Raw genomic sequence first — 105,058 nt, 5'->3', positions numbered from 1 at the left:
AGACCCGGCGTCCGCTTGTCCGGATCATAGAAACGCCGCCAATCCCACCGCTCAGGCGGAACCTCCCGCACCCCATCCCGCTTGTTGATCACGAAATCCCAGAACGACTCCGCAGACTCGATACCACCGGCATAACGGCAACCGATACCAACAATCGCAATATCAGACACATTGACTCCTGGACAAGAAGACATGCCGCATCCATATTCCGATTGTGGTGGCGGAATTCTCGGACGCAAGGCAACGCAACAATTTGTGCCAGACAGCCTCTCTGCTCTGGCATCAATGGCGAATCTATCACCGATTGTTAACTTTGTGCGAGATCGAAATGATCACTGCGGAAATACGAAATGGTATTGCCATTGTCTCCGAATGTATCGTTATGGCGACACATCCGTATTCATGTAATTTTTGTTCTGAAATCAGGTTGAAGCGCAGATGGTGAGGATCTCGGAAGTGGCCGTGGATCAGGCGAACTCACTCGTGCTGAGAGCCCGAGACGTAAACGGTCAAGGGCGGAAAACCATTGAAGGACACCAACGAATAGCTCGCGGTATAGGCGCCGGTATCGAGGATTCGAATGCGATCACCGGCTCGCAACGTGGTGGGTAGCAGGACTCGCGTGCATTGGTACAGGACATCGTCGCCGTCGCAGGTCGGACCGGCTACTACTGCCTCGTCGATGGGATCGCCGTCTCGGTCGGTGACGAAACGGTAGGAGATGTGATCGTTCTCGGTTTCTGCCATTCCGTTGTAGCGGCCGATATCGAGATATATCCAGCGTCGTCCGTCCGGCGCGGTGCGGACGCTGACGATCTCGGCGTGAATGGTGCCTGTCGAACCGACCAGAGCTCGGCCGGGTTCGACGATCAACCCGGTATTGTCGGGAAGGAATTCTGCTGCGGCGTGCCCGATCACCCCGGCGATCTCATTGAGTGTGGGTGTGGAGTCGGCATAGGGGATCGGTAGCCCGCCACCGATATTCACCGTGTCGGTCCGAATGTCTTTCCGCGCCAATGCCTCGACGATCTGGCCGGCCTGTTCGATACCGATTCGCCAGGCGTCGGGGTCCAGTTGTTGTGAGCCGACGTGGAAGTAAGGTCCTGCGACGGCGAGCCCGAGGTCCCTGGCCCTGATCAGCAGCTGTACCGCTTCACCTGGGGTGCAGCCGAACTTCGTGCCGAACGGGGTAGGCGATTGTGGAACTGGAGCGAGGAAGCGGCACTCCACTTCGGAGTCGGGTGCATGCTCGGCGATACGTAGGAGATCGTCCTCGGTATCGAAGGCGAAGCGGCGTACACCCACGGCGTAAGCCTGAGCGATGTGGGCGGTCTTCTTGATGGGATTTCCGTAGCACAACCGTTGTGGCGCTATCCCGAGCCGCAGACACAGATCGATCTCGCCGATACCTGCGACGTCGAATTCCGCGCCCTCCTCATCGAGGAGGCTCAGCAGCTCGGGCACCGGACTGGCCTTGACGGCGAAGCGAATCGTCGTCGCGGTGCTTACGTGCGCTGACAGCGCGGTATCGAGCATGCGGAAGTTCTCTCGCGCACGTTCGGGTTGGATGACAAGGTACGGTGATTCGGGCATAGCGGAATCTTTCGCTAGGGCAGCGGGGATAACGTCAGCGGTTCTTATCCGGTAACGAATCCGTCGAATCCTTGATTCGCCGAAGCCGTTCCGACCTTGGACAAGATCGGTGATCTGTAAGGGTGCGGGACCGGAGGACGGTGTCGGCTCAGTAGGCGGACACGGAGACATCGTCGAATACGACCTCGCCCGCGGCATCGGACTCGATGAGATCGACCACCGCGTCGATCGACCAGCCATGATCACCTGCCGGATCGTCGAGCACCTGCCGCACCCGCCAGAATCCCGGTCTTCGTTCCAACTGGAACAACTGCGGGCCTCTGGCATCGTGCCCGGTTCCGATCCGTTCGTACTCTGAGAAATAGTCCGCGAGCGCCTCGGCCCAGTCCAGGCCAGGGCTCAGTTCGGTAAGGGCGTCCCAGTGTCGCAGGGCGGCCAGTTCGACGCGGCGGAACATAGCGTTGCGGACCATGACGCGGAAGGCGCGCTCGTTCGCAGTGATCGGGCGCACCGCCTCCGCGCCGAAAGCGAGCTGATCGGTGTCTGCCTCCACACCGGGGTCGGTCAGCTGTTCCCATTCGTCCAACAGGCTCGAATCCACGTGACGGACGAGTTCACCGAGCCATTCGGTGATGTCGTCGAGTTCCTCGGTGCGCGCGGAATCGGGCACTGTGCGTCGCAGCGCGCGATAAGCATCCGCGAGATAACGCAGCACCACGCCCTCGGAGCGGGCCAACTCGTAGTAGGAGATCAGCTCCGTGAAGGTCATAGCGCGTTCGATCATGTCTCGCACCACCGATTTCGGCGCAGGTGCGAACTCCGACATCCAAGGGTGCCCGGCCCGGTAGGTCTCGTAGGCCGGTTCTATCAGTTCGGCCAGCGGTTTGGGCCAGGTCACCTCTTCGAGCAGCTCCATCCGCTCGTCGTAGTCGATGCCGTCGGCTTTCATCTCGGCGATCGCCTCGCCACGCGCCTTGTGTTGTTGGGCCATCAGCAGCTGACGCGGATCTTCCAAGGTGGATTCGATGAGCGACACCACGTCGAGGGTATAACTCGTGGAGTCTTTGTCCAGCAGTTCCAGCGCTGCCAGCGCGAATGGTGACAGCGGCTGGTCGAGTGCGAAGTCGCGTTGGAGGTCGACGGTCAGGCGGGCGCGGCGACCGTGCTCATCCGGTTCAGCCAGCTGCTGCACTACTCCGGCGTCGCGCAATGCCCGATAGAGCCGAATGGCGCGTAGGATATGCCTGCGCTGGGCGGGACGAGGCTCGTGGTTGTCTTCGAGTAGGTGGCGCATGGCGGAGAAGCAGTCGCCCGGCCGGGCGATCACGTTCAGCAGCATGGCGTTGGTAACGGTGAAGCGCGACACCATCGGCTCAGGTTGCGCCGCGACCAAGCGGTCGAAGGTCTCTTCGCTCCAGGAGACGAACCCTTCTGGAGGTTTGCGCCGCTGTACCTTGCGCTGTTTCTTTGGGTCGTCACCGGCTTTGGCGAGCAGCCGGGTGTTCTCCACTTCGTGTTCAGGTGCCTGCACGACGACGGTGCCCATGGTGTCGTAGCCGGCCCGGCCCGCACGGCCGGCGATCTGGTGGAACTCGCGGGCCTTCAATCTGCGGGTGCGCACACCGTCGAACTTGGTCAGGCCGGTCAGCAGGACCGTGCGGATGGGCACATTGATGCCGACACCGAGAGTGTCTGTGCCGCATACCACCTTCAACAGACCCTCCTGGGCCAGCCGCTCCACCAGGCGTCGGTACTTCGGCAGCATGCCCGCGTGATGTACCCCGACACCATGTCGAATCAATCGCGACAAGGTCTTGCCGAAGCCCGCGGCGAACCGGAACTCGCCCAGTGCTTCGGCGATCGCGTCCTTCTCGGCGCGGGTGGCGAAGTTCATGCTTGTCAGCGCCTGTGCGCGTTCGATCGCGGCAGCCTGGGTGAAGTGCACCACGTACACCGGGGCCTGGTTGGTGGTGACCAGTTCTTCGAGAGTTTCAGTGATAGGGGTGCGGGCATAGGAGAAGCTCAGCGGCACCGGGCGTTCGGTGCCCGCGACGATCGCGGTGGAGCGGCCGGTGCGGCGCCGCAGATCGTCGGCGAAGAAATCTACCTCGCCGAGGGTTGCCGACATGAGTAGGAACTGGGCGCGGGGTAGTTCCACCAGCGACACCTGCCAGGCCCATCCGCGGTCGGGTTCGGCATAGAAGTGGAATTCGTCCATCACGACTTGGCCGACGTCGGCGTCCGCGCCCTCCCGCAGCGCCAGATTGGCCAGGATCTCCGCGGTAGCGCAGATGATCGGCGCTTCCGGATTCACTGCGACGTCGCCGGTGACCATGCCGACGCGCTCAGCGCCGAACACTTCGCAGAGCGCGAAGAACTTTTCGCTCACCAGTGCCTTGATCGGAGCGGTGTAATATGTGCGCAGGCCTTGGGTAAGGGCCAATAAGTGCGCGCCGAGCGCGACCAGAGACTTTCCGGAACCGGTTGGTGTGGCGAGGATGACATTGGCTCCGGAGGCCAACTCCAGCAACGCTTCATCCTGAGCCGGATACAGCGGGGTGCCCTGTTCGGCGGCCCACATCCCGAACGACTCGTAGAGCGCGTCAGCGTCGTTTCCCGGGATGTCGAGCAGTTCGGTCAGGTCCACTCCCATCACCCTACGGCCTCGCTGCCGAGTGTACGCGTGGGGGCGACCGGATCGCCTCTGAGTCAGCCTCGTTCGCCTTTGTCTTCGCCGTTGTAGCCGCCGTGCTCGGCGAGGAATCGCTCGAATTCGGCACCAAGTTCTTCACCACTGGGCAGCGCGCCGTCACCGACCAGCAGGCTCGACTGCTGCTCTTGGGCGGTGACGAAGCTGTCGTACTGTCGTTCCAACGCTTGTACGACGGTCTCCACCTCGGCATTGCCCGCGATGTGCTCATTGACCTGCTCGCGTACTCGGGCGGCGGCCTCGCCGAGCGCGGCCAGCGGAATCGTCAGACCCGCATTGTCCGCGACGTTCTCCAGCAGAGTCTGCGCGGCTTCAGGGTAGGCGGTCTGCGCCAGGTAGTGCGGGACGTGCACCGAGAAGCCCACCGACTCATGGCCGTGTTGGGCCAACCGGAATTCGAGCAGAGACGACACGCTCGCAGGCACCTGGAGCTCACCCGGCCAGCGCTGATGCTCCGAGATAAGGTCGCGATCGGAAGAATGCGCGGTGATTCCGAGCGGTCGGGTGTGCGGGATCGCCATCGGGATCGCGCTCAGACCGATGCTGCGGCGTACGCCGAGTTGTTCGGCGAGCAGGCGCACCGCGGTGGTGAATCTTTCCCACCGCAGGTCCGGCTCCAGACCCGCGAGCAACAGGAACGGGATGCCCGCGGTGTCGCGCACTGCCCAGAGGTTGAGTTCCGGCTCGGCGTAATCCGAGAAATGGTCGGACTTGAAGGTCATGAGTGGGCGACGTGACCGATAGTCCAGTAGCTCGTCCACATCGAACGAGGCGACCAACTCGCTTTCGAGGCTCTCACGCAGGTGCGTGGTGGCCAGTCGCACCGCGTGGCCTGCGTCGGTGAAGCCTTCCAGTCCGTGCACCAGGACCGGGCCGGAGCCGTCGGCAGATGACAATTGGGGAGCGGGGAACTCCAGTTCGTACATTCGCGACTTGTAGTCCATCGCGTACTCCTTCCTGCGCGGTTCCTGCGGCCCGGACATGCACCTCACGCGCAAGCGCCGCCGCCTGCCCGATCTTGCCGCCGGCAACGGCACGCGCCGAGCGGTCGTCCGGAACGGGACCACTATCCATTGTCCCCCATACCGCCGACAGTTATCGCACACGGCCTGGCATTGCTCGTTCCTCACCTCAACAACGGCACCAGCCTGCGCATTCCCGATTCCGCGGTGTGGCGTCGCAGACGGGGTGCCCGACCTTGGCACAGTAGGTGAGTGACCGTGGCGGATTCGATACGCAGACAGTTCGGCTGTGCCGTACTCGGCATGGGTGTGGTGTCGCTCGCCGGATGTGGGTCGACTGTGTCCGGGTATCCGGTCTCAGCGGCGCCTACGGCCGTGCCACAGCACGTGGATGCGGAACTGACGGCTTTGCTGCCGGATCCGTCGCAGTTTCCCGCGTCGTATGCGGCGGTGGTGTTGCCACAGCCCGCAGTGGCTCAGGCGGCAGGAGATCTGGACGGTATGGGTCGGGGTGCGCGGGTGAGACCCAGCCGATGCGCGCCTGCGGAGCGGGGCTTCCGATCGGGCAGTATGGTGATGGCGGTCGGCTCGGACGACGTCACGCGGGCCACGTTGACCATTGAATTGGCGCGTACCGACGAGCCTTCGGCCGCGTTGCGCGCCAGGCTGACCGAATGTGGATCGGTGCGCGTCAACCGTGCCGGCACCACGACTATCGTGACGACCGAGTTGTATTCGCCACCGCAGGTCACTGCTGACGACGTTGTGGCGTTGCACAGGACTGTGCGGTCCGCGTCGGGCGGTGCCGGGCTGATCAGGTCGATGTGGACACGCATCGGTCGAATCGGGGATGTGCGGGTTTCGGTGACGTACATGTCTTTCGCCGAGGGTGAACCGGATTCCGCGGCGCTGGATGCGTTGTTCTCCACTGCTGTGCGGAAAGTGCGGGAAAGATAGCGGGCGCACACTTGGTCAGCAGTCCGAGGTGGCATCATAGCAGGCGCCACCGACAGTTCTCGAGTCCCGACAGTCTCGTGGGGGAGTGATGCACAGTGCGCAGCGCATTCCCCAGGTCGGCTGAATTGCCAGGTCGGTACTCAGGAGCCGAGGACGGAGATGGGGAGGCTAGTGGCATGACCATTTCCGCGACACCTTCTCCCGTCCCTGAACCAATCGATGCCGAGCGTGCGGGCCGCGGTAATGCGCCTCGTCTCCTCTTACGCAGCGGAAGCACGAGGGCCTGTCCGAGTTCCGGCCGTCCTGGTTCAGATACCGCCGTGGCCCGAGCTCGAAAAGTCCGGTGTTGTGACAATCCAGCGCCTTTCGCCCGGGAGTCACCGGAGCGCACTGTTCGCGTGGATGATCCAGGGGATCTGATTACCGCCGTCCCCGCGATGCTCGGGTTCACGCCGGAGCGGTCGGTGGTGGTGTTCGTCCTGCGGCACGGAGTCGTCGGCGCTGCGGTGGTCGATGCGGTAGTGCGGTTCGATCTGGATTCACCTGGTGGTGGGAGGGCGCCGGTAGACACGCAGGCCGCTGCCCTGGTGCGGATCTGTGCGCAGGACGGAGCTAAGGAGGTGCTAGCGGTGATTGTCGACGATCGTATGTGTGCACCGGAAGGCGACCAGGACCCGCGGCACTGTGTTGCGGAGAAGCCGGCTGATGGGCATCTCGGCGCTGCGCTGACCGGCGCGCTCGGTCGGCGATTGGCCGCATGCGACATCACGCTGGGCGGGGTATGGGCGGTGCGCACGATCGAGGCCGGGCAGCACTGGTGGACGCTAGCCGGTCCGGAACGCCGTGGTGCGCTCCGGGATCCGGCCGCCTCGCTGGTGGCGGTGACGCACGTGCTGGACGGTAGGCCGATTCGCGGCCCGCGATCCGAGCTCGTCGAGCTGGTTGCCGTTGATCCGCAGAAACGCACCGAGGTGGCGGCATGTCTGGAGAACGCGCTTGCCCTGGCCCATGAACAGTACGCGCTCGCCGTGCGTCGTGGCGATCCGAATGGATATAGCAGGCAGGCATTGGAGGGCGTCCTTTGGCAGATCGCGAATGTCGAGTCCGGTGCTGTGCTCATGGCGCCAGAACTCGCGAAAATTACTGTTGCCCTTCGTGCTAGAACTGTCCGCGACATGATGTTCGCCTTGACTGTCGGTGATCACGCCGACGCGGCCGAGACATTGTGGGGCATGCTGACTCGCGCGCTCTCCGGCATCGATCGCGCCGAAGCAGCCACTTTGCTCGGTTATAGCGCCTATGTTCGCGGCGACGGCCCGTTCGCGGGTATCGCGCTCGAGGCCGCACTGGACGAGGAGCCGGGACATACGATGGCGGCGCTGCTCGATAACGCGTTGCGTCTCGGCATGCGTCCGGACCAGGTGCGTCGACTCGCCCGTAGCGGCTACCGGATCGCCGCGGGCCTCGGCATCGACCTCGGTACGCCTGCGTCATAGTAGGCAGGCACGGCCGAATTATACCGATTCGGACGCATATTTCAGCGGCAGCCAGGTCCTGGATCGTTGTATTCGGGACTTTGCCGAGCTGCGGAGCCGGTTACTTCGCGCTGTGTGCGCGGGAGCCCAGTGACTGCAGGAATATCCAGGCGTCGGTGACGATCTCATCGAGGTCGTTGTGTCGCGGACGCCAGCCGAGCTCGGTGATGGCGCGCTCGCTGGAGGCGATCAGTACCGCCGGATCGCCGAGGCGGCGTGGGGCATCTCGCGCCGTGATCGGCAGTCCGGTGACGCGCTCGCAAGCCGAGAGCACCTCGCGCACGGAGAATCCGGTGCCGCTACCGAGGTTGTAGATCCGGTGGGTACCTGCTTTCGAGGTGGTGAGTGCCAGCAGGTGGGCTCGGGCGAGGTCCAGGATATGGATGTAGTCGCGAACCGCTGTGCCGTCCGAAGTGGGCCAGTCGGTGCCGAAGACCGAGATCGCTTCACGGTGTCCGGCCGCGACCTGCAGCACCAATGGAATGAGATGTGTTTCCACAACCCGGTTTTCACCGAGAGCACCATAGGCGCCCGCGACATTGAAATATCGTAGGCTGGTCGCGGCCAGTCCGTGCGCGATTGCGTAGGAGGTGATGGCATGGTCGATGGCCAGTTTCGACGCACCGTATGGATTGGTCGGCTTGGTCGGGGCATCCTCGGTGATCGGTATCTGGTCCGATTCCCCGTAGACGGCTGCCGTGGAGGAGAAGACCAGACGCGGTGTGCCCGTTCGCCGCATCGCCTCCAACAGTTCGAACGTCTTCACCACGTTGCCGTGCCAGTACTTCTCCGGCTGCTGTACCGACTCACCGACCAGCGACTGGGCCGCGAAATGCAAGACACCGTCAAAGGGTTCGGCGTTCAACAGCGTGGGTGCGGACACCGCCACATCCCCCTCGACGAACCGAGCACCGGAAGGAACTCCATCCACGTTGCCGGTGGACAGGTCGTCGACCACGATCACCTCGTGCCCGGCCTCGCACAGCACCTGCGCGCAGACTCCCCCTACGTATCCAGCGCCTCCCGTGACCAGAAGTTTCACGCGTCAGACCAGCTTCACCCGAACGGCGTGGGCCATTTCATCCGACAGTTCGAAACCACTATGACCCGGTACGGTGATGACGACCGAGTTCGGCTTGGTCTCGACTGTAACGCGCGCGTCGGGCACTACGCCCGCTTCCCGTAACCGGCCGATGACCTCCGGGTCGGCCTGGATATGTTCGGCGAGTCTGCGCACGACGACAGCGTGTACCTTGTCGTGTGGTAGATCCGACAGCCGCACCAGCTTCTCCTCGGAGGCGGTCCTCGGCATGATGCCGAGCTCGTCCAAGCCGGGGATGGGATTGCCGTAGGGGGACGTGGTCGGGTGGTTGAGCACTTCGACCAGACGGCGTTCGACGTCCTCGCTCATCACGTGCTCCCAGCGGCAGGCCTCCGCGTGCACGTTCTGCCAGTCGAGTCCGATGATGTCGACGAGCAGTCGTTCGGCCAGCCGATGTTTGCGCATCACCGCGACCGCCATACTGCGCCCTTTCTCGGTCAGCTCCAGATGACGGTCTCCTGCGACCAGCAACAGACCGTCGCGCTCCATCCGCGCTACGGTCTGGCTCACTGTCGGGCCACTTTGTTCGAGGCGCTCGGCGATTCGGGCACGCAGAGGCACCACGCCCTCCTCCTCGAGATCGTAGATGGTACGGAGATACATCTCCGTGGTATCGACCAGATCCTTCACCTGTTACCCCTTCGTCGGCACGGATTCTACCTACGAACGACGGCACTTTTGTGTGCCGGATCGTGTCGTTCCGCGCTGCGCGCGTCTTCTCCGCCGGCACCCGATACCCGGCAAGCGGTCGTGACCGTTGTCGCTTGTATTTGTACTGCATACGAACGTTGCGCGGAGTCCTGCGCTTCCCACTAGCGTTGCGAGCATGGACACTGCACCGCGCGGCGAATCCCCGGCGGCGGCTTCACCCGGTAGGAGCGGTCCGGGCGCCGTTGTCTGGACTGAGCGGTTTCTGGACTACACCTGGACCCCGGAGCATCCTATGCAGCCGGCGCGCCTCGAGTTCACCATGGCGCTCGCGGGCGGTCTCGGATTACTGGAGGGGGTCGAACTGCTCGAGCCCGCTGCCGCGGAACGAGCGGATCTGTTGCGTATCCACACGCCTGAATATCTCGACGCGGTCGAACACGCCGTGCAACCGATCGGTTCGCTCATCGCACCGCCCTATGGTCTGGGGTCCGCGGACAATCCGGTATTTCCACGCATGCATCAGGCGGCGTCCACAATCGTCGGCGGTACTTTGGCCGCGGCCCGTGAGATCGCGGAAGGCCACACTGAACGTGCGGTGAGTATCGGCGGCGGCATGCATCACGCACAGGCCGATTCGGCTGCCGGATTCTGTATCTACAATGACGTCGCCGTGGCCATCTCCTGGTTGCTCGACCACGGTTTCGACCGTATTGCCTATATCGATGTGGACGTACACCACGGAGACGGGGTGCAGCGGGCCTTTTACCACGATCCGCGAGTGCTGACCATCTCGGTGCATCAACATCCCGCGACCTTGTGGCCCAACACCGGGTGGCCAGAGGAGACCGGTACCGGAGCGGGGGAGGGGACATCGATCAATCTGGCGCTGGTGCCTGGCGTCCGAGATGCACAGTGGTTGCGTGGTTTCCACGCGGTAGTCCCCGGCGCGGTGGCGGCTTTCCGGCCACAGATCGTGGTCAGTCAGTGCGGTGTCGACACCCACCGGGAAGACCCTCTGGCCGATTTGGAGCTCACTGTGGACGGCCAACGCGCGGCCTTCCGTGCCATGCGAGAGCTCGCCGACCAGTACGCCGAAGGACGCTGGCTGGCTGTAGGGGGCGGTGGATATGGTCTGGTCCGGGTGGTGCCGCGAGCCTGGGCACATTTGCTGGCTATCGTCCTGGACCGCGATATCGACCCGGCGACATCGATCCCACAGAGCTGGATCGAGACAATCCGGGTCGCGGCGCCGCGGGCAGATCCGCCACACACCATGAGTGATGGCGGGGACATCGCCTACCGCCCTTGGGATGGCCCTGACGGCGGAGAGTTCGGCGATACACAGCTCGACCGCATTCGTCGTGCTGTCGATCTGGCGGTACTGGCCACCCGCCGGGCGACTTTCGGGCTGCTGGGTCTGGACCCGGAGGACCCTCGTGACTGACTTTCCCGACATGCTGGGCACTCCAGCCCACCCGCCTTCTCCACCGCAGCATTGGTTCGCCGACGTGCTGGCTTCCGATGGTGGCGTCGTGCGACTGCGGCCGATAACCCCTGACGACGTCGAACGACTGCGGCGATTTCATCACACGCTGTCCAACCGCACCAGGTATCTACGGTATTTCGGTCCATACCCGAGGATCTCGCCAAGGGAGCTCTACCGGACCACGCATCTGGACTACCACGATCGGGTCGGTCTGGTGCTGGAGCTGGGCGAGGCGATCGTGGCGGTAGGCCGCTACGAGCTGCTGAATCGAGGTGGGCCGAGGGCCGCGGAGGTAGCATTCGTGGTGGCAGACGGGCACCAGGGCCGAGGGCTGGGCTCGATTCTGCTGGAACACCTGGCCGGCGCCGCTGCCGAGAACAAGATCGAAACCTTTGTCGCCGACGTGCTCGCGGAGAACAGCGTGATGGTGACAGTTTTTCGCGACGCGGGCTATCAGGTCGCGCGCAGCAGAGACGGATCGGTCCTGCATCTGGAGTTCGATATCGACCCAACCGAAGCGCTGTTGTCGGTGCGTGATTCGCGCGAGCGTGCTTCTGAAGCACGAAGCGTGGGCAATTTGCTGGCCCCGCGGTCGATCGCGGTCATCGGCGCCACCCCTGCTGCCGGGCGGATCGGTAGAGTTGTGCTGGCCAACTTGCTGTCGGGTGCTTTTCAAGGACCGATATTCCCAGTGAACCCGCATCACAAGTCTGTGCGCGGGGTGCGCGCGTACGCAACCGTGCGGGAAATCCCGGATGAGATCGACCTCGCAGTGATCGCGGTGCCCCCTGCGGCGACCGCGTCGGTGCTCGACGACTGCATGGCCAAGGGCGTCAAAGGGCTTGTGGTGTTGACTGCTGGATTCGCTGAGACCGGTCAGGGCGGTGTCGAGGCTGAACGCGAGTTGATCGCCGCCGCACGCGGTCACGGGATGCGGGTGGTCGGACCGAGTGCGCTCGGCATCGCGAATACCGACCCGGCAGTGGCCATGAACGCGACTTTGGCTCCGGTGCTTCCCGCGCGGGGGCGAATCGGATTTTTCTGCCAGTCCGGGCCATTGGGTTCGGCCATTCTCGTCGAGGCCGCGGCGCGCAATCTCGGCTTGTCGACATTTGTGTCAGCGGGTAGTCGCACCGATGTCTCCGACAACGACCTGCTGCAGTACTGGGACAGCGACCCGAGTACCGATATGGTGTTGTTGTACCTGGAAAGTTTCGGCAATCCGCGCAAATTCTCCCGGATCGCGCGCCGGATGGCCAGGAGCAAGCCGATTGTCGCAGTGAGCAGTGGCCGCTTGACGGCTCAATCGGCAGGGGATATGGATCGTTCGATCGTCCGGGACCTGTTCGCACAGGCGGGCATAGTCCAAGTCGATTCGATCGCTCAACTCTTCGACTGCGCCGCTCTGCTCGGTTATCAACCACTGCCAGGTGGTTCGCGGCTGGCAGTAGTCGGCAACAGTGCGGCGCTCAGTTGGCTGGCCATCGGCGCGGCTCGAGCCGAAGGGCTGCAGATCGCGGAGCCGGTGAATCTAGGGCCTCAGGCGACGCCGGGCGCGTATCTGGATGCGCTGGTCGCGGCTTTGCGTTCGGACGAGGTCGATTCCGTCATCGTTATTTTCGCACCACCGGTACCGTCGCCGACCGCCGAGTTCGCCGATGCGATCCGCACGGCGGCTGCCATCGTGCCCAGTGTCGAGAAGCCGATTCTCACCGCCTTCGTCGCTGCGCACGGGACCCCTGACCTGCTCGCGGTGCGTGGTCCTGGTGTCGACGCGGTCCGAGGGATTCCATCGTATCCCGATCCTGAGCGTGCCGTGCGGGCACTGGCCAGGGTGTGTCGGTATGCCGAATGGCGGACCAGACCCATCTCTTCAGTAGTACGGCCGCATGGAATGAATACCGACCGCGCCCGCAGGTTGGTATCGGACTGGATGGCTGGATCGGGCGGTCGTTGGCTCACTGACTTGGAGACTGTGGAGTTGCTTGCTTGCTATGGCATTTCTATCGTGGAGTTCCGTGAAGTGCATACTGTGGACGAGGCGGTAGCTGCAGCGGAGGAGCTGGGCTATCCAGTGGCGGCCAAGGCGACTGGTGAACTATGGCGGATCAGACCGGATCTGAACGGCGTTCGACTCGATCTCTGGCGACCGGAAGCGGTGCGGCAAGGGTATGTCGACCTGGCCGCGCTGTGTGGCGATCCTGTTCTGCACATCCAGAAAATGGCGACCAAAGGGGTCGGCTGCATCTTGCGCGTGCAAGATGATCCTTCTTTCGGTTCGGTGATCGAATTCGGCCTCTCCGGCCCGATCATCGAACTCCTCGGCGATCGTGCCTACCGGGCGTTGCCACTGACTACCGACGAGGCGACCGCGCTGATCGACGCTCCACGCGCCGCGCCCTTGCTGTCCGGGACACCGGCGAGTCCGCGCGTCGACAAAGCCGCTCTCGCTGCATTGGCCCAGCGCATCTCGGCCCTCTTCGATGATCTGCCGGAGATGCGGGATCTGTATTTCGACCCCGTGCTGGCCTCGCCGAACTCGGCCGAAATCGTCTACGCGCGTGGACGTATCGGCCCGGAGCCGAGCCGGTTCGATTCCGGGCCACGCCGACTGGGGTGAGAATGTCGGGACAATTCGCCGACCGGGCCGTGCTGAGCCCGGAGGGGCGGGCTCAGCACGGCCCGGACAGCGGGGGGTGATCGCTGTGGCAGGCTCATCGAGCTCAACCCGGGGCTGTTTACGAATTACGAAAGGCTTCGATGCCGCAGTGGTGATCAGTTGGCGGTGGTGATCAGCTGGCGTAAGCCCGTAACCGGTCGGCTCGTTCTCCCTTGCGCAGCTTCGACATCACCTCTCGCTCGATCTGGCGCACCCGCTCCCTGGAGAGGCCGAAGAGCTTGCCGATCTGGTCCAAGGTACGTGGCTGACCGTCGTCCAGACCGAAACGAAGTCTGATGACCTGCTGTTCTCGTTCATCGAGGGTGGAAAGCACGCTACGTACATCGTGATGCAGCAGTCCTGCGATGACCGTCGACTCGGCCGAAGTCGCCTCGGAGTCTTCGATGAAATCACCCAGCGGGGCCTCTTCGTCGTTACCCACCGGCATATCCAGGCTCACCGGGTCGCGGCTGTGGTCGAGCAGATCGGAGATCTTGTCGACCGGAATGCCTGATTCGGTGGCCAGTTCCTCATCGGTGGCCTCCCGGCCCAGCTGCTGATGCAGTTCGCGTTTGATTCTTGCCAGCTTGTTCACCTGCTCGACGAGGTGGACGGGCAGGCGGATGGTGCGGCTCTGATCGGCCATACCGCGGGTGATGGCTTGCCTGATCCACCAGGTGGCGTAGGTGGAGAACTTGAAGCCCTTGGCGTAGTCGAACTTCTCCATGGCCCGGATCAGCCCGAGGTTGCCTTCTTGGATGAGATCGAGCAACGGCATACCGCGGCCGGTGTAACGCTTGGCGAGTGAGACAACAAGTCGCAAGTTGGCCTCGAGCAGATGTGACCTTGCGGCTTGGCCTTCGCGCACGATGATGGCCAGATCCCGCTTGCGGGCGGCCGACAGCCGCTTCCCGGTCTCCAACAGATGCTTCGCGTAGAGGCCCGCCTCGATGCGCTTGGCCAGCTCGACCTCGTCGGCAGCCGTGAGCAGTGCCGTCCGTCCGATCCCATTCAGGTACACACGTACTAAATCGGCGGCGGGGCTCTGGGCATCGAGGTCCGAATCGCTGGCGCGCACACGAGTTGTGGCGGGGCTTGTCATGACTTGCCTCCTGTCGGTGGTGTCTCACTCCGATCAACGGACCCGACAGGAAGAAAGTTCCCCGCTACCGCAGGCATAAAACGCTCTGAACTGCGGCTTTATCCACTATCGTCTGAGAAGTTCCTGAGAAGCGACCGGAGCGCGGAACAACCTCTGGCCGAGGCCTGGTGAGTGCCGTGCGACTACACCGGCCGGATAAATCCATGCCGCACCAGTCCGATAACCACAGCCAGCGCGTCAACCGCGAATTCGTCGGTCACTTCGGCGAGTCCATGGGCGAGCGCCAGTAGTTCGACCAGTTCACGTAACGGCATACCGTCGGCACGCATTCCTGCCAGTAGTGCGGCGATGGTCTCGTCCACCTCGTGCTGCCAGCGCGGGCCGTCGCCACGATGCAGTCGCACTACCTCGGGCGCCCAGCCGTCCTGGCTCGACAGATACACCCGCTGCAGGGCGGTCGCTTTGTCGACCGCGAAACGCGCGGACCAAGCGAGATCAGGGTTCGCTGCCACGGCCCGCAGCCAGGCCGAGCGCTCGAAATACCCGACGGCCTCCAGACCGAGCGGGTCATCGAAGCTGTGGGTGAGGTCCTCGGCGATCAATTCGGTCGGCTCGTCGGTGGCGCGTAGGTAGACGAAGCCGAAGCCGATGCCTTCGACGCCTGCGGTTTCGAAGGCATCCAGCCAGTTTTCCGCACGGGCGTGAACGGCCGGTTCGCGCGGATCCAAGCCCGCATCGCGCAACCAGGTGCCGACATAGAGGGCGGGGTCGGCGATATCGCGCTGTAGCACCCAGGCGTCGACACCGTGTGCAGGCAACCAGGACGAGACTCGCCCGCGCCAGTCTTCTCCCTCGACGTGCACCCATGCGGCCAGTGTCGTTCCTGTGCCCCCCGGGGCGAGCAGGTCCGCGACCTGCGAGATCACCAACTCGCTTGCGCCGTCGAGCGCGAGTCCGGAGTCGCGATAGGTGTGTTCGATCCGGGCCGGACCCACCACGAACGGAGGATTGGCCACCACTTGGTCGAAGCGCCTGCCCCGAACCGGTTCGAACCATGCGCCTTCGACCAGTTCGATGTCCAGCTCGTTCAGTGTGGCAGTGGCTTCGGCCAGCCAGAGCGCACGGGCGCTGACGTCGGTGGCGGTCACGCGCTCAGCGTAGGAGGTGGCGTGCACCGCCTGGACTCCGCAACCGGTGCCGAGGTCGAGCACGGTGTTCACCGGACGGGTAGGCGTGGCGCGCAGTAGCGAGAGCGAGGCATGGCCGACACCGAGCACGTGGTTTTCGGTCAATGTGCGCCGACGCATCGAGTTGTCCAGGTCGGACAGGATCCACCGTGTACCCGCACCCGTGTCCAACGGCCGGAGGTCGAGTGCGGCCCGTACATCGGTGCCGGTGCGGTCCAGCAGGCCCGCGGCGACCGCGCGATCGAGATCCACCGGCGCTAGCGCGGCGGCTACCTCCGATTCGGGCAGCGCGTCACCGAGCAGTAGCAGGCGGATGAGCGTGCCCAGCTCACCTGCCCTTCGTGCTGCGCGGCGCACGGGAACCGGCTCACCGCGCCCCAGTGCCGCATGCGCGTCACCGAGTACCCCGAACAGTGTGTCGGCATCGTAGCCGACTTTGGTCAGGGCGATCCGTAGGTCCGGACACAGTGCGGTGAGCAGCGATCCGGTGGCGGTTGATCGGTTCGTCATAGGCACATCGGTTACTGTGCCACTGCGAAGAACTGGCATGGACCAGCCCCCACTGCGGTAATGCGCCAGGAAGCGACGAAGCCGCACACCAGGCCTGCGCGACGGCAGCCGGAAAGGCGATTCAGCGACCGTTGGGATTTCGGGCGGTGACGCAGTACGGTGTGCCACTCGGGTCGCTCAGGACGATCCAGCGCTCATAGCGCCGGAGCACGGTCGCCCCGAGCTTTTCATGCCAGGTGGCGGTGGCCTCGATATCGTTCGTGGCCAAGTCGACGTGGGCGCCGGCGGGCCGGTTCTCGTCGAGACGTTGCAACATCAGCTGCGCGGGCAGCTGCTGTTCGGCGCGCAGACAGGCGAACTCGGGTCGCCCGCTGGGCTGATAGGTCCAGCCGGTCAGCGATGTCCAGAAATGGGTTTCGACCTCATGATCGGCAGGGCCGATATCGAGACAGATCTGATCCAGGCGCGACAGCGTGCCGTCGGGACCGCGTACGGCGGGTCCGGGCGTGCGCACAATTCGGCCGTAAGAAGTGAAACAGAAGTTCTGTCCACCGGGGGAACGCAGCACGGCATAGTCCGGGTGGTTGGCGACCAGCTGGGCGCCGAGGTCGAGCCCGGTACGGACAGCAGCTGGAATGTCCTCGACATCGAGGTCGATGTGCGTGCCGCCGAGGCCGGTCACCGCCTGCATTTTGGCACTCGCTGTGGCGAACAGCGCTGGGTCGGGCAGGAGGGTGAGGAACTCGTCGTTCGCGCCGCGGCGGGGCGAAGGCCGAGTATCGGTGACGGCGGACCAGAACCTCGCGCAATCATCGAAGCGTTGCGCAGGACGATCCAGGAAGATCCAGATCCACCGAATCATGTTCGCTCCTGTCCAGTTCCCCGCAGTACCTTAGGTCTGCTCACCGAGCTTGTCGAGCAAGGCACAGTGTTCCGGCGAGTGGTGTGTCGGCCTGCCGGATATCGGGCGAGCGATGGTGGCGCACCATCACGGGACGGCAAGGAAGATCCGAGGCAGCAGCGGTGGATCCGGTGGGCGTGGCGGCGGCTCAGCTCTCGATGACCCTACGCGGCCCGGACTCGAGGGCGGTGCGCGGCCGATCCCATCGGCTGGGTTCGTCCTTGCGGCGGGGCGGGCGGTCGTTGGCGATCAGCACCGCGATCCAGGGCAGCGGGACGGACGCGACGATGATCAGGATGGAAAGCAGCGGATTTCCGAATGCGCTGTAGGCGATCGCGGCGAGGATCAAGCACGGAATGCGGAACGCCATGATAAGCGTGTATCGGCGCACGCGGGCGCGTTGCTGATCCTCCAGAGAAGGTGCCGCCGCTGTGATCAGAGCTGGGTGTTTGTCGTCGTTTCCTGGGAAGTATCCGGAGTAACGGTGGGGCTGCGTCGGCATCGTCACGTCGGGGTGCTCTGCGCGGTCGGGGCCGTCGGCGGATTCGGAGTCGCCGTGCTGCTGCATACCTCTGAGTCTTCCACTAGTGGAGCATCCGCGCATACACCGCGGTAGGTCTCCGATCCTTTGATGCGGCATCATGGAATGCGTGAGCACCGACACCATGGTTCGTCCTGATGCGACGACCGACGAGACAACGGGCGACGATACCCCGAAGTTCTTCCATTACGTGAAGAAGGACAAGATCACCGAGAGCGCTGTGATGGGCACTCATGTGGTCGCACTGTGCGGAGAGGTCTTCCCGGTGACCCGTTCGCCCAAGCCTGGTTCTCCGGTATGTCCGGAATGTAAGAAGATTTACGATGGCTTGCGTAAGGGTGACTGAGGTCGGGATCCGGACATTGCGAACTTCGCGGACCGACATCACGGCGCGGAGGCGCGGTACCGGCGTGTATGGGCGGGTCGTCGGTGTTCCGGTCGGCAGCGTGTGATGCCTATCGTGTGGGTTGCGCCGGTTTGGCGACACGCCGTACCGGACCGCTAGGGTCGTCTGCGTGACTGGCTCGGGTGGCGCTGCTGCGGTGGGAGAAGTGGAAACGCTGGGCGATTCGAAAACCGCGGGCAATGTCACCACGGCCAGGCTTCGTACCTGGCAGCGTCGGGCGTTGACGAAGTATTTGGCGACAAAGCCGCGGGATTTCCTAGCGGTGGCCACTCCTGGGGCGGGGAAGACCACGTTCGCGCTGCGCGTGGCTGCGGAGCTGTTGGCCGACCGCACCGTGGACCAGATCACGGTGGTCGCGCCGACCGAGCACCTCAAGCATCAGTGGGCCAGGGCCGCGTCCAGAAGCGGGATCGCGCTGGACTCGCGGTTTTCCAATACAACTGGTGGTACGTCGGGTGACTACCAGGGGGTTGTCGTCACTTATGCGCAGGTCGCCGCACATCCTTCCCGGCATCGAGTGCGCACTGAAAACCGCCGTACGCTGGTTGTTCTCGACGAGATCCACCATGCGGGCGATGCCAAGAGCTGGGGTGATGCGACAGCAGAGGCGTTCGGCGACGCTACCCGCCGCCTAGCGCTGACCGGAACTCCGTTTCGCAGCGATGACAGCCGGATTCCGTTTGTCGTCTACGAGCCTGATGAGTCAGGCTTCCCCAAATCACGTGCGGACCATTCCTATGGCTACGCCGAGGCTCTCGCCGACGGCGTGGTGCGGCCAGTGGTCTTCCTGGCGTACTCCGGTGAGGCGCACTGGCGCGACAGTGCGGGGGAGGAGTACTCCGCGCGTCTCGGCGAGCCGCTGGGCGTCGACCAGATTGCCCGAGCCTGGCGCACTGCGCTGGATCCGGCAGGCGACTGGATTGCCGCAGTGCTGCGCGCCGCCGACACCCGGTTGCGCCAGAAACGAGCCTCCGGTATGCCCGATGCCGGTGGACTTGTGATCGCCACCGATCAGGACCGGGCTCGCGACTACGCCGATTTGCTGGAACATATCTCGGGTGAGCGGCCGGCGCTGGTGCTCTCCGATGATCCCTCCTCTTCGAATCGGATCGCGGAGTTCGGCAACAGCACGCAGCCGTGGATGGTCGCGGTGCGTATGGTCTCGGAGGGCGTGGATGTGCCGCGCCTCGCTGTTGGTGTGTACGCGACCAGCGCATCCACTCCGCTGTATTTCGCCCAGGCGATCGGTCGCTTCGTCCGTGCTCGTAGACCGGGCGAAACCGCGAGCGTGTTCCTGCCCTCGGTGCCGATACTGCTGGATCTGGCCGCGCAGCTCGAGGTGCAGCGTGACCATGTCATCGGTAAGCCCCACCGTGAGAAGAATGGTTTCGCAGACGAACTGCTGACCGAGGCGAACAAGCAGAAGGACGAGCCAGGCGAAGCGGAGAAGTCTTTTGTCGCATTGGCTGCGGATGCCGAACTCGATCGAGTGATATACGAAGGATCCTCCTTCGGTACGGCCACCTTGGCCGGGAGTGACGAGGAAGCCGATTACCTGGGTATACCCGGACTGCTCGATGCCGAGCAGATGCGCGCCCTGCTTCGTGAGCGGCAGGCCAGGCAGGTGGCCGACCGTAGTACGGTCGTCACCGAACCGGGCTTGGGGCCTGCGGTGGCCGCCGCTGCGGAACGTGTCGCCACCGCCGATCGGCTGAGTGAACTTCGAAGAGAGCTCAACAGCTTGGTGGCGATGCATCACCATCGCACTGGTAAACCGCACGGCGTGATACACGGTGAGTTGCGCCGCGAATGCGGTGGTCCGCCCACGGCGCTGGCCACCGCCGAACAGCTCGGCGAGCGCATCGCCGCCTTGCGCCGGAAGTAGCCGGGTAGTGCTCCCGACTACCGCGGCAGCGGACGACCTGTGGGTCGCCCGCTGCCGGAGGAAACGGTGTTCTGTTGTCCGATGTTGTTGTCTCAGGACGCGAGGAGCGGGATCAGAGCTGGGGAGCCGACTCCGTGTCGATCACGGCGTCCAGCTCGCGTAACCGATCCATGTGTTCATTCGCGTGGTGCTGGCAGAAGAGCAACTCTCCACCCGTGGGCAGTACGGCGCGCACCCGGGCGGCCGCCCCGCAGCGGTCGCAGCGGTCGACCGCGGTCAGTGGGGTGCTTGTCAGGGTTCCTGGCATGACTCCTCCGTCCTGGCTCCCGGTCGGGTTGACCGTTTGCCTGGTGTGGGGCCCGTGGTCACTCACCACGAGCTCGCTACCGCTACTTCCCAGCAGGGGTACGACTACTCTGTCAGACGTTCGGGACGGGGGACTTTGTTCCCACGAGTGACGCAGTGTGTTTTCGATAACATGACCAGGGATATCACTACAAGTGAGTTCCACAGGCCAAGCTCTCGAAGAGCACTCGATCATATCTCGATCGGCCGATCCAGTTGTCTACCGGGAGATTACCCGTGATCTACGACACTCACACGCTTGTTCACCTATGTACTTCGGACGAGTGGCTTTCCGCTCGGCAAACAGATGGATATCGCGCGCCTTCGCTGGATGTGGCAGGGTTCATCCATCTGTCGGCGCCGTACCAAGTACACGTGCCCGCCAATCGGTTGTTCGCGGGCAGGCGCGATCTGGTGTTGTTGTGCATCGACCCGAACCGCGTGGAGTCGCCGATCAAGTGGGAGCCCGGCGAACCAGACGATCCGGAGTCGATGCTCTTCCCGCACCTGTATGGCCCACTGCCAGTGGGGGCGGTTGTCGCTGTCGAACGCTACCTGCCTGGCTCGGACGGAACATTCGCTCCGCTCGTCGTGTGACCACCAGTAGCGAAACTCGCGCGCCACGACGGCAGTCCGAGCCCGCGATCGTACGTCGAGTTCTATCGGTATTCACGGGATGTGCGTTCGGACCATCGTCTCGCTGATGAACAGCTTGCGCGCGATCTACGCGTCGGCCAGGCCGTCGCCGAGATGGCCGAGCCCTTCGCGTTCCGTTCGGCGCGTTCGCGCCATTCAGCCGGACCCGGTTGCGACGCAGTGTGTCTCGATGACACGAGAGCCGCGATCGCTACCCGGATCACCATGACGCACTCGTGCAGCCGAGCGACAGCTGGGCGAGCACTTCTCGGCTGCCGGAAACCATTCCGGCACGGACATTTCCGGCGAGCGCGGCGGTGCGCTCGCGCGTGTTCGCCAGACCATTGTGCCCAGTCCGCACTGATAAGTGGTGTGACCGTACACTGCCTTCTTGCGTCACACTGCCTTCTCGCGTCGGAAGAATGGCGCTGAGTATATCGCCGACAGCACGCCGAACCGTCACCGCAGTGGCACCTGGTCGCCACGTTCGGTCAGCGCTGACAAGCCTTGTGAGATACCGGGCCATGTCCTCGGCTGAAGTGCCATCAGTCGAAGTGATGACCGAACCGTTTACCGATCCGCACATCCGGTTAATCTGGAGAGCGTGAACGTGGATGTCACCGCATTACCCGGAATTGGTGTCCGCAAGGACTTCGAAGTCCGATCCGGTCGCCGAATCGGCGTGGTCGCGCATCGTGATGGTGATATCGATCTGATCGTCTCCAAGCTCGACGATCCCGATGCCTGCGCCGCGCAGATCCCGTTGACCACCGACGAGGCGGCGGTACTCGCCAACCTGCTCGGTGCGCCACAGCTGGTCGCCAAGCTCAACGACGATCACCGCGACCTGCCCGGGATCACCACCCGCCAGCTCCCTATCAGTGCGGACTCCCCCTACTACGGGCGTGCTTTGGGGGAGACCGAGATGCGTACCCGCACGAAGGCCTCCATCGTCGCGGTGATGCGGGCAGGGCAACTACACCCCTCACCCGGCCCCGATTTCATTTTCACTACCGGTGACCTGCTCGTAGTCGTCGGTACCCCGGAAGGGCTCGAGGCCGCCGCGAAGATATTGACGCACGGTTGAGCTGTGACGAGAACTGCGTTCGGCCTTGATCGAGCGCGGAGCGGTTTTCGCCTTCGTGTGTTGGATCGCGTCATGGGCCGCGTGGCCGTGTCACCGATCCCGCAGCCGTAGTGTCCTGATCAGTCTCGTGTTTCCTCGGCCCGCTGAACGGCAGTGCGATCGGCTCGGCGCCAGAACAGGGTCGCGGCTGTGCCGGTCGCCAAGCCGATCACGGCGGCACACAGATGGCCATAGTCGGTGAATGTGGGATCGAGGTACAACGCGGTGCCGAACACGATGACAGTCACCGTCGCCCATACCAGCCGTGCCACGCCACGGAGCCGAAATGCCAGTGCCGCCAGGACGGCCGAGAAGCCGTAGCTGGTACCGACATCCGTGGCGACAGCGATCCGCAGTGGTATGAGGCCGCGGTCGATAGCGTAGGCGATGCCGGTGACAGTCAGCAGCGTCGCCCCGATATGTCCGATTGTGAACAATAGAATCCACCGCGCAGTGCCCAGCCACCGCTCCGCGTACGCCATGACGACCAGCAAGCCGGCAATGGCAGTCCAGGGGAAGTCGCCCCCGGTCCAGAATGCCGAGGCGACCAGCACCTGTACCGGGTTGTGTCGCATATTGTGCAGATTGGTCGAAGCCGAGAAGATCAACCTGCGCTCCACTGATTCCCCCACCCCACGCAGCGTCCACCAGGTGACGAAGACCGTGAACGCATATGCGGTGCTGGCGGGGGCAGCTCCCAGCTGTGCTCGCAGTGCGGGCAGGATTCGCCGCACAAGACCGGGGTGGCGCAGCCATACCCATCTCTTGTGGAGTTCGGTGCGTAGCTCGATGGTCTGCGTCCAGGGTGACCGCCACCCTTGCGAAGCCGAGGACGAGGAAACCATTCCGCAAGTCTGCCGCGCGAACGTGATCGAGTTGCCACCGGCACCGTGGTGCTGTTGGCGTGATAGCCGCGCTCGGTGCGGAAACGTTGTCGGCTTCCGGAAATCTTCTGGTCGTGGCGCTCGGCGCTGGTGGAGGGAGCGGCTCTCGTCGTCGCGTGCGTCGCGGTAGTGTTCACTTCTGGCCAGCGTTCACTTCTGGCCGACTCGACTTCCTGGCCGACTCGGTGGCCGCGGGCAGGACACTCATGGCTTTCTGTGGCCGCATGGCTTACCTTGGCCTCTATAGTCGCCATCGTCTGATGGTGAGCTCGCCGGACATGGAGTTCGCGATACTCGCCCATGCCGAGGGAGGATCTGGAATGAGCCGCTACCTCCAGCCGTTACGCGGGATCACCTATCGCTTCGATTGTCTGGTCGAACTCCTGGCCAAGGCGACCCCACTACGCAGTGGCGACCAGCTCGCCGGTTGCGCCGCGGAATCCGACGCCGAGCGCGCCGCCGCCCAATGGGCGCTGGCCGAGGTAGCACTCACCGAGTTCCTGCTCGACCCCGTGGTGCCGTACGAGACCGATGAAGTCACTCGGCTCATCCTGGATACTCATGATCGCAGTGCGTTCGCGCCGATCGCCCATCTGACTGTGGGAGGTTTACGGGATTGGTTGTTGGCCGTCGCCGCGAACCAGGACGCGGCAGTCGTACTGCGCACGATCGCGCCAGGACTTACGCCCGAAATGGTCGCCGCGGTCAGCAAGATCATGCGCAATCAGGATCTCATCGCGGTCGCTCGCGCCGCCGAGGTGACCACCGGTTTCCGGACCACCATCGGCTTGCCGGGAACCATGGCCACCCGCTTACAGCCCAACCACCCCACCGATGATCCGCGCGGTATCGCCGCCGCGGTACTGGACGGACTGTTGCTCGGCTGTGGCGATGCGGTGATCGGCATCAACCCTGCCGGTGACTCGCCACAGACCACTGCCGAACTCTTGCGCTTGCTCGACGAGGTACGCATGCGCTTCGGCATTCCCACCCAATCGTGTGTGCTGTCGCACGTCACTACCACGATCGGCTTGATCGAGGCGGGTGCTCCGGTAGACCTGGTGTTCCAGTCCGTCGCGGGCACCGAAGGCGCGAACGCGGGGTTCGGGGTTGATCTCGCCCTGTTGCGCGAGGCGAACGAGGCAGGCCGTGTTCTTGGCCGTGGCACGGTCGGCGACAACGTCATGTATCTGGAGACCGGACAGGGTTCGGCGTTATCGGCCGACGCACACTGGGGGACCGGCGGTTTTCCCGTCGACCAGCAGACTCTGGAGGCCAGAGCCTACGCGGTGGCACGCGAGCTGGACCCGTTGTTGGTCAATACCGTGGTCGGTTTCATCGGTCCGGAGTATCTCTACGACGGCAAGCAGATCATCCGCGCTGGGCTGGAGGACCACTTCTGCGGCAAACTGCTCGGCTTGCCGATGGGGGTGGACGTCTGCTACACCAACCATGCCGAAGCCGACCAGGATGACATGGACACGCTACTGACTCTGCTCGGCGCGGCACGCTGCGCTTTTGTCATCACAGTTCCCGGTGCCGACGACATCATGCTCGGCTATCAGAGCCTCGGCTTTCACGACGCACTGTATGTCCGACAGGTGCTCGACCTGCGCCCTGCCCCGGAATTCGAGGCGTGGCTGGCCGGCTTGGGCATGGTTGCCGCGGATGGGCGGGTGCTTCCGATGGAACCGCTCGCCTCGCCGCTACGCGCTGTAGCGACCACTCGATGAGCTCGCAGGACCAGCGGCCGATGCCGGAAGCTATCTCACCGAGAGATGCCGCGACGCAAGCGTTCTGGCAGGAACTCCGTCGCACGACCCAAGCGAGAATCGGTCTCGGCCGCACTGGCGACGCATTGCCGACAAGACGTCTGTTGGAATTCGGCGCCGCGCATGCGGCCGCGCGCGACGCTGTTCATCAGCCGTTGGATGTGGCTGTATTGGTCGAGCGGGTGGATGCGGCCGGTTTCGGCGTTGCGGGGCACGTCCGCAGCCGAGCCCGAGACCGCGCTGAGTACTTGCGCAGACCGGATCTGGGAAGGCTACCGGCCCAGGGTTCGCTCGAGTCTCTCCCCAGCTCGGATGCCGATATCGGATTCGTGCTCGCCGACGGTCTCTCACCGCGCGCGCTCAACAACCACGGACAGGCCACATTGGTCGCGCTCGTCGAGGAACTCGCGCCACACTATCGTCTGGCCCCGCCGGTGATCGCTACACAGTCGAGGGTGGCGCTCGGTGATCACATCGCCGCGGCCATGGGGGTGGCAACGGTGGTTGTGCTGATCGGGGAGCGTCCTGGCTTGTCGGTTGCCGACAGTCTGGGGATCTACCTGACCTATCTGCCTCGGCCCGGACGCACCGACGCCGACCGCAATTGCGTCTCCAACATCCACCCGCCCGAGGGGTTGAGTTACCAGCAGGCCGCGCGGATCGTCGGGGGTTTGGTCGCGGGTGCCCGGTCGCTCGGTCGCTCGGGTGTCGACCTGAAGGATAGGTCGCGTGTCGACGCAGTGGGCTCCGGTGTGGTCATTCCGATCGAGAGCTGACGACCATGCAGGCGCTGAGAGTCCTGATACGAGCCCATCCTGGTATGAGCCGCGGAATATCTGGTTAGCGGCCCATACCAGGGATGATCAGTCCAAATAGTCGCGCAGCACCTGTGAGCGACTCGGATGGCGCAGTTTGCTCATTGTCTTCGACTCGATCTGGCGGATGCGCTCACGGGTGACTCCGTACACTTGGCCGATCTCGTCGAGGGTGCGCGGTTGGCCGTCGGTGAGGCCGAAGCGCAGCCGGACCACGCCTGCTTCGCGTTCCGACAGTGTCTCCAGCACCGATTGCAGCTGATCCTGGAGCAGTGTGAAGCTGACCGCGTCAACTGCGACTACAGCCTCGGAGTCCTCGATGAAGTCACCCAGCTGGCTGTCGCCTTCGTCGCCGATAGTCTGGTCCAGCGAGATCGGTTCCCGCGCGTACTGCTGGATCTCCAGCACTTTCTCCGGCGTGATGTCCATCTCCTTGGCCAGTTCCTCCGGCGTCGGCTCGCGGCCGAGGTCCTGGAGAAGCTCGCGTTGGATGCGGCCGAGTTTGTTGATGACCTCGACCATGTGTACCGGAATGCGGATGGTGCGGGCCTGGTCGGCCATGGCGCGGGTGATGGCCTGCCGGATCCACCAGGTGGCATATGTGGAGAATTTGTAGCCCTTGGTGTAGTCGAATTTCTCCACCGCGCGGATCAGACCCAGGTTGCCTTCTTGGATCAGATCCAGAAACGCCATGCCGCGGCCGGTGTATCGCTTGGCCAGCGAGACAACCAAGCGCAGGTTGGCCTCTAGCAGGTGATTCTTGGCCCGGTTGCCGTCGCGGACGATCCAGTTGTAGTCGCGGCGCATCGCTACCGGCAGCTTTTCGCCCTGTTCGGCGAACTCGCGCACCTTTTCCGCAGCGTAGAGGCCCGCCTCGATCCGTTTGGCGAGTTCGACTTCCTCCTCGGCGTTGAGCAGCGCGACCTTGCCGATCTGCTTGAGGTAGGCGCGGACGGAGTCGGCCGAGGCAGTGAGCTCGGCGTCTTTGCGGGCCTGCCGCAGCGCCTCCGATTCTTCCTCGTCCCAGACGAAGTCGCCGGAGGCTTTGTCTGCCGCGGTCGGCTCGCCGACCTCTTCGGCCTCGCCTTCTTCGCTTTCGGCGACATCGGCCAGCTCATCGCCATCGGCGAGGTCTGCTTCGGAAACCTCCAGGTCACCGAGATCTTCGAGGTCGAGCGACTCGTCTTCCAGCGTCTCGTCGGTGCCGGGCTCGCCATTGGGTGCCGCCTTCTTGGCCGCGGCCTTTTTCCCCGGAGCTTTGGTCGCCTTCTTGGCCGCCGTCTTTTTGGCAGGAGCCTTCTTGGCCGCGGCTCTTTTCACCGGAGTCTTCTTCGCGGCAGCCTTACGGACCGGCCGTGCTGCGGTGATATCTGTGGAGTCGGCGTCGGCCGATTCGGCGGTCTGACGGGTATTCGTGGCTACCACGTATGCCCTTTCGTGACGGTCTCGTGCGGCGTCACGCCAGAGTGTTGTTCCGGCGGAGCGATCTGTCGGGTTTCACCGGCGGAGGGCCGGTCGGGTTTCACCGGCTCAGCCGGGCACGTTCCATTGTAACGATCTAACCAGGGTACCCATGGCGCGATGTCGAGAACCGCATATCGGTGCCGCCCGCGCGCCTCAAGGCGTGATGCCTCTGTCGATCGCCATGGCGGCGCCGACGATGCCCGCGGTATTCCTCAAGTGTGCGGGAATGATCGGGGTTCGGTTGGTGAGCAGGGGGATCCACTGGTCGGCGTCTCGGCTGATGCCGCCACCCGCGACGAATACGGTGGGGAAGAAAAGATTTTCCAGCGCGGTCAGCACGATGCTGACCTGGTCGGCCCATTGCTCGTAGGACAGATTGTCGCGCTCTTTCACCGAGGCTGCCGCGCGATGTTCGCAGACCATCCCGCCGATCTCCAGGTGGCCGAGTTCGGTATTGGGCACCAGCGTGCCATGGTAGAGCAACGCGGAACCGATGCCGGTGCCGAAGGTCAGCAGCAGTACCAACCCCGCGAAATCCTTTGCCGCGCCGTAGTGGTCCTCGGCCAGGCCCGCCGCGTCCGCATCGTTGAGCACGGTGATCGGCCTGTCGCCGAGCCTATCGGTGAACAGCGTCCTCACGTCGGTTCCGATCCAGGCTTTGTCGATATTGGCGGCAGTGCGCGCAATGCCGTCGATCACCACTGCGGGCAGAGTGAGGCCGATCGGCCCGTCCCACTGGGCCTCGGCGACCAGTTCGGCTACGGTTCCTGCGATGGCCTGCGGCGTCGCGGGCCGCGGCGTCGGGATCTTGATTCGCTCATGGACCAGCTCGCCGGTGGACAGATCCACTGCGGCGCCCTTGACGCCGCTGCCGCCGATATCGATACCGAATGCGTGTCCCCGAACGGACATGGCAAACCCCTTGCTCCCTGTGCCGGCCGGTGTGCGGGCAGCATTGTCGTACCGGGCTTATCGCGCCGTGGCCGAGTACTGCGATGGGGTGCCCGCCGTCGGCGCTGTGTTGTGCACGACAAGAGTAATGCGGCACAAGGGTTGGGCGTTCGGTAAGGATCTGTGATGCGATGGAAGGCGTGCCGGAAACCCCATCGTCAGTGTCCGAAGTGCCCGACCGCCCCTTCGATTCCATCGCCTCGATCGTCGCGCGGGGGGACGAGGCCGATCTGCGTCGTATCGCAGTAGATCTCGCCGAGAGCGCTGCCTCTCACATTCGCACCCGTCGTCCTGAGGTATTCGGACCGGTCGGTTCGTGCGCCGAAGGCGCCGTACGAACCAAAGGCCACGCGACCGACCCGGTCACCATCGTGGATACCGAGGCCGAGGAGCTGATCCGGCGAATGCTCGCCGAGCAGCGCCCCGGTGACCCGATCCTCGGTGAAGAAGGTGGCGGCAGCATCGATGACGCGAGTGCGGACAAAGTTCACTGGGTGGTGGATCCGATCGATGGCACGGTCAACTTTCTCTACGGTATTCCTGGTTACGCGGTTTCGGTGGCCGCAATGCGAGGTGGGCGACCGGTCGCGGGCGCCGTGGTGGATGTCGCACGGGCGGACACCTATAGTGCGGCGCTAGGTCTCGGTGCATTGTGTGTCGGTTCGGCAGGGACGGTGGAGCATCTGGTGTGCACATCCGTCGAATCGCTCTCGATGGCATTGGTGGCTACGGGGTTCGCCTATGGCAAACAGCGCAGAACCGAGCAGGCCGAACTGGTCGCGCGGGTGTTGCCGCACGTACGTGACATCCGGCGCTTCGGGGCGGGCGCGCTGGATCTGTGCCACGTCGCGGCGGGCCGGGTGGACGCCTACTACGAGCACGGCCTCAATGTCTGGGACTGGGGAGCGGGTGCGCTGATCGCCGCGGAGGCGGGTGCGCGGCTCACCTTGCCCGCCGCGGCAGCGCCGGGCGACGACGGCGACTTGGTGATGGCTGCCGCACCCGGCATCGCCGATGAACTCGTAGCGCTCTTGGACCAGGTCGGCGCAACCGAGCCGATCCCCGATCGCTGATCAGCAGCGAGCTTGTCGGGCGGCGCTGAGCAGCGCGGTATCGATCGCCGGGGAATTGCCTGGTGCGGGGTTCTTCAGCGAACGCAGCACCTCCTCCGCATCGGTGCTCGGTCGGATGTCCTGCTGGAACAGTGAACCGAGTACCAGATCGACCGTATCGTCCTCGCGTCGATCCTCGATCAGTTCGGCGCATGGCGCGACGAGTTGTACCGCGGCGGCGGCTGGACGACCGTTCACGCCGAAGCGGATCTGCCCGGTGCATTCCAGATCGCCGTTGATATAGACCGAATCGTTACCATATTGCGTACCCGGAGTACTGGCGAAGCCGAGATCGCCGAGCTGGGCCGCGACATGTGCGGCCTGGCCGCGCTGGTTGTTCGCGTTCAATACGCGCACTTTGCTCATCGCCAAGGGGGCTGGGTCCACGTCTTGTAGCCGGTTCGCTCCGACTCGCCTGCCGAGCGGAGCCGGTGGCGGTGCGTCGGGATCGGTGGCGGCACTCGGAGAATTGCAGGTCATCGCGGTGCGGTCGGTGTTGTGCGTCCGCATTGCCGTCCCCCAGACGATTCCGGAGAGCACGATGAGAACACAGAGCATGATGAGCCAGGGGAGTGGGCGGCGTCGGAGGAAGGGTCTGCCCCGCGAGTCTGTCGCGCTGCCTTCGGTGATCAGTGAAACCACTCGTGCACTCTACGAAAACGTGTCCCGGATCGCGCGCAAGGTCTCGGTATGTTCCGTGGATGGTGACGATTGTCCCTCAGTTTCGACTCTCCTGTGTTTTGATTGCGCCTTTTCTGTCACGGTCCGCTATTGTCTGGCGGCCCAGATCGAATCACCGGTGGTGCATCAGTGGTAGTTCGCGGGAACAAGAAGGGCATGTCCTGCGTTTACCCAGCGCTATCGGGAGTGGGTCGATGTGATCCACCCTGATAGGTGACCGGTGCGCGTGTGACGTGCACCACCGGCGGGGCGGTGCTGGTCGCGTCGATTCGGAGAGGAATCGGGTGTGAGCGGACCGGTCCGGGATATACGGAGTTAGGACGAGGGGAAGACGACATGGCAACCGACTATGACGCACCGAGGCGCACCGAATCCGATGATGTGTCGGAGGATTCGCTGGAGGAGCTGAAGGCTCGTCGTAACGAGGCACAGTCTGCCGTCGTGGATATCGACGAATCCGATACCGCGGAGTCGTTCGAGCTTCCCGGCGCAGATCTGTCCGAGGAAGTGCTGACGGTTCGTGTGATCCCGAAGCAGGCCGACGAGTTCACCTGTTCCAGCTGTTTTCTTGTCCACCATCGGAGCAGGTTGGCCAGCGACAAGAACGGTCAGATGATCTGTATGGATTGCGCCGCTTGATCGCCGGTAGATCCGACACCGCCTGATCGCCGGTAGATCCGACATCGTGTCAGTCCGCGCTCGGAAGGCCGAGCGCGGCAAGGACCTGCTCTGGTCGCCGCGTGCTGACCAGCCAATACGGAGTCGGATCATCCGGGTCGTCGAGTACGAGCAGGACCATCGATCCGACCCAAGGGCGATGGCTGATGTAGGCGGCAGGGTCGAGTTGGCGTCCCAGTGCCGCGCTTTTCGCCGCAGGGCCGACCACAGCCGCGCGGGCTACGAAATTCACCGGCAGATGTGCGCGGCCGGCGTGTAGTTCCGGTGTGCCGGTCGCGTCCGGTGCCACTTCGACATGGTGGCGGCTCAGCCACAACAGCACCCAGACCGGGACCGGGAACAATGCTACATAGGGCAGCCACGCGCGCAGTCCCGACGCTCCCATGTGGATCTCCATGGCGAGCAGGCCGGTGATGGCGAATGCCGCCGGCCACCACCAGATCGGCACCCATAGGCGCTCACGGTACATGGGCGAGCGCTGTTTCTGATCCATGATTATGGGAGTAGGCTGGTCCGACACGAGTCAACACTAAGTCACGAGGGGAAATAGCCTGCGCGTAGGCTCGTCCACCGTGAGTGCATTTTCACCCATACCGATGCTACGGCTGGACCCAGGTATCCCCATGCCCACACGTGCCCACCCGGACGACGCGGGCGTGGATCTGCGCACCACGCACGATGTGATCCTGCAGCCAGGGGAACGGGCGTTGGTCGGTACAGGTATCGCCGTGGCGCTGCCGGTCGGCACGGTAGGGCTGATCCATCCCCGTTCCGGTCTGGCGGCCAAGATCGGGCTTTCGGTGGTGAACACTCCCGGCACTGTCGATGCCGGATACCGAGGCGAGATCAGAATCTGTCTGATCAATCACGATCCGCTTACACCGATCAGGCTGTGCCGCGGTGACCGGATCGCGCAACTGCTGGTGCAGCGGGTGGAGCTGGTTGATTTCGCGGAGGTCGATACGCTCGACGAGACCACAAGAGGGGTGGGTGGCTACGGATCCAGTGGTGGTCACGCGAGCTTGACCACGCAGACGGCAGGGGCGGGCCGGGCAACCGGCAAGGAGGCATGATGGGCATGTTCGGGAAGAGAGACAAGTCGTCGAAACGGCGCACGCGGAATCGGTACGATGAGGTGGGCGATCACGTCGCCGATGACGTTCCGGGAGACTACACCGACGTCTCCGCAGACTACACCGACATCGAGGGCTACACCGACGACGAGGCGGTCGACGACGAGCACGCGTACACGAGGGTGGATGTCGACGCCGATACATCGCAGCCCCGACCAGGACCGTACGACTACGACGATGTCTCCGAGCTGGTCGCCGCGGTGGCCGAGCAGCGGCTCGACCTCGGGTCGATACTGTTGCCGGTTCCTCCGGGGGGGCAGTTACAAGTCGAGATGACTCAGGAAGGATTGCCGCAGGCAGTTCATCTGGCGATCGAGCAGGGCCGCATCACCGTCGCGGCCTACGCTGCGCCCAAGTCTCCGGGCCAATGGCGTTTGGTCGCCGCGGATCTCGCCGAGTCGCTGCGCAAGGATGGGGCCGAGGTCTCGGTGGAGAACGGGCCGTGGGGCCGGGAATTGCTCGCTGTTACCGAAGGTGCGGATCTCCGCTTCATCGGCGTGGATGGCTACCGGTGGATGGTGCGTCTGGTCGCTGCGGGACCTTCCGGCGAGGCGGATGAAGACAGCCCGCTGACAAAGGCGGCGCGCGCCATCCTCAGCGAGACAGTGGTGCGGCGCGGCGAGGATCCGTTGCCGGTGCGTGAGCCGTTGCCGGTGGTGCTGCCGCAGCAGCTGTCCGAGCAGCTGGTCGCAGCTCATCAGCAGCAGCTGGAGACCCAGCGGCAGGCGGTGGCCGCGGCGCAGTCCGGGCCACAGCCGGTGCTGTCTCAGCACCTGCCGGAGGGCCCACGCCGGGGCACGGACGGATCGGCCATGCAGCAGCTCGGTCGGAACTGAGCGCACAGTCGCGACCGATGATCACACGAATTCGCGAACCCAATCGAAGGAGCCGAGCCCCTCGTGTCCCAGTATCGCGGGGTCAGCGCCCAGCTGGTCCAGTGTGATCCGGTGCAGGTGCGCGCGTGGGGCCAGTGTGGCCCACTGCTCGGCCACGCGCACCGGATGCACTGGGTCGTCGATCGCGGCGACCACAGCGATCGGCCGTTCGAAGGCGGCCAATAGCTCGGTGGGGGGCCAGACGTAGTTCGCGGCCTCTTCCAGTGCCTCGGGGAGATGCGGCCACTGCGCTCGCCATGATCGGTTCAGTGCATCCGAAAGCCATAGCGGGCTGTCGGCGCGCATGCGATCGAGTACTGCCGTCAGGCCATCGGAGCGCAGCTGCGCCGCAGTGGCCGCGGCACTGAGCGCAGCAGGACAGGTGGCGGTGTCCGGTCCAGTCCAGGCGGGTAATGCCGCGACGACCCCGGCGATCCGATCCGGGTGTTCGGCGGCCCACTCCAGGGCGACCGCGGCGCCCAGTGAAATCCCTGCCGCGATCGCTGGCCCTTGTCGGGTCGCCGCGTCGAGGCCGGTCCGGTAGCTTGCGACCACCTCGCGTGGATCCGGTTCCACCGCGATCAGATCAAAGCCGCGTGCCGCGCAGGCGGGCCCGAAGGCACGCTTGCTGAAATGGGCATCGGATCCGGTACCGGGTAGCGCTACGATGCGAAGGGAAGGTGCGGAGTCGAACATCGGATCGAGCGTAGCGAGGGTGGCCGGGACCCATCTACAGTGGCGGTGTACGGCCTCGGTAGGCTGTGCGATCGGAATCCTCACGATGGTGTGCGACCCACGCCATCTGCTTTACGCAGGAGAGCGTGCGCAATGTCATCCGCAGCCTCAGGGTATTTTCGTCGTCTGGGCCGCAGGCTGACCCAAGATATCGATCAGTTGGATGCCGAGGAGCTGGCCGAGACGTCCGAAGCCTCTGGAGCGTGCCCGGCATCGGAGTGCAGGCGAGGTGACGAGGCTACGATGGTCGGTAGGCTACGTAGCGTCGAAGCGTGTCCCAAGTCTGTCGGTGCCATCGTGCAGGCGGAGTTCTTCGACGGCACCGACGCTATAACCCTGGTCTGGATCGGGCGCAGGCGCATTCCTGGCATCGAGCCGGGGCGGCGCATCATGGTCCGTGGTCGTGTAGGTGACCGTGGCGGCTGCAAAGTGATCTTCAACCCCTACTACGAATTGCGCGGGAACGGCTGACGTATGCCATCGAGCGACGACTTCGCAGGATCAGGTGATCGGTCCGGACTCGACGTACCAGATGACCAGATCGAGAAACGTCCCAAACAGACCCTGCTCGAGCAGCTGGGTGGTTTCAGCGGCCTGATCTATTCGACACTCCCTGTGGTCGTGTTCGTTCCCGTGAACAGTGTCGCCGGCCTGACCGCGGCCCTCTGGGCCGCACTCGGCGTCGCCGCCGCGATCCTGATATGGCGCTTGATACGGCGCAATCCCGTCCAACCCGCCATCTCCGGTTTCTTCGGTGTCGGCATCTGTGCTTTCATCGCTTACCGCATGGGCGAAGCCAAAGGGTTTTTTCTCTTCGGTATCTACACCAGTCTCGTGTACGCCGGAGTATTCTTCGCTTCCATCCTGATCCGCCGACCGCTGGTCGGCGTGCTCTGGGGAGTATTGAACGGCCACGGTGCGGTCTGGCGATCCGATCAGCGGCTGGTACGCCTCTATGATCTGGCCACCGCCACCTGGGTCGTGGTGTTCGCCGCCCGTTATGTGGTGCAGTGGGAGCTCTACGACATCGACCGAACAGGTTGGCTGGCGTTCGCGCGGATCACGATGGGCTGGCCGCTGACCGCTGTCGCGCTGGGTATCACGATCTGGTTAGTGCGTCGTGCGGGACATCTGCCGACCAGGACAGCGGTCTCGACCGACCCGGCCTAGCGGCGGACCTGCTGCCACTATCGGCGTATTCACCGCGGAAAGGTGAGGAAGACCCACCGCCGAGGTGAGGGTTTCCCCACCCTGGGGTGTCTGGCCGCCACCCGGAGTTCATCAGACGATCTATGCATAAGCCCCACACGCACTGATCGGCAAGGAAGGACTCGGACATGGCTACCGAGCACAACACCGCGGCGCGGCCCGAAAAAAGCAGTCCCGCTCTGCTGGAGAGCCGCCGGGTGTCGGCGGAACTGGAGCGGCTGATCGGTCCGGCGGCAGCGGGAGATCGCCAGGCAGTCGCCGAGATCATCCGGACTATGCATCCGTTGGTGCGGCGCTACTGCGTTGTGCGCTTGGGTAATACGGCGCATCTTCAGGTCACCGTGGATGACGTGGTGCAGGAGATTCTCTTGGCCACTGTCAACGCCATTCCGCGTTACCGTGATCAAGGCAAGTCGTTCCTGGCCTTTGTGTACGGTATTGCGAGCAACAAGATCGCCGACGCTTTCCGCCGCTCGCAGCAGCACCCCGCTTATCTGATGGCCGATGTCCCGGACCGCGCGTCCTGTGCTGCCGGACCTGAAGAGTGGGCGCTGGCCTCCGAACGACGCGCCGCCACACAGAAGCTCATGAAAGTACTGGCACCTTCGCATCGCAAGGTCCTGCTGATGCGTATCGTGCTCGGTTGGTCGGCGGCGCAGACCGCAGAAGCTATCGGAACCAGCCCAGGTGTCATCCGGGTGATCCAGCACCGTGCACTGAACAAGCTGCGTGCCGAGTTGAAGCCGGTGGCGTAGTTCTCTCCGCCGGACTCGGCGCTGACTGCTCGATCTACGCAGCCCAACTGGAGGGCTGTGGCCTTTGGAAGGCTATGGTCTGATGCCGTGGTTGGCGAGCTCCAGCCGAAGGTCTTCTTCGGCCTCCACCGAGGTCACGAACAGCAGTTCGTCATCGCCTTCGAACGGGTCATCGGGCTGCGGGACGATCACTCTTCCGCCGCGCAGGATCGTCACAAGGGCGGCGTCGCGCGGGAGGGTGAGTGTGCGTACCGGTTTGCCTGCCAGGGCAGTATCCGCAGGCAGAGTCATCTCCACCAGATTCGCCTCACCTTGACGCAGTGTCATCAGACGCACCAGATCACCGACGGATACCGCCTCCTCGACCAGTGAAGCGAGCAGCCGCGGAGTAGAGACCGCGACGTCCACGCCCCAGGAGTCATCGAAGAGCCATTCGTTGCGTGGGTCGTTTACTCGGGCGACTACACGACGCACCCCGAATTCGGTCTTGGCCAGCAGGCTGTGCACCAGATTCGTCTTGTCGTCTCCGGTGGCCGCGATGACCACCTCGCAGGTCTCCAGCCCGGCGTGCTCGAGCAGCGCCAGCTCGCATGCGTCGGCATGTACCCAGACCGCGTCCGGGATCGCGGTGGTGTCGATGTGCTCGAGCTGACGCTCGAGCAGCATGACCAGGTGCCCGGCACGCAGGAGCTCCCTGGCGATCGATCGGCCGACCGCTCCTGCTCCGGCGATGGCCACTTTCATGTTCAGTCCTCGCTCGCTGGGGGTTTCGCGGCCAAGGCGACAGCCTCACCCACGCTGCCGGACGCCGCGGCCACATACACGATGTCATCGGCCTGGACTATGGTTTTCCCCTCGGGAAGCAATCCCTGGCCGAATCGGGTGATGAACGCCACTCTGGCGCTGATGGCCTGCTCCAGGTCGCGTACTGAGTGCCCGCACCACTCTTCGTGCAGTGCCAGCTGCGTCACGGCAACCGTCCCGGTGGGATCACGCCACGTGGTGGTACTGGGATCGCCGATGAGCGCGCGCAGGAACCGGTCGGTAGTCCATGGAACCGTGGCGATGGTAGGGATTCCGAGACGCTCATAGACAGCCGCTCTTTTGGCGTCGTAGATCCGGGCCACCACCCGCTTCACCCCGAACATCTCCCTGGCGACTCGTGCGGAGATGATGTTGGAGTTGTCTCCAGAGGAGACGGCCGCGAACGCATCAGACCGTTCGATTCCTGCGCGTATCAGCACCTCTCGATCGAATCCGACCCCGATGACCCGTTCTCCGGGAAAGTCGGATCCGAGCCGGAGAAAGGAACCGGGATCCCGGTCGATCACAGTGACTTCATGGCCTACGCGGACCAGGGTGTTGGCCAGCGAGGAGCCGACGCGTCCGCATCCCATGATCACTACATACACCGTGTAACCTCGATCCTGGAACCCCGGTGGCCGGTTGGTTTCGCTGTAGGATCGAACCCTACCTCGTCGAAACGATCTCACCGGCCTCGCTCCCTTTCCAGCTGCCGGGCAAACCCGGGATCCGCACGCGCGATCCCCCCGCATGGGGGCCTATGCTCGCTCCAGTGTCCAAGTTGACGACGGCAGCGAAGCGAGTGCTGCTGGGCAGGCCTTTCCGCAGCGACTCGCTCGGTCATACTTTGCTGTCGAAGCGAATCGCGCTCCCGGTGTTCGCTTCCGATGCCATGTCATCGGTCGCTTACGCACCCGAAGAGATCTTCCTCATGCTCTCGGTCGCGGGCATTTCGGCGTATCTGTACGCACCCTGGGTGGGTCTCGCGGTCGCTTTCGTGATGGCGATCGTGGTGGCCAGTTACCGGCAGAACGTGCATGCTTATCCCTCCGGGGGCGGCGATTACGAGATTGCCACGACCAACCTCGGTCCCGATGCCGGTCTGGCTGTTGGCAGCGCGCTGTTGGTCGACTATGTGCTCACCGTCGCAGTCTCGACCGCCGCCGCCATATCCAATATCGGTTCGGCTATTCCCTTTGTCGCTACGCACAAGGTGCTGTTCGCTGTTGTGGCCATCGCCGTGCTCACCGCGATAAACCTGCGTGGTGTGCGTGAATCGGGCACCGCGTTCGCTTTTCCCACCTACGCGTTTCTGATCGGCATGTTCGCGATGCTCGGCTGGGGCCTGTTCCAGATCTTCGTGCTCGGCGACGAGTTGCGGGCCGAGTCGGCCGGCTTCGGGTTGATCCCTGAGGGGGAACACCTGTACGGCCTCGCATTCGTTTTCCTGATCGCGCGCTCGTTTTCCTCCGGATGCGCCGCGTTGACCGGTGTGGAGGCGATCAGCAACGGTGTGCCCGCCTTCCGCAAGCCCAAGTCGCGTAATGCGGCCACCACCCTGCTGATGTTGGGGACCCTCGCGATCGCGCTGCTGATGGGCATCATCATCCTGGCGCAGAAGGTCGGAGTCGTCTATGCGAACAACACCGCTGATCTGACCGGAGCACCGGCCGACTACCATCAGAAGACGCTCATCGCCCAGCTCGCCGAAACCGTATTCCATGGATTCCCGCTCGGGTTCTTCTACATCACCGCGGTGACCGCGTTGATCCTCGTGCTCGCCGCGAATACCGCGTTCAACGGATTCCCTGTGCTCGGCTCGGTCTTGGCACAGGATCGCTATCTTCCGCGGCAGCTACATACCCGAGGTGACAGGCTGGCCTTCAGCAACGGCATCTTGTTCCTGTCCGGTGCGGCCATCGCGTTCGTGGTGCTCTTCGGCGCTGAGGTCACCAAACTGATCCAACTCTATATCGTCGGCGTTTTCGTCTCGTTCGTGCTGAGCCAAACTGGCATGCTGCGGCATTGGTCCCGCCTGCTGCGCACCGAGACCGAGCCGCGACAGCGAGCGAGGATGAAGCGGTCGCGGGTGATCAACGCGATCGGTCTGAGCGCGACCGGGACAGTGCTGGTGATCGTGCTGATCACCAAGTTCTTCGCCGGCGCCTACATCGCAATCTGCACCATGGTCGCGATCTTCGTCGTGATGAAGCTGATTCGCAAGCACTACGACTCGGTTGCGCGCGAGCTGGACGAGCACGAGTGGGATGGTGTGCTGCCCAGCCGCTCGCACTCCATCGTGCTGGTCTCCCGGTTGCATCTGCCGACTCGGCGGGCATTGGCCTATGCCCGTGCTACCCGTCCGGATACCTTGGAAGCGGTCACGGTGAACGTCGACGAAGTCGACACAAGGGCACTGGTGCGGGAATGGGAGAACAGCGATATCACAGTGCCGCTCAAGGTGATCGAATCACCGTATCGAGAGATCACCAAGCCGGTCCTCGATTATGTGAAGCGGGTACGCAAGAACGCCCCGCGCGATGTGCTGACCGTGTTCATTCCCGAGTACGTGGTCGGTCACTGGTGGGAGCAGGTGCTGCACAATCAGAGTGCGCTGCGGTTGAAGGGCAGATTGCTCTTCGAACCCGGCGTAATGGTCACTAGCGTGCCATGGCAGCTGAGTTCGTCCGCGCGGGCGAAGACGCCCGGCGTGGCGGATGCTCCCGGCGCGGTCCGGCGCGGATACGGGGACCGGTCATGATGACTTCTATGGAGTATGCACGATGAGCGATTGGCGGACTCGCACGTTCGAGGTCAGGCTCGGGCTGCCAGGGCACGGCGGTTTCTGTGTCGCGCGATATGAAGGGCGTGTGCTGTTTGTCCGGCACGGGCTACCTGGCGAGTTGGTCCTGGCTCGAGTCACCGAGGACCGGGGTGGATCGTTCTGCCGCGCCGAGGTCATCGAAGTGCTAGAGGCATCGCCGGATCGGGTGCCCCCCATTTGCCCGGTCTCCGGACCTGGCGGTGCCGGGTGCTGTGATTTCTCCTTCGCCACGCCTTCAGCGCAGCGCGCGCTGAAGGCTACCGTGGTAGCCGAGCAGTTGCGGCGGCTGGCCGGGGTCACCCGCGATGTTCTGGTGGAGCCGATCGGCTCTGGCGAGCGGATCGGTGGGTGGCGCACTCGGGTCCGGCTCGCGGTCGACGCACAGGGGCGTGCCGGTGTACACCGATATCGCAGCACCGAGGTGATCACTGATCTACGGTGCCCACAGCCGGTCGCAGGGGCGTTGGAGGGTCTGGCGGAGCAGCGGTGGACACCGGGTGCCGATCTGGTGATCGCGGTGGACGGTGCGGGCATCCGTCATGTCGTCGAGCTGGCACCGATCCTGGGGACCGAGCCGAGTGTTGGCGGAGCTCAGCGCGGTCCTGAGGGGGGTGGCCTGCGATCGGATATCGGTGAGCGTGCTCGGCGCGCCCGTTCCGGTGGGCGTCGTGGCCGGCGTGTGGGCGGAGGTGGAAACGGTGATGTGAGACCAAGCGGCGCGGGGACCGCCGCGGAGTCCGCTCGACGTGTGGAAAGACGTGCTGCGTCCGCGCGGCGAGCCGCAGTACACGCGGCACGTGACGAGTGGGTGTTCACGGGCAGCGGGCGCGCGGTCGAGTACGTGGCAGGACGCCAGTGGGAGGTCGCGGCGACAGGCTTCTGGCAGGCGCATCGAGGTGCGGCGCAGCGCTATTCGGATCTGATCGCGGAGTGGTCGGGGCTCGGGTCTGGTGGGCGTGCCTGGGATCTCTACAGCGGTGCGGGTGTTTTCGCCGCCCGCTTGGCCGAACAGACGGGCAGATCCGGTGTAGTGCTCGCGGTGGAGTCCGCTCGGCCCGCGGTCGCCGACGGTGCCGCAGCGCTACGCGATCTGCCCTGGGTGCAGCTGCGCGCCCAGCGGGTGGAACGCTGGGTGATGGAGCATACCGATATGGTGCCGCCTGATGTCGTGGTGCTCGACCCGCCGCGTGCGGGCGCGGGCAAGGAGGTGGTCGGCGCGGTCAGCGCGAGCGGTCCGGTGCGGATCATCCACATCGGGTGCGATCCTGCGGCGTTCGCTCGCGATCTCGGCTTGTATCGGACAGCAGGCTATCGGCTCGCCGATCTACGCGTTTTCGACGCTTTCCCGTCCACTCACCACGTCGAATGCCTTGCGCTATTGCAGCGGTGAGTGATCAGTCCGCATAGCCGGGTGGACGGTGATCGCGGCGTGCGGATGAGTTCGTCGTGCTGGCCTGTGGGAAGCTTACGCGGATGTGGTCTACCGCTCGGTTTCGGACACTACCGCTCGGTTTCGGACACTACCGCTCGGTTTCGGACACTACCGCTCGGTTTCGGACACTGATACGAGCACCCCGGCATAGGTATCCGCCGAGTGCGATGTGGTCTATTTGCCCTTCTACCTGCGGTTTGTTTGCCTGTCTACTCCGAATCGCGACTTTCGTGTAGTGCGAATCACATCTTATTTCAGCACGATATCGGTTGGTTCGATTTTCAGCACGATATCGGTTGGTCCGATCGTTTTGTGTGAGCGCGCCCGCGGTGAATCCGTAAACTGACCGCATCAGATGTGCTGTCCGGAGGGAGCTTGTTCAGGTGGGAGTGCTTTCCCGGGTTGATACACCCGAGGATCTGCGTAGGCTGACCGCGTCGCAGCTGCGCGAGCTGGCTGCGGAGATCCGTGAGTTCCTGGTGCGTAAGATCGCCGCGACCGGGGGGCATCTCGGCCCCAACCTCGGTGTGGTAGAGCTCACTATCGCGCTACATTGGGTTTTCGATTCGCCGACCGATCCGTTGATCTTCGACACTGGGCACCAGGCCTATGTGCACAAGATCCTGACCGGTCGCAAGGACCAGTTCGATTCGCTGCGCAAGCAGGGCGGGTTGTCCGGTTATCCGAGCAGAGCCGAAAGCGTCCACGACTGGGTGGAGTCCTCACACGCGTCGGCGTCGCTGTCCTATGCGGACGGCTTGGCGAAAGCGTTCGCGCTGAGTGGGCAGGATCGGCATGTGGTCGCGATCGTCGGCGATGGCGCGCTTACCGGCGGTATGTGCTGGGAGGCGCTGAACAATATCGCCGCCGCCCCGGACCGTCCGGTGGTGATCGTGGTCAACGACAATGGTCGTTCCTATGCGCCGACCATCGGCGGCTTGGCCGAGCGATTGACGGCGCTGCGTACTCAGCCCGCTTACAGCCGTACGTTGGACGCGGGTAAGCGCATCTTGAAGGGCATCCCGAGGTTCGGTGAATCGGCGTATTCGATGGCGCACGCGGTGAAGGTCGGGATCAAGGACGCGGTCAGCCCCCAAGAGCTGTTCAGTGATCTCGGGCTGAAATACATCGGACCAGTGGACGGACACGATCTCGACTCGTTGGAAGCGGCACTACGCCATGCCAAGAACTTCGGCGGACCGGTCGTGGTGCATGCCGTGACACAAAAGGGTCGCGGTTACGCGCCGGCCGAGAATCATGTGGCCGACCAGATGCACGCCTGCGACCCCATCGACCCGTTGACCGGTGCTCCTGTCGGCAGTCCCAAACCGTTGAGCTGGACCGCTGTGTTCTCCGCCGAACTGATCGAGCAGGCTGAGCGTCGTGCCGACATCGTCGCGATCACCGCGGCCATGCCTGGGCCGACCGGTCTCACGGCGTTCAAGGAACGGTTCCCGGAGCGGATGTTCGATGTCGGTATCGCTGAGCAGCACGCCATGGCTTCAGCGGCAGGCCTGGCGCTCGGTGGCATGCACCCGGTGGTCGCGATCTACTCGACATTCCTCAATCGCGCCTTCGATCAGCTGCTGATGGATGTGGCGTTGCTGAAGCAGCCGGTTACTGTGGTGCTGGACCGTGCTGGTATCACCGGCTCCGATGGTGCCAGCCACAATGGCATGTGGGATTTGTCGGTGCTGGGCATCATTCCCGGTATCCGGGTCGCCGCACCGCGCGACGCGGCGACATTGCGCGAGGAACTGGCCGAGGCGTTGGCAGTCGGTGACGGCCCCACCGCACTGCGTTTCCCGAAGGGCGGTGTCACCGAGGACATAGCGGCTGTGGAACGGTTGGACGGCATCGACGTGTTGCGGATGGCTGAGCCGGAGAGTGACTCGGTGCGGGCCGTGCGCGGCGATGTCCTGTTGATCGCGGTCGGGTCGTTCGCGAAGGTCGCGTTGGCGACGGCGGATCGGCTCGCGGATGAAGGGGTTTCGGTCACCGTGATCGACCCGCGCTGGGTGCTACCGGTGTCCGACATCTTGCTGAAGCTTGCCGAGAGCTATCGGCTCGTGGTCACGCTAGAGGACGGTGGGCGGCACGGCGGAATCGATGCGACGGTGTCGGCTCGGTTGCGCGATTCCGGGGTGGATGTTCCGACTCGTGGCCTCGGAGTGCCGCAACAGTTCCTGGATCACGCCACACGAAGCGAGGTGCACACCGAACTCGGGCTGACCGCTCCCGATATCGCCCGCCGGATCGGTGGGTGGCTGGCCGCTCATTGATACCGTGGGGCGGGTCAGTCCGGTGGGGCGGGCAATGCGACTGCGAGCCTTGGTACCGACAGCTCCCGCTGCCAGGGGCGGGCTCCACCGAATTCGAGGAAACGGTCGACCGCAGCAGAGAGATCGGTGGCCGTATAGTCGGGTAGCCCGTCCCAGCATAGGCGACGGACCAGATCTGGCACGAGCAGATTCTCCACCGGAATCGAGAGCTCGGCGGATAGGTCTCCCATTGCGGTTCTGGCCCGGGTCAGGCGAGTGGCCGCGGCCGGGTCACGTCGCTCCCAGCGGTTGACCGGTGGCGGACCGTCGTAGGGTTGAGTCATCGGCGGCAGCTCGCTTTCCGGCAGTATGCGACCACGCTCCACAGCGGCGAGCCAGTCACGGGAATACCGGCGTTGCCGTGGCCCGCCGAACACTGGCAATGCGCGTAGTTGTGCGAGCGATCCGGGTTCGGCGGTCGCTGCGGCGATGATCGCGGCATCTGGGAGAATACGTGCGGGCGCGACATCGCGGGCGCGGGCCAATGTGTCCCGGGTGGTCCACAGCTCACGCACTATCGCGAGTTTCCTGGTCCGACGCAGGGTGTGAATTCCTGAGGTGCGTCGCCAGCGCTCCGCCTTCGGCGCGGGCGGATCCATCGTGCGGATATGTTCGAATTCCTGTGCCGCCCACTCGGTCTTACCCTGCGCTAGCAGGGCGTTGGCCACCGCGTCGCGCAGTTCGAGTAGAAGTTCGACGTCGAGGGCGGCGTAATTCAGCCAGTCGGCGGGCAGCGGTCGACTGGACCAGTCGGCCGCACCATGCCCTTTCCGCAGTGCGCGGCCGAGTAGCCGCTCTACCATCGCGGCGAGTCCGACTCGTTCGAAGCCGGCCAGTCGTCCACCCAATTCGGTGTCGAACAGCCGGGCAGGCCGTAAGCCGAGTTCGGCCAGGCCGGGCAGGTCTTGGTCCGCTGAGTGCAGCACCCACTCGAGATCATTGATCGCAGTTGCCAGCGGTGTGAGGCTGTCGGTGAGCGGAATCGGATCGATGAGGAACGTGCCCGCTCCCGCGCGGCGCAATTGGATCAGATACGCGCGTGCCGAATACCGGAACCCAGAGGCACGCTCGGCGTCGACGGCCAGCGGTCCGGTGCCCGTACTGAGCTGAATGGCAGCTGCGTTGATGCCGGCGGCGGTGTCCAGTACCGGTGGCACGCCCTCTGCAGGCGCGAGCAGAGGCATCGCGGCCGAAAGTTCGGATTCGTCTGGTACGGACATGGTGTTGAACTTTACGTGTCGAGGTGAGGGAACTGCCGCCCTATCGGCGCATTCGGATATCCGCGCCTACGGATCGGCTGCTATACCTCCGATCAACGAAGCCGCATTGGACCAGCCCTCATTGGTCCAGCTCGAGTCGAGCCAGGTGACGCACCATGTTCATCCCTGGTCGATTCAACCCTGGTCGTCGGCTACACCGGTCCGCAGTTGCAGCTGGGTCACCCCGGCAGGCGGTAACCCGGCGGCGTAGCCCAGCACCTCGCAAAAAGATTCCAGATGCGGGCGGAGGCCGATTGTGGCCGGAGTCCACGAGGCGCGCAATTCCAGTTGGTGCGCGCGCGGCGGGCCTGCGATATCGCCGTAGCGAACCGAACTGGTCGAGGTCACGGTGCCACCGAGCGCGGTGAATGGCTCGGTCCGCGATTCCAGCGCGTCTAGGAGCCAGCTCCATGCCACCTCGGGGAGGAGTGGATCGGTGGCCAGCGCGGCGTCGATGTCGGCCTGGATGTAGGCCACCAGACGTAAGGTGCCGTGCCAGGTGTCGTCACCGTTCGGGTCGTGCAACAAGATCAGCCTGCCGAAGGCATCGCCTTCGGAATCGACCGGAACCGCGGCGGCTTCCGGGGGTTTGACCTCCGCGCCGATGGCGTAGGAATACGGTGCGAGTCGTTGCGGTGGCCGAATGGGCGCGAGCTCGATCCGAGGATGCACGGTAGCGGTGCCCATCGCCTCGACCGCGGCGCGAAATTGAGCCGGCTCGCCATGGGGTCCCTCGGTCGGTGCGGCGCCGTCGCGGAAGTCGAGCGGTGTCACGAATGCTGACGGTAGACCTTGCGCACCCGGAGCAGTCGGAGGCGCGCCGCTGTGGATGGTGGAGCATCCGGGTGACCCCGCATCGGCCTGTCCGCTACCTCCGGCTCCAGTGTTCGTACCGATCCCGCTTACGATGGCCGGGATGAGCACTCATATTCGCCGCCGGCTGACCGATACTCCATTCCTGGCCGCCGCTACTGGTAGGCAGCCGAGCAGGCGTCCGGTGTGGTTCATGCGCCAGGCCGGACGCTCGCTGCCCGAGTATCGCGAGGTGCGCGCGGGCATCGGGATGCTCGAGTCGTGCTTCGATCCGGAATTGGTGTGCGAGATCACGATGCAGCCGATCCGTAGGCACAAGGTCGACGCGGCGATCTTGTTCTCCGATATCGTCGTTCCGCTCAAGGCGGCGGGGATCGATCTGGATATCGTGCCTGGTGTCGGCCCGGTGGTCGCTGCCCCGGTACGAACGACAGGCGATGTACGCGCGCTGCCCCGGTTGCGTCCTGAAGAGGTCGGCGCGGTTACCGATGGTGTGCGCTTGCTGGTCGACGCGCTGGATGCGACACCGCTGATCGGGTTCGCTGGCGCGCCGTTCACGCTCGCCTCCTACCTGGTCGAGGGCGTACCGAGCAAGAACCACGAGCGCACCAAAGCGATGATGTACGCTGATCCGCAGACTTGGCATGAGTTACTCGGCGTACTCACCGACATCACTATCACGTTCTTGCGGGCTCAGCTGTCGGCCGGGGTGGACGCGGTGCAGCTGTTCGACTCCTGGGCCGGTGCACTCACACTGGCCGACTACCGCAGCTTCGTGCTCCCACACTCGGAGCGGGTGTTCGCCGAGGTCGCCGACGCGGGGGTACCGCGTATCCACTTCGGCGTAGGCACCGGCGAGCTGCTGGGTGCTATGGGCGAAGCGGGCGCCGATGTAGTCGGTGTCGACTGGCGGGTGCCGCTGACCGAGGCTGTCCGCCGGATCGGGCCGGGAAAAGCGTTGCAGGGCAACCTCGACCCCGCCGTACTGTTCGCGGGACCGGCGGCGGTCGACAAGCAGGTTCGCCGGATCGTACGTGAAGCGGACGAGGCGATCACGCTGGGCGCTGCCGGGCATATCTTCAACCTGGGCCACGGAGTGCTTCCGGAAACCGATCCTGGCGTGCTGACCGCCCTGGTGGAGCTCGTTCACGAGCTATGAGGTGGGATCGGCAGTGTGATTGTGTTCGATCATGAGCGTGGTCCGCTCATCAGTGTGCGATGGACCACAATGGGAGTGAGTCGATCGATGGAAATGGCTGCGGCGCGCGATACGGTCAGGCTATGCGTATCGCGGTGATCGGTGGCGGAATCAGTGGCCTGGTGGCCGCGTATCGGCTACGGGTGTTACTGGGCCCGCAGGTCGATCTGCTGGTGCTCGATCGGGCAGAACGGCTCGGTGGCATTCTCTACACTGGCGAATTATCCAGGGGACCAGTGGATCTCGGTGCCGAAGCATTTATCGGTCATAGGCCGGAAGTGCCTGCGCTGCTGCGTGAACTCGAGCTGGAGTCGCAGTTGGTGACTCCAGCTGGACTGCGGCCACTGGTGTGGTCGGACGGGAGAGCGCATCCGCTGCCTGCGGGCACGATGATGGGTATCCCGTCGAATGCGGAATCGATGCGCGGGCTGGTCGATGCCGAGACGCTGAGCCGGATCGCCGCTGAACCGGATCGGCCGTTCAACTGGACGCCGGGCTCCGACGTCGATGTCTACCACCTGGTCGCCGACCGATTCGGCGTACAGGTCGCAGAACGCAGCGTGGATCCGCTGCTCGGCGGTGTCTACGCGGGCAGCTCGCGTTCTATCGGCGTGCGCGCCGTGCTTCCTCTCTTGGCCGCAGCTCTGGACAACGGTGCCTCCAGCCTCACAGAGGCTGTCGGTGCGGCGCTGCCACCTCCTTCGGACATGCCTGTCTTCGGCGGAATCCGGGATGGCTACCGGGTGCTGCTCGACGCACTCGTCGAACGTTCAGGTGCCGAATTCGTCACCGAGACTCCGGGAACGCGCCTGACCAGAGGTACGCACGGTTGGGTGGTGGACCCGATCGGTGCTGCCGATGCGGTAGTGCTGGCCACCCCGGCGCCGGTGACCGCGCGGTTGCTCACCTCCGTTGCTCCGGTTGCCGCGGCAGAACTGGCCGACATCGAATTGGCTTCATCGGTAGTGGTCGCGCTGGCATTGCCGAGCGATACCGCGTTGCCGCAGAACTCGGGAATTCTGGTAGCCACCGGTGAACCATTGCGTGCCAAGGCTTTCACGCTGTCCAGCCGCAAATGGCCCCATCTCGCACAACGTGGAACAGCTCTTGTCCGAGCATCTTTCGGAAAATTCGGTGACGACGCCATACTGTCGTGGCCGGATAATGAACTCGTCGACGCGGCTGTGGCGGATCTGGCCACGGTCACCGGTGTCGCTATCGAGCCGACCGCGGCTGTGGTCCAGCGCTGGCCCGGCGGCCTCGCTCAGTACGCCCCCGGCCACTGTGCCCGCGTCGCTGCCGCCGAAGCCGAGATCGCGACGCTGGATGGGCTCGCGGTAGCCGGTGCGTATCTACATGGTGTCGGAGTATCCGCGTGTGTCGCTTCCGCCGACGCCGCCGCGTCGCGGATCGCCGCGGGAGCGTCGCACGGTAACCAGGGGTTCTCGACTCGCCCGCAGGACATCGCGTACGTGAAGCCGTGACACGAGCCCGAGCGGATTCAGGGTGTCGGTGCGCCACGAACAGACGCTGCTGGAAGGTCTCAGCAGAGCGTTTTGCGGACAAGTGTCGAGTTCTATTGAGCGGGAGCGGTCTCGGCCCGGCAACGAGAGCATGAGCGGATCGATCCGCAGATATTCTCCGAAAAGCGTTGGACCACAAGTTCATTAACAAGACTAACTGGACTCGAACGCCTGCGGGATCGATGAGTGCCCTCGTCAGGTGCCGCAGTGGCGCACTGCGGCCGAGAAACTCGATGAATTACCGACCGAGGTGAGTGGCGCACCCGCCACCTGAAAACGCCCAGCGCCGATATAGGTCCCAGTCCCATCGGCTGACGCAGGGTGATGACATACCCGGCGCGCTGCTCGCCGAGACCACATTTGTTGTATCGCAGGGTATATGGTATGGCGGCGATCTCCGGTGACGCACTGGTATGTGCTATTGAATTGCGCTGAGTCTGCCGTTGGCAATTCGAGTGGAAGCGAAAATGCGCACAGATCGGGGTAATTAAGCACACGCGCTCAGAATGGTGGAATCAGCTAAATGCACCGGTAGCGTGAGCGTCATGCAACTTTCGCCCTTCACCGATATCGGATTACGCACCATCATGCGTCTTGCGGTGGACGACGAGACGGATTCCCGAGTGACCACCAAACTGATCGCGCGTCAAGTCGGCGCATCGGAGCGCCATGTCGCCAAAGCGGTTGCACAGCTGGTCGAACTGGGATTGGTGCGAGCTCATCGGGGACGGACAGGCGGGTTGTTCATCACCGCGGCCGGGCGTACCGCTTCGGTGGGCGAGCTGATCCGGGTACTGGAGGGTGATCGGGCTGTTGTTTCGTGCGGGGAACCGCATCCGTGTCCCATGGTCGGCGCTTGCAGACTGCGCCGAATCCTCGCCGACGCGAAGAAAGCGTTTTATAACGAACTCGATCGGTATTCGGTAGAGGAATTGGTCACTTCGCCGACTGCACAATTGCTGAACTTGCTCGCCTATTCTCCGGCGAGAATTTCCCCTGAGATGGAGGATGTTTCATGAACACCGATACCGTGATGCGTGCCGCGCCCGAACTGGAACCGCACCACGCCGAAGTGATCCGTGCCACACTCCCGTTGGTGTCCGCGAACATCGATCGCATCGCAGAGTTGTTCTATAAGACCATGTTCGAGGCCCATCCGGAGCTGCTCACCGATCTGTTCAACCGGGGCAATCAGGCACAGGGTGCGCAGCAGAGGGCGCAAGCCGCCGCAGTCGCCACGTTCGCGACACATCTGGTCGACCCGGAACTGCCGCACCCGGCGATCATGATGTCGCGGATCGCGCACAAGCACGCCTCGCTCGGGGTGACCCCCGCGCAGTACCAGATCGTGCACGACAACCTGTTCGCCGCCATCATCGAGGTGTTGGGTGGCGATGTTGTCGAGCCGCCGATCGCCGAGGCCTGGGATCGGGTCTATTGGCTGATGGCGGAAGCCCTGATAGTCGAAGAAAAGGAGCTGTACGACGCAGCGGATGTGGATTCCGGCGACGTGTTCCGCGATGCGCGCGTTCTGTCGCGTACCGATGACCCCGCCGGTGTGGCGATCTTCACCGTCGAGTCCGCCGATCCGACCGTGAAATTTCCGGGATTCATTCCAGGGCAGTATATTTCGGTCGGAGTTCGGCTGCCCGACGGCGCGCGCCAGTTGCGTCAGTACAGCATGATCGGCCTATCCGGCGACGGCACTTTGTCGTTCGCGGTCAAGCGGATCGAGGCGATCGATGGTTGTCCGGCGGGTGAGGTCTCCTCGTGGCTGCACGAGAATCTGCGTCCTGGCGACACGGTGCAGATCACGCTGCCGTTCGGCGATGTCGCTATCGATCCAACGGCGACGACACCGCTGATGCTGATCTCCGGTGGTATCGGTGTGACTCCAACGATCGGCGTGTTGGAGTACCTTGCCGCCCATGCCCCGAGCCGCGAGGTGTTGATCGTGCACGCGGATCGTGGACCGCAGACCCACCCGCTGCTCGATCGGATGCACGAACTCGCTGCCAGGTTGGAGAAGTCCACTGTCGAAATCTGGTACGAGGAACCGGCTCTCGGTGCCAGGCCCGGCCGAGTCGATCTCTCGGAGCTGGCGCTGCCTGCGGACGCCGATGCCTACGTCTGTGGCCCGCCCGCATTCATGCACGTTGTCCAGAGTCAGCTCCGCGCCGCGGGTGTCCCGGACGACCGGGTGCACATCGAGCTGTTCACGCCCACCGACGTGCGCGCTGCCGAGGGAATGGCACGATAGGACTATGGCGCGACTCGACTACCAGGCTCTCAACTCCACCATTCGCTACCTGATGTTCTCGGTATTCCAGGTGCAGCCGGGGGCACTGGGCGAGGATCGAGACGCCGCGACCAAGGAAGCCATGGCGTTCTTCGACGGACTCGCCGAGCGCGATGTCGTGGTGCGTGGCCTCTATGACGTCGCCGGGATGCGTGCCGATGCGGACTTCATGGTCTGGACGCATGCCGAACGTGTCGAGGATCTGCAGGCCGCGTACGCGGACTTCCGCCGTACCACCGAGCTGGGCCGGGTCAGTGCTCCAGTATGGAGCGTGGCGGCCCTGCACCGTCCCGCTGAGTTCAACAAGAGCCACGTCCCGGCTTTTCTGGCGGGGGAGGAGCCGGGCGACTACATCTGCGTGTACCCGTTCGTCCGCTCCTATGAGTGGTATCTGCTGCCCGACGACGAGCGGCGCGGTATGTTGGCCGAACACGGTAAGGCAGCGCGTGGCTACCCGGATGTGCGGGCGAACACGGTCAGCGCGTTCGCGCTCGGCGATTACGAGTGGATCCTCGCCTTCGAGGCGCCGGAACTGCATCGTATTGTCGATTTGATGCGCGATTTGCGGGCTACCGACGCCAGGCGGCATGTGCGTGAAGAAACTCCGTTCTTCACCGGTCCCCGGGTGGATATCGGGAAGCTGATCGCCGCCCTGCCCTGACACTGACTGCGCGACGTGGTGCGACCTGATCGGGTCGCACCACGTCGCGCCTCTGTGGTTTTGGGCTGTTTCGGCGCGGGCAGTGATGCCGACTGGTTGCCGACCCGAAGATTCCTGGCGGAATCTCGACCGGACTGGCGGATATGTGCCTTCGCGTACGGGCCAGGGGAGCTATCCCGCTGTGTCGTCCGAGGGATGTAGCCGCAAGGCGATGGAGTTGATGCAGTAGCGTTTGTCAGTGGGAGTGCTGTACCCTTCGCCCTCGAACACATGACCCAGGTGGCTGTGGCAGTTCGCGCACAGTACTTCGACTCGGCGCATGCCGAGCGAGTCGTCCGGTCGGAGGACCACCGCGTCGGAGGCAGCGGGATCGAAGAAGGACGGCCAGCCGCAATGCGAGTCGAACTTCTCGCTGCTGCGGAACAGCTCGGCGCCGCAGCCTCGGCACACATACTTGCCTTCGGTCGTGGTGTCGGTGTACTCGCCGGTGAACGGGCGTTCGGTGGCGGCCTCCCGCAACACTGCGTACTCTTCGGCGCTCAACTTCAGCCGCCACTCTTGCGAGGAGAGCCGGATCCGTGGCGTAGAGGGAGGTATATCGGCTTCGGAGCTCATGGCTCCACGCTAATACGGCTCTCCCGCATCGGCTCCGAACTCTGCTTGGGCTGGGGGTCTTCGGCGGTGTCAGAGGCATCGGGGACAGCGGCGGGTGGCTTCGTCGCCTCGCCGCGCGGGTCTGGGGCGGAACTCATCCATGCGGGATCGATCCCCAGCAGTAGCCGATTTTCTCGTCGAGCGGCGAGATAGCGGTCGCCGAGCACACAGAACACGACGATCAGCAGCAGACCCCAGCCGAAGGTGATGCGTAGGTACTCCAGGTTGCGCCCGACGTCCTGCCAACGGTCCAACAACCACTTGTCGTAGCTCATGAACCCGAAAACCGCCAGCCAGGCCGGCCAGTTGCGCAGTACCGAGTTGCGCAGCACCACCGTCATCAGGAACGGGAACAGCATCATCGAGTAGTACATCTGCCCCAGACCGTTGAGCAGGAATGAGGCTGTCAGCAATACCCCGGAGGAGGTGCAGACGAAAAACAGCTCGTCGTCGCGATAGTAGCGGTACAGCAGCCACAGCGACAGCAGCACGAGTACGCCGAACAGTACCCGCATGCCCCAGGACAGCCATGGTGGCAGGCCATAGTACTCACTGTTGCCGACAATCGAGCTGTTGAAGTAGTCGCGGGTTTCGAGCAGGTAGGGACCGGTCCGGGTGAAGAATTTCTCCGGATCCCGCGACAGTGGCCAAGCGATCGCGGTCAGTACCACAGGCACTCCGAGCGCGGTGATGAGCACCTTCCACTGTCGCCGCGCCAGCGCCACCAACAGTAGTGGCGCCAGTGTCGGTTTCACCGCGATACTCAGCCCGAGTGCTGCGCCTGCCCAGAGATCTCGTCGTTTCAGCAGCAGATGGATGAAGATCAGCTCAGCCAGCAGCACGCATCCGTTGATGTTGGTGAACACCAAGGTATTGATAACGGTCTCGGACAGGAACATCGCCAGCAGCAGAGCGGGCGCGGCGACCGAATTCAACGTGTAGCGGAACAGTCGTAGCAACAGATACCACGCGATAAGGATCGCGATGGCATTCAGTGCGATGAACAGCCAGCGCGATTTCTCGTAGTCGATCGCCGCGATCGGCGCGATGATCAGAGTTCCGCTGGGTGGATACAAGTAGTGCGGGTCGACCGAGTCGAAGTTCGCGGTATAGACCGGCCGCCCGTTCAGGAAGTCGAGTGATGCTTGATAGACCGGTTTGTAGTCATCGGTGATGAAACCGTTGACAGCTTTGATGAAGACCCGGTTCAGTACGGTCATGACCGCCAGAGGCCAGAGTGCGAACTTGATCACCTCGGCGGTGGTGCGAGCGGTTCGGGGCTCGAGCTGTCGAAGGAGCACTGGGGCACGGTACACCGAATCGGTTACAAGTAGTTGTCGGGACCTGCCGAATACGCCGCTCGACTGTAGTTCAGGCAGGGCAGGCAGTGCCATCGGCGGGGAGCGTGCCATCGCGCAGATAGCCGAGTACCGCCCGCTGTGCGCAGTCCGAGTGTGTAACCACAGGATGGCCGAAGCCCTGCCAGGTGAGCGCCGCGTATCGGGTGCCCGCAGCGCCCAGTGCGCCGGTCACCGATGACTGACCAGCGCTGCCGACCACCGGATCCGCGACCCCGCCGAGCACGAGCACCGGGATGTCCAGCCGCTCGGGCAGTTTCGGCGCGGTCGACACCGGCCAGGCGGCGCATTTCATCAGCGCTATGGCCGCCGCCGCACCGAATACCGGATATTCAGCCGCCCACGTGCCTGTGAGTTCGGCGACCTTGCCTGGAGGCGGCGCCAGAGTGGAGTCGGTGCACCGGTTGACGAACTGGCCGTCGTTCTCGGTCGCAGCGGACGCACGCGCGATCAGATTGCGCAACGGCCCCTGCTCTCCGCGTCTGGCCGCGGCGAGGATATCGGACAGCTCGCCGACCCGGTCAGCTTGGTCGCTGCGCGGGTTACCCAGGAAACCTGACAGTGCGGTGAGCACTGAGTTCGCTGAGATATCGCCCATTTCGCCTGCTCCGGCCCGGTGTACCAGGTCAGTGATCGCCGCGCGCGGGTCGTTGCCGAGTGAGCAGCCGACGCTGACGCAGCGCTGCGCGAACGCGGTCAGCGCGGCCTCGGCGCCCCGTACGGCGTGTTCGGTGAGAGTGACGGCGTCGGTGTCGACCGGCTCGGGGGAGTCGAGAATCAGACGGGCAAGGTGGTCGCCGTATTTGCGTGCATAGCTGAGCGCGACCTTCGCGCCGTTGCCGGCGCCGAGCAGCGTGATGTGCTCGACCTGCCACTGTCTGCGCAACTGCTCGATGTCATCGGCGGCGTGCGGTGCGTCGAAGGTGCCTTCGTAGGGCTGCAGGAAGTCCCGGCAGGCGATGGTGCCTTCCTGGCTGAGCGTCGTCATCCGGGCTACCGGGTCGCCGCTGCCCGAGCCGAATTGGGCGTTGTCTGCCAGACCGCGGCGGATCTCGGTCGGCAGGCAGTCGATCGGCTGCGAGGCGCCGATCCCGCGTCGGTCCACCGCGACGATCGGGCGGGCGGCCAGCAGCGCGCCGGCGGCTCCTACGGCCAGGCCTGCCAAGGTAGCGGTCGAAGACCGGTCCGCGCCAGAGGTGAGCACCAGCGGCGGCACATCGGTCGGAGTTCGCGTCAGCCGTGCCCGCAGTACGCCGGTGCGGAAGGTGCCGCGTACCGTCCCGGTAGCGTCGATCTGGGTCGAGTACTCCGCGCAGTCGAGCACCAGTCCAGCCGGCGCAGGGCCGAGCCCGAGTAGGTCCAGGGTCGGTTGGGTGCACTCGTGCCAGCTGAGATCGGTTTTGGGCAGCTCGGCGTCCGGTGGTGGGGTCGGGGTGACTGAAGTCGGCGCAGCACCTGTGACCGGCGGGCGTTGCACCGCGACGTCGGGACGATCCGACGGTCCTACACCGCAGCCGGCGGTCGCGATCGAGAGGGTAGTGGCAAGCACGGCGGCCCGAGTCCAGCGCATTGCTACAGCCTGCCAGGTTCCAGCGGCTGGTTCAGCGACGGGTCCACCGGGTGAGTACGGTGCCGTCGTCGTCCAGCAGGATATGCGCGCGGGTCATCCGAGTGCAGAATTCGCGCGGTGACAGGGAGATTCGCTGTGCGGTACCGCCGACGAGCACCGGTGCGGTGGTCACGCAGAACTCGTCGATCACATCGGCTTCCAGCAGTTCCCCGATCAGCTGGGGCCCGCCCTCGACCAGTACCCGCAGCAGGCCGCGCATGGCCAGTGCGCGCAGCAGGCCTCTGGGCGTTACCGCGAAGTCACCTGCCTTGATCACGTCGGCACCTGCGTCGATCAGCCGCTGGGTACGATCGGCTGGGGCGGCGGCGGTCGTGATGATCAGCGGTGGTATCCGGGTATCGGTGAACAAGCGCGTGCCCGGCTCGATCGCCGCGCTTGCTGTGACCACCGCGATCGGCGGCGGCGTGCCATCCGGATGGCCGCCGATGCCGCGTTCGTAGAATGCGCGCCGTCGGCGCGGGTCGGTGCGTGCTCCACCATAGTCCTCCGCCCGTGCGGTGCCCGCGCCGACCACGATGACGTCCGCGAGTTCGCGCAGTGCCATGAACACCATCTTGTCGGCCGGGGTGCCGAGTCCACCAGACAGATTTTCGCTGGTCGCCGCACCGTCGATGCTGGAGACGAGATTGGCGCGGACCCAAGGCGCGTCGAGTCTTCCGGGGAAGGCGTACAACTGTGCAAGGTGGTCCGGGCTCAGTTCTGTGAGCTGGATCGCATTGTGGCTACGCTGCATGACACCAGATCACATCATGTCTTTAGGCTTCGTTCATGCAAGCACGCCTCGTCGATCGTCATCCGGAGGTTCCGGCCGATCAACTCGTCGCCCAGATGGTGCCCCCGCCCATGTTCGACGAGGTGAGTTTCGCCTCCTACCTTCCCGACCCAGGAGAGCCCAGCCAGTCCGCCGCGGTCCGGAACGCCGAGGAATTCGCCGGTCGTGTGGCCGCGTTCGGTAAGGCTACGCGGCGCAAGGGCCTTTTTGGAAAGAAGAAGCAGGTCAGCGGTATCGGTCTCTATCTGGACGGTGGTTTCGGTGTCGGCAAAACCCATTTGCTGGCCTCGATCTTCCACAGTGCTCCCGCGCCCAGATCTTTCGGCACTTTCGGTGAGCTGACCAATCTGGTGGGCGCCCTCGGTTTCGGTAACGCGGTCGAACGGCTCTCGCGCAACAGCGTGCTGTGTATCGACGAGTTCGAACTCGATGATCCGGGCGACACCATGCTGGTCTCTCGGCTGTTGACAGAACTGTCCGCGAGTGGAGTATCGATCGCCGCCACATCCAATACCCTGCCTGGTCAGCTGGGCGAAGGGCGCTTCGCCGCTCAGGATTTCATGCGTGAGATCAAGAAACTCGGTGCCATCTTCGAGTCGGTACGTGTCGATGGGCCGGATTACCGCCACCGCGACCTGCCGCCCGCGCCGGAGCCGACCCCAACAGAGGTACTGGTCGAACAGGCTGTGGCAACGGTGGGCTCCACGCTTGATGAGTTCGATGCGTTGCTGCGACACCTGAGCACATTGCACCCGTCGAAATACGGTGCGCTGATCTCCGGAGTGTCGGCGGCGTTCATCACGAACGTGCACCCGGTTACCGATCAAGCGGTGGCGCTGCGTATTGTGGTGCTGGCCGATCGACTCTATGACGCGGGCATTCCGGTTACGGTGTCGGGTGCGAAGCTCGACGAGATCTTCTCCGCAGAGATGCTCGAAGGCGGCTATCGCAAGAAATACCTGCGAGCCATCTCGCGACTACTCGCGCTGTCGCGATTCGAAGTTGCCGTCTAACGCGGTGTGCCGCGACCTCTGGTGGGTTGGGCAGGGAAGACCAGCCGCATCACATAGTCATGGTGCCGCTGGTCGCCGACGGTAAACGTCCTCGCTCCGGCCACGGTGAAGCCATGCTTGGCGTAGAAGCGCTGGGCCCGGATGTTCTCCTGGTTGACCCCCAGCCACACTCCTGGATAGCTTTCATCCCGCGCCCACTGCAAAGCGGTTCGCATGAGTGTGGTGGACACCCCGGTGCCATGATGGCCGGAGAGCACGTACATCTTGCTGATTTCGGCTACCGGGTGCAGGCCGACCACTTCGGCCACTGCGGAATCCGAGGGTTCGCCCCCGACCAGCATCGCGTAGCCGATGATGTCGTCGTCCGCAACCGCCTTGAACACGATTCGCGCTGGATCGCTCAGGTATTCGCCGAAGCGCTCGTCCGACAAGGCGTCGGTGATGAAGCTCTCGATGTCAGCAGGCGCCGCGTCAGGAGGGCATGCGAGCGGAAAGGTAGCCGCTGCAATGCCGCTGAGGGCTTCCGCATCCCAAAGCCCCGCTCGATCGACGATAACTGGAGAATTACTCATTCTTTCATCCGCGCGCATGATCGGCAGCGTACTCGGCTGGAGACCCCAGTGGCTCCGAAGGCGGCGCCCGCGGTACAGCTGACTACCGGACGATTACTCCAGGCCGAGTTCGTGGTGTGTGCGAACGGTTTCCAGCAGCGCGTGCCCTTCCTCACCTCGCATGTGCGGCACAAATCGCCCGATGGGCGGGGTAGCTTCCGGTTGTACCGCCAGAAACGGGTGGTGATGAGACGCGCACTGGGTTGTCGCTCGCACAATGCCAGGATTCAGTCATTGCGTTGGTGATAATTCAGAGATGGAAGCGCTGGATATGAACCTGCTCGTGGCTCTGGACGCGTTGCTGGATACCAACAGCGTGACTCTGGCCGCGCAGCGCCTCGATACTTCGCCACCCGCGATGAGCCGGACGCTGGCTCGTTTGCGTCGAGTGCTCGGCGACCCGCTGTTTGTACGCGCAGGTCGAGCACTGGTGCCGACGCCACGTGCGCTGGAACTACGTTCCGAGGTCGGCGCGCTGGTCGCACGGGGTCGTGCGTTGTTGGCTCCGAGCGGTGCGGGCGATCCCACGGCGCTGCGCCGGGTCTTCGCGGTCCAGGTAGGCGATATGGTGCTTCCGGAACTGGCCGCGCCGCTGCTGGTCGCGGTGCGGGCCCGAGCGCCCGGCGTGACATTGCGCTTTGTGCCCGACACTTTCGAAGGTGCCGCCGCACTGCGGGATGGACGTATCGATCTCGAGGTCGGTGTGATCGACCAGAGTAACCCGGAGACCATGGTGCGCAGAGTGCTCGCCGATCGGGTGATCGGGGTGGCTACCGTGGACCACCCGTTGGTCACAGACCGTGTCACCGTGGCCGCCTACGCCGCAGCACGGCATTTGAGTGTTTCGCGCAATGGTCGCGTGCATGATCCGATCGACGACCGCCTCGCGCTGCACGGCCGGACACGCCAGGTGGTGGCCACCGTGCCGACTCTGACCAGCGCGCTGTTCGCGGTGCGCGGCAGCGATCTGGTCTGCCCGGCGCCTGCGGTGCTGAGCGCCGCTACGTTGCCCGCGATCGGGTTGGGTGTGTTCGAGATCCCGCTACCACTGCCGGAAATCGCCATCGGAATAGCTTGGCATCCGCGTAACACCGCCGATCGAGGCCACCGCTGGCTACGCGATCTCGTCCAAGAGACCTTGCTCGGCTCGGCGACCGCGGCCCGCTTATCGAGATGGCAGCATGGCGAGGGCATTCAGGAGACAGGAGGGGAGCTGGAGAGCCGGTAGCCGACCGGCCCATGTTGTGCGTCGACGCGTTCGGGTCGATGACCGTTCTGGGGCGTTTCACCAGTAGGCGGTCCGAAGATATCCGAGCGGTCGAGCGGAGCCGCCGCCGTCCGCTTGAGCTCATCGAGCATGGCCTGCAGTTTGTCGACATGGGTGTTCTCGACCGGTGCGCGATCTTCCTCGGCGGCGCGATGTGCGCCGATGAGCTCCACGGAATGGTCGCTGTTCATGGTCTCATTCTCGGCGGGACCGCGGCCTCGGTCCGGCTCGGTGCCCGCAGCGGGCATCACGGCGTCCTGATGCGCTGTGTTTTCGGGCGAGGAGTGCGCGGGCGGTGATGCGGCGGGTTCGCGAGCCACTGCGGGTGTCTGCTGCAGTCCGGGCTGGGCCGTCGCGGTGGGTTCACGTAATGATCGTATGGCGAAGGCTCGTCCCGATTTACGCGATGCCAGGTCGAGGCGCTGCGGTGTCGCTTCACGGGGAGCCGGCGCGGTGAAGCGACTGCGGGAGACAGCGTCCGATTTCGGTGCGGTCGCGGCGGGCTCGCTGGGCGGAGTGGATCCTTCCCTTGTGGTGGAATCGGATTCGGGTGCTGTGTGCACCGACTGTCGTGGGACGTCATGCGGCCGCGTGTCGCACCGGGGATCAGCAGGCGCGCGATTCATGCTCTGCCACGGGGCCGGTGCTGTTCCAGGGGTGTCTCGGGTGTTCGGGGTGCCCCGATCCGGCTGTCGCTCGGCCGGGGGTTCCGTGGTTTGGCTCGGCGTGCCCACACTGCTGGATTCCAGGTACTCGACTCTGGTATCGATGCCCGAAATATCTTGTCCGGTACGGAAAGCCCATGCCTCCAGCACGGCCAGCCGGTCCTCCATCGTCTGTTCGTTCGGCACGACGGGCGTGTCGTCTATCCGGGCCGCTATCGCGTCCAGCTTCTCGCCGACCTCCCGGAGAGCCGATGCGATACCCGACAACAGTGTGCCGATCGACTCGCCGGTGTGTTGACCGTGCTCCATCTCGTACCCACTTTCCCGTATCGGACCAGCCCGCATTCGGCCGGACGATTCTATCTGTCTGGTTGGACATTCGTGGCTTGCGAAGAATCGGCGCGCACCGATCCATTGATCTGATCGAAGCAGCGTAGGCCCACAGATTTTCGCACGCACAGCCGGAGTGGGCGGCGATCCGGTTTGTCCGTACGATTCGTCAGCGCATCGACTGGCTGTTTTCCTCGTGCACCAGGGTATGTGTCCGCACCACAGCGTATTTCGGCGATCAGGTGTTGTGACAGCCCGGAGGCGGTGCGGCGGGCTTGTCGGTGGCTACGGCGTATCCGGGCGGGGTTGGCGTGGCGAACGAACCTGACGCACCCTTGATCTATGGCGTGGGTCACCGGGCCTGCGGTGGTTTGTGCTGGAGTGGTCGCGTGAGAACGAAGCAGCGAGCGGAGATCTGCGGGCGCCGAGCGATGCTCGCCGAACTAGGTCTCGGGGACGGTTCCGGCCGGATACGAGAGTCGTCGAACAGCTATGCCTGTGCCTGTCCGGAATGCTCAGCCACACAATGGGATGTGCGGCGGCTCGAGCACTGGCTGTGTGGCAGGCTGCTCGCCTACGGGGCCGACGAAGCCGAGGTGGGTCGGCGCATCGGGACTCAACGGGTAGACGTCTACTGGCGCAAGGGTGATCGTAGGTATGCGATAGAGGTCCGTCGGAGCCCGCTGGAGCGCAGGCTCGCCCAAGAACACACTGCTCGGCTACGTGCCGCGGGCTGCACGGATGTGCTGTGGCTGTGCCCGCCCGGACACTGGGTACCGCATCTGCACGCGCTGGGTATCGCGGATTTCGCTCCCGCGGCGTGTGATTACCGCGCGATCAGCGGGGTGCTGGACACCGAGCATGCGATGGCTGCACCGAGGCGCGATCCGGTAGAACTGCGTAAGTTCATTGCCGGGTGGGTGCGCGGCAATGTTGTCTGGGGCTATCGGGATGAGCGCACAGGAGGCTGGGCCACGGTGAGCGACTGGGAACATCACACGAGGACACAGGCCGCTGTCCTCGCCAGGCAGCGCCAAGAGCTGGTCAACCAGCGCACTGCGCTGGCATTGACCCGGACATCGCTGCGGCACGAACAGAAGCACGTGGCGAAGCTCACCGCCCGGTTGGACCGTGCGGAGCTGGCCGCACAGGAACAGGCTGCCGCTTTGGCCGCCGCTCAGCGCTTGATCGCCGATCACCACCGGCTGGACACGGCCCTGCGCACTATCATCGCCAAGCTCGAGCAGACTATCGGCCACTGGCAGTTGACCACGGTCTGTGCAATGCTGCTGCTCGTCACGTTCCTGTTAGCGGCGATAGTGGTGCGCTGAGTCGGAAGGGGGCTCGCTCCCAACGCCATTCGTTGTGCAGAACCAGGGCGAGGAGATCCAGCATTTCCAGACCAGTTCTCGCGCGCACCGCGCATAGCTCGGCCCAATGTACCGGGCCGCGTTCGACCTGTTGCCGTAACATCTGCGCGCTCGCCGTGCGGACCGGTCGCGTAACCAAGTCGGGAATGCCGATGCTGCTACCGGTCCAAGTCAGCCAGCCCCAGCCGTTGGCGTGCGCGTACGCGCTGCTCGCGGTCGCTTTCACCCGATTGACATGGAAGCCGACATGACCGAGCGGCTCGACGTCGATCAGCACCACCCGGCCATCGGTGAGCCGGGCGGCGGCACTCGGATAGTGCACTCGCTCGGCATCGTCGAGGTTGTAGCGGATCATCACTGGTTGTTCCTGGAACGACTCGACCAATCCACTTACGTTGAGAATCCACAGTAGCCTGGCTTCCAGGCCGGAATCGAACGGTACTTCGCGGCCGACTTTGTTCAGGTAGAAGTGCCCGCGGCTGTTGTCGATGTCTGTTGCGCGCGCCGACGTAGCGGGGATCGGGGCCGCAGCGCGCATGGTGGGCCAACAGATTTGCCCTATCCAGCGGTTCAGCTGATCGGTCTCGCGCGGTTGGACATCGTGCAGTTTGGCCAGACGGCTACTGGTCTTCTTCTGCCAGGCCGCGATGCGTTGGGTGACGAATCCGGCGATCCGCTTCGCGTCCTCGGCCGCATGTCCGCCCAGCCGCAGTTTCAGGTACGACAGTTCGCCTGCGGCGATATCGGTGTCGGTCACATATGTCTCCACCAAGAGCGCGCGCACCAGTTTCCTATCCCTGGCGTCGAGCGGGTATCGGGTGCGCAACACCATTTCGGCGCGGTGCCCGGATTGTTGTGCCATCCGGATCAGCTGGCCGACCGCCTTGGTGTGCAGTTGTCGCACGCGATCCCGGGACAGGTCGTAGCGGACGCCGAGGTGAGTCAGGGTTTCGGGTTTCTCCCCGCCGATCCCGAGCCGAGCTGTGAGCAACTCGGCATCCTTGGCCTTGCGATCAGCCCGCATCGCGATCAACTCGCCGAGTGCTTCGTTGACCTCTTCGAGCTCGAAAGAAATATTGTTCCGCAGGTCGAGCGACTCGGGATCGGTGTGATCGTCAGGCGCCTGCCCCTGCGCAGCTTCTGGATTGATCGTCACGCGGGCAACCCCTTATCCGCACTGGTACTGTGCGGTACAGCGTAGCCTTCTTCGTGCCCAGCCGAATGCTGTCCCGAGGTTGGTCGGTGAGGTGACGAATCGGTTACGTCCTCCTCTGAGGAAGCCGGGAAACCTCAGAGGCTGCCGATACGCTTCATACCGCAGTGCGGGGACCTCACCGAACGGCACTGCTGGGCTGGGAAGGTCTTCCTGGATCGGGAATGTGACTATCGGAAGAAACCTCTGGCCGATTTCCTGGCCAGGGGCTATTTTCTCGATCTTTCTCTGGTGCGCGATACTGGGATTGAACCAGTATCTTTCTCTCTTCGGTCGCTGTGCGCAGATCCTGGATCTATACTCGATTTTGACCACCTGAACTGCTGATTTACCGTGTGACACTTGCTGACATCTGGTGTCATAGATAGACATTGGACGGGCATGGATTGGGCATTTTCGGCTCTATTGGGCACAGATTGGGCACAATGAGAAGGGGTGGCGATGGCACGAAAAGACGGCGAGTCCAAGCGTTCGTTCGGAACGCTGCGGCAGCTGAACTCCGGCCGATGGCAAGCGCGCTATACCGGTCCCGACTTGCGGCGCTATAAGGCTCCGAAGACCTTCGCGACTGATGACGATGCCAAAACTTGGCTGCGTGGAGTACACCGGACGATCAACGATGGTCTGTGGACATCGCCATCCGCGGCCCGGGCATCCAAATCGGGGTTCACCCTGGCGGAGTATGCCGACGAGTGGTTGAAGCATCGGATGGTCCGTGGTCGTCCGCTCAAACAGCGAACGAGGGACCACTACCGCGACCTCCTGGACGATCACATACTCCCTGAACTCGGAATGCTGCCGATACGGTCGATAACCCGCGAGGATGTCGAGGCGTGGTATCAACAGACGCTCGTGGACCGTCCCACGTACCGATCGCACGCGTACTCGCTGTTGCGGACCATTCTCGGCACAGCAGAGGACGAGCAGCGGATTTCGGTGAACCCTGTGCGGATCCGCGGCGCTGGATCTGTTGAACCTGCACATGAGGCTCCGCCTGCGACGCTCGAGGAGCTTGCTGTAATCGTCTCGAGCATGCCTGCGCGACTACAGCTCATGGTTCAGCTCGCAGCATGGTGCGCACTCCGATTCGGAGAGTTGACCGAGCTGCGGCGAGAGAACGTCGTGGTTGCCAAGAATCGAATAACGCTCAACATCCGTTCGGGTGCGGTCAGGACGAAGGACGGAAGGAAGGCGGAAACCACGAAATCACGTGCTGGTGTCCGACCGGTGACCGTCCCGCCGCATTTGCGCGACGATGTCATCGAGCACCTTCGCGCCCACACAGGCCGCGAGCGCACCGCTCTGCTCTTTCCGGCGAATCACGGGGGCTACCTGGCTCCGTCGACGCTGTATCGGCACTTCTACAAAGGACGCACAGCAGCGGGCAGGCCTGATCTCCACTTCCACGATCTCAGGGTCACCGGCGCAACGATGGCGGCTGTGGCCGGTGCAACGCTGAAGGAGCTCCAGGCGCGGCTGGGGCACAGCACGGTGGCGGCCGCCATGCGTTATCAGCGGGTTGCGCAGGATCGCGATGCCAGTCTTGCGCAGAAGCTGTCGGCGTTGGCCGAGGGCCGTGCTGGTCAGTCCGGTCAGTCATCAACAGCCGGGTAGCTTGCCATCGCGGATGCGGGCCGCCCGGTAGTGGACACCACCGACATCATCGCCCAGGCCGGACAGATCACCGTGCGAGGCATCCTGTTCAGCGCGAGAGTGCGGAGTCAGCGCGCATACCCGCGCCAGATCGGTCGGTCGCGCAGGACCCGCCAGAACGTCATCAGGTCGCCGTCGAGATCGTTGACCGTCTCCATCTTCGCCGCGGGCTTGGCCAGCAGCACGGCCAACCTCATGAGATGGCACAGCTGGCAATCGAGCGCACGTACGAAGCCTCCGCGGCTGATGTGCGGCTTACTAGACTCGCGGCATGACGTGTTTCGCAGCATGGGCGGAAGAGCTGGCACGTGCGCAACTGGCATCGTCTCTACCGCGTCGCTGGTCACACGTTGAGGGTGTGGCTCGGCAGGCTCGGCGAGCCGCCGGCATGGTCGACAATGCTGACGAGTTGTTGGCAGCTGCCTGGCTGCATGACATCGGTTATGCGCCCGATCTGGTCCAGACGGGATTCCACCCGGTCGATGGTGCTCGCTTTCTTCGTGATCACGGCGCCTCGGATCGTCTCTGCGCGCTGGTGGCAAACCACTCGTGCGCCTGTGTCGAGGCACGGCGGCGGGGTGTACCGCTGAACTGGCCCGACGAGCAGACTCCCCTGCGGGATGCGCTGTGGTGGGCTGATATGACGACAACGCCGGATGGGATGCCGACCACCGTGGCGGACAGGCTCGGCGAAGTCCGTGCCAGGTATGGAGGTCAGCATGTCGTGACCTTGTCGGTTCAAGAGGCTGAGCCGGCACTACTCGCCGCTGTCGCGAGGACAGAAAAACGCTTGTCGATCAGTGCGGCTATGTGAAGTAGGGATCGGGCCCGCCGCGTAATCCCTGCTCGATCCGTAGCCTGATCGACGGGTGTATGTCCAGGGTGGCGAGGTCATGCGGGTCGACCCATCTGACCTCTTTCGATTCAGCGCTCGGACGCATTTCGCCGCCGATGGGTTCGGCGAAGAAGCAGATCGAGAATTCTTGGCGGACCTCGCCATCGTCATATGAGATCACATGATCTGGGTCGGAGAAGATCCCGATCATCCCGGTCACCTCGATATCGATTCCGGTCTCCTCCTGGACTTCGCGAATGACTGCGGCGGATACTGTCTCCCCGACCTCTTGGCCGCCGCCAGGTATCGAGTACTTGTCGTTATCCGTGCGATGGATCATGAGTATGCGGCTCTGCTCATCTCGCACGAGAGCGCTGACCGCCACTTTCAGACTGTTGGCGTGGGGAGCATTCGGATCGTGATAGTGATCTGTTCGGGTCATTCATTGTTCCTCGTGAAGTCGGAGGGTGTGGAATTCGCCCATACGTGCTCGAAGCTGGTCATGTAGGTCTCGAACAAGTCGCCATTCGGGAGACGACGGAGGTGCAGTGCTGGTGCCTGGGCTCCGGGGAGGCCATATACGTGCATATTGACGATCATTTCGTCGTCGAACCGGAAGACCGAGTTGTACAGCGTCGTTTCGTGGAACCGGACCTCGACTCCTTCCATGGAGGCCAGCGGTTCGATCAGCGCCAAAGCGTTCTTGATCCGCGCAGGCACTGTCCCAGCGGCCAGCCGCTCTTCGCTGCTGCGTTTGGTTGCTTCTGGCGCCGATGGATCGCCGAACAGCATGCGGATAGAGACGCCCTGTTTCGTTTTCTGCTTGATCGTCCTCGCGAGTGATGCATCCTCGGCAAGGAATAGTCCCGCTAGAACGAGGATGTCGACGCGTTCCACAACATCCGACAGAAGCCTGGTCCACAAATCGGCGGGGACTGAATTTCGGTGCGGATATACCTTGATGACTTCTGACTCTGAGACCTGGGCGCGTCGCTCTGGGGCAATCGCGTTGGGCCACAGGTAGTTCTCGGACTCGCGGACCAGCGACGCGATGGTGTGGCGGTGTCGAGGATATGGGATGCGGCCCTTTGTGATCCATCGTTCGACAGTCTTCTGGTCGACGCCGGTTTTCTCTGCGACCTGGTCGATATCCAGCCCATTGCGCAGCAGTGCGTCACGAAGTCGTTCGTTCGCCATACGAACCCCCGGGGGACGAGTAGGGACGTCTTGAGTTTACATGAGACGTCTGCACTCGTCCATCTATGTGGTGCTCGGGTTCGGCAAATTCCTGAAAAGTGCCTAAATGCAGGGCATTTCGTTCCCTGTTAGTTCAGGAAAGGACGTGAGATGACAAAGCGGCATTCTGCGCCACTGCCACGGAAACTGATCACTCTCCGAGAAGCGGCGGCCCAGCTGACACTCAGCGTTCGAACGCTGGAACGCCTTATCTCGGCAGGAGATTTGCAGGCGTACAAGGTCGGTGCACGATCGGTGCGAGTAGATCCTGATGACCTGGCGCGTTTGGTTCGTCCCCTGAATCACGGCGGAGCGGCGTGATGCGCGCCCGGACGTTCGGTTTCGCTGTAGCGGCAGTGTCGGTCGGATTCCTCTTATTGACCAACCCGGGAGTGGTCGGGTTCACGGTGTTGTTGCTGGGTGCGTTTGCGTTCTGGCGGTCGTCGCGGCGGTGGGGGGTTCGGCGATGAGCGCGCCGTGGCGGCAGGATCCGCCTGTTCAGGGGTATACGGTCACTCATTTCGAGCGTGGCCGCAGCCCGCATAACCCGTTGCATTCGATGGCTGGTCCGGAGTTCACCGGTACGGCTGCGGTGTTCGCTCCGTTGGGTGTGTTGCCGCCGATGATGCGGGTCGCTGCGGTCGGTGTGTTGTTGCTGGTGGCGATGGGTGGCTGCACGGCGGCGTGGATCGATCAGCAGCATTATGTGCCGTCGCCGAATATCTGCCGTTCGGTGGATGCCGGGGTGCCGGCGGAGCCGGTGAGGTCCTGTGTTCCGCGTGAGCAGGCACAGGAGGTGGCGCGGTGAGCGCGCCGGACCGTCGCCGAGAACGAGCAGAGCTGGAGGCGGAGGAAGCCCGCTTGAACCTCGTTCAGGGTGTGCTGGTCGACATGGTGGGCGCCGCTGATGATGCGTCGGAATCGAAGGATTACTGCGGCAACGATTTCGAGATGTCGAGGGTGCGGCACGTTGGGGATGCCAGCGCGCAGGTGCACGCCGAGTGGGTCGCGGTGTGGAACCGAGTGCTCGACTACCGCCACGCTCCGGCGTCGGCGGCGAAGATCCGCGCCCAGGCCACCGCTGGCTGGGGTCGTCTGCGGCGGGAGCGTTCCCGCGGGGTCGGGCGGTCGCGATGAGCAGGTTTCACGATCCGGATGGCAAGAGGCTCGGTATCCCGACCTGGCCGTGGGGGCTTGCGCCGCAGCATTTGCGGACTCGCCGGCAGTTGGCGCGGGAGGGTAAGAGCCCGGGCGGTGAGTACGAGGCGCAGGTGTTGCGGGCGCGGGGTGGTTCGCGGGGGCCGTTGAAGGCGTACTTGTACGACGCCGATTCCGCGGTGCCGAAGCGTGTTGTGTCCGAGGCGCAACTGGAGGCGTTGCAGCTGGCGCGTTGGCAGCGGTCGGTGGCCGCATGCGAGCGCCACGGGATCGACGCGACTGAGATGCGGGAGTTCATCCAGCAGGCTCGTGTGGATATCGCTGCGCGCCGCCGATCGGCTGGTATCAGCCGTGCGGGCAGGGAGCGGAGCCGATGAGCGCCGCGGGTCGGTTCCCGGTGTGCCGGTGTGGGTGCGGTGGTCCGGGCAGCGAGGGGCGAGGCTTGTGTGTGCCTGCTTATAACCGGCTGCGGCGTCGTCAGATGGCGTACGGGCGGTGGCAGCCGCGCGTCGAAGCTGAGCAGGCGCGGGCGCATGTCGAGCGGTTACTGGGTGCGGGGTTGCGTAGGGCGCATGTGGCGGAGCTGGCTGGGGTCAGCAAGGCCACGGTCGCGAACGTCGCCCGTGGCGGTACCGAACGGATCAGCGCCGAGGTCGAACGCGCGCTCCTCGCTGTCGAGGTCCCGGAACGCGCCGCGGATGTCGCTGCCGGGAATGCGCGGGTGTCGATTACTGGTGCTCGTCGGCGGGTGCAGGCACTGGTGGCGTTCGGGTATCCGCAAGCGCATTTGGCGCGGGAGCTGGGGATCAATCCGAGCCATGCGATGTTCGGGGCGTTGGTGCAGCGCCGTCTGCCGGTGGAGCACACCGGGCAGACGATTTCCGCGGAGCGGGAACGGGCGATCAAGGCCCTGTTCGACCGGCTGCAGCTGACCCCGGGGCCGTCGCAGCGGGCCCGCGACTACGGGCGCGAACGGGGGTGGGCGCTGCCGTTCGAGTGGGAAGAAACCGCACTCGACGACCCGCACGGCACGCCACAGCGAGCGCGCTGGACACCACTGACGCGTACCCAGCGCCGCGACGCCCGCCGGGAGCAGGTCACGGCATTGACCGCACGAGGGCTGTCGGCTGAGCAGATCGCCGATCGGCTCGGGACCACAGCCCGCACCGTCGTCCGCGACCGCGGCGAAGCGACGAACAGCGAACACGTTGACGCGAAGCGTGTTTCGGAGATGGAGGTCATGGGTGAGGTGGCGGTGCGGGCGCGCCGCGATATCGCCGCCCGTCGTGGTGGGGGTGTCAAGGAAAGGGAGCGAACCCGATGAACCACAACACGAAAACGGGCACGCGGCCGGATCGCTATGCCGGATTGGAGTTCGACTACCGCGATCAGATCATCACCGGTCTGCGTGCGACCGGCGCGACGTATCGGGAGATCGCTCACATGCTGGGTATCCGGGCGCGGCAGGTCGAGCAGGTCCTCGGTGAAGTCGCCGCGTTCCGGTCCCGGCAGATGAGCCAGGCCGAGATCGCCCGGCGGGTCGGGTTGCCGCGCACCACTGTCCAGGATCTGCTGCGCGCGGAGCGGGTGAGCCGGTCGACGCCGCGGAAGACGCAGGCGTTGCGCGGGCTGGTGGACATGCACGGCATGCAGCTGGATGTGCTGGGCTGGTTTCTGGGCATGGAACGCAACCACGTCTACAGCCTGGCAAAACAGTTGCACGACGAGGGCCGTATCTACGACCTCGACGATGTGCAGGCGGGGGAGAAGTGGGTGGTGCCCACGCGGGTGACTGCCGCCCGTTACCTCGGATGGCGCCCCGCCGACTGGCATCCGCCGCTGGGGTTGGTCGAGCACTACAGGGCGGTGGCCCAAGCCCGGATCATGCTTGTCGGCGCTGACCCGCAGCTGTGGGTATCGGAGCGGACACTGCGGCACCGGGTCGCGCCGGTCGCCACCGGTAAAGGCAAGACCGGTGAGGTGGAGGTGTCCACGGGAGTCGAGCCGCGGTTGGGTCGCCCGCATGTGCATGACGGCCGGTTCCTCGGTGTGGTGAAGGGGCGCCACGGCTGGTGGGCGGTCGAGGTCGAGTTGTCCAAGAAGGACCCCGAGTACATGGATATCGCGCTGCGAGGCGCGATCCGCGCCGCCCGCGACAGCCGCGAGGAGGCGATGATCGGCGTGCTGTACCTGTGCCGCACCCCCTCCGTTTACAACAACGTCAACGCCGCCTCGGAGCGGTTGCCGGACAACGAATTCGGTGATCTCGCCCTGGATCTTGTGATTCGGGATTTCGACAGCGAGTGGGCGAGGTTCCTGCCTCGTTATGCCGCGTTGCGCGAAGCCGCCAAGCAACAGAGCTCGAATCGGCGTCGCCGCAGGCTCGTTCATCTCCCTCAGGAAGCAGCATCATGAGCAACCCGAATTGCACGCCGATCCTCACTCGCGACGACTGCGATCCCCTGCATACCGCCACCCCGACCACAGCCGCGGCGCCTGCGATCGAGCAGGCCCCGCCGCCGTCGGGCGGTATCCATCCGGAGAAGCCACCGATCGGGCAGCTCGACGGTATCGATCTGCCCGACCTGTCCGCGGTCGGTGATTTCGCGGCCACGGCGACAGTGTGTGGCTTGGTGATCGTGGCCATGCTGGTCATGATCGTCGCAGTGGCGGCACGGTGGCCGCTGGCACCGCACCGGCTGCGGAACTTCGCCATCGCCTCACTGCTGTTGCCGGCCACTTCGGCACTGGCAGGCGGTTCTTGGACCACCCCCGCCTCTCTGTTGTGGTCCGGTGCCGCCCAGCTCGCCGAGGGTGACTGGTCCGGGCTGCGGATGATGCTCGCTCTCGGCGCTCCGTTCGCGGCGCTGACCGCGACGTATGTGTGGGCGAAGTTCGTGCACAAAACCCACACCGTTGGGTTGAAGTCGCTGGGGCGCACAGAGCGGGTGAAGGACGCGATGCTTGCCCGCCAGTTCGCCAGAGCGACGAGAACCGCGCGGCTGGGTGCGCCCTACACCACGGCGGAGGGAATCGTGCTCGGTCCGCTGGCCAACCGCGCCACCGCGAAGGCCCCCGGTTTGTGGCAGGAACTGACGGTGCGGCACCAGCAGTGGATGGTGATCCCGCATAAGCAGGCCCGCCGCCACCTCGCCGTCGTCGCGACCACAGGTGGCGGGAAAACCGAGCTGATCAAACGGTATTTCGCCGGGATGCTCGAATATGAGTGGACTCGCTGGCAGACCTGGAAAGACGTCCCAGGGATGCGGAGCAAGCATCCGCGCCCGCTGCAGGTGCTCATCTCCTGCAAAGGTGGGTTGGACGATGAGGAACTCGGCCGCGAGATCCGCGGCATCGCCGTCCACCGGGGTATCGATCCCGCCCGTATCGCGATTGTGCGACCTGGTGGGGATCGGCTGGAGATGTGGAAGCCGCTGTCCGCGCGGGACATGTGGGGTGTGGTCGGGGACCTGCTGAATGCCGGGCAGGCGACCACCAGCGAGGGCCAGCATTTCGACGAGATGCGCCGTCGCATCGTCTCTCTCGTGGTCAACGCTCCGGTCGGGCCGCCACAGTCCTCGGCGGAGTTCCTGGAACGGTTGAACGCCGACATCCTGCTCGATATCTGGGGCGGCGCCCCCGACGTCAAACGGATGATCGCCGCGTTGCAGGCGGAGAAGGTGCCGCAGCTGGACGACGCGCTGATCAAGGCCAGCAATCTGTTCGATCTGCTGCAGGACCACAACGGGCAGTTCGTGTTCGACGGCGGCAAAAGCCTCGACGACCTCGACGTGCTGTATGTGACCGTGCCCGGGTTGGACAAGGACGCCGCCCGCGCCCAGGTCGCCGCCATCCTGCGCATGGTCATGCTGCGCGCCGGGCGCACCGCCAAAGACCAGCGCCGGTCGGTGACGATGATCATCGACGAGGTTTCGGCGACCACCACCGAGCAAGGGGCTATCGGGCTGGTCGATGTGTGCGAGCGGGGCCGCTCCCAAGGAGTGGCGTTGCTGTTCGCCGCCCAATCCCAAGAAGGGCTCGCCCGCGATGAGTGGAACCTCAAACGGCTGCTCAAAGCATGCGCGGGTGGGTTGATCCTCGGCTACAACGAGAACGCCGGCGACCTGTGCGAACACCTCGGCTCCGTGCACGGAATGCTGCCGTCGCGGCATCTGATCAAAGGCCAGCGCACCGGCGACGAAGGGCAGGTCTCGATCGGCGATAAGTGGCTGATCAGCCCAGATGTGCTGCGGCAACTCGACACCGGCGAATTCGTCTACGGCCGCGGCCGCCGCGCCCAATGGGGCCACATCGTGCCGGTCCAACCGACCGAACTCACCCTACTGCCGGGCACCGAAGCCGCCACGAAGACCGCAGGCACACCGCAGATCCCCGGCGATACCGCCGTCGCCTGACCACTATCCGCAATCCGACCACACCGTTCGAGAGGCACCACGATGCGCATCATCCGCGACAACAACGACCACAACGACGAAGACCCCGACGAGTACCGCCGCCCCGCCAGCGAGCGGAACCAAGCCGAGATCCTCGCCGAAGAAATCGAGGACTACCTCGCCGACGTCCTGGCCTGCGCCGCACCCGACATCGAGGACCTCGAATCGCCCGAACCACAGTCACGACCCACGCTGCGCCTGGTCAAGACCGACACCGACGCGACCGAGCCCGCTGAGCGAGACAAGCCGCTCGATCCGGAGACATTCACCGCGGCCGGGCGGGCAGTACGGCGGCGAATGGTGCGCGGGGCGGCGGGCGGCTCCGCTGTTGTGGTCACCGCAACCATGCTCGCCACCTGGGGGCAGCCATGGATCGTAGCCGGTCCTCTCGCCGCCTACGGCACGGCATGGCTGGGCTACCTGTGGTGGAACGCCGCGCTGCGCCCGAGCCTTCCCGACGTCATCGCCACCGTCACCAGGGGCACCGGCGCGGTATTCACCGTCGCCCTCACCATCCTCGCCGCGATCGTGCACACCCTGGTCGGCCGCATCGACACCTCCCGCACCCGACACGAAACCAGCCGCACCACCCCCACTTCCCCGTCCCTGTAATTGCTGAAAGGAACACCGAAAATCATGAACCACACTGATATCCGCCCCGCCGCGATCGGCATCACCGCCGGTGTGAGCGTATTCGCCGCGTTGGTCGCCTGGGTCGAGCTCGACCCATGGCACATCGTCACCGAGCATCTGGCCCGCCGCCAGCTCACCCCCGACGAACGCCACGCACTGGATCGCGCCGTCGCCGAGCAGGCCGAGAACGACGAGGCGTATCGCGTCATGAACGCCGAGCGCGAGCAGCAGATCGCCGAAGAGCGTGCCCGCGTCGCTGCGGGATTCCGCCCGGACCGGCTCACCACATCCGGGGCAAGCACCGTCACGGAGTTGGGTCTGCAGGAGCTGGTAGACGAGATCATTCACGCCGAGCAGGCACTGCGCATCCACTGGGATGCCGAACTGAGCGCCCATGGGATGGCCCTACGCGAGGAGTGGCGCCGCCGCGACCACTACCAGAACCGATACAAGCTCCCACGCGCCGAGCAGTTGCGCCATGACATCGCCCACGCACAGATCTCCGCGGCCCGCCATCGGCCGTGGGGAGAGATACCCCCGGATCTTTTTCCGTCGGCGCCGACACCGGAATTCGGCCAGTGAGCAGAACCCCGATGTTCGACGACACGAACAACCCGATCCTGCCGATTCCGGGCGAACTGGACCAGCAGTTACCCGACCGATCCCGATAACCCTCTTCTCCGAGAAAGGACCCTCTCATGTCTGACCGCAGTGTCGAAGACGAGATGATCGCCGAGGCCCACAAGTTCGGGCACTCCCTGACGCATCTGCTTCGTATGCACGCCCAAGCCGCCACCTGGTTGGAACGGCGCCGAGCGCGTAAGCAGATCAGCCTGGCGTTGCGCGAGCAGCGCCGCGCCGAGGAAACCGCCCGTGAGCACCGGTTGGTGTGGACCCAGCAGATGGTCGACCGCTACCGCGCCCACGCCCTGGTGGTCGCCGAGCGCGCGGAAGACCCGAACATCGATCACAAACGCCGCTACCGCGACACCCAAGCACTCAACCGGCACGCCGACGACCTGCGCGCCCGCATCGTGGCCAATGACCGGCTGACAAGAACCGAGCAGGGCATCGCCCTGGACGGTCTGGACGCCGCGACGACATTCCCGCAGTTCGAGCCGGGCCGGTTATTCCACCAGGCGCACAAGGTCCGCGGCATAGACGCGTTGAAATACCGGGCGCAGGTCGCCCGCACCATCCTCGAGCTGGGCCACAACCTACAGCACCAGCAAGCGCAGCAGGGGCTCGACGCCGCGCGTCGCGCCGCCGCCGAGGCCGCGCTGCTGGAGCGGATCGACGCGGCTCAGGTCACCCGTTATCGCTACAGCGCGCAGATGACCTGGACCGACCCGGACGGTGGCGTGCTCACCGAGTTCCGGTCGTTCGCCACCGAGCACACCGCGACCGACTGGTTGCAGCGCACCATCGGCCACACGAGGTGGGCGGAGGGCACCAACCTCCAGGTCCAGACCATCGATACCTTCAATGCCGCCACGCAATACGTCGACCACGGCCGCCCCGAGGCCGTCGCCGAGCAGCTCGCAGCCCGGGAAGCTGTGCTGCGGGAGCGGACGCTGTCCGGGCGGCTACACCGCGAAGATTTCACACTGCAGGCCAGCCAGGCGGAGCGGATAGAGCCACGGTTCGACAGCACCGTCACCTACCTGCCCGAGCACGCCAATCAGGTGGTGCACGAGCATGATGTGCGCGCCACCCAATCCGAGTCCGCGCAATGGACTGCCCAGCAGCTGGCCGGGATTCGGCCGGCACCGGGCACCACCGTGCACGTCGCCGCCTACAGATACGACAACGAGGGCCATCAAGTACCGGTGTTCCGCGCCGAGGGTGGCCCGTCGATGGTCGCCGGCGAGGTGACTCAATGGCGGGAAGATATCGAGCGCGCCGAGCAGGCCCGGCCCGCCGAGCGTGGGCAGCAGCGGCAGGCCCGCACCGAGCGCACCGGCGAGCGTGAGGGCCAGGGCGACAGCGGCGATGAGCTGCGAGCCCAGATCGACCAGATGCACCACCGGCAGCAGCAGAGGGAGCAGGACCAGGCCGTCACCGACGCCACGTCAGCCCGTGGCGAGCGTGACGAGCATCTGCGTGGAGTCGACCGCACCGACCCACCTCCTGAACAACCCCGCACCGACCACGACCGGCTCGCGCAGGTCGAATGCCAGCTCCGCGACCTCCGTGCCGATCGTGACAGGCTCGGTTCACGGGTGGAGATGCTGCAACGCGGCCTGGATACGGTTACCGCCGACCGTGACGAGGTCCGCCGCAAGCTCGACACCGCCGAGGCCCGGACCGAGGCGTTGAAGAACCACAACCTGCGTCTCGCGGCCGAAAACAGCCAACTGCGTGAGCATCCCGGAATCGACCAAATCGTCGCCGAACGCGACCGGCTGAAGAACGAACGCGACGAGGCCGTACGCAAACTCATCGAATTCACCCCCGAATCCCAGCGTTATGGCAACCGCGCGCGCACCAACAGCAACGGCGGTGGCCAGGATGAGCCGACACCGACGCTGGAACAGCTTCGGGGGATGGTGCCGCCCAGCAGCGACCCCGCCGATCACGGGCCGGTCGGTAAACGCGCCAGCTACCTCCGCGACTTCGGCGCCCGTGATCGGGATAAGGCCGGCCCCGATACCCAGTCCTGGCCGCATCCAGGACGTAACGGGCACGGGCGCAACGGTATCGACAGGAGCCGGTGACATGGAACGCGAGCATGAGGAAGCGATGCACAGCGAGTTCGCGCAATACACCCAGCTCACCGGGCAGCTGTACCGGACGGGTATCACAGACACCGAAATCGACCGGATCCTGCAGCGCAGCCGCGAGATCAAGCAGCGTTGGGACAATGGCCCGCACGCCGAACACTGGGGCTACCTCAACAACGTCTATCAGGACTGGCGGAGGGCTCCGGGCACCATGCTGCGGCTGGTGGACGACATCGCCCACAACAACGGCGGCAGTGCCACCGACCTGCAATACCGCAGCCTGCGTCACGCCGGACAACTCGCTGCCCGTGACAGCCGGGCCGTACGCGAGGCGGTCGAACACCACACCAACCCCCTCGTGCAGCCCGCACGTGGTCGTGGCGTGCAGCGGAGGCGGTGAAGTGATGCATATCGAGCACGAGGAAGCGATGCGGGAGGCGTTCACCGAGGTTGATCGCCTGTCGCGGCTGCGGGATCGCCCGGGCGCCGGCGAAGCCGAGGTCTACAGTCTCCACACCCAACAGGAGACGATCGACCGCCGGTGGCGCAACGGCCCGTACCCGGGGGAGTTGAAGTACCTGAAAGACGCCCACGACCGATGGGCGCGCACACCGAGCGATATGCGCCGGATGCTCGCCGCACCGGGCGCGGCCCGATTGGACGGAGTGCAACGACGCAGTATCGAGCAGGCCCGCATCCTCACCGCCGCCCACCGGCCGACAATCGAGCGGGGGCGGTGACGATGACGACATCACAACCGTCGCAGGGGCGTTCGTACGAGGTCGTGACCGAGGCCCTGGCCAGACGGGTAGGCCCGGCCCGGTACCCGCGGCAACCGCAGCAGTGGACGAACTACCTGTGCCCTGTGCACGAAGGCGACGGCCACCACCACAACCCCAGCCTCGGTGTGCGGTACGACCCACGACAGGGCAAAACGATGGTGCGTTGCTGGGCCCGCTGCGACGACCAGGACGTCCTCGACCGGATCGGGCTGCGGGTACGCGACCTGTGGGACCGGCTCCCCGACCGCGACCCGCACCGGCGTGCAAGCATCGGTGGGCACGGACAGCGGTACGGCGTCACTGAACGCCGTCCGTCGACCCCGCTCGAACGTGCCATCGCCGTCGCGCAATTCCCGATACCGGCGAAGCGGGATCTGGGGGCGCAGACCGGGCGCCCGCAGAACGTGTGCACTTACGTCTACAAATGGCCCGATGGACGGGTCGAGGGCGCAGTCACTCGGGTACACACCCCACACGAACACGGCCACGCCAAAAGCTTCTGGCAGGCCCACTGGACCGGGACCGAATGGGTGAAGGAAGGTTTCGCGCCGATCCCATGGAAACTCACCGACATCCGCGAAGCCCTCGACACCGGTAGAGAGATCTACGTCTGCGAAGGCGAGAAGGACGTGCAACGGGCCAACCGGGCCGGGCTGATCGCGACCTGCAACGCGATGGGCGCCGGGTCCTGGACCCCGCAGCACGCCCGCTGGTTGGCCGGCGCGGGGCGGGTGATCGTGATCGCCGATCGTGACTGCCCCGGCTACCAGCACGCCGCCAAAGTCGCCGACACCCTCACCGACCACGTCGGCGAAATCCGCGTTCTGCAAGCCCGCTCCGGCAAGGACCTGTCCGACCACTTCGATGCCGGATACGACCTGTCCGACCTCGGACCGGTCCCGCACCTGGACCGGCCACAACAGGCGGAATTTCGGCCCGCGCCCGCGAATCTTCGGAGGACGCAAGCCCGCAGTCGGTGATTGCTCCGCACCGATCACACCAGAGGAGAACCCTGAACTATGACCGAGAGCGTGACCGGTGCGGAGGCGGTGCGCAGCAACGATGCTGCGCACCGCAGCGCACCGAATGATGCGAAGCCCGGTGCGCGGACGCGAGAGGAAGTGTCGGCGATCCGGTTCTTTTGGGGCGAGTTGCTGTTGGTCGCAGCGATGTCGATCGCGGGCAACATCGTGCATGCTTGGATCAACGCACCGGCCGGAAAACAGTGGGTTGCGGCGTTCGTCGCGTCCTTCCCGCCGATCGCGCTGCTGGCAGCAACCCACGGTGTGGGGCTGCTCGTGCGTGCCCAGAACAAGGCCCGGCTGGCGTATTGGTCTGTTGTCGCACTGACAGCGGCTATCGCGGTGATCGCATTCCGGCTGTCGTTCGACGCGTTACGGGAGTTGTCGATACAAGTCGGGATGAGCGAACACCTGGCGTTCCTTTTCCCGCTGATCATCGACGGCGCCATCGGACAAGCCACCGTCGCTCTGCTGGTGCTGGCGCGCACCGACCGCATCAACACCGAACCAGCGGTGCGTACAGTGCCTGAACCGGTGCACAGGCCTGAACCGGTACGCACCATCTCTGTGCGCGAGGTACAAACCGAATCCTGTTCGACCACCAGTGAACTCACTGCCCGGCATGACCTTTCGAAGGTGGACGGTGCACAGCAGGTCGAGATCGGAGCCGCTGCGCAACCGCAAAGCACCGAATCGGTGCTGAGCATCGATCGGTGGGCAGCGGTTGCTGAGCAGGTGTGCAGCGCCGACCCATCCGGACGCCGCGATCCTGATACCGTGACCGAGATCCTGCGTCTGCGCCATGAGGAAGGGTGGTCCCATGCACAGATCGCCGACCGGTTCGAGGTCAGCAAGTCTGCGGTGACGCGGACCCTGACCGCGGCGCGGCAGTTTGCTGGCGAAAGAGTTGCCCAGTGACCAGTACGGGTGAGGTCCGTTGTCCGATGACTCGGTCGCTGTGTGCCGTAGTCAGTTCGTCAAGGTTCCTGGACGCTTCGGTAGGTCGAGCAGTACACAGTTTGTTTGTATCGTGTCCACACCGCGCGAGTATCTACTAAGAATTGCCGTAGTGGCATAGTGTCGAGACTGAGGGAGGAGGTGTCATGTCGGATAAGTCGGCGATCGAGTGGACCGAGGCGACTTGGAACCCGGTGACCGGGTGCGACCGTGTCTCGGCAGGATGCGATCACTGTTATGCGATGGTGTTGGCGAAACGATTGAAATCTATGGGCGCGGACAAATACCAGAAGGATGGCGATCCGCGCACTTCAGGACCTGGATTTGGGGTGACGTTGCATCCGCAATCATTGGATGTACCGCGGCGATGGCGAGCACCGAGGGTTGTGTTTGTGAACTCGATGTCGGATCTGTTTCACGCGAAGGTCCCCGTGGGGTTTATCCGTGAGGTATTCGACGTAATGCGGGAGACGCCGCAGCACACCTATCAGGTGTTGACCAAACGTTCGTTGCGGCTCAAACGCCTTGCTGACAAGCTGGATTGGCCGACCAATGTGTGGATGGGGGTGTCGGTGGAGAACACCGACTATCTGGAGCGTGTCGACCACTTGCGAGCGGTTCCGGCTGCGGTGAGGTTCCTGTCGTGTGAACCGTTGTTGGGTCCACTCGATGGGCTCGACCTCGCCGGGATCGGATGGGTGATTGCCGGCGGCGAGTCGGGGACGGGTCACCGTCCGCTGGATCCGGAATGGGTCCGTGATATTCGTGACAATTGTAATGCCGCGGGAGTACCGTTCTTCTTCAAGCAATGGGGTGGACGAACTCCGAAATCCCTTGGCCGCGAACTCGACGGCCAACTGTGGGACGGAATGCCAGCCTTGACCGCCTGAGTGCACCCGATTCGACTGAGCCCCGCCCTACACGTGGCGGGGCTCAGTCACGTTCGGACCACCAATCGCGGTCGGACGGATTCCAGTATGGTTCGGGGCGCCACAAGATATCGCCGCTGACTTGCGGTTCAGCTGATTCAGGGATTGGGAACAAGCCTTCGGTGCCGGCTCGACGCTCACGATCCATCTTCGCCAGCCTTCGGGCTTCGCGTTGCATGGCAGGTTCACGTTCGGCGGCCCGCTTGTATAGGTGGCGCATGATCTTGTCGCCTGCGGGGTGATCGGTGGCAAAGATCATGTCGTAGATCGTGGTCCCGTTTTCCATCCGCATAGGGATCCGATGAGTGTAGGCATAGCCGAGATCCTTGGCCATCCGAAAACGCATCAGATTGGTCATCTCCTCGCGGTACTCATCCGGTGTGATGGAGTTGCCTTCGCGAGCATCTTGGATGTTCAGCCAGTTCCGCGTCCCGTACAAACGGGTGACGCGTTCGCGGAAGGCGCCGCTGTTCGTTCCCCTGGTCGAAACGCCTTTCGCGGTCATCGTCGGCGACATCAGTAGCCAGAGTTCCGGTTTGGTCCGAGCCGTAAGCCCCTTGAACTGTGCGATCTTGGCCAGAGTTTCCCACCAGACCTCGGCAGCCTGTTGATCGATGAACGCGAAGGTCGGTGCCCAACTGAGTGGGCGAAGACGGTCGAGCGCTGCGTCTATCGTGACGTTACTGTCACCGGGAACAACTTCGAAGGACTTGTCCGGGAACTGCGCCGTGAGGGCAGCATCTAAGCGTGCTGCGTTGGGGGGTAGTTCGAAGAAGACATGGCGTGTGAAACCTGGCTCTGCGGAGAGTACCCGCCGCGCCGAGCCATCAATCTTTTCGCCGGTGAGGCGCTCCTCGTTTTCAGGGCGCCCGGCCATGAGGTCCAGATAAAGTCGCTCAGACCTCTTCTTCGACGCGGTGTTGAACGCTGGCGCGTAGTCGCCGAGTATCTGAAGCTTGTTCTTCGTCCAGTAGGACCACTTGCGAGCCACCCCAACCTCCCGGCACCCCTGCCCGACTCCGTCCTAAGCGAGTCTGACCGACCATCCGAGGGTACCGTCCCGACGCTCAGATTAGGTCTGAAAGTGCCTGATTCGCTGAGTACTCAGTATCTCAGCTGGCTGATCTGATGTGGCAGGGCCTTGCTATGCGCCGGGACTGTGCCGGGATAATGCCGGGACAGCGACGGGATAGTGCCGGGATTTCCAAGTCCCGGCACTATCCCGGCATGCCCAGGTCAAACTGGCGTTTGACCTGGGGTGTTTTGCGCCGCCCCCTGCCCTGCCCGGCCGACACTCTCTACGGCTTCGCTGCAGAGAGTGTCGGCCGGGCAGGGCAGAAGACAACACAAAACACAAAGCAGAGAAAGTCCAGTAGGAGAAGGGACCACAAGGGAGGGAGACCACAAAAAGAGGGGTTAGGTAGGTGGTTGCGTCAGGTGCGGAAGTTGCGTCTAGAGCTGCGCCACCTAGCGGTGGCGTGTTCGCGCGCCGGGGCGCGCTCAGTGCTGGGGAAAAGTCGAGAGCGCGGGCGGCGGTGTAGGGCACGCGAGTTCACCGATAGGCAGGTTCGTGTAGCGCGTGTACAGCGTCGCTGTGTGGGAGAAGGGACCATAAAAGGAGGGTTCCGGGGAGGGCATCGCACGGCCCAACGCCTTTGCCGAGTCCGGCCAGGATCTCGGTGAACAGCATTCTTTGTGCTGATTCAACCGTGTGGGCTCGTTCGATCTGGTGGTCGTAGTCGGCTATTGAGCGTGCTTCGGACCCTTGCCATCACGGATTCGGGCGATGTATTCGCGACTGAACTGGCTGTCACGGGCAATCGCGTTAGGTCCCACACCGTCGTCGAGGGCGGCTCGGATCTCGGCGAACAGCTTGGCGCGAGCCTTGTCGTAGGCCGCGCGGGCGGCGCGGATCGCGGCCCCGTGATCAGTCCGTTCGGTCATGGGGCCAGCATTCCACAACTCTGTTAGCCAACATAGTTGACATTCAGCACTGCATCCTTCACTGTGAACTTAATTGGCCTACTTTGTTCACATAAGAGGTTTAGTATGTCACTGAGATCGACGGTTTACTTCGCCGGTTGGGGTGGGGACTCGCTGGGTTGGGAGCAGGTGCCCGGGATCCAGTTGCGGTTGGCGGCCAACCACAACCCGGTATGCGTGGCGGTGCACGAGCTGAATTTCCCGGGTGCGGAGCATCTCCCGCCCGGTGATGTGCGGGACATCGTGCTGGAGGACCTGCCCTACACCGAGCTGTTCTGGGCGTCGCCGGCGTGCCCGGCGTGGACCGACGCCAAGGGGGTGAAACGGTATTTCGACCAGTCCAACCAGTACAGCATGTTCGACGAGGAACTCGGCGTGGTCGAGGACCCGGCGTCGGCGCGGTCACGGGCGCTGGTCGAGCAGATTCCGCGCTATCTGCGGGCGATGGCCGCTCGCGGGCGGCCGGTGCTAGCCGGGGCGATGGAGAACGTCATCCAGTGCCGTCGCTGGGACCAGTGGCGCCGCTGGGTCGGGGCGATCGAGGACATCGGCTACGACACTTGGCTGATCGCGCTCAACTCCGCGCACGTACTACCGCGGCGGTGCCTGCCGGTGCCGCAGTCCCGGGACCGGCTGTATCTCGCGTACTCGTGGAAAGGGCTGGGCAGGCAGCCCGACTGGGGCAAGTGGCTGCGGCCGAAAGCGTGGTGCGGCGGCTGTGAACGGGTAGTGGACGCGATACAGGCATGGAAACGTCCCGGGGTCGATATGGGCCGCTACGGGGCCCGGTCCGGGCAGTATGTCTACCGCTGTCCGGCGAAGTCCTGCCGGTTCGCGATCGTGGAGCCGATCACGACTCCGGCGGCGGTCGCGATCGACTGGACATTGCCGTCCGGGGCGAAGATCGCCGACCGCACCGAACCTCTGGCCGAGAACACCATGGCGCGGATCCGGATCGGGTTGGAGAAGTTCGCGGGCACCCCGATGCTCACCCCGGCCGGCGGAACGTGGCGTACCGAGGCGAGCAGCCTCACCGCACCGATGCCGACCCGCACCACCCGTGAAACCGACGCCTTGGTGTGTCCGCCGTTCATCGCCGAGCTGCGCGGCGGTGGGTCGAAGAAGTCCGCGCGGGCGGTCACCGAACCTCTTGCAACCTTTGCCGCCAACGGGTTCCACCACGGGCTGGTCCAACCACCAGAGGATGTGCGGCATCTGCTGGTGCCCTATTACCGCACCGGCCGCGCGCACTCGGTCGATGAGCCGATGGGCACTCTGACCACCCGTGACCGGTTCGGGCTGCTGGGCGCCGACCGCGAGCACCTGCTGCAGGACTGCACTTTCCGGATGCTCGAACCGACCGAGATCCGGGCCGGGATGGCGTTCCCGGCCACCTTCAAAGCGTTGGGTGACAAACGCACCCAGGCCCGCGGCTACGGCAACGCCGTCACCCCCGCCGCAGCTGAAGTCATCGGCTGCGCACTCGTCGAAGCCATCACCGGCGAAGCCATCGAAAGGACTGCCGCATGACCGGCATCGAACGGACCACAGACCACGACTACGACAGCCATTTCAGCGCGACCCCGCCGATCCCGGCCTTCGTCGACCCTGACGACCTGGATAGGGAACTACATAAGATCCGGATCGGCCTGCAGACCCCGATCCGGGAGGCGGTCGCGTTGTTCCTTACCACGCGTGGCCTGCGCGAACTGATCGCTCGTGATGAGCTCGCTGACCGGATCTGGTGGTGGGCGGTCAAAGCCAGCCGCTACGGCGCGGTCTATTTCGTCTCACGCCGCGAGGCCCGCCACCACTGCGACTTCATCCGCGAACACGCCCCGGCGATCGACGCGGCCGGGCGGCTGCTCGATGAGTACCACGGCGTCGGCCCGGTCGTGAACTACGCGCTGCACCGGTGGCTCACCGACTACCCGAGCTATCTCGGCCGCCAGGTCCGTCAGGTTGTCACCTCGACCCCTGCACACGCCATTCAGGGCTATGCGACGAACGTGATCGCCGTGCGCGCCAAGCATTTCCACCACACCACCCCCGAGGACTGCTTCCACACTTCGACTGGGCATGTCCACGACTGGCACGACCTGGCGCACGTGCTGGCCGCCGCGGCGTCGAGGGGCCGATTTGGCGTGAAATACCACGACGGCCTGGACACACTGCCCCGCCACTATCGGGCGTTGACCGAGGGGCAGGGCGCCCGCGACGGTACCGGGCCGGTGTTCTCCGACGGGCTACTGTTCAGCTGGCTGAGTTTGCCGCTGTTCGACCACTACCACCAGCGGCGCCTCGACTGGCCGGCCGTGCAGGAACTGATCGCCGGAGAACTGACCGCCTACCTGTCGGGCCGCCACGGACTGCACCACCCCGCCACCGCAACGATGATCACCCCACCGATTGGGGTCGATCCGCTGGAAGTGGCGGTGTGCTTGCAGAACAAACGCTACGAACGCCGTGCCGCGGAGTTCGAGACCCAGCTGCTGGTGCGCGGCACACCCGACGGGATACGGGGCGACGCCGCCCGCGACCCGCTGTTCGGGCTGACGCGCTCGCAGCGGCTACTGCGCATCGCCGACCTGGAAGACCCGTTGTATTTCGAGGTCCGCAACCTGTGTCGCCACCGTGCCCACGAAGACGCCCTCGGCCGCTACGCTCACGCCCTGTACGGGCAGGCACCCGAGCTGGGTGCCGCGATGTTGGACTTCTATCACCTCATCGACCTGAGCAACGGCCGGGAGATCAACCTCTACCAGCGCGTCGCGCACGCACTGGGGAAGGCAGCGTAATCACATGGGTGACACGACATACCGACTGTTCATCTGGGACTTCGACGGCACCATCGCCGACACTAGCGAATGCGTCGTCGCGTCCTTCACCGGCGCACTCCAACGCAGCGGCCTGCCCGCGCCGAATCCCGAACACATCATCGCGCGCATGGGCCGGTCATTGCCGGAGGTGTTCGCCGAACTCGCCGACGGCGTCGATGACGGTGTCCTCGAACAGTTGGTCACCGACTACCGCACCATCTATCGGGACCTGCTGCCACACAAAACCAAGGTATTCTCCGGTATCGAGCAGACACTGAAACACCTCACCGCCGCCGGTGTGGTGTGCACGGTCGCCACCAGCAAGAAAACCGAATTCGCCGTCATCTCCGCCCGCCACCTCGGCATCCACAACCACTTCACTCTCTACATCGGCGACGACCTGGTGACTTGTAAAAAGCCCCACCCGGAAATGTTGGAACGCACCCTCACCGACACCGGTATCCCCCTCGATGAGGCGGTCATGATCGGTGACGCCACCACCGACATCACGATGGGACACGCGATCGGTATGGACACCATCGCCGTCACCTGGGGAGCCCACAGCATCGACCAACTCCGCGGCAGCGACCCGACCCACCTCATCACCACACCCACTGAACTGCTCCGATTCGCGTAATCCGCAGCAAGGGTGTTCCGCGGCGGCGGATGTCTGCTCACGCAGCGATATCGAACAAGGCCAGCTCCTGTGGGTGCTGTTCCGCTGCGGCGCGTAGCCCGGCGCGTTCGTGGATCGCCCAGGTCGGCCCGATCCCTTGCGTGTCCGATTGAGGCGGCAGCAGCCAGCCATGACAGCGGCGGCAGTGCGCGACCAGTATTACTGTCGGCCGGTCATCGGTGGCGGCTCTATCGTTCTCGCTTCAATGCGGGCCCACTTATGCGCGGACGACGAACCTCCGTTGGGCACGCATTGGGCACAAACAAAATCAGACCCGGTGAAAACCGGGTCTGACCTAGCGAGACGGTGGTGCGCGATACTGGGATTGAACCAGTGACCTCTTCCGTGTCAGGGAAGCGCTCTCCCGCTGAGCTAATCGCGCGAGGTGGAGACGGGAATCGAACCCGTGTGCACGGCTTTGCAGGCCGTTGCCTCACCACTCGGCCACTCCACCGTGCAAGGGGGACGGCTTTTATTACTATTGCCTAGCCCTACCTCTCGAGCGGATGACGGGATTCGAACCCGCGACCCTCACCTTGGCAAGGTGATGCGCTACCAGCTGCGCTACATCCGCATTCCGTTTCCGAGGTTTTGTTCCAGCCTCGGCGGTGCGAGAAGAAACATTAGCGGACGCTCGGTGAAAGGTACAAATCCGCTGGTAAAGCGGGAGGAATCCGCAAGTCGAATACTGTGATGGCGGTGGCTCATGTGGCTGGTGGGATCGGATGGACTCTCGATCCGAAGCGCGGCAGCAGAGTGGGTAGTGGGATGGCGCTCGGATGGCATCGATCTTGTCCAGGCGGTGATTTGGTGAACCCACGGTGCCACGTGCTAATGTTTCGTCTCGTCCGGAGGGTGGTACCTTGCCGGACGCCCGTAAGGTCTCATAGCTCAGCGGGAGAGCGTCCGCCTCACACGCGGAAGGTCGCTGGTTCGATCCCAGCTGGGACCACCCGAACCCTTTGGCCCATCAACTGGTCAGGGCTACCGCTTCTCGGGAGCGCTATATACCAGAAACGCCCAACGCGGCGAACGACTGCCGCTGTCCGGCTGGATTCGAGGATGTTGCACGCGTAGCCGCCTATGTTATCCGGATCGGTGGCGTGCCAGTGTATTTCGGTCTGGAGAGTGCGCGCGAACGATGTTCGCCCGGATTCTGCGGCCTGTCGGATGGTGGGCTACCGCCGCCGGTCTGATCTCGAATGCGGTGATCGCAGGGGGTGCGGTTGCGGTACATCGATAGGGATCCACGCGTTCGGCTCCCGCCACGCTGCCGTGCATATCGATTTGTGACTTGCATCACAATTAGATAGCGGTTGTGGTAGTGGTGATGCGAACCTTTCCTTTCATTTTGCGAAGCCTTTACTATTGATCCTAGCTCTGAGCTGCAAAGCTCACGGTAGCTGTAGCACATATCTGGCAATCGATTGATGTGGCGACGTCGGGTTGCTTCCGACCCTGAGCGTCCTGGTCAACTGGCTGATGGTTGGCGAAATTGCGAAGTTGGACGATGACGTCCTCCGAGCACTGGCCGAGTACTAGCAAGGTTAGCTTTTGGGTTGCTAGTAACAGATTCTGGTGAGGGTGGCGAGCCGTGAGTGGCGTGGGACAGGGTCCGCAGGCCTTCTCAGGCTTTGCTAAGACTTTACTCATAAACTCACGTTCGTTTACTTATCGACCTATTGATGTGTCAGGACTGCTTCACCGCGAGATGGCGGTTCGCGGTCTTATGCCCTGCTGGACATGTTGATCGTCAACCGAACTCGGCTGATCGGCCGAATTGGCGAAGGAGAATCATGGCTATCGATCACGAAATAGCCCCGCCATTGCCACCATCTGTTACCAAGAGCTCGGATGGGGGTTCCGGACTGCTGCCCGACCGTGTCGCAGAGATGCTTCGCTACGACGTTCCGGCATCGGTCGTAGTCTTTCTTGTCGCGCTGCCGCTTTCGCTCGGTATCGCGATCGCTTCCGGAGCTCCGATCGCCGCAGGGCTCATCGCCGCGGTGATCGGAGGAATCGTCGCCGGACTACTCGGTGGTTCGGTCCTGCAAGTGAGCGGTCCCGCTGCGGGGCTCACCGTTGTAGTAGCTGAGACGATAAATCAATTCGGTTGGCGCATGACCTGCTTCATCGTCCTCGCTGCCGGGGTGTTGCAGATTCTGCTCGGACTCAGCCGCGTTGCCAGGGCTGCGCTCGCGGTGGCGCCGGTGGTGGTGCACGCGATGCTCGCAGGCATCGGCATCACCATCGCCTTGCAGCAGGTTCATGTCCTGCTCGGCGGCTCGTCGCGTAGTTCGGCCTCGCAGAACATCATCGAGCTGCCGGAGCGGCTGCTTTCATTGCAGGGTGGCGGTGCGGTCATCGGCATGGTGGTGATCGTCATCATGCTCGGCTGGCGGTACATGCCGACCAGAATCCGCGTAGTGCCCGGCCCACTGGTAGCGGTAGTCGCGGGCACCTTGCTGTCACTGGCTCTGCCGACCGATATCGAGCGCATTGTGTTGAACGGCTCGCTGTTCGATGCGATCGCTCTCCCGGAGCTGCCAAGCGGTCACTGGTCCGCGGTGGCGTTCGCTGTTCTCACCATCGCGTTGATCGCCAGTGTGGAGAGTCTGCTGTGCGCCGTAGCTGTAGATAAGATGAGCGCACGCACTCGCACCAACTTCGACCGCGAATTGGTCGGCCAGGGCACGGCGAACGTACTCTCCGGCCTGCTCGGTGGCCTGCCGGTCACCGGCGTGATCGTGCGTAGTGCTACGAACGTGCACGCGGGTGCGCGAAGTCGAGCCTCCGGGGTGTTGCACGGCGTCTGGATCCTGGTGTTCTCGGTGATGCTGGTGTCGGTGGTGGAGCAGATCCCGAAGGCGGCGCTGGCAGGTCTGCTCATCGTGATCGGTATCCAGTTGGTCAAACTGGCCCACATCAAATCGGCTCGTCGCACTGGCGATCTCATGGTCTATGCCGTCACAGTGCTCGGTGTGGTGTTCCTGAATCTGCTAGAGGGTGTGCTGATCGGACTCGGGTTGGCCTTCGGCCTGCTGCTGTGGCGGGTGGTCCGGGTCGCGATCCGCGCCGAGCAGATTTCCGGCACACAGCGCTGGCTGATCACCATCGACGGCTCGGCTACTTTTCTTGCGCTACCGAGGCTGTCGGCACAGTTCGCCAAGATTCCCCGTGGTGCCGACGTCACAGTGGAGATGACGGTAGACTTTCTCGATCACGCGGCCTTCGAGGCTATCGAGGAGTTCGAGCGTCAGCAGCGGGCCAGCGGCGGCAGCGTCGATTTCGTGGAGATCGGTGGCGCCAGGATGGCCCACGCCACAGCGAAGCCACCCGCGCGCAGCCTCGCTCGATCGGTCTGGGACGACGTCCTCGGCCCGTGGAGCCGTGAGGAGGGGCGCAAGGATCCCATCGCGGCAGGCATCACGGCCTACCACCGCAGTCACGCTCATGTCATGCGCCCGCATCTGGATGAGCTGCGTAATAAGCAGGACCCGGATTCATTCTTCCTGACCTGTGCGGACTCACGGATTGTGCCGAATGTCATCACCAACAGCGGACCGGGTGATCTGTTCACCGTTCGCAACGTGGGCAACCTGGTACCTGCCGAGGGTGATGTCTCGGTCGAGGCTGCGCTGCGCTTCGCGCTCGAGGAGCTGAATGTCCGCTCGGTCGTGGTGTGCGGGCATTCTTCGTGTGGTGCGATGACGGCCCTGCACGCAGAGGCGCGGGTCCCCGGTGTGGATGCCTGGCTCGAGCATGCCAGGCCGAGTCTGGAGCGGTTCCGTGCGGGTCATCCGGTGGCAGTAGCGGCTCGTGAGGCCGGGTTCAGCCTGGTCGATCAGCTCGCCATGGTGAATGTCGCGGTGCAGCTGGAGACCCTGCAGCGTCATCCAACGGTGCGTAAGGCGGTGGCCGAGCGTGGTGCCACGGTATCGGGTCTTTTCTTCGATATCGCGAGTGCACAGGTGATCGAAGTGACCGAGAACGGGCTGGCGCGTATCGATGACGCAGATCGCCTAGCCACTTCCGGTTCCTTATAGATAACCTGCGTTACAGATAACCTTCGTTCATACATGGTACTAACGAAGTGATCCCGCCCAGGCACTGCTGTCGCGTCCGGCAGACGCGACAGCGGAGTCCGGAGCGCCTTCCGGGCCGGGCTCATGCAACGACCTATGCTCTATCTCGCCTACCGGACCGGGTGGCAGTGGTCGGTGCGGCTGTGCTCATGGTCGGTGTCCTAGCGATCCCGTATCCCGGTCCGGGCTGGGCGATCGTGTGCGCAGGGATCGGCATTCTCACCACCGAGTTCGCCTGGGCACGTGGGGCGCTGGGCTGGTCGCGGAACCGGTACCGCAGCGGCATGGCCTGGTACTCCGCTCGGAGGTCGGGCATGCGGGTGCTCACGACGGTCAGCGCCTTCGTGTCGGTTGTGGTGACTGTGTGGGTGCTCGGAACATTCGGGATCGTGGGTAGCTGGATCGGAGTCGAATGAGAATGGCTGCGCAGCCCCCTGCGGAGGTGACTATCGTCCCGGGGTGGACGCTTACCCGGCCCGAGTGGCTGGCCGCGCGAATCACGGAGCTGGGTCACTCTTGGGGAACCACATCGCTGCGCGTCGCGGGTACGTTGTGGTGGTGTATGGCAGCCTCGGCGTTGGTGGAGCAGACCACGCGGGCATACGCGCACGATAAACCGGCTCCCGAAGCAGCCTTGGACCGTTTGTCCTGTGAAGTGCGAGCCGATGGCGGCATCGAACGGGTGCGAATACTGACGGGCGGTACACAGGGGGGCTGCTCCTCGCATGCCGAGGCTCTGGGGAAAACCTTGGCCGCTATCGTCCCGCCGGTCACCGAAGTATCCGGAGCGAAGGTGGCCGCACTGTGGGCGATCGCGGCTGACACGATCGGCAATCGCGCGCTTGATGCCGGGGCGCCGGAGGCCGGAGCGCGGCTGGCTGTCGAGATCGGCGGCGTACTCCCGGTGCCACGATTCGTCGAGATCGGCGGACGCGCTTTCGTGCGACGTATCTCCTGCTGCTTGGTGTTCCAGGTACCTGGCTGTGTGCTGTGCACCAGTTGCCCGAAACGACCGGCTGTCGATCGAGAAGCGCTGCTGGAGGGCCTTGCCGCGCGGGAATGAGCTGTCCGGCTGCTCGCTTCGCCCGATCGGTTGTGCGTCGCGGCTGCGCTGATTCCGGTCCATCGGCGCGTAGGTCGCACTGTGCCGATAGCATGGTCGCGCCGGAGCGAATACGCGATCGGTCACCGATTCGGCGGGAGCCTGCCCGCACCCGAGAACGTCAAGGAGAGCGCAGCCGTGACCACCTCAGCCCCTATCAGCCCAGCCGCCCTCGTCCGGGTGCCGGCCGGGACGACGGCGGGCGCCGCGGTGCGCGAAGCGGGACTTCCGCTCAAGGGGCCGGACACCATTGTCGTCGTGCGAGTGGACGGAGAGCTGAAAGACCTGTCGTGGGTTCCGGAGGCCGATATCGACGTGGAGCCGGTGGCAGCGAATACCGACGACGGCCGCAATGTCATCCGACACTCCACCGCGCATGTGCTGGCTCAGGCGGTGCAGCAGGAATTTCCCGAGGCCAAGCTCGGTATCGGTCCCTACATCAAAGACGGTTTCTACTACGATTTCCGGGTCGAGCGGCCGTTCACTCCGGAGGACTTGACCAAGCTGGAATCCCGGATGAAGAAGATCGTCAAAGGCGCGCAGCGCTTCTCCCGCCGGGTGGTCGAGGTCGAAGACGCCAGGGTCGAGCTGGCCGAAGAGCCGTTCAAGCTGGAGCTGATCAACGACAAGTCCGGCATCGAAGATCCTGAGGTCATGGAGGTCGGCGGCAAAGAGCTGACCATTTACGACAATGTGGATCCGCGTACCAGTGAGAAGGTCTGGGGTGATCTGTGTCGCGGTCCGCACATTCCGACTACCAAGTTCATCCCGGCCTTCAAGCTGACCCGCAGTTCGGCCGCATATTGGCGAGGTGACCAGAACCGCGAGGATCTGCAGCGCATCTACGGCACCGCCTGGGAGTCGCAGGAGGCACTCGACGCGCACATGCACTTGCTCGCCGAGGCCGAGCGCCGCGACCACCGCAAGCTCGGACTGGAACTAGACCTGTTCAGTTTTCCCGAGGAACTCGGATCCGGCCTTCCGGTATTCCACCCCAAGGGCGGTATCATCCGCAAAGAACTCGAAGAGTACTCGCGCCGCAGGCACGTCGAAGCGGGCTACGAGTTCGTCAACACTCCGCACCTCACCAAGGGGCATCTTTTCGAGGTATCCGGCCATCTGGACTGGTATCGCGACGGTATGTTCCCAGCGATGCACTTGGATGCGGAACTCAACGTCGACGGAACCATCCGCAAACCCGGCCAGGACTACTACGTCAAGCCGATGAACTGTCCGATGCACAATCTGATATTCCGTTCTCGTGGCCGGTCGTATCGGGAGCTGCCGCTGCGGCTGTTCGAGTTCGGCTCGGTCTACCGGTACGAGAAGTCCGGTGTGGTGCACGGCCTGACCAGGGTGCGTGGCATGACTCAGGACGACGCGCACATCTACTGCGCTAAAGAGCAGATGCACGACGAGCTGACCGACACCCTACGGTTCGTCCTGGACCTGTTGAAAGACTACGGACTCGACGACTTCTATCTCGAACTGTCCACCAAGGACCCGAAGAAGTTCGTAGGTTCCGAGAAGATCTGGGCCGAGGCCACCGAGACCCTGTCCGAGGTCGCCTCGGCCTCGGGTCTAGAGCTGGTGCCCGATCCGGGGGGTGCGGCTTTCTACGGGCCGAAGATCTCGGTGCAGGCCAAAGACGCGCTGGGTCGGACCTGGCAGATGTCGACTATACAGTTGGACTTCAACCTGCCGGAACGGTTCGATCTGGAGTATACCGCCGCTGACGGCACCAAGCAGCGACCGGTGATGATCCACCGCGCGCTGTTCGGCTCGATCGAGCGTTTCTTCGGCGTGCTCACCGAGCATTACGCGGGCGCGTTCCCGGCCTGGCTCGCACCGGTGCAGGCCGTCGGCATCCCGGTCGCGGACGCTTTCGCCCCACACCTCGAGCAGGTGATCGAGCGGTTACGCGCCGAGGGCATCCGTGCGCAGGTGGACCGCAGCGGTGACCGGATGCAGAAGAAGATCTTCAACAACACCGCCCAGAAGATTCCGTTCATGCTACTCGCCGGTGAACGCGACGCGAATGCGAACGCCGTGAGCTTCCGGTTCCGCGACGGCACTCAGGTCAACGGGGTTCCGGTCGACGACGCGGTGGCTACTGTCGCCGCGTGGATCGCACATCGGGAGAACGGGTCGCCGACAGCCGACAACTTTGTGATTCGATCAGCGAATAAGGGCACAGCATGAGTGGTCAGGCCCGGAGGTGGCAGCGGAGCGTGGCCATGGAGGGCCCCGCTCATGCTAGAAGGGGGCACAGCATGAGTGGTCAGGCCCGGAGGTGGCAGCGGAGCGTGGCCATGGAGGGCCCCGCTTATGCTAGAAGGGGCACAGCGTGAGCGAGCGTACAGTGCCGGACGGGCTCGCGGATTTGCGTGAGAACGCGACCTCGACTGAGCAGGGCAGCATTGTGGACACCGGTGTCGGTGAGCCGGATCGGCTGTTGCGTTTGTGGACGCCATACCGCATGTCCTATATCGCGGCGGCGGCCACGAGCCACAAGGATTCGACAGGTCACCCGTTCACCGACATTCCCAAGATGTCTGATGAGGACGGGCTGGTCGTGGCCCGCGGTGAGCTGGTGTACGCGGTACTCAATCTGTATCCGTACAACCCTGGGCACATGATGGTGGTGCCGTACCGCAAGGTGGCTGATCTGGAGGATCTCACTGAAGCGGAGAGTGTCGAACTGATGGCCTTCACTCAGCAGGCGATCCGGGTGATGAAGAAGGTCTCCCGGCCGCATGGCTTCAATGTCGGGCTGAACCTCGGCGGAGTGGCAGGCGGTTCACTGGCCGATCACCTGCATCAGCACATTGTGCCGCGTTGGGGTGGTGACGCAAATTTCATCACCGTGATCGGCGGGGCGAAGGTGATGCCGCAACTGCTGCGGGAGACCAGGGCGCTACTCTCGGCGGCCTGGAAGGAGACGTAGATGAGCGACAGAGCGGACCAACCGTGCTGAGCTTCTTCGGCCGGGAGGTATTCGCCAAGGCCACAGCGCCGCTGGGCCGTGCGTTGGTGAGCACGGGGCTTACTCCCGACGCCATGACGTTGATCGGCACCGCCGCGTCTATCGTGGCCGCTGTCACATTGTTCCCGACCGGGCATCTGTTCTGGGGAACCATGGTGATCTGGTTGTTCGTTATGTTCGACATGCTCGACGGGGCGATGGCCAGAGCCCGCGGCGGCGGAACGAAATACGGGGCAGTGCTGGACGCCACCTGCGACCGGCTCGCCGATGGCGCCATTTTTGGTGGTCTGGCTTGGTGGGCTGTCTATCATGAGCAGCACAAGTCGCTGTTTGTCGCAACGCTCATCGTGCTGGTGACCTCTCAGGTGATCTCTTACGCCAAGGCCCGCGCCGAGGCCAGCGGCCTGTCCGCGGATGGTGGAATCATCGAGCGGCCGGACCGGCTGATCATTGTGCTGGTCGGTGCCGGGCTCACCGGTATCGGTGGCTATTGGGATATCGAGTGGCTCACTTATGCCGTGCATGTGGCGATGTGGCTGCTCGCTGTGTTCAGCATCGTGACTGTTGTGCAGCGCTTACTGGCGGTGCGTAATTCGCCTGGAGCGCGCACCGTGGTCCCAGAAGGACAGCCGCGGGACTCGAATACGGGAACCGCGGACGCCACAGGAATTTCGTCGTGATCTCGCCCGGCGCAGGGTGCCGACCGATTACCGGTGGCGCCGGAACCGCCGTATTCATCGATCACGGACGAGCAGTGGGAACCCGCCGATGAGCATCGGGGAACAGTTCGGTGCCGTTGGGTACACGGCGGGCTGGCGACTGGTGCGCGCCTTGCCGGAATCGTCTGCCAGGCGGTTGTTCGATTGGGGTGGCGACCGAGTTGCCCGTCGGGCCAACCGGCAGTACCGTGCTGGTGGAGCGCCGAATCAGTTGCGGCGTAACTTGGCCCGCGTACTCGGGGTGTCTTCTGCCGACGTGCCGGATGAGTTGATCCGTGCGAGCATGCGGTCCTATGCCAGGTATTGGCGCGAGGTATTCCGGCTGCCTGTGATGGATCATTCCACAATCGACTACCGGGTCGACGGGTTGTCCTCGCTCGACGCCGCACTGGCCGATGGGCGCGGGGTGATCTTCGTATTGCCGCACTCGGGCAACTGGGATATGGCGGGCGTCTGGTTTGTGCAGCACTACACTAGTTTCGCCACCGTGGCTGAGCGGTTGCGGCCGGAATCGCTGTTCGAACGGTTTATCGCCTATCGGGAGAGTCTCGGCTTCGAAGTATTCCCGCTGACCGGCGGTGAGCAGCCACCGTTCCGTCAGCTGGCGATGCGGCTGCGGGAGAACAAGGCTGTGTGCCTGATGGGTGAGCGCGACCTCACCGGTAAAGGCGTTCCGGTCCAGTTCTTCGGAGAACGTACCTGGATGCCTGCCGGAGCAGCAAAACTGGCCATCGAGACCGGCGCGGCGCTGCTGCCGGTGCACGCGTGGTTCGAGATCGATGCCGAGGGGCGGGAGAGCTGGGGACTGAAAACCGAGATGGCACTAGATGTCTCCGGTGGAGTAGCTGCTGTCACGCAGCGCTTGGCGGATCGCTTCGCCGCGAATATCGCTGAGCATCCTGCAGATTGGCACATGTTGCAACCACTGTGGGAGAGCGATCTTTCGCCGCGGCGACGAGCCGTGATCGCTGCTGCGCAGGCAGGTATTCGGACCGAGCACGGGGATGTCTCGCCATGAAGATCGGCATGGTCTGTCCCTACTCGTTCGATGTTCCCGGTGGAGTGCAGGCACATGTAGTCGAGCTGGCACGGGTGTTCATCGAACGCGGGCACAAGGTGAGTGTGCTCGCCCCAGCGTCGGACGACATACCGCTGCCGGAATTCGTGGTGTCGGCGGGACGCGCGGTCGCCATCCCGTACAACGGTTCGGTGGCCAGGCTGTCGTTCGGGCCCATGGCCTACACCAGGATTCGCCGATGGATCGATAGCAATGACTTCGACGTCCTGCATATCCATGAGCCGAACGCGCCGAGCCTGTCCATGCTCGCGCTGAAGATCGCCGAGGGTCCGATTGTCGCGACTTTTCACACTTCGACAACGAAATCGTTGGTGTTGAGCACTTTTCAGGGCGTGCTGCGGCCCTACCACGAGAAGATCGCCGGCCGTATCGCGGTTTCGGAGCTTGCGCGTCGCTGGCAGGTGGAGGCGCTGGGCTCGGACGCGGTGGAGATCCCCAACGGTGTCGATGTTCCCGTATTCGCCAGGGCGCCGATGCTGCCTGGCTACCCTCGCGCCGGTGGCACGGTGCTGTTTCTGGGCCGCTACGACGAGCCCAGGAAAGGGATGCAGGTCTTGCTCGGCGCGCTTCCCGAATTGGTGCGTCGGCATCCCGGTATCGAGATCCTCATCGTGGGCCGAGGGGATGAGGACCGTCTGCTTCGCGAGGCGGGCGAATTGTCCGGGCATCTGCGTTTCCTCGGCCAGGTATCCGACGAGGAGAAAGCGTCGGCGATGCGTAGTGCGGACGTCTACGTCGCGCCCAATCTGGGCGGGGAGAGCTTCGGCATCATCCTACTCGAGGCGATGGCCGCAGGAACCGCGGTCATCGCCAGCGAATTGGACGCTTTCCGCCGGGTACTGCGTGACGGTGCGGCAGGCATGCTTGTTCCGGTCGGCGATTCAGCGGCCCTGGCCACCGCGCTGCATACCGTGCTCACCGATACGGTGCGCAGGGGGGCGTTGGTGCGTACCGCGACGCGGGTGGTCGGCGAGTACGACTGGCCGGTGGTGGCCGAACAGATCTTGCGCGTCTACGAGACGGTGACCGTAGGTGATACCCGAGTGCGGGCCGCTGGATGATTACTTTCTCCGCGACCACCGTTCTCGTTCTCGCGTTGTTGGCCGCGCTGGTCGCCACAGCCGGACTTTGGGCCTATTCGACTGCCAACCGGCTCGATCGGCTGCACGTGCGTTCCGACCAATCCTGGCAGGCGCTCGATGGAGCCCTGGCGCGGCGGGCGGTGGTGGCCAGGTCGGTTGCCATGGCCGTCGCGGGTCCGATATCGGATCCGGTCCTGACAGAGCAAGCCGGACGGCTGGCCGCGCTGGCCGATCGGGCTGAGCGGGCCGGTCGCATTGAACGGGAGACTGCGGAGAACCAGCTTTCGGCCGCGCTTTCGGCCGTCGACATCGGTATGTTGCGCCCGCAACTGGTCGCCGAACTGGCCGACGCGGAGGCCAGGGTATTGATCGCTCGTCGCTTCCACAACGACGCTGTAAGGGACACGCTCGTATTACGCACGCGGCGCCTGGTGCGTGCTCTGCATCTCGGTGGCACCGCCCCGCTGCCGTCCTACTTCGAGATCACCGAGCGCGCTACGCCTGCCGCGTCCACCGGTCTCGCCGTCGACACTATCCGGACTACCGCGCGCATCGTGCTGTTCGACGACAACGACCGGACTCTGCTGATGCGCGGTAACGATCCCAAGACTCCGGAAGTGTCGTTCTGGTTCACGGTCGGCGGGGGGGTGGAGCCGGGGGAGAGTCTGCGTGTCGCGGCAGTGCGGGAACTCTTCGAAGAGACCGGGCTTCGGGCGGAACCGTCCGAACTGCGCGGACCGATCTGGCGACGGGTCGCGGTTTTTCCCTTCAACGGTGAGTTGATTCGTTCCGAAGAGCTGTTCTTCAGCCTGCGGGTACGAGGCTTCGAGCCGCGCGCGGCGAATCGGACCGTGATCGAACGTCGTTGCATCACCGGTCACAAATGGTGTGTGGCCGCGGATATCGTCGCTTTGGATCGCGCGGGCGAAACCGTATATCCCTATCACTTGGACGAACTACTCGCCGAAGCCGCTGTGGCAGCGTCCGGCGGCGCTGAGCTCGAAGTGCGCTCTATCCGCTGACCAGTCGCCGCGCGGTGTTGTCCTGTCCCGGCCAGTCATCTCCGAATTCGTGCCAGGCCAGTGCGCTACAACTGGCTATCAAGTGGTCACATGTGGCCGCTTAGAATCGTAGTGCTCGAATCCGAGCGATCGATTGGCGCACATGACTCAGGAGTTTGCCGTGACCAGCCCCGAGACCACCCAAACCGTCGGCACCGCCCGTGTGAAGCGCGGCATGGCCGAGATGCTCAAGGGTGGGGTGATCATGGATGTCGTCACGCCGGAGCAGGCCAAGATCGCCGAGGATGCCGGTGCGGTCGCGGTGATGGCGTTGGAGCGTGTCCCGGCTGATATCCGTGCGCAGGGCGGTGTGTCCAGGATGAGCGACCCGGACATGATCGAGGGCATCATTTCCGCCGTTTCGATCCCGGTCATGGCTAAGGCCCGTATCGGCCACTTCGTGGAGGCGCAGATCCTGCAGAGCCTCGGCGTCGACTACATCGACGAGTCCGAGGTCCTCACCCCGGCCGATTACGCCAACCACATCGACAAGTGGAACTTCACCGTGCCGTTCGTCTGCGGGGCCACCAATCTGGGTGAGGCGCTGCGTCGCATCACCGAGGGTGCTGCGATGATTCGCTCCAAGGGCGAGGCGGGCACCGGTGATGTGTCCAACGCGACTACACATATGCGTAAGATCCGTCAGGAGATCCGCAGGCTGACCTCCTTGCCCGAAGACGAGTTGTTCGTCGCGGCCAAAGAGTTGCAGGCGCCTTATGAGCTGGTCCGTGAGGTCGCGGCGACCGGAACGCTGCCAGTGGTGCTGTTCACTGCGGGTGGTATCGCCACCCCGGCCGATGCGGCGATGATGATGCAGCTCGGCGCCGAAGGCGTGTTCGTGGGTTCGGGCATCTTCAAGTCTGGGAATCCGGCGCAGCGTGCCGCCGCGATTGTCAAGGCCACTACTTTCTACGACGATCCGGACGTACTGGCCAAGGTATCGCGTGGTCTCGGTGAGGCCATGGTCGGGATCAATGTCGAGGAGATCGCGCAGCCGCATCGGTTGGCCGAGCGCGGTTGGTGATCACGACAGTATGGCGGTGGGCCGCTGCGCGCGGCGGCCCACCCTGGCGTCACCTGTAGCCGAGAGACTTCGGCAGCGGTGGCCGGGATAGTCTCGGCGCATGGCGACAATCGAAGAGGCGCTGGAAATAGAGCGGCTCGAGCGGGACATCTTCCGTGGTGCGTCCACCAAGACCCAGCTTCCGCGTACGTTCGGCGGGCAGGTCGCAGGCCAAGCGCTCGTCGCGGCGGTCCGGACAGTGGAATCGCGATTCCAGGTGCATTCCCTGCACGGATATTTTCTGCGTCCGGGTAATCCGCAAGAGCGTACGGTCTACCAGGTCGAACGTATTCGTGACGGACGTTCGTTCTGTACCCGGCGGGTGACCGGTATCCAGGACGGCGCGGCGATCTTCACCATGTCGGCCTCGTTCCATGTCGGCGACGATGGACCCGAGCATCAGGACCTCATGCCCGTGGTTCCCGCGCCGGAGGATCTGCCCGACGCGAGCACCACGATGAGTCCCGAACGGTTGTGGGCGATGCGCGAATGGGAGCACTGGGATATCCGAGTGGTGCCCCAGGAGGATGTGTCCAGGCGAGACGGGGTGGTCTCGCAGCAACAAGTGTGGTTCCGTTACCGGCACCTGTTGCCCGATGACCCGCTGGTGCATGTGTGCACCCTCGCTTACATGAGCGATATGACGCTGCTCGGTTCTTCGAAGGTCACCCATCCCGACGAGCGGACCCAGAACGCGTCACTGGACCACGCGATGTGGTTCCTGCAGCCGTTTCGTGCCGACGAGTGGCTGCTCTACGATCAGTCCTCACCGTCGGCGGGCTTCGGCCGTGCGCTGACCGGCGGCAAGATTTTCTCCCGCGCAGGCGCGCTGGTCGCCGCTGTGGTCCAAGAGGGCCTCATCCGTACCCGGCGTGATAGTTGAGCGTCCGCGGCTGTGCGCAGGCATACATCGGTACGGCTCGTAAGCTTTTCGGCGTGAACGCTATATCGGTCGCCGTACCCGCCGCTCCGGAACAGACACAGTCTCGGCCCACTATCGGGGTGCTCGCCCTGCAGGGCGACGTCCGAGAACATGTCGCGGCGCTCGCGCGGTGCGGTGCCGAACCCGTTCTTGTCCGTCGTGCGACCGAGTTGGCCGCAGTGGATGCGCTGGTACTGCCGGGCGGCGAATCGACTGCGATCAGCAAGCTGTTGGTGGCCTTCGAGTTGCTGGAGCCATTGCGTGCGCGGCTGCGCGCCGGGATGCCCGCTTTCGGGTCGTGCGCGGGCATGATTCTGCTTGCTTCGGAGGTGCTCGATACTCGTTCGGACGCCGAGCATCTATCAGGCATCGATATGACAGTGCGCCGCAATGCGTTCGGTCGCCAGGTCGATTCGTTCGAGACCGACCTGCACTTCGCTGGACTGGCCGACGGACCGGTCCGCGCAGTATTCATCCGGGCACCATGGGTCGAGCGGGCGGGCGCGAGCGTCGAGGTGCTCGCCACTGTTCCGGATGGCCCGGCCGCAGGCCGGATCGTGGCGGTACGACAAGGCAATGTCCTCGCGACCTCTTTCCACCCCGAGGTGACCGGTGATCTGCGTGTGCACCGGATGTTCGTAGACCTGATCCGGGCGATCTAGCCGAGGCAGTTGTGGGGGAGATGTCCGAGTAGGCTGAGGAAGTTGTGCGCCCGGCAGTGCCGGTACCGTATACACGACCAGACGTGCCATCGACCTGAAGGAAGTAGGGAATGAGCGGCCACTCCAAATGGGCCACCACCAAGCACAAGAAGGCGGCGATCGACGCCAAGCGCGGCAAGCTGTTCGCGAAGTTGATCAAGAACATCGAGGTGGCAGCCCGGACCGGTGGCGGTGACCCGGATGGCAATCCGACGCTGTACGACGCCATCCAGAAGGCGAAGAAGTCGTCGGTGCCCAACGACAATATCGAGCGTGCTCGTAAACGTGGCGGTGGCGAGGAGGCGGGTGGCGCGGACTGGCAGACCATCATGTACGAGGGCTACGGACCCAATGGCGTCGCCGTGCTGGTGGAGTGTCTCACCGACAATCGCAATCGCGCTGCGGGCGAGGTACGTGTCGCGATGACGCGTAACGGCGGTAATATGGCCGACCCCGGTTCGGTGGCCTATCTGTTCCACCGCAAGGGCATCGTCACCTTGGAGAAGAACGGCTTGTCCGAGGATGATGTGCTGATGGCGGTGCTCGACGCGGGCGCGGAGGAGGTCAATGACCTCGGGGAGTCGTTCGAGGTCATCAGTGAGCCCGGTGATCTGGTAGCCGTACGCACCGCGTTGCAGAGCGCCGGACTGGACTACGATTCCGCCGAGTCCGGATTCCAGCCCTCGGTATCGGTGGCGGTCGACGTCGAGGGCGCTCGTAAGGTGATCAAGCTTGTCGACGCTCTCGAAGACAGTGACGATGTGCAGAACGTCTACACCAACGTCGACATCCCCGACGAGGTGCTCGCTCGACTCGATGACTAGTCCGGCAGCTGTGTAGTGCTCCTCCGGAGGAAAGTGCTCGTCGCGACCGGAGCGGAGTGCCCGGTCTATTCCGCGATCTTGGTGCGGTCACACCACTCGTAGACTCGTAGCCGCCCTTCCGGAGTGTCCTGTTCTCGTTGTGTGAGAGTGAAGTGCTCGTACCCGTCTCGGAACGGGACCTTCAACTCGGCTTCTGGTGCGGTGATCGGCACGATGCGAGTGGGCAGGTCTTGCGGACCGCCTTCGAGAACAGCCATGGCAATAGCGCTCATTCTCAGATGGTAGAAGCGTGATCTGCTGGATCGTGGTGGTTTCGGAGCGCGAAGAGTTCCGATTCGCTCACAATTTGCTCAGCACCTTAAATTGTACACTTGAGCAGCTTATATAAGAGTTTGCTAAATTCTTTTCCTGGTGGGGACATAGCGGCGTAGACCTGGATCGGGGCAGGGTGCTGGTATGGCCGGTCGGTGTACACGGTATCTGCGAGTCGGCTCCCCGGTGTCTGGCAACTCCGCAACACAGCGCGGGCAACCGTGTCGCGGACAGGCACTGAGTTCGGTCTCCGCTAGACTCTCGAACAGTTGTTCGTGTCTGCGAGAGGGGTTGTCGTGCGGGTGATGGGCGTCGATCCCGGACTCACCCGATGCGGTCTCAGCATTGTCGAAGGCGGGTTGGGGCGTAAGGTCGCGGCTTTGGACGTCGGCGTAGTCCGCACTCCCGGAGACACGGATCTGGCTCAGCGCCTGCTCGTTGTCGCCGAAGCAGCTGAACGCTGGATGGAAACCTACGAACCAGAGGCGGTTGCCATCGAACGCGTCTTCGCTCAGCACAATGTCCGTACTGCTATGGGCACCGCACAGGCGGGCGGGGTGATCGCGCTCGCCGCGGCGCGGCGCGAGATCCCTGTGGTCTTCCATACTCCGAGCGAGGTGAAGGCGGCGGTCACGGGCAACGGCACTGCGGACAAAGGACAGGTGACCGCCATGGTCACTCGTATTCTCGGCCTGGCCACTGTCCCGAAACCGGCCGACGCGGCGGATGCGCTCGCGCTGGCCATCTGCCATTGCTGGCGGGCGCCGCTGCTGGAAAGGATGGCCGCGGCGGAAGCCAAGGCGGCCGCGGCGCGGCGACGCTATCAAGAACGACTGGTCAAGGAACGGAAGGAGGTGCGCAGATGATCGCTTCGGTACGCGGTGAGGTGCTCGAGATAGCTCTCGACCACACGGTGGTCGAGGCGGCTGGTGTCGGCTACCGGCTCAACGCCACCCCATCCACTCTGGCCGGGCTCACCCGCGGCGAGGAGGCCAGGCTCTATACCGCGATGATCGTCCGCGAGGACTCGACGACACTTTATGGTTTCGCCGACACCGAGGCCCGCGACCTGTTCGGTTTGTTGCAAACCGTCTCAGGCGTCGGACCCCGCCTCGCCATGGCTGTGCTTGCCGTGCTGGAGCCCGAAGCGTTGCGCAAAGCGCTCGCCGAGAGCAATATCGCTGCCCTGACCAGGGTGCCCGGCGTCGGAAAACGCGGCGCCGAGCGCATGGTGGTCGAGTTGCGCGACAAGGTGGATCTCGTCCCGGTGCCATCCGTTTCTTCCGGGTCGGCACCCGCCGCGGCGCGCCCACCGGTACGTGATCACGTTGTCGCCGCACTCATCGGTCTCGGTTTCGTTGCCAAGCAGGCAGAGCAGGCGGTCGATGCGGTATTGGCCGATCAGCCCGCTGCCGATACGTCCACCGCACTGCGCACCGCACTCGGGCTACTCGGTAAGAACCGATAGGACGCCATGGAACACCATGAAGAAACCGCGGAATCGCCGGTCAGCGCCAGGTACCTGAAGTCCGATGGCGAGATCGAGGCGAGTTTGCGCCCGAAGTCATTGGACGACTTCATCGGCCAGCCCCGGGTCAGGGAACAGCTCGCACTGGTGCTGCGGGGGGCCAAACAGCGCGGTGGCACCCCGGATCATGTCCTGCTGTCCGGTCCGCCGGGGCTCGGCAAGACCAGCATGGCGATGATCATCGCCGCGGAACTCGGCACCGCCTTGCGAATCACCTCTGGTCCCGCGCTGGAACGAGCGGGTGATCTCGCGGCCATGCTCAGCAACCTGGTCGAGGGCGATGTGCTGTTCATCGACGAGATCCACCGCATGGCCCGTCCTGCCGAAGAGATGCTCTACTTGGCGATGGAAGACTTCCGCGTCGATGTGGTGGTCGGCAAAGGTCCGGGTGCGACCTCCATTCCTCTGGATATCGCGCCGTTCACTCTGGTCGGTGCCACTACCCGATCCGGAGCGTTGACCGGCCCGTTGCGTGACCGCTTCGGTTTCACCGGTCATATGGATTTCTATGAGCCTGGAGAGTTACTACGTATCCTGCAGCGTTCGGCGCACCTCCTCGGCCTCGGTATCGAGGAAGATGCGGCAGCCGAGATCGCAGGTCGCTCCAGGGGCACGCCCCGCATCGCCAACCGTCTGTTGCGCCGTGTGCGCGATTACGCGGAAGTCCGCGCTGACGGCCGGATCACCCGGTCGATAGCGCAAGCCGCACTCGAGGTGTACGACGTGGACGTGCTCGGTCTCGACCGGCTCGATCGGGCAGTCCTCGGCGCACTGGTGCGCAGCTTCGGTGGCGGCCCGGTCGGGGTATCCACTCTGGCGGTGGCGGTCGGCGAGGAAGGGGCCACAGTCGAGGAGGTGTGCGAGCCGTTTCTGGTGCGTGCGGGCATGATCGGGCGCACTCCGCGCGGCCGGGTGGCCACCGCCGCCGCTTGGGCGCATATCGGCCTCGTCCCTCCCGCTGATCTGTCCTTCGGCTCCATCGAGGTTCGCGGTCGTGAGCCGCACCCCACCCTCGACCTCTTCGAATGACTCCGATCTGTGCGCTGCCGCGTGAGTCGCGCTTGTTCGTGCCGAATGTGGTATCGCGGTCGCGGATAGCGAAACGGCGGTGTCGACCGCGTCCGATGTCTGCGAGTGTGCCAGGGATGCCCGAATCGCTCAGCAGTCCTTGCGGATACCGTCGATGAGTAGGTGGCGGATCGCCTGGTTCAGCCCGGCTATCTCGGGAGGAGTTGGTGTGCGCAGCGCGTACAGGATGCCGGCGAGTAGCATGCCGGTCACCGCGCGTGCGGTGTTCACAGTGTCCAGGTCGGGACGCAGATAGCCGAGTTCGACACCGTGTTCGAGGTATCCAGCGGTCAGCGTGTCGGCGGTATCGAGTAGTCGGTAGAGCCGTTGAGTGAGTTCATCGTCGATACCGGTGGCATGGAACAGTAGCAGCTGGGCCGCTCGGCGATCGGCGAGCAGGATCTCGGCGAGAGCCGTCCCTATGCGATCGATTTGGGCACGGTATTCGGCCAGGGTGGCCGCGGCATCCGGGGAGTTATCCGTGCCTAGCGCTGCGATGATGCGTGCGGCCAGATCGTCGATGACATGGTCGATGATGTCACGCTTGTTGGTGAAATAGCGATAGAAGGTGCCGTGTCCGATGCCGAGCCGGCCTGCGATATCGGCGATAGCGGTGGCGTGATAGCCCTTTTCCGCGAAACAAACGAAGGCAGTGTCGATGATCTCTTGACGCAGCTCGGCTTTGCGTTGTTCGGCGCGAGTGGATAGTTTCGACACTTCATCGATGATACAGTAGTCACATTCGGAATGACATGTCATTCCTAATTGAATAGCTTGATCAGCGGGAGGTTCGACGTGGCACCTCAGTACGACGCGGTGGTGGTCGGTGCGGGATTCGGTGGTATGGGGGCGGGAATCCAGCTCGATCGCCTCGGGTTGAGCAATTACGTCATTCTCGAGCGCGAGGATGACCTCGGCGGTACATGGCATGTCAATCGTTACCCCGGTCTTGCGGTCGACATCGCCTCGGTCACCTACTCGTATTCATTCGAGCCCAATCCACGCTGGTCGCGGCTGTTCGCGCCCGGTGAGGAGTTGAAGAAATACGCAGAGCACGTGGCCGACAAATACGGACTACGTCGTCGAATGCGCTTCGATACCGTTGTCGAGGGAGCGCGCTGGGACGAGGATCGCGGACACTGGGAGGTTTCGATCGTGGGCGGGGAAACGATCACCGGACGTTACTTGCTCACCGCGACGGGATTTCTGTCACAGCCCTACACTCCGTCGTTCCCTGGCATCGACACCTTCGCAGGCGAGATCATCCACACCGCTGCGTGGAAGGATGACATCGACCTCACCGGTCGCGCTGCTGCGATCATCGGTACCGGCGCCACCGCCGTTCAGCTGATTCCGGAGGTAGCCAAGAAAGCTCGCTCACTCACTGTTTTCCAACGCACGCCGATTTGGGTGGTGCCGAAGATCGACACCGAGATCCCCGTGCCGGTGCGTAGTCTGTTCGAGCGCGTCCCGTTTACACAGCAGGTCGCACGGCTGGTCAACACCAGCTTGCTCGAGGCGCTGATGGTGGTGGGCGTGCTGCATTTCAAGCAGGTCAGGCTGATGAACAAGGGTGTGGGCGTACTGGCCAAGGCGCATTTGCGGGCCTCGGTACGCGACCAGGAAACGCGAAGGAAACTCACCCCACATTACGATTTCGGGTGCAAGCGACCCACCTTCTCCAATCACTACTTCGCAACATTCAACCAGTCGCATGTGCGACTGGAGACGAATTCGATCGACCACATCGAGCCGGACGGGATCGTCACCACCGATGGGCACAGGACCGAGATCGACACACTGATCCTGGCCACCGGTTTCAATCTGTGGGACGTGAACTTTCCGGCCATCGAGATCATCGGTCGAGACGGGGTGGATCTCGGAGAATTCTGGCGGGGAGATCGTTTTCAAGCCTATGAGGGCATCACGATACCGAAGTTTCCCAACCTCCTCAGCCTCAACAGCCCGTATTCCTATAGCGGCCTGTCCTACTTCACCACCGTCGAGACGCAGATGAAGCACATGGACAGGTTGTTCGGTGAGCTACGGCACCGCGGCGCGACCATCTTCGAGGTCACCGAGCGGGCTAACGCCGAGTTTCTGAACAGGGTCACGGCCAAGCTCGGTTCCTCGGTCTTCTACCGAGGTGACTGTGCCGCCGCGCACAGTTATTACTTCAATCAGCACGGCGAGGCCGCACTGTTGCGACCTACCAGTACTCTCAACGCGCACCGCGAAGCGGTCAGCTTCCCAGTGGACGACTACGTTTACCGCAAGATTGCTTGATCTGCACCGCGATACCGCCTCGTCTCCGGGCTCCGACCGGAGCGTGTTCCGTCGGCTTGTAGCAGGTGCCGAGCAGATCGCGCACGCCAAGCGGGTGTGCGGATGTGTCGGCCGCGCAGCGAACTGGCAGACTATGTGGGTACTGCTCATCCCACCCACGACACTAGGGACTGACTTCGACGATGGAACTGTTGTTTCCACTGCTACTGGTAGCCCTGCTTGTGCCGATGTTCCTCGGTGTCCGCCGTCAGAAGCGGGAAGCCGAGAAGATCGCGAACATGCAGGACACCCTGAAGGTCGGCGATCAGGTCATCACCACATCGGGACTGTACGGCACTGTGGTCGACCTCGACGACACCACCGTCGACCTCGAGATCGCCGAGGACGTGGTCACCACGTGGTTGCGCCGGGCTATCCACGAGGTGCGCGCCGACGATTCGGTGAGTACCGAGGAGACCGGTACATCCGATCCAGGCTCCGGTGATTCGAGCGTGACGGAGTCCATCGAGGAAACCGCCGAGCAGACCGAGACCCGGCTGACCAAGGACTGAAGTTTCTCCGGTCGCGCTCTCTACGCTAGAGGTCGCAGCGACGGTCATCCGTCCGCGCGCCTGGCGCTGGTGGGGCACGCCCGCCTGTTCCTCATTCGTTTTCCCGTCTAGGAGATGAAGTACTGTGCCACCTTCTCAGGGATCGGCGCATCCGCTGCGGCTGCTCGGTGTCTACACCGCGCTCGTGGCCGTGGTCTACGCGCTGGTGTTCTTCGCCGGTGACAAATTGCCGACCCCCAAACTCGGCATCGACCTGCAGGGTGGTACCCGGGTCACGCTGTCCCCGCGCACACCGGACGGCAGCGCGCCGAGCCGGGACAGCCTGCAGAAGGCGCAGGACATCATCGAGAACCGGGTCAATGGACTCGGAGTATCCGGCTCCGAGGTCGTCATCGACGGCAGCAACCTGGTGATCACCGTGCCCGGTGAAGACGGGCAGCAGGCCCGTGCACTGG

Annotated in this window: 103 protein-coding genes and 4 tRNA genes (1 of these 107 running past the window's edge); 70 read left to right on the top strand and 37 right to left on the bottom strand. The window is 64.1% G+C overall.

Going from position 1 to position 105,058, the window contains the following annotated elements; genetic code table 11:
- The 4 genes from ACX4ZE_RS10630 to ACX4ZE_RS10615 all read right to left on the bottom strand — a co-directional run.
- A partial coding sequence (locus ACX4ZE_RS10630; RefSeq protein ID WP_480273181.1) for a beta-ketoacyl synthase N-terminal-like domain-containing protein occupies window positions 1-194 on the bottom strand: 194 nt, incomplete at its 3' end.
- A gap of 283 nt (window positions 195-477) precedes the next feature.
- On the bottom strand, window positions 478-1,593 hold the full coding sequence (locus tag ACX4ZE_RS10625; RefSeq protein WP_480273180.1) for a type III PLP-dependent enzyme: 1,116 nt from the start codon (window positions 1,591-1,593) through the stop codon (window positions 478-480).
- A 148-nt stretch (window positions 1,594-1,741) separates the two neighbouring features.
- A complete protein-coding gene (locus ACX4ZE_RS10620; protein WP_480273179.1) occupies window positions 1,742-4,240 on the bottom strand; it encodes a DEAD/DEAH box helicase in 2,499 nt (832 codons plus the stop codon).
- A 62-nt stretch (window positions 4,241-4,302) separates the two neighbouring features.
- Window positions 4,303-5,247 (bottom strand): proteasome assembly chaperone family protein, encoded by a 945-nt coding sequence (locus tag ACX4ZE_RS10615; protein ID WP_480273178.1) that lies wholly within the window; start codon window positions 5,245-5,247, stop codon window positions 4,303-4,305.
- A gap of 270 nt (window positions 5,248-5,517) precedes the next feature.
- On the opposite strand from ACX4ZE_RS10615, the gene ACX4ZE_RS10610 reads away from it, so the two are divergent.
- On the top strand, window positions 5,518-6,222 hold the full coding sequence (locus ACX4ZE_RS10610) for a sensor domain-containing protein (RefSeq protein ID WP_480273177.1): 705 nt from the start codon (window positions 5,518-5,520) through the stop codon (window positions 6,220-6,222).
- A 398-nt stretch (window positions 6,223-6,620) separates the two neighbouring features.
- The gene (locus tag ACX4ZE_RS10605) at window positions 6,621-7,718 is read left to right on the top strand and encodes a DUF4192 domain-containing protein (protein WP_480273176.1); all 1,098 of its coding nucleotides are present in this window, start codon (window positions 6,621-6,623) and stop codon (window positions 7,716-7,718) included.
- 100 nt (window positions 7,719-7,818) lie between these two features.
- On the opposite strand, the gene galE is transcribed toward ACX4ZE_RS10605, so the two are convergent.
- Complete coding sequence (galE, locus tag ACX4ZE_RS10600) at window positions 7,819-8,799, bottom strand: UDP-glucose 4-epimerase GalE (RefSeq protein ID WP_480273175.1); 981 nt, start codon at window positions 8,797-8,799, stop codon at window positions 7,819-7,821.
- Window positions 8,800-8,802: 3 nt separating this feature from the next.
- Window positions 8,803-9,489, bottom strand: a complete 687-nt coding sequence (locus ACX4ZE_RS10595; protein WP_480273174.1) for an iron-dependent transcriptional repressor DtxR — start codon at window positions 9,487-9,489, stop codon at window positions 8,803-8,805.
- Window positions 9,490-9,685: 196 nt separating this feature from the next.
- On the opposite strand from ACX4ZE_RS10595, the gene ACX4ZE_RS10590 reads away from it, so the two are divergent.
- Both ACX4ZE_RS10590 and ACX4ZE_RS10585 read left to right on the top strand, forming a co-directional pair.
- The gene (locus tag ACX4ZE_RS10590) at window positions 9,686-10,954 is read left to right on the top strand and encodes an acetoin utilization protein AcuC (protein WP_480273173.1); all 1,269 of its coding nucleotides are present in this window, start codon (window positions 9,686-9,688) and stop codon (window positions 10,952-10,954) included.
- 10 nt (window positions 10,955-10,964) lie between these two features.
- Window positions 10,965-13,616 (top strand): bifunctional acetate--CoA ligase family protein/GNAT family N-acetyltransferase, encoded by a 2,652-nt coding sequence (locus tag ACX4ZE_RS10585; protein ID WP_480273192.1) that lies wholly within the window; start codon window positions 10,965-10,967, stop codon window positions 13,614-13,616.
- A 172-nt stretch (window positions 13,617-13,788) separates the two neighbouring features.
- Here ACX4ZE_RS10585 and ACX4ZE_RS10580 read toward each other — a convergent pair whose 3' ends face one another.
- The 4 genes from ACX4ZE_RS10580 to ACX4ZE_RS10565 form a co-directional block, all read right to left on the bottom strand.
- Window positions 13,789-14,757, bottom strand: a complete 969-nt coding sequence (locus ACX4ZE_RS10580) for a sigma-70 family RNA polymerase sigma factor (RefSeq protein WP_480273172.1) — start codon at window positions 14,755-14,757, stop codon at window positions 13,789-13,791.
- Window positions 14,758-14,939: 182 nt separating this feature from the next.
- Window positions 14,940-16,454, bottom strand: coding sequence for a DUF7782 domain-containing protein (locus ACX4ZE_RS10575; RefSeq protein ID WP_480273171.1), 1,515 nt, complete (start codon window positions 16,452-16,454; stop codon window positions 14,940-14,942).
- Window positions 16,455-16,575: 121 nt separating this feature from the next.
- A complete protein-coding gene (locus ACX4ZE_RS10570; protein WP_480273170.1) occupies window positions 16,576-17,316 on the bottom strand; it encodes a VOC family protein in 741 nt (246 codons plus the stop codon).
- Between the two features lie 187 nt (window positions 17,317-17,503).
- Window positions 17,504-17,857, bottom strand: coding sequence for a DUF3099 domain-containing protein (locus ACX4ZE_RS10565; protein ID WP_480273191.1), 354 nt, complete (start codon window positions 17,855-17,857; stop codon window positions 17,504-17,506).
- Between the two features lie 148 nt (window positions 17,858-18,005).
- Between ACX4ZE_RS10565 and ACX4ZE_RS10560 the strand changes: the two genes are divergently transcribed.
- Both ACX4ZE_RS10560 and ACX4ZE_RS10555 read left to right on the top strand, forming a co-directional pair.
- Window positions 18,006-18,242: a DUF3039 domain-containing protein gene (locus ACX4ZE_RS10560; protein WP_480273169.1), complete on the top strand. Its 237-nt coding sequence runs from the start codon at window positions 18,006-18,008 to the stop codon at window positions 18,240-18,242.
- 196 nt (window positions 18,243-18,438) lie between these two features.
- Window positions 18,439-20,187 carry a DEAD/DEAH box helicase gene (locus ACX4ZE_RS10555; protein ID WP_480273190.1) on the top strand — a complete coding sequence of 583 codons (1,749 nt, stop codon included), beginning with the start codon at window positions 18,439-18,441 and terminating at the stop codon, window positions 20,185-20,187.
- A gap of 112 nt (window positions 20,188-20,299) precedes the next feature.
- Here the strand turns inward: ACX4ZE_RS10555 and ACX4ZE_RS10550 are convergent, their stop codons facing one another.
- Window positions 20,300-20,494, bottom strand: coding sequence for a DUF7455 domain-containing protein (locus ACX4ZE_RS10550; RefSeq protein WP_480273168.1), 195 nt, complete (start codon window positions 20,492-20,494; stop codon window positions 20,300-20,302).
- 275 nt (window positions 20,495-20,769) lie between these two features.
- Between ACX4ZE_RS10550 and ACX4ZE_RS10545 the strand changes: the two genes are divergently transcribed.
- A complete protein-coding gene (locus ACX4ZE_RS10545; RefSeq protein WP_480273167.1) occupies window positions 20,770-21,129 on the top strand; it encodes a DUF952 domain-containing protein in 360 nt (119 codons plus the stop codon).
- Window positions 21,130-21,772: 643 nt separating this feature from the next.
- The gene (locus ACX4ZE_RS10540; RefSeq protein ID WP_480273166.1) at window positions 21,773-22,255 is read left to right on the top strand and encodes a cation:proton antiporter regulatory subunit; all 483 of its coding nucleotides are present in this window, start codon (window positions 21,773-21,775) and stop codon (window positions 22,253-22,255) included.
- A gap of 119 nt (window positions 22,256-22,374) precedes the next feature.
- Here the strand turns inward: ACX4ZE_RS10540 and ACX4ZE_RS10535 are convergent, their stop codons facing one another.
- Window positions 22,375-23,139, bottom strand: a complete 765-nt coding sequence (locus ACX4ZE_RS10535) for a rhomboid-like protein (RefSeq protein ID WP_480273165.1) — start codon at window positions 23,137-23,139, stop codon at window positions 22,375-22,377.
- A gap of 359 nt (window positions 23,140-23,498) precedes the next feature.
- Here ACX4ZE_RS10535 and ACX4ZE_RS10530 point away from each other — a divergent pair, with 359 nt between their 5' ends.
- Both ACX4ZE_RS10530 and eutC read left to right on the top strand, forming a co-directional pair.
- Entirely contained in the window at window positions 23,499-24,911 is a 1,413-nt protein-coding gene (locus ACX4ZE_RS10530) for an ethanolamine ammonia-lyase subunit EutB (protein ID WP_480273164.1), read from the top strand.
- Window positions 24,908-25,726 (top strand): ethanolamine ammonia-lyase subunit EutC, encoded by an 819-nt coding sequence (gene eutC, locus ACX4ZE_RS10525; RefSeq protein ID WP_480273163.1) that lies wholly within the window; start codon window positions 24,908-24,910, stop codon window positions 25,724-25,726. The genes ACX4ZE_RS10530 and eutC overlap by 4 nt, the downstream gene beginning before the upstream one ends.
- A gap of 87 nt (window positions 25,727-25,813) precedes the next feature.
- On the opposite strand, the gene ACX4ZE_RS10520 is transcribed toward eutC, so the two are convergent.
- Together ACX4ZE_RS10520 and ppgK are read right to left on the bottom strand one after the other, a co-directional pair.
- Window positions 25,814-27,190 carry an RNA polymerase sigma factor gene (locus ACX4ZE_RS10520; RefSeq protein ID WP_480273162.1) on the bottom strand — a complete coding sequence of 459 codons (1,377 nt, stop codon included), beginning with the start codon at window positions 27,188-27,190 and terminating at the stop codon, window positions 25,814-25,816.
- A gap of 192 nt (window positions 27,191-27,382) precedes the next feature.
- The gene (gene ppgK, locus ACX4ZE_RS10515) at window positions 27,383-28,141 is read right to left on the bottom strand and encodes a polyphosphate--glucose phosphotransferase (RefSeq protein WP_480273161.1); all 759 of its coding nucleotides are present in this window, start codon (window positions 28,139-28,141) and stop codon (window positions 27,383-27,385) included.
- On the opposite strand from ppgK, the gene ACX4ZE_RS10510 reads away from it, so the two are divergent.
- Both ACX4ZE_RS10510 and ACX4ZE_RS10505 read left to right on the top strand, forming a co-directional pair.
- Window positions 28,140-28,307 carry a hypothetical protein gene (locus ACX4ZE_RS10510; protein ID WP_480273160.1) on the top strand — a complete coding sequence of 56 codons (168 nt, stop codon included), beginning with the start codon at window positions 28,140-28,142 and terminating at the stop codon, window positions 28,305-28,307. The genes ppgK and ACX4ZE_RS10510 overlap by 2 nt on opposite strands.
- Window positions 28,308-28,311: 4 nt before the next feature.
- Window positions 28,312-29,253 (top strand): inositol monophosphatase family protein, encoded by a 942-nt coding sequence (locus ACX4ZE_RS10505; protein WP_480273159.1) that lies wholly within the window; start codon window positions 28,312-28,314, stop codon window positions 29,251-29,253.
- On the opposite strand, the gene cei is transcribed toward ACX4ZE_RS10505, so the two are convergent.
- Window positions 29,254-29,934, bottom strand: a complete 681-nt coding sequence (cei, locus tag ACX4ZE_RS10500; RefSeq protein WP_480273158.1) for an envelope integrity protein Cei — start codon at window positions 29,932-29,934, stop codon at window positions 29,254-29,256.
- A gap of 375 nt (window positions 29,935-30,309) precedes the next feature.
- Between cei and ACX4ZE_RS10495 the strand changes: the two genes are divergently transcribed.
- Entirely contained in the window at window positions 30,310-30,612 is a 303-nt protein-coding gene (locus ACX4ZE_RS10495) for a DUF4193 domain-containing protein (RefSeq protein WP_480273157.1), read from the top strand.
- A gap of 49 nt (window positions 30,613-30,661) precedes the next feature.
- On the opposite strand, the gene ACX4ZE_RS10490 is transcribed toward ACX4ZE_RS10495, so the two are convergent.
- Window positions 30,662-31,144: a DUF3093 domain-containing protein gene (locus ACX4ZE_RS10490; protein WP_480273156.1), complete on the bottom strand. Its 483-nt coding sequence runs from the start codon at window positions 31,142-31,144 to the stop codon at window positions 30,662-30,664.
- 103 nt (window positions 31,145-31,247) lie between these two features.
- Here ACX4ZE_RS10490 and dut point away from each other — a divergent pair, with 103 nt between their 5' ends.
- Together dut and ACX4ZE_RS10480 are read left to right on the top strand one after the other, a co-directional pair.
- Window positions 31,248-31,724 carry a dUTP diphosphatase gene (gene dut, locus ACX4ZE_RS10485; protein WP_480273189.1) on the top strand — a complete coding sequence of 159 codons (477 nt, stop codon included), beginning with the start codon at window positions 31,248-31,250 and terminating at the stop codon, window positions 31,722-31,724.
- Between the two features lie 5 nt (window positions 31,725-31,729).
- A complete protein-coding gene (locus ACX4ZE_RS10480) occupies window positions 31,730-32,620 on the top strand; it encodes a DUF3710 domain-containing protein (RefSeq protein ID WP_480273155.1) in 891 nt (296 codons plus the stop codon).
- A 21-nt stretch (window positions 32,621-32,641) separates the two neighbouring features.
- Here the strand turns inward: ACX4ZE_RS10480 and ACX4ZE_RS10475 are convergent, their stop codons facing one another.
- Window positions 32,642-33,355, bottom strand: coding sequence for an alpha/beta fold hydrolase (locus ACX4ZE_RS10475; protein WP_480273154.1), 714 nt, complete (start codon window positions 33,353-33,355; stop codon window positions 32,642-32,644).
- 132 nt (window positions 33,356-33,487) lie between these two features.
- On the opposite strand from ACX4ZE_RS10475, the gene ACX4ZE_RS10470 reads away from it, so the two are divergent.
- The 3 genes from ACX4ZE_RS10470 (at window position 33,488) to ACX4ZE_RS10460 (ending at window position 35,358) form a co-directional block, all read left to right on the top strand.
- Window positions 33,488-33,865, top strand: a complete 378-nt coding sequence (locus tag ACX4ZE_RS10470; protein ID WP_480273153.1) for an OB-fold nucleic acid binding domain-containing protein — start codon at window positions 33,488-33,490, stop codon at window positions 33,863-33,865.
- Window positions 33,866-33,868: 3 nt separating this feature from the next.
- Complete coding sequence (locus ACX4ZE_RS10465; RefSeq protein WP_480273152.1) at window positions 33,869-34,564, top strand: DUF3159 domain-containing protein; 696 nt, start codon at window positions 33,869-33,871, stop codon at window positions 34,562-34,564.
- Window positions 34,565-34,731: 167 nt separating this feature from the next.
- Window positions 34,732-35,358 carry a sigma-70 family RNA polymerase sigma factor gene (locus ACX4ZE_RS10460; RefSeq protein WP_480273151.1) on the top strand — a complete coding sequence of 209 codons (627 nt, stop codon included), beginning with the start codon at window positions 34,732-34,734 and terminating at the stop codon, window positions 35,356-35,358.
- Window positions 35,359-35,430: 72 nt separating this feature from the next.
- Here the strand turns inward: ACX4ZE_RS10460 and ACX4ZE_RS10455 are convergent, their stop codons facing one another.
- Window positions 35,431-36,102: a potassium channel family protein gene (locus ACX4ZE_RS10455; protein ID WP_480273150.1), complete on the bottom strand. Its 672-nt coding sequence runs from the start codon at window positions 36,100-36,102 to the stop codon at window positions 35,431-35,433.
- 2 nt (window positions 36,103-36,104) lie between these two features.
- On the bottom strand, window positions 36,105-36,770 hold the full coding sequence (locus ACX4ZE_RS10450) for a potassium channel family protein (RefSeq protein WP_480273149.1): 666 nt from the start codon (window positions 36,768-36,770) through the stop codon (window positions 36,105-36,107).
- A gap of 164 nt (window positions 36,771-36,934) precedes the next feature.
- Between ACX4ZE_RS10450 and ACX4ZE_RS10445 the strand changes: the two genes are divergently transcribed.
- The 3 genes from ACX4ZE_RS10445 (at window position 36,935) to dxs (ending at window position 42,700) form a co-directional block, all read left to right on the top strand.
- Window positions 36,935-38,923, top strand: a complete 1,989-nt coding sequence (locus ACX4ZE_RS10445; protein ID WP_480273148.1) for an APC family permease — start codon at window positions 36,935-36,937, stop codon at window positions 38,921-38,923.
- A gap of 22 nt (window positions 38,924-38,945) precedes the next feature.
- Entirely contained in the window at window positions 38,946-40,376 is a 1,431-nt protein-coding gene (locus tag ACX4ZE_RS10440) for a class I SAM-dependent RNA methyltransferase (protein WP_480273147.1), read from the top strand.
- A 425-nt stretch (window positions 40,377-40,801) separates the two neighbouring features.
- Complete coding sequence (dxs, locus tag ACX4ZE_RS10435) at window positions 40,802-42,700, top strand: 1-deoxy-D-xylulose-5-phosphate synthase (protein WP_480273146.1); 1,899 nt, start codon at window positions 40,802-40,804, stop codon at window positions 42,698-42,700.
- Window positions 42,701-42,714: 14 nt separating this feature from the next.
- On the opposite strand, the gene ACX4ZE_RS10430 is transcribed toward dxs, so the two are convergent.
- Both ACX4ZE_RS10430 and ACX4ZE_RS10425 read right to left on the bottom strand, forming a co-directional pair.
- The gene (locus ACX4ZE_RS10430) at window positions 42,715-43,959 is read right to left on the bottom strand and encodes an HRDC domain-containing protein (RefSeq protein WP_480273145.1); all 1,245 of its coding nucleotides are present in this window, start codon (window positions 43,957-43,959) and stop codon (window positions 42,715-42,717) included.
- Between the two features lie 174 nt (window positions 43,960-44,133).
- The gene (locus tag ACX4ZE_RS10425; RefSeq protein ID WP_480273144.1) at window positions 44,134-44,772 is read right to left on the bottom strand and encodes a DUF3000 domain-containing protein; all 639 of its coding nucleotides are present in this window, start codon (window positions 44,770-44,772) and stop codon (window positions 44,134-44,136) included.
- Between the two features lie 133 nt (window positions 44,773-44,905).
- Between ACX4ZE_RS10425 and hemE the strand changes: the two genes are divergently transcribed.
- The 5 genes from hemE (at window position 44,906) to hemQ (ending at window position 50,492) form a co-directional block, all read left to right on the top strand.
- A complete protein-coding gene (gene hemE / locus ACX4ZE_RS10420; protein WP_480273188.1) occupies window positions 44,906-45,970 on the top strand; it encodes a uroporphyrinogen decarboxylase in 1,065 nt (354 codons plus the stop codon).
- A gap of 122 nt (window positions 45,971-46,092) precedes the next feature.
- Entirely contained in the window at window positions 46,093-47,493 is a 1,401-nt protein-coding gene (locus tag ACX4ZE_RS10415; protein ID WP_480273143.1) for a protoporphyrinogen oxidase, read from the top strand.
- 584 nt (window positions 47,494-48,077) lie between these two features.
- Complete coding sequence (locus tag ACX4ZE_RS10410; RefSeq protein ID WP_480273142.1) at window positions 48,078-48,551, top strand: RrF2 family transcriptional regulator; 474 nt, start codon at window positions 48,078-48,080, stop codon at window positions 48,549-48,551.
- Window positions 48,548-49,792, top strand: a complete 1,245-nt coding sequence (locus tag ACX4ZE_RS10405) for a globin domain-containing protein (RefSeq protein ID WP_480273141.1) — start codon at window positions 48,548-48,550, stop codon at window positions 49,790-49,792. The genes ACX4ZE_RS10410 and ACX4ZE_RS10405 overlap by 4 nt, the downstream gene beginning before the upstream one ends.
- Before the next feature lie 4 nt (window positions 49,793-49,796).
- The gene (gene hemQ, locus ACX4ZE_RS10400) at window positions 49,797-50,492 is read left to right on the top strand and encodes a hydrogen peroxide-dependent heme synthase (protein WP_480273140.1); all 696 of its coding nucleotides are present in this window, start codon (window positions 49,797-49,799) and stop codon (window positions 50,490-50,492) included.
- Between the two features lie 171 nt (window positions 50,493-50,663).
- Here hemQ and msrB read toward each other — a convergent pair whose 3' ends face one another.
- The 4 genes from msrB to ACX4ZE_RS10380 form a co-directional block, all read right to left on the bottom strand.
- Complete coding sequence (gene msrB, locus ACX4ZE_RS10395) at window positions 50,664-51,107, bottom strand: peptide-methionine (R)-S-oxide reductase MsrB (protein ID WP_480273139.1); 444 nt, start codon at window positions 51,105-51,107, stop codon at window positions 50,664-50,666.
- Window positions 51,104-52,447 carry a glycosyltransferase family 87 protein gene (locus ACX4ZE_RS10390; protein ID WP_480273138.1) on the bottom strand — a complete coding sequence of 448 codons (1,344 nt, stop codon included), beginning with the start codon at window positions 52,445-52,447 and terminating at the stop codon, window positions 51,104-51,106. Before ACX4ZE_RS10390 ends, msrB begins: the two co-directional genes overlap by 4 nt.
- Before the next feature lie 70 nt (window positions 52,448-52,517).
- Window positions 52,518-54,074, bottom strand: coding sequence for an alpha/beta hydrolase (locus ACX4ZE_RS10385; protein ID WP_480273137.1), 1,557 nt, complete (start codon window positions 54,072-54,074; stop codon window positions 52,518-52,520).
- A 31-nt stretch (window positions 54,075-54,105) separates the two neighbouring features.
- Entirely contained in the window at window positions 54,106-54,867 is a 762-nt protein-coding gene (locus tag ACX4ZE_RS10380) for a pyrimidine reductase family protein (protein WP_480273136.1), read from the bottom strand.
- A gap of 35 nt (window positions 54,868-54,902) precedes the next feature.
- Between ACX4ZE_RS10380 and zapE the strand changes: the two genes are divergently transcribed.
- Window positions 54,903-55,919: a cell division protein ZapE gene (gene zapE / locus ACX4ZE_RS10375; RefSeq protein ID WP_480273135.1), complete on the top strand. Its 1,017-nt coding sequence runs from the start codon at window positions 54,903-54,905 to the stop codon at window positions 55,917-55,919.
- On the opposite strand, the gene ACX4ZE_RS10370 is transcribed toward zapE, so the two are convergent.
- Complete coding sequence (locus tag ACX4ZE_RS10370) at window positions 55,916-56,491, bottom strand: GNAT family N-acetyltransferase (RefSeq protein ID WP_480273187.1); 576 nt, start codon at window positions 56,489-56,491, stop codon at window positions 55,916-55,918. The two genes, zapE and ACX4ZE_RS10370, sit on opposite strands and share 4 nt — an antisense overlap.
- Window positions 56,492-56,539: 48 nt before the next feature.
- Between ACX4ZE_RS10370 and ACX4ZE_RS10365 the strand changes: the two genes are divergently transcribed.
- A complete protein-coding gene (locus ACX4ZE_RS10365; RefSeq protein ID WP_480273134.1) occupies window positions 56,540-56,776 on the top strand; it encodes a hypothetical protein in 237 nt (78 codons plus the stop codon).
- A 10-nt stretch (window positions 56,777-56,786) separates the two neighbouring features.
- On the top strand, window positions 56,787-57,758 hold the full coding sequence (locus ACX4ZE_RS10360; protein WP_480273133.1) for a LysR family transcriptional regulator: 972 nt from the start codon (window positions 56,787-56,789) through the stop codon (window positions 57,756-57,758).
- Here ACX4ZE_RS10360 and ACX4ZE_RS10355 read toward each other — a convergent pair.
- Complete coding sequence (locus ACX4ZE_RS10355) at window positions 57,725-58,807, bottom strand: hypothetical protein (RefSeq protein ID WP_480273132.1); 1,083 nt, start codon at window positions 58,805-58,807, stop codon at window positions 57,725-57,727. The genes ACX4ZE_RS10360 and ACX4ZE_RS10355 overlap by 34 nt on opposite strands.
- Window positions 58,808-59,181: 374 nt before the next feature.
- Between ACX4ZE_RS10355 and ACX4ZE_RS10350 the strand changes: the two genes are divergently transcribed.
- Window positions 59,182-60,123: a hypothetical protein gene (locus tag ACX4ZE_RS10350; RefSeq protein WP_480273131.1), complete on the top strand. Its 942-nt coding sequence runs from the start codon at window positions 59,182-59,184 to the stop codon at window positions 60,121-60,123.
- Here the strand turns inward: ACX4ZE_RS10350 and ACX4ZE_RS10345 are convergent.
- Complete coding sequence (locus tag ACX4ZE_RS10345; protein ID WP_480273130.1) at window positions 60,089-61,318, bottom strand: hypothetical protein; 1,230 nt, start codon at window positions 61,316-61,318, stop codon at window positions 60,089-60,091. The genes ACX4ZE_RS10350 and ACX4ZE_RS10345 overlap by 35 nt on opposite strands.
- A gap of 498 nt (window positions 61,319-61,816) precedes the next feature.
- Between ACX4ZE_RS10345 and ACX4ZE_RS10340 the strand changes: the two genes are divergently transcribed.
- A complete protein-coding gene (locus tag ACX4ZE_RS10340) occupies window positions 61,817-62,989 on the top strand; it encodes a tyrosine-type recombinase/integrase (RefSeq protein ID WP_480273129.1) in 1,173 nt (390 codons plus the stop codon).
- Between the two features lie 310 nt (window positions 62,990-63,299).
- Window positions 63,300-63,842 carry an HD domain-containing protein gene (locus ACX4ZE_RS10335; protein WP_480273128.1) on the top strand — a complete coding sequence of 181 codons (543 nt, stop codon included), beginning with the start codon at window positions 63,300-63,302 and terminating at the stop codon, window positions 63,840-63,842.
- Here ACX4ZE_RS10335 and ACX4ZE_RS10330 read toward each other — a convergent pair.
- Window positions 63,835-64,305, bottom strand: coding sequence for an NUDIX hydrolase (locus tag ACX4ZE_RS10330; RefSeq protein ID WP_480273127.1), 471 nt, complete (start codon window positions 64,303-64,305; stop codon window positions 63,835-63,837). The genes ACX4ZE_RS10335 and ACX4ZE_RS10330 overlap by 8 nt on opposite strands.
- The gene (locus ACX4ZE_RS10325; RefSeq protein WP_480273126.1) at window positions 64,302-65,060 is read right to left on the bottom strand and encodes a helix-turn-helix transcriptional regulator; all 759 of its coding nucleotides are present in this window, start codon (window positions 65,058-65,060) and stop codon (window positions 64,302-64,304) included. The genes ACX4ZE_RS10330 and ACX4ZE_RS10325 overlap by 4 nt, the downstream gene beginning before the upstream one ends.
- A gap of 150 nt (window positions 65,061-65,210) precedes the next feature.
- Between ACX4ZE_RS10325 and ACX4ZE_RS10320 the strand changes: the two genes are divergently transcribed.
- The 15 genes from ACX4ZE_RS10320 (at window position 65,211) to ACX4ZE_RS10250 (ending at window position 77,718) form a co-directional block, all read left to right on the top strand.
- The gene (locus tag ACX4ZE_RS10320; RefSeq protein ID WP_480273125.1) at window positions 65,211-65,420 is read left to right on the top strand and encodes a helix-turn-helix transcriptional regulator; all 210 of its coding nucleotides are present in this window, start codon (window positions 65,211-65,213) and stop codon (window positions 65,418-65,420) included.
- 145 nt (window positions 65,421-65,565) lie between these two features.
- Window positions 65,566-65,907, top strand: a complete 342-nt coding sequence (locus ACX4ZE_RS10315; RefSeq protein WP_480273124.1) for a hypothetical protein — start codon at window positions 65,566-65,568, stop codon at window positions 65,905-65,907.
- A complete protein-coding gene (locus ACX4ZE_RS10310; RefSeq protein WP_480273123.1) occupies window positions 65,904-66,236 on the top strand; it encodes a hypothetical protein in 333 nt (110 codons plus the stop codon). The genes ACX4ZE_RS10315 and ACX4ZE_RS10310 overlap by 4 nt, the downstream gene beginning before the upstream one ends.
- On the top strand, window positions 66,233-66,634 hold the full coding sequence (locus ACX4ZE_RS10305; RefSeq protein WP_480273122.1) for an RRQRL motif-containing zinc-binding protein: 402 nt from the start codon (window positions 66,233-66,235) through the stop codon (window positions 66,632-66,634). Before ACX4ZE_RS10310 ends, ACX4ZE_RS10305 begins: the two co-directional genes overlap by 4 nt.
- A 104-nt stretch (window positions 66,635-66,738) precedes the next feature.
- Window positions 66,739-67,581 carry a hypothetical protein gene (locus ACX4ZE_RS10300; protein ID WP_480273121.1) on the top strand — a complete coding sequence of 281 codons (843 nt, stop codon included), beginning with the start codon at window positions 66,739-66,741 and terminating at the stop codon, window positions 67,579-67,581.
- Entirely contained in the window at window positions 67,578-68,672 is a 1,095-nt protein-coding gene (locus ACX4ZE_RS10295) for a hypothetical protein (protein WP_480273120.1), read from the top strand. The genes ACX4ZE_RS10300 and ACX4ZE_RS10295 overlap by 4 nt, the downstream gene beginning before the upstream one ends.
- Window positions 68,669-70,672: a type IV secretory system conjugative DNA transfer family protein gene (locus tag ACX4ZE_RS10290; RefSeq protein WP_480273119.1), complete on the top strand. Its 2,004-nt coding sequence runs from the start codon at window positions 68,669-68,671 to the stop codon at window positions 70,670-70,672. The genes ACX4ZE_RS10295 and ACX4ZE_RS10290 overlap by 4 nt, the downstream gene beginning before the upstream one ends.
- 42 nt (window positions 70,673-70,714) lie before the next feature.
- Entirely contained in the window at window positions 70,715-71,323 is a 609-nt protein-coding gene (locus tag ACX4ZE_RS10285) for a hypothetical protein (RefSeq protein WP_480273118.1), read from the top strand.
- Window positions 71,324-71,347: 24 nt separating this feature from the next.
- The gene (locus ACX4ZE_RS10280; protein WP_480273117.1) at window positions 71,348-71,926 is read left to right on the top strand and encodes a hypothetical protein; all 579 of its coding nucleotides are present in this window, start codon (window positions 71,348-71,350) and stop codon (window positions 71,924-71,926) included.
- A gap of 116 nt (window positions 71,927-72,042) precedes the next feature.
- Window positions 72,043-74,061: a hypothetical protein gene (locus ACX4ZE_RS10275; RefSeq protein ID WP_480273116.1), complete on the top strand. Its 2,019-nt coding sequence runs from the start codon at window positions 72,043-72,045 to the stop codon at window positions 74,059-74,061.
- A 1-nt stretch (window position 74,062) separates the two neighbouring features.
- Window positions 74,063-74,467 (top strand): hypothetical protein, encoded by a 405-nt coding sequence (locus ACX4ZE_RS10270; RefSeq protein ID WP_480273115.1) that lies wholly within the window; start codon window positions 74,063-74,065, stop codon window positions 74,465-74,467.
- A gap of 4 nt (window positions 74,468-74,471) precedes the next feature.
- Complete coding sequence (locus ACX4ZE_RS10265) at window positions 74,472-74,807, top strand: hypothetical protein (RefSeq protein ID WP_480273114.1); 336 nt, start codon at window positions 74,472-74,474, stop codon at window positions 74,805-74,807.
- 2 nt (window positions 74,808-74,809) lie between these two features.
- Window positions 74,810-75,829: a toprim domain-containing protein gene (locus tag ACX4ZE_RS10260; RefSeq protein WP_480273113.1), complete on the top strand. Its 1,020-nt coding sequence runs from the start codon at window positions 74,810-74,812 to the stop codon at window positions 75,827-75,829.
- Window positions 75,830-75,868: 39 nt separating this feature from the next.
- Complete coding sequence (locus ACX4ZE_RS10255; protein WP_480273112.1) at window positions 75,869-76,789, top strand: DUF2637 domain-containing protein; 921 nt, start codon at window positions 75,869-75,871, stop codon at window positions 76,787-76,789.
- A gap of 185 nt (window positions 76,790-76,974) precedes the next feature.
- A complete protein-coding gene (locus tag ACX4ZE_RS10250; RefSeq protein WP_480273111.1) occupies window positions 76,975-77,718 on the top strand; it encodes a DUF5131 family protein in 744 nt (247 codons plus the stop codon).
- Window positions 77,719-77,761: 43 nt separating this feature from the next.
- Here ACX4ZE_RS10250 and tcmP read toward each other — a convergent pair whose 3' ends face one another.
- Window positions 77,762-78,748 (bottom strand): three-Cys-motif partner protein TcmP, encoded by a 987-nt coding sequence (gene tcmP, locus ACX4ZE_RS10245; RefSeq protein ID WP_480273110.1) that lies wholly within the window; start codon window positions 78,746-78,748, stop codon window positions 77,762-77,764.
- A gap of 752 nt (window positions 78,749-79,500) precedes the next feature.
- Window positions 79,501-79,701 carry a hypothetical protein gene (locus ACX4ZE_RS10240; RefSeq protein ID WP_480273109.1) on the bottom strand — a complete coding sequence of 67 codons (201 nt, stop codon included), beginning with the start codon at window positions 79,699-79,701 and terminating at the stop codon, window positions 79,501-79,503.
- A gap of 105 nt (window positions 79,702-79,806) precedes the next feature.
- Between ACX4ZE_RS10240 and ACX4ZE_RS10235 the strand changes: the two genes are divergently transcribed.
- Genes ACX4ZE_RS10235 through ACX4ZE_RS10225 form a run of 3 tightly spaced genes read left to right on the top strand, consistent with a single transcriptional unit; the run spans window position 79,807 to window position 83,196 of the window.
- Window positions 79,807-81,270 carry a DNA cytosine methyltransferase gene (locus tag ACX4ZE_RS10235; RefSeq protein ID WP_480273108.1) on the top strand — a complete coding sequence of 488 codons (1,464 nt, stop codon included), beginning with the start codon at window positions 79,807-79,809 and terminating at the stop codon, window positions 81,268-81,270.
- Complete coding sequence (locus ACX4ZE_RS10230) at window positions 81,267-82,538, top strand: hypothetical protein (protein ID WP_480273107.1); 1,272 nt, start codon at window positions 81,267-81,269, stop codon at window positions 82,536-82,538. The genes ACX4ZE_RS10235 and ACX4ZE_RS10230 overlap by 4 nt, the downstream gene beginning before the upstream one ends.
- Window positions 82,539-82,542: 4 nt before the next feature.
- Complete coding sequence (locus ACX4ZE_RS10225) at window positions 82,543-83,196, top strand: HAD family hydrolase (protein ID WP_480273106.1); 654 nt, start codon at window positions 82,543-82,545, stop codon at window positions 83,194-83,196.
- A 346-nt stretch (window positions 83,197-83,542) separates the two neighbouring features.
- Here ACX4ZE_RS10225 and ACX4ZE_RS10220 read toward each other — a convergent pair.
- From ACX4ZE_RS10220 to ACX4ZE_RS10210, 3 genes are all read right to left on the bottom strand, one after another.
- Window positions 83,543-83,617, bottom strand: a tRNA-Val gene (locus ACX4ZE_RS10220).
- A gap of 1 nt (window position 83,618) precedes the next feature.
- A tRNA-Cys gene (locus ACX4ZE_RS10215) sits at window positions 83,619-83,689 on the bottom strand.
- A 47-nt stretch (window positions 83,690-83,736) separates the two neighbouring features.
- A tRNA-Gly gene (locus ACX4ZE_RS10210) sits at window positions 83,737-83,809 on the bottom strand.
- 306 nt (window positions 83,810-84,115) lie between these two features.
- On the opposite strand from ACX4ZE_RS10210, the gene ACX4ZE_RS10205 reads away from it, so the two are divergent.
- The 14 genes from ACX4ZE_RS10205 (at window position 84,116) to ACX4ZE_RS10140 (ending at window position 98,858) form a co-directional block, all read left to right on the top strand.
- A tRNA-Val gene (locus ACX4ZE_RS10205) sits at window positions 84,116-84,187 on the top strand.
- Between the two features lie 844 nt (window positions 84,188-85,031).
- Window positions 85,032-87,281 (top strand): solute carrier family 23 protein, encoded by a 2,250-nt coding sequence (locus tag ACX4ZE_RS10200; RefSeq protein WP_480273105.1) that lies wholly within the window; start codon window positions 85,032-85,034, stop codon window positions 87,279-87,281.
- 161 nt (window positions 87,282-87,442) lie between these two features.
- Window positions 87,443-87,736, top strand: coding sequence for a TIGR02611 family protein (locus ACX4ZE_RS10195; protein ID WP_480273104.1), 294 nt, complete (start codon window positions 87,443-87,445; stop codon window positions 87,734-87,736).
- 2 nt (window positions 87,737-87,738) lie between these two features.
- A complete protein-coding gene (locus ACX4ZE_RS10190; protein ID WP_480273103.1) occupies window positions 87,739-88,383 on the top strand; it encodes a (2Fe-2S)-binding protein in 645 nt (214 codons plus the stop codon).
- A 177-nt stretch (window positions 88,384-88,560) separates the two neighbouring features.
- Window positions 88,561-90,624: a threonine--tRNA ligase gene (gene thrS / locus ACX4ZE_RS10185; protein WP_480273102.1), complete on the top strand. Its 2,064-nt coding sequence runs from the start codon at window positions 88,561-88,563 to the stop codon at window positions 90,622-90,624.
- A 181-nt stretch (window positions 90,625-90,805) separates the two neighbouring features.
- The gene (locus tag ACX4ZE_RS10180) at window positions 90,806-91,369 is read left to right on the top strand and encodes an ATP adenylyltransferase (protein WP_480273186.1); all 564 of its coding nucleotides are present in this window, start codon (window positions 90,806-90,808) and stop codon (window positions 91,367-91,369) included.
- 23 nt (window positions 91,370-91,392) lie between these two features.
- A complete protein-coding gene (pgsA, locus tag ACX4ZE_RS10175) occupies window positions 91,393-92,088 on the top strand; it encodes a phosphatidylinositol phosphate synthase (protein WP_480273101.1) in 696 nt (231 codons plus the stop codon).
- An 88-nt stretch (window positions 92,089-92,176) separates the two neighbouring features.
- Window positions 92,177-93,145 carry a phosphatidylinositol mannoside acyltransferase gene (locus tag ACX4ZE_RS10170; protein ID WP_480273100.1) on the top strand — a complete coding sequence of 323 codons (969 nt, stop codon included), beginning with the start codon at window positions 92,177-92,179 and terminating at the stop codon, window positions 93,143-93,145.
- Entirely contained in the window at window positions 93,142-94,266 is a 1,125-nt protein-coding gene (locus ACX4ZE_RS10165) for a glycosyltransferase family 4 protein (RefSeq protein WP_480273099.1), read from the top strand. Before ACX4ZE_RS10170 ends, ACX4ZE_RS10165 begins: the two co-directional genes overlap by 4 nt.
- Complete coding sequence (locus ACX4ZE_RS10160) at window positions 94,266-95,309, top strand: NUDIX hydrolase (RefSeq protein WP_480273185.1); 1,044 nt, start codon at window positions 94,266-94,268, stop codon at window positions 95,307-95,309. The genes ACX4ZE_RS10165 and ACX4ZE_RS10160 overlap by 1 nt, the downstream gene beginning before the upstream one ends.
- Before the next feature lie 142 nt (window positions 95,310-95,451).
- Window positions 95,452-96,372: a pyridoxal 5'-phosphate synthase lyase subunit PdxS gene (gene pdxS / locus ACX4ZE_RS10155; protein WP_480273098.1), complete on the top strand. Its 921-nt coding sequence runs from the start codon at window positions 95,452-95,454 to the stop codon at window positions 96,370-96,372.
- A gap of 100 nt (window positions 96,373-96,472) precedes the next feature.
- Entirely contained in the window at window positions 96,473-97,294 is an 822-nt protein-coding gene (locus ACX4ZE_RS10150) for an acyl-CoA thioesterase (protein WP_480273097.1), read from the top strand.
- Window positions 97,295-97,347: 53 nt separating this feature from the next.
- A complete protein-coding gene (gene pdxT / locus ACX4ZE_RS10145) occupies window positions 97,348-97,995 on the top strand; it encodes a pyridoxal 5'-phosphate synthase glutaminase subunit PdxT (RefSeq protein WP_480273096.1) in 648 nt (215 codons plus the stop codon).
- 110 nt (window positions 97,996-98,105) lie between these two features.
- Entirely contained in the window at window positions 98,106-98,858 is a 753-nt protein-coding gene (locus tag ACX4ZE_RS10140) for a YebC/PmpR family DNA-binding transcriptional regulator (RefSeq protein ID WP_480273095.1), read from the top strand.
- A gap of 65 nt (window positions 98,859-98,923) precedes the next feature.
- On the opposite strand, the gene ACX4ZE_RS10135 is transcribed toward ACX4ZE_RS10140, so the two are convergent.
- Complete coding sequence (locus tag ACX4ZE_RS10135; protein ID WP_480273094.1) at window positions 98,924-99,130, bottom strand: DUF5988 family protein; 207 nt, start codon at window positions 99,128-99,130, stop codon at window positions 98,924-98,926.
- Between the two features lie 336 nt (window positions 99,131-99,466).
- Between ACX4ZE_RS10135 and ruvC the strand changes: the two genes are divergently transcribed.
- From ruvC to ruvB, 3 genes are read left to right on the top strand one after another with little or no spacing between them, the layout of a single operon-like run.
- Window positions 99,467-100,036 (top strand): crossover junction endodeoxyribonuclease RuvC, encoded by a 570-nt coding sequence (gene ruvC / locus ACX4ZE_RS10130; RefSeq protein ID WP_480273184.1) that lies wholly within the window; start codon window positions 99,467-99,469, stop codon window positions 100,034-100,036.
- Window positions 100,033-100,638 carry a Holliday junction branch migration protein RuvA gene (gene ruvA / locus ACX4ZE_RS10125; protein ID WP_480273093.1) on the top strand — a complete coding sequence of 202 codons (606 nt, stop codon included), beginning with the start codon at window positions 100,033-100,035 and terminating at the stop codon, window positions 100,636-100,638. Before ruvC ends, ruvA begins: the two co-directional genes overlap by 4 nt.
- Before the next feature lie 6 nt (window positions 100,639-100,644).
- A complete protein-coding gene (gene ruvB / locus ACX4ZE_RS10120; RefSeq protein ID WP_480273092.1) occupies window positions 100,645-101,727 on the top strand; it encodes a Holliday junction branch migration DNA helicase RuvB in 1,083 nt (360 codons plus the stop codon).
- 129 nt (window positions 101,728-101,856) lie between these two features.
- Here the strand turns inward: ruvB and ACX4ZE_RS10115 are convergent, their stop codons facing one another.
- On the bottom strand, window positions 101,857-102,525 hold the full coding sequence (locus ACX4ZE_RS10115; RefSeq protein WP_480273091.1) for a TetR/AcrR family transcriptional regulator: 669 nt from the start codon (window positions 102,523-102,525) through the stop codon (window positions 101,857-101,859).
- 36 nt (window positions 102,526-102,561) lie between these two features.
- Between ACX4ZE_RS10115 and ACX4ZE_RS10110 the strand changes: the two genes are divergently transcribed.
- The 3 genes from ACX4ZE_RS10110 to secD all read left to right on the top strand — a co-directional run.
- Window positions 102,562-104,052: a flavin-containing monooxygenase gene (locus tag ACX4ZE_RS10110; protein WP_480273090.1), complete on the top strand. Its 1,491-nt coding sequence runs from the start codon at window positions 102,562-102,564 to the stop codon at window positions 104,050-104,052.
- Between the two features lie 182 nt (window positions 104,053-104,234).
- Window positions 104,235-104,603 carry a preprotein translocase subunit YajC gene (yajC, locus tag ACX4ZE_RS10105; RefSeq protein ID WP_480273089.1) on the top strand — a complete coding sequence of 123 codons (369 nt, stop codon included), beginning with the start codon at window positions 104,235-104,237 and terminating at the stop codon, window positions 104,601-104,603.
- Window positions 104,604-104,727: 124 nt separating this feature from the next.
- On the top strand, window positions 104,728-105,058 hold the beginning of the coding sequence (gene secD / locus ACX4ZE_RS10100) for a protein translocase subunit SecD (RefSeq protein ID WP_480273088.1). Its footprint extends 1,352 nt past the window's final position; the window shows 331 of its 1,683 coding nt (coding positions 1-331); its start codon is at window positions 104,728-104,730; its stop codon lies beyond the right edge, outside the window.

The organism is Nocardia sp. TBRC8007 (assembly GCF_056629435.1).
Note: the sequence above shows the minus strand (reverse complement) of the source record. Positions and strands in the feature narration are given on the sequence as shown.

Excerpts from the sequence above, each read along its gene's own strand:
- ACX4ZE_RS10625 (WP_480273180.1), bottom strand. The coding sequence starts at position 1,593 with ATGCCCGAATCACCGTACCTTGTCATCCAACCCGAACGTGCGCGAGAG.
- ACX4ZE_RS10615 (WP_480273178.1), bottom strand. The coding sequence starts at position 5,247 with ATGGACTACAAGTCGCGAATGTACGAACTGGAGTTCCCCGCTCCCCAA.
- ACX4ZE_RS10590 (WP_480273173.1), top strand. The coding sequence starts at position 9,686 with ATGGACACTGCACCGCGCGGCGAATCCCCGGCGGCGGCTTCACCCGGT.
- ACX4ZE_RS10585 (WP_480273192.1), top strand. The coding sequence starts at position 10,965 with ATGCTGGGCACTCCAGCCCACCCGCCTTCTCCACCGCAGCATTGGTTC.
- ACX4ZE_RS10580 (WP_480273172.1), bottom strand. The coding sequence starts at position 14,757 with ATGACAAGCCCCGCCACAACTCGTGTGCGCGCCAGCGATTCGGACCTC.
- ACX4ZE_RS10575 (WP_480273171.1), bottom strand. The coding sequence starts at position 16,454 with ATGACGAACCGATCAACCGCCACCGGATCGCTGCTCACCGCACTGTGT.
- ACX4ZE_RS10570 (WP_480273170.1), bottom strand. The coding sequence starts at position 17,316 with ATGATTCGGTGGATCTGGATCTTCCTGGATCGTCCTGCGCAACGCTTC.
- ACX4ZE_RS10565 (WP_480273191.1), bottom strand. The coding sequence starts at position 17,857 with ATGCCGACGCAGCCCCACCGTTACTCCGGATACTTCCCAGGAAACGAC.
- ACX4ZE_RS10550 (WP_480273168.1), bottom strand. The coding sequence starts at position 20,494 with ATGCCAGGAACCCTGACAAGCACCCCACTGACCGCGGTCGACCGCTGC.
- ACX4ZE_RS10535 (WP_480273165.1), bottom strand. The coding sequence starts at position 23,139 with ATGGTTTCCTCGTCCTCGGCTTCGCAAGGGTGGCGGTCACCCTGGACG.
- ACX4ZE_RS10530 (WP_480273164.1), top strand. The coding sequence starts at position 23,499 with ATGAGCCGCTACCTCCAGCCGTTACGCGGGATCACCTATCGCTTCGAT.
- eutC (WP_480273163.1), top strand. The coding sequence starts at position 24,908 with ATGAGCTCGCAGGACCAGCGGCCGATGCCGGAAGCTATCTCACCGAGA.
- ACX4ZE_RS10510 (WP_480273160.1), top strand. The coding sequence starts at position 28,140 with ATGGCAAACCCCTTGCTCCCTGTGCCGGCCGGTGTGCGGGCAGCATTG.
- ppgK (WP_480273161.1), bottom strand. The coding sequence starts at position 28,141 with ATGTCCGTTCGGGGACACGCATTCGGTATCGATATCGGCGGCAGCGGC.
- ACX4ZE_RS10505 (WP_480273159.1), top strand. The coding sequence starts at position 28,312 with ATGGAAGGCGTGCCGGAAACCCCATCGTCAGTGTCCGAAGTGCCCGAC.
- ACX4ZE_RS10495 (WP_480273157.1), top strand. The coding sequence starts at position 30,310 with ATGGCAACCGACTATGACGCACCGAGGCGCACCGAATCCGATGATGTG.
- ACX4ZE_RS10490 (WP_480273156.1), bottom strand. The coding sequence starts at position 31,144 with ATGGATCAGAAACAGCGCTCGCCCATGTACCGTGAGCGCCTATGGGTG.
- dut (WP_480273189.1), top strand. The coding sequence starts at position 31,248 with ATGCTACGGCTGGACCCAGGTATCCCCATGCCCACACGTGCCCACCCG.
- ACX4ZE_RS10480 (WP_480273155.1), top strand. The coding sequence starts at position 31,730 with ATGTTCGGGAAGAGAGACAAGTCGTCGAAACGGCGCACGCGGAATCGG.
- ACX4ZE_RS10475 (WP_480273154.1), bottom strand. The coding sequence starts at position 33,355 with ATGTTCGACTCCGCACCTTCCCTTCGCATCGTAGCGCTACCCGGTACC.
- ACX4ZE_RS10470 (WP_480273153.1), top strand. The coding sequence starts at position 33,488 with ATGTCATCCGCAGCCTCAGGGTATTTTCGTCGTCTGGGCCGCAGGCTG.
- ACX4ZE_RS10465 (WP_480273152.1), top strand. The coding sequence starts at position 33,869 with ATGCCATCGAGCGACGACTTCGCAGGATCAGGTGATCGGTCCGGACTC.
- ACX4ZE_RS10460 (WP_480273151.1), top strand. The coding sequence starts at position 34,732 with ATGGCTACCGAGCACAACACCGCGGCGCGGCCCGAAAAAAGCAGTCCC.
- ACX4ZE_RS10455 (WP_480273150.1), bottom strand. The coding sequence starts at position 36,102 with ATGAAAGTGGCCATCGCCGGAGCAGGAGCGGTCGGCCGATCGATCGCC.
- ACX4ZE_RS10440 (WP_480273147.1), top strand. The coding sequence starts at position 38,946 with ATGAGCGATTGGCGGACTCGCACGTTCGAGGTCAGGCTCGGGCTGCCA.
- ACX4ZE_RS10430 (WP_480273145.1), bottom strand. The coding sequence starts at position 43,959 with ATGTCCGTACCAGACGAATCCGAACTTTCGGCCGCGATGCCTCTGCTC.
- hemE (WP_480273188.1), top strand. The coding sequence starts at position 44,906 with ATGGCCGGGATGAGCACTCATATTCGCCGCCGGCTGACCGATACTCCA.
- ACX4ZE_RS10415 (WP_480273143.1), top strand. The coding sequence starts at position 46,093 with ATGCGTATCGCGGTGATCGGTGGCGGAATCAGTGGCCTGGTGGCCGCG.
- ACX4ZE_RS10410 (WP_480273142.1), top strand. The coding sequence starts at position 48,078 with ATGCAACTTTCGCCCTTCACCGATATCGGATTACGCACCATCATGCGT.
- ACX4ZE_RS10405 (WP_480273141.1), top strand. The coding sequence starts at position 48,548 with ATGAACACCGATACCGTGATGCGTGCCGCGCCCGAACTGGAACCGCAC.
- hemQ (WP_480273140.1), top strand. The coding sequence starts at position 49,797 with ATGGCGCGACTCGACTACCAGGCTCTCAACTCCACCATTCGCTACCTG.
- msrB (WP_480273139.1), bottom strand. The coding sequence starts at position 51,107 with ATGAGCTCCGAAGCCGATATACCTCCCTCTACGCCACGGATCCGGCTC.
- ACX4ZE_RS10385 (WP_480273137.1), bottom strand. The coding sequence starts at position 54,074 with ATGCGCTGGACTCGGGCCGCCGTGCTTGCCACTACCCTCTCGATCGCG.
- ACX4ZE_RS10380 (WP_480273136.1), bottom strand. The coding sequence starts at position 54,867 with ATGCAGCGTAGCCACAATGCGATCCAGCTCACAGAACTGAGCCCGGAC.
- zapE (WP_480273135.1), top strand. The coding sequence starts at position 54,903 with ATGCAAGCACGCCTCGTCGATCGTCATCCGGAGGTTCCGGCCGATCAA.
- ACX4ZE_RS10370 (WP_480273187.1), bottom strand. The coding sequence starts at position 56,491 with ATGAGTAATTCTCCAGTTATCGTCGATCGAGCGGGGCTTTGGGATGCG.
- ACX4ZE_RS10360 (WP_480273133.1), top strand. The coding sequence starts at position 56,787 with ATGGAAGCGCTGGATATGAACCTGCTCGTGGCTCTGGACGCGTTGCTG.
- ACX4ZE_RS10355 (WP_480273132.1), bottom strand. The coding sequence starts at position 58,807 with ATGCGGGCTGGTCCGATACGGGAAAGTGGGTACGAGATGGAGCACGGT.
- ACX4ZE_RS10340 (WP_480273129.1), top strand. The coding sequence starts at position 61,817 with ATGGCACGAAAAGACGGCGAGTCCAAGCGTTCGTTCGGAACGCTGCGG.
- ACX4ZE_RS10335 (WP_480273128.1), top strand. The coding sequence starts at position 63,300 with ATGACGTGTTTCGCAGCATGGGCGGAAGAGCTGGCACGTGCGCAACTG.
- ACX4ZE_RS10330 (WP_480273127.1), bottom strand. The coding sequence starts at position 64,305 with ATGACCCGAACAGATCACTATCACGATCCGAATGCTCCCCACGCCAAC.
- ACX4ZE_RS10325 (WP_480273126.1), bottom strand. The coding sequence starts at position 65,060 with ATGGCGAACGAACGACTTCGTGACGCACTGCTGCGCAATGGGCTGGAT.
- ACX4ZE_RS10320 (WP_480273125.1), top strand. The coding sequence starts at position 65,211 with ATGACAAAGCGGCATTCTGCGCCACTGCCACGGAAACTGATCACTCTC.
- ACX4ZE_RS10315 (WP_480273124.1), top strand. The coding sequence starts at position 65,566 with ATGAGCGCGCCGTGGCGGCAGGATCCGCCTGTTCAGGGGTATACGGTC.
- ACX4ZE_RS10305 (WP_480273122.1), top strand. The coding sequence starts at position 66,233 with ATGAGCAGGTTTCACGATCCGGATGGCAAGAGGCTCGGTATCCCGACC.
- ACX4ZE_RS10300 (WP_480273121.1), top strand. The coding sequence starts at position 66,739 with ATGGCGTACGGGCGGTGGCAGCCGCGCGTCGAAGCTGAGCAGGCGCGG.
- ACX4ZE_RS10295 (WP_480273120.1), top strand. The coding sequence starts at position 67,578 with ATGAACCACAACACGAAAACGGGCACGCGGCCGGATCGCTATGCCGGA.
- ACX4ZE_RS10290 (WP_480273119.1), top strand. The coding sequence starts at position 68,669 with ATGAGCAACCCGAATTGCACGCCGATCCTCACTCGCGACGACTGCGAT.
- ACX4ZE_RS10285 (WP_480273118.1), top strand. The coding sequence starts at position 70,715 with ATGCGCATCATCCGCGACAACAACGACCACAACGACGAAGACCCCGAC.
- ACX4ZE_RS10280 (WP_480273117.1), top strand. The coding sequence starts at position 71,348 with ATGAACCACACTGATATCCGCCCCGCCGCGATCGGCATCACCGCCGGT.
- ACX4ZE_RS10275 (WP_480273116.1), top strand. The coding sequence starts at position 72,043 with ATGTCTGACCGCAGTGTCGAAGACGAGATGATCGCCGAGGCCCACAAG.
- ACX4ZE_RS10270 (WP_480273115.1), top strand. The coding sequence starts at position 74,063 with ATGGAACGCGAGCATGAGGAAGCGATGCACAGCGAGTTCGCGCAATAC.
- ACX4ZE_RS10265 (WP_480273114.1), top strand. The coding sequence starts at position 74,472 with ATGCATATCGAGCACGAGGAAGCGATGCGGGAGGCGTTCACCGAGGTT.
- ACX4ZE_RS10260 (WP_480273113.1), top strand. The coding sequence starts at position 74,810 with ATGACGACATCACAACCGTCGCAGGGGCGTTCGTACGAGGTCGTGACC.
- ACX4ZE_RS10255 (WP_480273112.1), top strand. The coding sequence starts at position 75,869 with ATGACCGAGAGCGTGACCGGTGCGGAGGCGGTGCGCAGCAACGATGCT.
- ACX4ZE_RS10250 (WP_480273111.1), top strand. The coding sequence starts at position 76,975 with ATGTCGGATAAGTCGGCGATCGAGTGGACCGAGGCGACTTGGAACCCG.
- ACX4ZE_RS10240 (WP_480273109.1), bottom strand. The coding sequence starts at position 79,701 with ATGACCGAACGGACTGATCACGGGGCCGCGATCCGCGCCGCCCGCGCG.
- ACX4ZE_RS10235 (WP_480273108.1), top strand. The coding sequence starts at position 79,807 with ATGTCACTGAGATCGACGGTTTACTTCGCCGGTTGGGGTGGGGACTCG.
- ACX4ZE_RS10230 (WP_480273107.1), top strand. The coding sequence starts at position 81,267 with ATGACCGGCATCGAACGGACCACAGACCACGACTACGACAGCCATTTC.
- ACX4ZE_RS10225 (WP_480273106.1), top strand. The coding sequence starts at position 82,543 with ATGGGTGACACGACATACCGACTGTTCATCTGGGACTTCGACGGCACC.
- ACX4ZE_RS10200 (WP_480273105.1), top strand. The coding sequence starts at position 85,032 with ATGGCTATCGATCACGAAATAGCCCCGCCATTGCCACCATCTGTTACC.
- ACX4ZE_RS10190 (WP_480273103.1), top strand. The coding sequence starts at position 87,739 with ATGGCTGCGCAGCCCCCTGCGGAGGTGACTATCGTCCCGGGGTGGACG.
- ACX4ZE_RS10170 (WP_480273100.1), top strand. The coding sequence starts at position 92,177 with ATGAGCATCGGGGAACAGTTCGGTGCCGTTGGGTACACGGCGGGCTGG.
- ACX4ZE_RS10165 (WP_480273099.1), top strand. The coding sequence starts at position 93,142 with ATGAAGATCGGCATGGTCTGTCCCTACTCGTTCGATGTTCCCGGTGGA.
- pdxS (WP_480273098.1), top strand. The coding sequence starts at position 95,452 with ATGACTCAGGAGTTTGCCGTGACCAGCCCCGAGACCACCCAAACCGTC.
- ACX4ZE_RS10150 (WP_480273097.1), top strand. The coding sequence starts at position 96,473 with ATGGCGACAATCGAAGAGGCGCTGGAAATAGAGCGGCTCGAGCGGGAC.
- ACX4ZE_RS10140 (WP_480273095.1), top strand. The coding sequence starts at position 98,106 with ATGAGCGGCCACTCCAAATGGGCCACCACCAAGCACAAGAAGGCGGCG.
- ACX4ZE_RS10135 (WP_480273094.1), bottom strand. The coding sequence starts at position 99,130 with ATGAGCGCTATTGCCATGGCTGTTCTCGAAGGCGGTCCGCAAGACCTG.
- ruvA (WP_480273093.1), top strand. The coding sequence starts at position 100,033 with ATGATCGCTTCGGTACGCGGTGAGGTGCTCGAGATAGCTCTCGACCAC.
- ruvB (WP_480273092.1), top strand. The coding sequence starts at position 100,645 with ATGGAACACCATGAAGAAACCGCGGAATCGCCGGTCAGCGCCAGGTAC.
- ACX4ZE_RS10115 (WP_480273091.1), bottom strand. The coding sequence starts at position 102,525 with ATGACATGTCATTCCGAATGTGACTACTGTATCATCGATGAAGTGTCG.
- yajC (WP_480273089.1), top strand. The coding sequence starts at position 104,235 with ATGGAACTGTTGTTTCCACTGCTACTGGTAGCCCTGCTTGTGCCGATG.